Source organism: Peribacillus glennii, assembly GCF_003429105.1.
GTDB classification, from domain to species: Bacteria; Bacillota; Bacilli; order Bacillales; family DSM-1321; genus Peribacillus; species Peribacillus glennii.
In genome coordinates this window covers 172,507-254,462 of record NZ_QVTD01000006.1, presented here as the reverse complement: position 1 = coordinate 254,462, position 81,956 = coordinate 172,507, and the positions used below count along the sequence as shown (strand labels likewise).

Annotated in this window: 77 protein-coding genes and 1 pseudogene; 60 read left to right on the top strand and 18 right to left on the bottom strand. The window is 43.5% G+C overall.

Annotated elements, in window-relative coordinates:
• Positions 1-432, top strand: a 432-nt coding sequence (locus D0466_RS22565) for a hypothetical protein (RefSeq protein WP_407675633.1), incomplete at its 5' end; no start/stop codon positions are given.
• 114 nt (positions 433-546) lie between these two features.
• Here D0466_RS22565 and D0466_RS12380 read toward each other — a convergent pair.
• Complete coding sequence (locus tag D0466_RS12380; RefSeq protein WP_117322882.1) at positions 547-1,386, bottom strand: glycerophosphodiester phosphodiesterase; 840 nt, start codon at positions 1,384-1,386, stop codon at positions 547-549.
• A gap of 112 nt (positions 1,387-1,498) precedes the next feature.
• Here D0466_RS12380 and D0466_RS12375 point away from each other — a divergent pair, with 112 nt between their 5' ends.
• From D0466_RS12375 to D0466_RS12360, 4 genes and pseudogenes are all read left to right on the top strand, one after another.
• Positions 1,499-1,717, top strand: coding sequence for a DUF1659 domain-containing protein (locus D0466_RS12375; RefSeq protein WP_117322881.1), 219 nt, complete (start codon positions 1,499-1,501; stop codon positions 1,715-1,717).
• 32 nt (positions 1,718-1,749) lie between these two features.
• A complete protein-coding gene (locus D0466_RS12370) occupies positions 1,750-1,968 on the top strand; it encodes a DUF2922 domain-containing protein (protein ID WP_117322880.1) in 219 nt (72 codons plus the stop codon).
• An 80-nt stretch (positions 1,969-2,048) separates the two neighbouring features.
• Positions 2,049-2,207 carry a YvrJ family protein gene (locus D0466_RS12365; RefSeq protein ID WP_117322879.1) on the top strand — a complete coding sequence of 53 codons (159 nt, stop codon included), beginning with the start codon at positions 2,049-2,051 and terminating at the stop codon, positions 2,205-2,207.
• A 209-nt stretch (positions 2,208-2,416) separates the two neighbouring features.
• Positions 2,417-3,737 (top strand): annotated as a pseudogene (locus D0466_RS12360) (MFS transporter).
• A gap of 62 nt (positions 3,738-3,799) precedes the next feature.
• On the opposite strand, the gene D0466_RS12355 reads toward D0466_RS12360, so the two are convergent.
• On the bottom strand, positions 3,800-4,219 hold the full coding sequence (locus tag D0466_RS12355; protein ID WP_117322878.1) for an organic hydroperoxide resistance protein: 420 nt from the start codon (positions 4,217-4,219) through the stop codon (positions 3,800-3,802).
• 169 nt (positions 4,220-4,388) lie between these two features.
• A complete protein-coding gene (locus D0466_RS12350; RefSeq protein ID WP_117322877.1) occupies positions 4,389-4,592 on the bottom strand; it encodes a cold-shock protein in 204 nt (67 codons plus the stop codon).
• A gap of 431 nt (positions 4,593-5,023) precedes the next feature.
• Here D0466_RS12350 and D0466_RS12345 point away from each other — a divergent pair, with 431 nt between their 5' ends.
• From D0466_RS12345 to D0466_RS12310, 8 genes are all read left to right on the top strand, one after another.
• Positions 5,024-5,491, top strand: a complete 468-nt coding sequence (locus D0466_RS12345) for a hypothetical protein (RefSeq protein WP_117322876.1) — start codon at positions 5,024-5,026, stop codon at positions 5,489-5,491.
• A 676-nt stretch (positions 5,492-6,167) separates the two neighbouring features.
• Positions 6,168-7,745, top strand: coding sequence for a peptide chain release factor 3 (locus tag D0466_RS12340; protein ID WP_117322875.1), 1,578 nt, complete (start codon positions 6,168-6,170; stop codon positions 7,743-7,745).
• 623 nt (positions 7,746-8,368) lie between these two features.
• Positions 8,369-8,947 carry a glycerol-3-phosphate acyltransferase gene (locus tag D0466_RS12335; protein WP_117322874.1) on the top strand — a complete coding sequence of 193 codons (579 nt, stop codon included), beginning with the start codon at positions 8,369-8,371 and terminating at the stop codon, positions 8,945-8,947.
• 13 nt (positions 8,948-8,960) lie between these two features.
• Entirely contained in the window at positions 8,961-10,568 is a 1,608-nt protein-coding gene (locus D0466_RS12330) for an aminotransferase class V-fold PLP-dependent enzyme (RefSeq protein WP_117322873.1), read from the top strand.
• Positions 10,565-12,421: an LTA synthase family protein gene (locus D0466_RS12325; RefSeq protein ID WP_117322872.1), complete on the top strand. Its 1,857-nt coding sequence runs from the start codon at positions 10,565-10,567 to the stop codon at positions 12,419-12,421. Before D0466_RS12330 ends, D0466_RS12325 begins: the two co-directional genes overlap by 4 nt.
• 95 nt (positions 12,422-12,516) lie before the next feature.
• Complete coding sequence (locus D0466_RS12320) at positions 12,517-12,684, top strand: sigma factor (RefSeq protein ID WP_117322871.1); 168 nt, start codon at positions 12,517-12,519, stop codon at positions 12,682-12,684.
• A gap of 102 nt (positions 12,685-12,786) precedes the next feature.
• On the top strand, positions 12,787-13,221 hold the full coding sequence (locus tag D0466_RS12315) for a sigma factor-like helix-turn-helix DNA-binding protein (protein ID WP_117322870.1): 435 nt from the start codon (positions 12,787-12,789) through the stop codon (positions 13,219-13,221).
• Between the two features lie 239 nt (positions 13,222-13,460).
• Complete coding sequence (locus tag D0466_RS12310; protein WP_117322869.1) at positions 13,461-14,480, top strand: EAL domain-containing protein; 1,020 nt, start codon at positions 13,461-13,463, stop codon at positions 14,478-14,480.
• Between the two features lie 77 nt (positions 14,481-14,557).
• Here the strand turns inward: D0466_RS12310 and D0466_RS12305 are convergent, their stop codons facing one another.
• Entirely contained in the window at positions 14,558-15,739 is a 1,182-nt protein-coding gene (locus D0466_RS12305; protein ID WP_233522629.1) for an FtsW/RodA/SpoVE family cell cycle protein, read from the bottom strand.
• Positions 15,740-15,976: 237 nt separating this feature from the next.
• Here D0466_RS12305 and D0466_RS23470 point away from each other — a divergent pair, with 237 nt between their 5' ends.
• The 6 genes from D0466_RS23470 to D0466_RS12280 all read left to right on the top strand — a co-directional run bounded on the left by D0466_RS23470 (position 15,977) and on the right by D0466_RS12280 (position 21,900).
• A complete protein-coding gene (locus D0466_RS23470) occupies positions 15,977-16,177 on the top strand; it encodes an SDR family oxidoreductase (protein ID WP_325048717.1) in 201 nt (66 codons plus the stop codon).
• Positions 16,170-17,036, top strand: a complete 867-nt coding sequence (locus D0466_RS12300; protein ID WP_325048716.1) for an SDR family oxidoreductase — start codon at positions 16,170-16,172, stop codon at positions 17,034-17,036. Before D0466_RS23470 ends, D0466_RS12300 begins: the two co-directional genes overlap by 8 nt.
• A gap of 12 nt (positions 17,037-17,048) precedes the next feature.
• A complete protein-coding gene (locus tag D0466_RS12295; protein WP_325048715.1) occupies positions 17,049-18,626 on the top strand; it encodes an aldehyde dehydrogenase family protein in 1,578 nt (525 codons plus the stop codon).
• A 175-nt stretch (positions 18,627-18,801) separates the two neighbouring features.
• Complete coding sequence (locus D0466_RS12290; RefSeq protein WP_117322868.1) at positions 18,802-19,569, top strand: TerC family protein; 768 nt, start codon at positions 18,802-18,804, stop codon at positions 19,567-19,569.
• A 430-nt stretch (positions 19,570-19,999) separates the two neighbouring features.
• On the top strand, positions 20,000-20,740 hold the full coding sequence (sigI, locus tag D0466_RS12285; protein WP_117322867.1) for an RNA polymerase sigma factor SigI: 741 nt from the start codon (positions 20,000-20,002) through the stop codon (positions 20,738-20,740).
• Positions 20,737-21,900 (top strand): anti-sigma factor domain-containing protein, encoded by a 1,164-nt coding sequence (locus D0466_RS12280; RefSeq protein WP_117322866.1) that lies wholly within the window; start codon positions 20,737-20,739, stop codon positions 21,898-21,900. The genes sigI and D0466_RS12280 overlap by 4 nt, the downstream gene beginning before the upstream one ends.
• A gap of 121 nt (positions 21,901-22,021) precedes the next feature.
• On the opposite strand, the gene D0466_RS12275 is transcribed toward D0466_RS12280, so the two are convergent.
• Positions 22,022-22,219 (bottom strand): alpha/beta-type small acid-soluble spore protein, encoded by a 198-nt coding sequence (locus tag D0466_RS12275; protein ID WP_117322865.1) that lies wholly within the window; start codon positions 22,217-22,219, stop codon positions 22,022-22,024.
• Positions 22,220-22,560: 341 nt separating this feature from the next.
• Here D0466_RS12275 and D0466_RS12270 point away from each other — a divergent pair, with 341 nt between their 5' ends.
• The 14 genes from D0466_RS12270 (at position 22,561) to D0466_RS22215 (ending at position 36,919) form a co-directional block, all read left to right on the top strand.
• Positions 22,561-23,916 carry a TrkH family potassium uptake protein gene (locus tag D0466_RS12270; protein WP_117322864.1) on the top strand — a complete coding sequence of 452 codons (1,356 nt, stop codon included), beginning with the start codon at positions 22,561-22,563 and terminating at the stop codon, positions 23,914-23,916.
• A 250-nt stretch (positions 23,917-24,166) separates the two neighbouring features.
• Positions 24,167-25,375 carry an acyl-CoA dehydrogenase gene (locus D0466_RS12265; protein WP_117322863.1) on the top strand — a complete coding sequence of 403 codons (1,209 nt, stop codon included), beginning with the start codon at positions 24,167-24,169 and terminating at the stop codon, positions 25,373-25,375.
• A 35-nt stretch (positions 25,376-25,410) separates the two neighbouring features.
• Positions 25,411-26,181 carry an SDR family oxidoreductase gene (locus D0466_RS12260; protein ID WP_117322862.1) on the top strand — a complete coding sequence of 257 codons (771 nt, stop codon included), beginning with the start codon at positions 25,411-25,413 and terminating at the stop codon, positions 26,179-26,181.
• Between the two features lie 101 nt (positions 26,182-26,282).
• On the top strand, positions 26,283-27,893 hold the full coding sequence (locus D0466_RS12255) for a long-chain-fatty-acid--CoA ligase (protein WP_117322861.1): 1,611 nt from the start codon (positions 26,283-26,285) through the stop codon (positions 27,891-27,893).
• Between the two features lie 240 nt (positions 27,894-28,133).
• A complete protein-coding gene (locus D0466_RS12250) occupies positions 28,134-28,700 on the top strand; it encodes a TetR/AcrR family transcriptional regulator (RefSeq protein WP_117322860.1) in 567 nt (188 codons plus the stop codon).
• A 246-nt stretch (positions 28,701-28,946) separates the two neighbouring features.
• Positions 28,947-29,348: an acyl-CoA thioesterase gene (locus tag D0466_RS12245; RefSeq protein WP_117322896.1), complete on the top strand. Its 402-nt coding sequence runs from the start codon at positions 28,947-28,949 to the stop codon at positions 29,346-29,348.
• A 39-nt stretch (positions 29,349-29,387) separates the two neighbouring features.
• Positions 29,388-30,461 carry a phosphotransferase family protein gene (locus D0466_RS12240; protein WP_117322859.1) on the top strand — a complete coding sequence of 358 codons (1,074 nt, stop codon included), beginning with the start codon at positions 29,388-29,390 and terminating at the stop codon, positions 30,459-30,461.
• 1 nt (position 30,462) lies between these two features.
• Positions 30,463-31,209, top strand: a complete 747-nt coding sequence (locus D0466_RS12235) for a 2-phosphosulfolactate phosphatase (RefSeq protein ID WP_117322858.1) — start codon at positions 30,463-30,465, stop codon at positions 31,207-31,209.
• A gap of 28 nt (positions 31,210-31,237) precedes the next feature.
• Positions 31,238-33,013, top strand: a complete 1,776-nt coding sequence (locus tag D0466_RS12230; RefSeq protein WP_117322857.1) for an acyl-CoA dehydrogenase family protein — start codon at positions 31,238-31,240, stop codon at positions 33,011-33,013.
• Positions 33,014-33,027: 14 nt separating this feature from the next.
• Entirely contained in the window at positions 33,028-33,807 is a 780-nt protein-coding gene (locus D0466_RS12225) for an SDR family NAD(P)-dependent oxidoreductase (protein ID WP_117322856.1), read from the top strand.
• A gap of 168 nt (positions 33,808-33,975) precedes the next feature.
• Complete coding sequence (locus tag D0466_RS12220) at positions 33,976-34,755, top strand: enoyl-CoA hydratase/isomerase family protein (RefSeq protein WP_117322855.1); 780 nt, start codon at positions 33,976-33,978, stop codon at positions 34,753-34,755.
• Between the two features lie 10 nt (positions 34,756-34,765).
• The gene (locus tag D0466_RS12215) at positions 34,766-35,746 is read left to right on the top strand and encodes a quinone oxidoreductase family protein (protein ID WP_117322854.1); all 981 of its coding nucleotides are present in this window, start codon (positions 34,766-34,768) and stop codon (positions 35,744-35,746) included.
• 838 nt (positions 35,747-36,584) lie between these two features.
• Complete coding sequence (locus D0466_RS12205; protein WP_117322853.1) at positions 36,585-36,773, top strand: hypothetical protein; 189 nt, start codon at positions 36,585-36,587, stop codon at positions 36,771-36,773.
• The gene (locus D0466_RS22215) at positions 36,770-36,919 is read left to right on the top strand and encodes a hypothetical protein (RefSeq protein WP_158555896.1); all 150 of its coding nucleotides are present in this window, start codon (positions 36,770-36,772) and stop codon (positions 36,917-36,919) included. The genes D0466_RS12205 and D0466_RS22215 overlap by 4 nt, the downstream gene beginning before the upstream one ends.
• Before the next feature lie 44 nt (positions 36,920-36,963).
• On the opposite strand, the gene D0466_RS12200 is transcribed toward D0466_RS22215, so the two are convergent.
• Positions 36,964-38,706 carry a B12-binding domain-containing radical SAM protein gene (locus D0466_RS12200; protein WP_117322852.1) on the bottom strand — a complete coding sequence of 581 codons (1,743 nt, stop codon included), beginning with the start codon at positions 38,704-38,706 and terminating at the stop codon, positions 36,964-36,966.
• A 250-nt stretch (positions 38,707-38,956) separates the two neighbouring features.
• Between D0466_RS12200 and D0466_RS12195 the strand changes: the two genes are divergently transcribed.
• The 4 genes from D0466_RS12195 (at position 38,957) to D0466_RS12180 (ending at position 42,762) form a co-directional block, all read left to right on the top strand.
• Positions 38,957-39,655 carry a FadR/GntR family transcriptional regulator gene (locus tag D0466_RS12195; protein ID WP_117322851.1) on the top strand — a complete coding sequence of 233 codons (699 nt, stop codon included), beginning with the start codon at positions 38,957-38,959 and terminating at the stop codon, positions 39,653-39,655.
• Between the two features lie 191 nt (positions 39,656-39,846).
• Positions 39,847-40,563 carry a (Fe-S)-binding protein gene (locus D0466_RS12190; protein ID WP_117322850.1) on the top strand — a complete coding sequence of 239 codons (717 nt, stop codon included), beginning with the start codon at positions 39,847-39,849 and terminating at the stop codon, positions 40,561-40,563.
• Positions 40,564-40,618: 55 nt separating this feature from the next.
• Positions 40,619-42,046: a LutB/LldF family L-lactate oxidation iron-sulfur protein gene (locus D0466_RS12185; protein ID WP_117322849.1), complete on the top strand. Its 1,428-nt coding sequence runs from the start codon at positions 40,619-40,621 to the stop codon at positions 42,044-42,046.
• Positions 42,046-42,762, top strand: coding sequence for a LutC/YkgG family protein (locus tag D0466_RS12180; protein ID WP_117322848.1), 717 nt, complete (start codon positions 42,046-42,048; stop codon positions 42,760-42,762). The genes D0466_RS12185 and D0466_RS12180 overlap by 1 nt, the downstream gene beginning before the upstream one ends.
• A gap of 205 nt (positions 42,763-42,967) precedes the next feature.
• Here D0466_RS12180 and D0466_RS12175 read toward each other — a convergent pair whose 3' ends face one another.
• A complete protein-coding gene (locus D0466_RS12175; protein ID WP_117322847.1) occupies positions 42,968-44,023 on the bottom strand; it encodes an acyltransferase family protein in 1,056 nt (351 codons plus the stop codon).
• A 221-nt stretch (positions 44,024-44,244) separates the two neighbouring features.
• Here D0466_RS12175 and D0466_RS12170 point away from each other — a divergent pair, with 221 nt between their 5' ends.
• A complete protein-coding gene (locus D0466_RS12170) occupies positions 44,245-46,407 on the top strand; it encodes a PAS domain S-box protein (RefSeq protein WP_117322846.1) in 2,163 nt (720 codons plus the stop codon).
• A gap of 91 nt (positions 46,408-46,498) precedes the next feature.
• Here the strand turns inward: D0466_RS12170 and D0466_RS12165 are convergent, their stop codons facing one another.
• The 3 genes from D0466_RS12165 to D0466_RS12155 all read right to left on the bottom strand — a co-directional run bounded on the left by D0466_RS12165 (position 46,499) and on the right by D0466_RS12155 (position 50,152).
• Positions 46,499-47,227: a ZIP family metal transporter gene (locus D0466_RS12165; protein ID WP_117322845.1), complete on the bottom strand. Its 729-nt coding sequence runs from the start codon at positions 47,225-47,227 to the stop codon at positions 46,499-46,501.
• 130 nt (positions 47,228-47,357) lie between these two features.
• On the bottom strand, positions 47,358-48,596 hold the full coding sequence (locus tag D0466_RS12160; RefSeq protein WP_117322844.1) for an MFS transporter: 1,239 nt from the start codon (positions 48,594-48,596) through the stop codon (positions 47,358-47,360).
• 74 nt (positions 48,597-48,670) lie between these two features.
• Entirely contained in the window at positions 48,671-50,152 is a 1,482-nt protein-coding gene (locus D0466_RS12155) for an ATP-binding protein (protein WP_158555895.1), read from the bottom strand.
• A gap of 179 nt (positions 50,153-50,331) precedes the next feature.
• Between D0466_RS12155 and D0466_RS12150 the strand changes: the two genes are divergently transcribed.
• The 4 genes from D0466_RS12150 to D0466_RS12135 all read left to right on the top strand — a co-directional run bounded on the left by D0466_RS12150 (position 50,332) and on the right by D0466_RS12135 (position 55,077).
• On the top strand, positions 50,332-50,784 hold the full coding sequence (locus D0466_RS12150; RefSeq protein ID WP_117322842.1) for a MarR family winged helix-turn-helix transcriptional regulator: 453 nt from the start codon (positions 50,332-50,334) through the stop codon (positions 50,782-50,784).
• Between the two features lie 310 nt (positions 50,785-51,094).
• A complete protein-coding gene (locus D0466_RS12145; RefSeq protein ID WP_117322841.1) occupies positions 51,095-52,168 on the top strand; it encodes a hypothetical protein in 1,074 nt (357 codons plus the stop codon).
• 39 nt (positions 52,169-52,207) lie between these two features.
• Positions 52,208-53,902 carry a M3 family oligoendopeptidase gene (locus D0466_RS12140; protein ID WP_117322840.1) on the top strand — a complete coding sequence of 565 codons (1,695 nt, stop codon included), beginning with the start codon at positions 52,208-52,210 and terminating at the stop codon, positions 53,900-53,902.
• Between the two features lie 128 nt (positions 53,903-54,030).
• Positions 54,031-55,077: a YkvI family membrane protein gene (locus D0466_RS12135; protein ID WP_117322839.1), complete on the top strand. Its 1,047-nt coding sequence runs from the start codon at positions 54,031-54,033 to the stop codon at positions 55,075-55,077.
• A 70-nt stretch (positions 55,078-55,147) separates the two neighbouring features.
• Here the strand turns inward: D0466_RS12135 and D0466_RS12130 are convergent, their stop codons facing one another.
• Both D0466_RS12130 and D0466_RS12125 read right to left on the bottom strand, forming a co-directional pair.
• On the bottom strand, positions 55,148-55,834 hold the full coding sequence (locus D0466_RS12130) for a hypothetical protein (RefSeq protein ID WP_117322838.1): 687 nt from the start codon (positions 55,832-55,834) through the stop codon (positions 55,148-55,150).
• A 135-nt stretch (positions 55,835-55,969) separates the two neighbouring features.
• Positions 55,970-56,146, bottom strand: a complete 177-nt coding sequence (locus tag D0466_RS12125; RefSeq protein WP_117322837.1) for a YkvS family protein — start codon at positions 56,144-56,146, stop codon at positions 55,970-55,972.
• A 676-nt stretch (positions 56,147-56,822) separates the two neighbouring features.
• Here D0466_RS12125 and D0466_RS12120 point away from each other — a divergent pair.
• Complete coding sequence (locus tag D0466_RS12120; protein WP_117322836.1) at positions 56,823-57,017, top strand: hypothetical protein; 195 nt, start codon at positions 56,823-56,825, stop codon at positions 57,015-57,017.
• A gap of 83 nt (positions 57,018-57,100) precedes the next feature.
• Positions 57,101-57,838, top strand: coding sequence for an SDR family NAD(P)-dependent oxidoreductase (locus tag D0466_RS12115; RefSeq protein ID WP_117322835.1), 738 nt, complete (start codon positions 57,101-57,103; stop codon positions 57,836-57,838).
• 157 nt (positions 57,839-57,995) lie between these two features.
• On the opposite strand, the gene D0466_RS12110 is transcribed toward D0466_RS12115, so the two are convergent.
• The gene (locus tag D0466_RS12110) at positions 57,996-58,841 is read right to left on the bottom strand and encodes a thermonuclease family protein (RefSeq protein ID WP_117322834.1); all 846 of its coding nucleotides are present in this window, start codon (positions 58,839-58,841) and stop codon (positions 57,996-57,998) included.
• Positions 58,842-59,422: 581 nt separating this feature from the next.
• Here D0466_RS12110 and D0466_RS12100 point away from each other — a divergent pair.
• From D0466_RS12100 to D0466_RS12080, 5 genes are all read left to right on the top strand, one after another.
• Entirely contained in the window at positions 59,423-59,689 is a 267-nt protein-coding gene (locus tag D0466_RS12100; RefSeq protein WP_117304124.1) for a phosphocarrier protein HPr, read from the top strand.
• Positions 59,689-61,404 carry a phosphoenolpyruvate--protein phosphotransferase gene (ptsP, locus tag D0466_RS12095; protein ID WP_117322832.1) on the top strand — a complete coding sequence of 572 codons (1,716 nt, stop codon included), beginning with the start codon at positions 59,689-59,691 and terminating at the stop codon, positions 61,402-61,404. Before D0466_RS12100 ends, ptsP begins: the two co-directional genes overlap by 1 nt.
• Before the next feature lie 302 nt (positions 61,405-61,706).
• The gene (locus D0466_RS12090) at positions 61,707-62,492 is read left to right on the top strand and encodes an SDR family oxidoreductase (RefSeq protein ID WP_117322831.1); all 786 of its coding nucleotides are present in this window, start codon (positions 61,707-61,709) and stop codon (positions 62,490-62,492) included.
• Positions 62,493-62,552: 60 nt separating this feature from the next.
• Positions 62,553-63,440: an NAD(P)-dependent oxidoreductase gene (locus tag D0466_RS12085; protein WP_117322830.1), complete on the top strand. Its 888-nt coding sequence runs from the start codon at positions 62,553-62,555 to the stop codon at positions 63,438-63,440.
• Between the two features lie 59 nt (positions 63,441-63,499).
• A complete protein-coding gene (locus D0466_RS12080; protein WP_117322829.1) occupies positions 63,500-63,865 on the top strand; it encodes a hypothetical protein in 366 nt (121 codons plus the stop codon).
• A 426-nt stretch (positions 63,866-64,291) separates the two neighbouring features.
• Here the strand turns inward: D0466_RS12080 and D0466_RS12075 are convergent, their stop codons facing one another.
• Entirely contained in the window at positions 64,292-65,437 is a 1,146-nt protein-coding gene (locus tag D0466_RS12075) for an aminotransferase A (RefSeq protein ID WP_117322828.1), read from the bottom strand.
• 174 nt (positions 65,438-65,611) lie between these two features.
• Here D0466_RS12075 and corA point away from each other — a divergent pair, with 174 nt between their 5' ends.
• The 3 genes from corA to D0466_RS12060 all read left to right on the top strand — a co-directional run bounded on the left by corA (position 65,612) and on the right by D0466_RS12060 (position 69,344).
• Positions 65,612-66,592, top strand: coding sequence for a magnesium/cobalt transporter CorA (corA, locus tag D0466_RS12070; RefSeq protein ID WP_117322827.1), 981 nt, complete (start codon positions 65,612-65,614; stop codon positions 66,590-66,592).
• Positions 66,593-67,014: 422 nt separating this feature from the next.
• The gene (locus tag D0466_RS12065; RefSeq protein ID WP_233522628.1) at positions 67,015-68,031 is read left to right on the top strand and encodes a sensor histidine kinase; all 1,017 of its coding nucleotides are present in this window, start codon (positions 67,015-67,017) and stop codon (positions 68,029-68,031) included.
• 407 nt (positions 68,032-68,438) lie between these two features.
• Complete coding sequence (locus tag D0466_RS12060; protein ID WP_117322825.1) at positions 68,439-69,344, top strand: chemotaxis protein; 906 nt, start codon at positions 68,439-68,441, stop codon at positions 69,342-69,344.
• 174 nt (positions 69,345-69,518) lie between these two features.
• On the opposite strand, the gene D0466_RS12055 is transcribed toward D0466_RS12060, so the two are convergent.
• Complete coding sequence (locus D0466_RS12055) at positions 69,519-70,025, bottom strand: YkyB family protein (RefSeq protein WP_117322824.1); 507 nt, start codon at positions 70,023-70,025, stop codon at positions 69,519-69,521.
• A 277-nt stretch (positions 70,026-70,302) separates the two neighbouring features.
• Here D0466_RS12055 and D0466_RS12045 point away from each other — a divergent pair, with 277 nt between their 5' ends.
• Complete coding sequence (locus D0466_RS12045; protein ID WP_233522627.1) at positions 70,303-72,429, top strand: bifunctional diguanylate cyclase/phosphodiesterase; 2,127 nt, start codon at positions 70,303-70,305, stop codon at positions 72,427-72,429.
• Positions 72,430-72,623: 194 nt separating this feature from the next.
• Here D0466_RS12045 and D0466_RS12040 read toward each other — a convergent pair whose 3' ends face one another.
• Positions 72,624-73,484, bottom strand: coding sequence for a metallophosphoesterase (locus tag D0466_RS12040; RefSeq protein WP_117322821.1), 861 nt, complete (start codon positions 73,482-73,484; stop codon positions 72,624-72,626).
• Between the two features lie 308 nt (positions 73,485-73,792).
• Here D0466_RS12040 and D0466_RS12035 point away from each other — a divergent pair, with 308 nt between their 5' ends.
• The 4 genes from D0466_RS12035 to D0466_RS12020 all read left to right on the top strand — a co-directional run bounded on the left by D0466_RS12035 (position 73,793) and on the right by D0466_RS12020 (position 77,688).
• Positions 73,793-75,649, top strand: a complete 1,857-nt coding sequence (locus D0466_RS12035; protein WP_117322820.1) for an SLC13 family permease — start codon at positions 73,793-73,795, stop codon at positions 75,647-75,649.
• 67 nt (positions 75,650-75,716) lie between these two features.
• Positions 75,717-75,926 (top strand): hypothetical protein, encoded by a 210-nt coding sequence (locus D0466_RS12030; RefSeq protein WP_117322819.1) that lies wholly within the window; start codon positions 75,717-75,719, stop codon positions 75,924-75,926.
• Between the two features lie 253 nt (positions 75,927-76,179).
• Complete coding sequence (locus D0466_RS12025) at positions 76,180-77,388, top strand: EAL domain-containing protein (RefSeq protein WP_117322818.1); 1,209 nt, start codon at positions 76,180-76,182, stop codon at positions 77,386-77,388.
• Between the two features lie 69 nt (positions 77,389-77,457).
• A complete protein-coding gene (locus D0466_RS12020) occupies positions 77,458-77,688 on the top strand; it encodes a hypothetical protein (RefSeq protein ID WP_233522626.1) in 231 nt (76 codons plus the stop codon).
• A gap of 89 nt (positions 77,689-77,777) precedes the next feature.
• Here D0466_RS12020 and D0466_RS12015 read toward each other — a convergent pair whose 3' ends face one another.
• Together D0466_RS12015 and D0466_RS12010 are read right to left on the bottom strand one after the other, a co-directional pair.
• Positions 77,778-78,014 (bottom strand): glutaredoxin family protein, encoded by a 237-nt coding sequence (locus D0466_RS12015; protein WP_117322817.1) that lies wholly within the window; start codon positions 78,012-78,014, stop codon positions 77,778-77,780.
• Positions 78,015-78,094: 80 nt separating this feature from the next.
• Positions 78,095-79,057 carry an MBL fold metallo-hydrolase gene (locus tag D0466_RS12010; protein WP_117322816.1) on the bottom strand — a complete coding sequence of 321 codons (963 nt, stop codon included), beginning with the start codon at positions 79,055-79,057 and terminating at the stop codon, positions 78,095-78,097.
• A 185-nt stretch (positions 79,058-79,242) separates the two neighbouring features.
• Here D0466_RS12010 and D0466_RS12005 point away from each other — a divergent pair, with 185 nt between their 5' ends.
• The 3 genes from D0466_RS12005 (at position 79,243) to D0466_RS11995 (ending at position 81,935) form a co-directional block, all read left to right on the top strand.
• Entirely contained in the window at positions 79,243-79,482 is a 240-nt protein-coding gene (locus tag D0466_RS12005) for a YkuJ family protein (RefSeq protein WP_117322815.1), read from the top strand.
• Between the two features lie 434 nt (positions 79,483-79,916).
• The gene (cbpB, locus tag D0466_RS12000) at positions 79,917-80,354 is read left to right on the top strand and encodes a cyclic-di-AMP-binding protein CbpB (protein ID WP_117322814.1); all 438 of its coding nucleotides are present in this window, start codon (positions 79,917-79,919) and stop codon (positions 80,352-80,354) included.
• Between the two features lie 63 nt (positions 80,355-80,417).
• On the top strand, positions 80,418-81,935 hold the full coding sequence (locus D0466_RS11995) for an MDR family MFS transporter (protein WP_407675632.1): 1,518 nt from the start codon (positions 80,418-80,420) through the stop codon (positions 81,933-81,935).
• Positions 81,936-81,956 lie beyond the last annotated feature (21 nt).

The window sequence follows — 81,956 nt, the reverse complement described above, 5'->3', positions numbered from 1 at the left end:
CAATACGGAGGTCCCCAATATGGAGGCATGCAAGCTGGAGGTCCGCAATACGGAGGTCCCCAATATGGAGGCATGCAAGCTGGAGATCCGCAATCTGGAGGCCCGCAGTATGGAGGCATGCAAGCTGGAGGTACCCAATCTGGAGGTCCGCAATCTGGAGGTTCACCATTGGGAGGCCCTCCGACATCACCACCTCCTTCTTATGTGCCGCAAATGCAGCAAGCTGGACTTTACGCTGTAGATCCCGGTTCGATGAGAAGGTGTTTATACCGCTTCACATATGTTTGGCTTAGAAGCGGGTCCTCCTTCTGGTTCTATCCGACATATATCGGAAGGAATTCTGTTGCAGGCTATCGATGGAGACAAAATCAGCGCAGATGGGTATACTTCGGAATCGACACAAATCAAATTCGAAGCTTCCAATGCAATTAGCCCCAAAAAGGCAAGCTGTTAAAAAAGGCTGAAGAAATCAGACGTTAACGACCCTATACTAAGCTGAAAGATTAAAAATGTTAGAAGATCTTATGGGTCAGACCCTGTCATGATTCAGCGGCGCTTTTTTCTGAAAAGGTCCGGGTAGTCTGTAGTCACGCCGTCTAACTTCATCAGTTCGAACCTTTGGATTTTTTTTTGGTTGTTTACTGTCCAGGTAAAAGCTTTCATTCCATGCGCATGGATTTTTTTCTTCAGTTTCAAAGTCATCATGGTTTGTTTCAAATTAACAAATTGTGCAAACGAGGACAACTCGTTGAGTTTTTTATTGGATATTCCCATTGGATGATGCTTTATCAGTACACCTGCCGGAAGAGAAGGAATCAGTGATTGAAACCTTTTGACTGCAGCAATGTCGAATGATTGAACCATTAGCCTCGGGTCTTTCTCCAAATGCAAATTATGTTTCACAATTTCGAACGCTAGCCTTTTTTCGATTCCGGGATAAAGAGAAGGATGTTTAAGTTCAATTAGAATGCCTGCATGCGGCAGTATTTGTTCCAGCAATTCTTCAAAAGCAGGGATTTTTTCATCTTTAAAATCGGAATGGAACCAGCTTCCTGCATCCAATTTCCTCAAATCGCAAAAATCGTGGTCGCGTACATTGCCGCTGCCGTCCGTAGTCCGTTCAAGCGTTGTGTCGTGAATTACGACCAGCCTTCCATCCCTGCTTAATTGGACATCAATTTCTATGAAATCAACGCCAAGCTCCACAGCCTTTTTAAACGCAGACATTGTGTTTTCAGGACAATGGCCCGCCGCTCCCCGGTGGGCTATTTTTAATGGGGCATGGGGATGACGTCCTGGCTTTCTATTCGTTTCTCTTCCTTTTCCTGCAATAAATAAGATCAGAACAATGAGGGAACACATCGAAATCAAGAAAACCAGCTTCATAATTGGATTCTCCTATTTTATTGAATGTTAGCGCAACAAAAATTATTTTTTTCCTGAATGCTACTTTCCTTCCCTTTCCTGGTATATAGAGAGTGAAAGGAGGTGAGCGCACATGGCAAACCAAATGTTATACACAAGTACATTGAGAATTACTTTTGAAACGGGAGTAAATGAAAAAGGAGAACCGCAATTAAAACGAAAATCCTTTTCCAACATCAAGAATGGTGCGACGGCTGATGATTTGTTTCAAACTGCGCAGTCCCTGGCTAATCTTCAAACACATGCACTAAGCGAAATAGCCCGCCAGGACACGTCAACAATTTCTGCTTAATTTTAACAAAATAACATGAGGAGGTGAATGAAATGGCAAAGACATTGGAATTGTTATTTGTGACGGAGGAAGGAAAGACATCCTCCATCTCGATCGAGGATCCGATCGAACCGGTCGATATCAATGCCGTGAAGCAGGCAATGGATACGATCATTGCAGCGAATGTCTTCACGTCCGCATCCGGTGATTTCGTCGGCAAAAAAGGCGTCCGTGTTGTTGAAAGGAACGTCAATGAATATGATGTGAAATAACGTTCCGGATGGAATCAGGGATGGCCGAAAGCATGGCTATCCCTGCTCCAGTAAGATGAAGAAACAGGCGGTGAATAAACATGGATCAACTTCTGCCCTTTATTGGTGACGTTGGCTTTCCAATTGTCGTCACTCTATATTTGCTTCATAGAATTGAAGCGAAACTCGATGTGCTGAATGATACGATGGTGAATCTGCCGAACCGCTTAAGGGACGAACTCCAAAATAAGTTTGGTTAATTAACGATGATTTTTCTGTAGGAAGGGCATTGTGAATCTTCATGGGTTCATGATGCTTTTTTTAAAAAAAGATGCATTCTTGGTGCCACCTTTTATACATATAAGATAAAGGTTTGTGTGAGACATCGTAAAAAATTGTAAATGGAAAGGGTTTTTTGTACCAATATGGAATAGTGGAAAGGAAGATCATGAGCAAAGGATGAGTGGACATGGATTCTAAAATAGAAACCGTTCCCCCGAAAAAAAAGGGAAGGCTGGCATTGTTTTTCTCGCTGCCGGTGTTGTCGTGGGCTTTCTATGATTTTGCGAATACAATTTTTTCGTCGAATATCAATACCATATTCTTTCCATTTTACCTGCAGGAAACGGTTGGAGAAAACGAAGTGCTTAACCAGATTGCCAGTACATTCATTTCTTACGCGAATGCCTTCGCAAGCTTTTTCCTGGTTTTGTTCACGCCCTTATTCGGGGTGATGATCGACCGTACAGGACGAAAAAAGAAATACATTATGATTTTCACTTTAATTACAGTTGCGGGCACCTTTTTTATGGGAATATTCGGCGGTCTCGAGCTTGAAGGAAAACTGTTTGGCGTTCCATTGCCGCTTGCAATTGTCGTGATGCTGTTCTTTATCGCGAAATTCTTTTATCATTCAAGCCTTGTATTCTATGATGCAATGATCACGGATTTTGGCAAAAAAGAGGAGCTGCCGCTAATTTCAGGATTTGGGGTTGCCGATGGTTATATCGGGACATTGGTTGGGCTGGCCGTTTATCCTTTTGTGGGGGAAAATGGATCACATCAAGCTTTTATTCCGACAGCCGTGTTATTTCTCGTATTTTCGCTGCCGCTGTTTATATTCATAAAAGACAAACCTAAGCAAGGACAGGGACGGTTCCCGTTCTTATCTGGATATAAAGAGATTATCCAAACCTTCAAAGAGATGAGGGCACATCAATCCATCTATACTTTTATGATCGCCTATTTCTTTTTGAATGATGCGATTGCGACCGCGATCGGTATGATGGCGGTCTATGCAAAGGCAGTGGTGGGATTCTCTTCGGGAGGCTTTATTCTATTGTATCTTGTTTCAACGGTATCCAGTATTATTGGTTCCTTTCTCTTTGGATATGTAGCAAAGGCTAAGGGTTCAAAGTTAGCTGTTACGTATGTGGGGACTCTTTTATTCGTGGCACTTGGAGTCGCTGCCGCTGCCCCGAATGCCGCCTGGTTCTGGGTTTGCAGGCAGCCTTTTTGGGATTGCCCTTGGTTCTATGTGGGTGACCTCCAGGACATTTATCGTAGAGCTCACACCTGAAGATAAGCGGGGACAATTCTTTGGGCTCTTTACCTTCTCGGGAAAGGTTTCATCCATCGTCGGCCCTTTCCTGTATGGAACGATCACATTGGTTTTTGCCGATCTTGGAAATGCCGCAAGCCGCATGGCTCTTGGCTCGTTAATGGTATTGACGTTAATCGGGCTGGTCGTTCTGTCGAGGGTAAGGGAAAAGGAAAGAATAAAAATATAAAGGAAAACAAAAAGGCAAAGTTTCCGGAACTGGAGATTTTGCCTTTTTTAGATTATGAGGCATTAAATAACGATAATCGTAACATCAATATTATCACGTGTAGCCTTAGAATATGGACACACCTTATGGGCTTCCTGGGCGAGGGTCTCCGCTTCTTCCTTGCTTAACCCGGGAATCGAAACATCAAGCCGGACTGCAAGTTTGAAGCCCCCATCTGCCTCATCCTTGCCAATTGTGACATTGGCCGTAACTTCAGTGTTATCAGCCTTGACCCTTTTTTTACGGATTACTAAATTCAAGGCGCTATCATAGCAAGCTGCATATCCTGCAGCAAAAAGCTGTTCGGGATTCGTGGCCTTTTCCCCGGAACCGCCGAGCTCTTTTGGCATCCGTACATCGAAATTAATGATTCCGTCTTCTGATTGTACATGGCCCTCCCTTCCCCCGGTAGCTGTTACAGCAGTTGTATATAAAGGTTTCATATTTATGCATCTCCTTATAAGTTATAATATTTTATTAATTCCCGAATATGGAGGGCCTAAACTAGTGAAAAAAATCCGATCATGCCAGGTGCACGCTATTTTATAGTTCGGCAGCAAAATAAAAAGGATGCTGCAAAAAAGCAGCATCCTGATGAATGGATAATTCACATTATAATTTTACAACGTTTTTAGCTTGAGGTCCGCGGTCGCCTTCTTCAATTTCGAATTCAACTTCCTGGCCTTCATCAAGAGTTTTGAAACCTTCTCCCTGGATGGCCGAGAAATGTACGAATACGTCATTTCCGCCGGGAACTTCGATAAATCCAAAACCTTTTTCACCGTTGAACCATTTAACTCTGCCTGTTACTGTCATTCATGAATCCTCCTAAAATAAACACAAAAATTAATATGTGACTTACCTTCTTCCTTATCTGGAAAATATAATTCACACATTATCAAGTACCCTGGGCCTTAACCTAGAGCATCCCTCTGATCCTTGATAATATGTGAATTTTATAGGGTAAATTAGGAAATCCCGTTGCTTCAAATTATAAACCATCCATTCTAAATCCACAAGAATATAGAAAACAAGCCAAAGCTTTTTTTGAACGGATAGGAAGGAAAAAAGATAAGGGATTACCTTCATCGAAATAGATGAAGATGATGCAGACACTACTATAATTTCTTTTTCCCATTCGCTCCATTTTTCAAACTTCATTTTTTGGAAAAAAAGAAAAATTGTTGTTTCTTAGTGTTTATAAATTGCATGTACGGACAGACTTGCGGATAAAGGAGGTTTAACTTATGAAAAAGTTTATTTTTCCATTCATGGTTTGCGTTATTCTGATGGTGGGCGGCTGTTCATCAGGCCTTGATCACAATAGCCAGCCAGAAGGGACAAAGAGTTCTGAAGATATAGAGACAATGCAGCCAACACATGCAGCTGACGAAAATGGCAATGAAAATACTGATGATATCGTACTAGGTGTAGACAAGGTGTTGTCCATCATAAAAGAAGCCAAGCAAAGCACGGAAAGAGCTGCGGATCCCAAATCCTTAAATCAAATCGGAAGCCGATTGGAAGAAGAATGGGACACAATTGAAAAAAAGGTTGAGGCAAAGTTCCCGGAAGATTATATAAATATTGAAAAAAGCCTGTATCCCTTAATGGCCGAAATGCAAAAACCAATGCCGGATCTTGCAAAAGTCAAAGAGTTAAGTGACCAGACGAAGGGTAAGCTGGATCGGTTCCAGATAAAAACCGGCAAATAGGCCATAACAACCAAAGTCTGCATCCCCAAAAAAATCCTCAATGTTTTCCTGCCCGATCAAAAGGGTAAAGAGTAGCAAGAAAGGAATGATGGGAATGATCAAAAATATGATGAAAAAACTACTGGTTGCAGCTGTTCCATTAATCATCAATGAAGCAAGGAAGTACTTGAAAAACAAAAAGCGAGTTAAAAACATCCAGAAGATGAATATGGTCAATTAAAAAGGCGCTTCCAAAAGTGCCTTTTTTTTGTGGGCAAACGGCGGACTTGGGCAGATTAAATCCTGCATGGTTATAGCCAGCGTGAAGCCTGTATGATATATTTCTTTATGTGCGAAAACACAACTTTTCGTATCTTATATATACGTAAAGATGCGTCCTTGATTTCAGGAAACACCGGTTTACAGATGTGCCGGGAGGATTTGTCGGGTAAAATCTTCAATTTATAGATATGCCGGAGAATTTGTTGATAAGTCTTCTGATTATTGATATAATGGGAGGATTTATTGATAAGTCTGCAGTTTATTGATATAACGAGCAAATTTATTCATTTTTTTATCCGGGAGTAGATGAGGAAAGGCAGAATTCCAATGTAATCAATTGTGAGCCCTTGTGCGAGGGCCATTATTAACATGCAATAGAGCGATAGTAATTATAATAAAGGAAGGTAATGATTTCATGGTTGACACACTACAAGAAGAGGTCGGATCAAGAAGGACCTTTGCGATAATATCCCACCCGGATGCCGGAAAGACGACACTAACCGAGAAGCTGTTATTATTTGGGGGAGCAATCCGTGATGCCGGAACCGTAAAAGCAAGGAAAACGGGAAAGTATGCGACCAGCGACTGGATGGAGATTGAAAAACAGCGGGGAATTTCGGTAACATCTTCTGTCATGCAGTTTGATTATAGCGGCTTCAGGGTGAACATTCTTGATACGCCGGGCCACCAGGATTTCAGTGAGGATACGTACCGTACACTGATGGCCGTAGATAGTGCAGTGATGATTGTCGATTCCGCAAAGGGGATCGAGGACCAGACGATTAAATTATTCAAGGTTTGCCGAATGAGAGGCATCCCGATTTTTACCTTTTTCAATAAACTGGACCGCCAAGGAAAAACGCCTCTGGAGCTGCTTGCAGAGCTGGAGGAAGTGCTTGGCATTGAATCTTATCCAATGAACTGGCCGATAGGAATGGGGAAGGACTTTGTCGGAATATATGACCGCTTCCATAACCGAATCGAACAATTCAAATCCGAAGGCGATGAGCGTTTCCTTCCGCTTAATGAAGATGGCGAACTGGCTGTTCCCCATGAATTGAAGAACTCACCGCTTTATGAACAAACGCTTGAGGAAATCATGCTGCTGACAGAAGCGGGCAATCAATTCTCCGAGGAAAAAATCGCAAAAGGTGAATTGAGCCCGGTCTTCTTTGGAAGCGCATTGACAACGTTCGGGGTTCAGACATTCCTGGATGCTTATTTGAAATTTGCACCCGCTCCGCAGCCGCGAAATGCTACAAGCGGGGAAGTAAACCCTGTAAGCAATGACTTCTCTGGATTCATATTCAAAATCCAGGCCAACATGAACCCGAAGCACCGTGACCGTATCGCATTCCTGCGGATCTGCTCCGGAAAATTTGAACGGGGGATGAGTGTATTCCTTAGCAGGACCGGAAAACCGATCAATCTATCTTCGTCCACGCAATTTCTTGCAGATGACCGCGCGACAGTAAATGAAGCGGTAAGCGGCGATATTATTGGTTTATACGATACCGGTAATTACCAGATCGGCGACACGATCACGACAAGCAAGGAAATGTACCAGTTTGAACGGCTTCCGCAGTTTACCCCGGAATTGTTTGTCCGTGTGACTGCAAAGAACGTAATGAAACAAAAGCATTTCCATAAGGGAATCCACCAGCTCGTCCAGGAAGGTGCTATCCAGCTGTTCAAGACTGTAAGAATGGAAGAATATCTTCTTGGCGCTGTAGGGCAGCTCCAATTTGAAGTATTTGAACACCGGATGAGGAACGAATACAATGTAGAAGTCATCATGGAACGGATTGGAAGCAAGATCACGCGCTGGGCTGAAGATGAGAAGGTGGACGAAAGCCTGCACAGTTCAAGAAGCATCCTGGTTAAAGACCGTTATGATAAATATGCGTTTCTGTTTGAAAATGAATTTGCCCTTCGCTGGTTCAATGACAAAAATCCTGATGTTAAGCTTTATAACCCTATGGATCTAAGATAAAAAGATAAAAGGTTGACCTAAAGAATTAGTATTCAGAATTACTTATTCTTCTTGATTTTGGGTCATGTAAGCTGTAGTTGCATGGATAGAGGAGAAAGCGAGCTTTCTCTTCCTCTGCCCTTGTAGATAGAGCCACCTTTCATCTATGGATTAAAGCTTAAAGGCGTGTGAAACAATGTTTTATATGAATGAGCCAAAAAAATATTGGCGGGCGACATTTAATTGATAAATTCCATATATACTTAGCCGAATGCTTTAAGGCCCTCACCAAACTGGTGGGGGCCTTGCTTTGGTTCCCTGGTTTTCATATCTAGATAGAACGAAAGAGATACACATTGATAATTATGGATGCTCATGCAAACTCCAACTGCAAAGACCAAGGAGAAAGCAGCTTTTTCTTGGTGTATGCAGTGTTACAATCTTTCAGCTTTGCTGAAAAGTCAGTGTGAAACCAGGGTTTATGGAAGAGAGCAAAAAACAAAATATATTGGAGAGAGCCTTTTACATTCATAAAATTCAATTTTCCAACCGATTATTTTACCTTTCTCAAAAAAACCAATTGTTATATAATGGTAAAGAATGTACTTATTATGAGATTATCTTGGTAATAAAAGAGGAAGGGGATAGAAATCCTGTATTTTTTTCTGATTCTTTTTTCTTATGCACTGGGATGTGTGAATGGTGCTTATTATGTCACCAGATTTTTGTCGGGTAAGGATATCCGTCATTATGGGAGCGGTAATGCAGGGGCCCGGAATGCAGGGAGGCTGCTCGGCAAAAAAGGTTTTTTCTTTACACTTTTCATAGATATAAGCAAAACGATGGTTGCCCTAATTACGGCAAATTATTTAGCAAATGGAAATGATGCGGTATTGGCCGCAAGCGCAATAGCGGTCCTGCTCGGCCATTTTTTCCCTGTTCAGCTCCGGTTTCATGGCGGAAAGGGAGTAGTGGTTTTTCTTTCAGCCACGCTGTATTTAGTTCCTGTGGCAATCCTTGTTACAGGTGTTGTGATGGGCACCGGTTATATGCTTTTCCGTAGGTTTACGATCCCGGGCTTGGCCGCTTTATCTACCATTCCGATAACCTCCTTTTTTTTCAGTACATCCTGGACCTATACGGTTGGATTATTCGCAATGCTTACCGCAGTAATTCTTTCTCATATCATCAACCTCCATCCATCCCCAAAATCTAGTACATAAAGGAGCGACATAGATGGATTCAGTACAGCTGATTTATAAAATAGCATCCGATTTGGATGAATTGGAACAAATTTATAAGCTGAATTATAAGACCTTCGTCGAAGAGATTCCTCAGCATACCGGGAACGGGCAGCTCCGCCTTGTAGACCGTTTTGATGGAGAGAATACCTATATAATCGCCAAGAAACAGTCAGAAGTGGTCGGAATGATTTCGGTGCGCGCAAATCGCCCTTTTTCGCTTGATGGAAAAATATCCAACCTGGATGAGATTCTGCCTGAGGGAGCTGTTCCTTGTGAAATCCGGCTGCTTTCAGTGAAAGAAGAGTATCGTAAAAGCTATGTTTTTTATAAAATGGTCCATCTTTTGGCGGCTCACTGCCTGGACAAAAACTATAATACCGCTGTAATCTCAGGTACAGAACGGCAGCTTCGCTTGTACAAAAAAATTGGGTTCGAGCCGTTTGGGCAAATGGTCGGGAATGAAGGTGCCCGGTTTCAGCCGATGTTCCTGACGAAAGAACGGTTCGAGAATTCCACCAAAGCTTTTAAGAGGGTGATGCACCGTAAAGCCCGCGATAAGATGATGAATTTTCTCCCGGGACCGGTGCCATTGCATAAGGAGGTAGAACAGGCTTTCGCGCATTCGCCTGTTTCCCACCGTTCTCAAACTTTCCTGAATGCATTGCAGGAGGTCCGCCTGAAGCTGTGCCAGTATGTAAATGCTAATTTCGCACAGGTGGTCACCGGCACGGGAACGCTTGGGAATGATATCATTGCGGCCCAGCTTACCAGGATTCCCGGCAGGGGACTTTTGCTTGCCAATGGCGAGTTCGGATACCGGCTCATCGATCATGCCAGCCGTTTCAACCTTGATTTTGGCACGATTGAAAAAGGCTGGAGAGAGCCGGTGACTCCTGAAGATGTCGAAAGCTATCTATGTAATAACCAAGGGATAAAGTGGCTATGGACGGTTCATTGCGAAACTTCAACCGGTTTTTTATATGATTTGCCAGGCATACTTTCCGTCTGCAAAAAACACGGGGTAGAGCTTTGTGTTGATGCTTGCAGTTCAATCGGTGTCATCCCTGTTGATTTGGATGGTATTTATTTAGCGTCTTCCACAAGCGGAAAGGGGTTGGGATCATATCCAGGATTAGCCATTGTCTTTCATAGGGACGAAATCAGGCCTTACGGGGCTTTGCCTGCATATTTGGATTTGGGCAGTTACCATGCGGCAGGCAGCGCCCCTTTCACTCATTCATCCAATCTGGTGAACGCTTTGAAGGCCGCCCTTAGCCTAAGGGAAACATTCGTCCGTACGTCAGGAGGAAGGATCCGGGAATACTTCAAGGAGAAAGGATTTGACGTGATTGGGGACCATTCATATTCACCCGGTGTGGTTACGATTTGCCTCCCTTCAGGAATATCGTCAAATGAACTTGGCGACAGGCTGAAAAAACAAAAGATCCTTGTAAGCTACGAAAGCGGATATTTGTTAAAAAGGAACTGGATCCAGGTAGCTTTCATGGGTGAGCAGGTATTCGATGATCTGCCTCTTTTAGTCGCCATTCTCAAAAAGGAAGCAGATACCCTTATAAAAGATCGGCCGTCGGCACTATGATCAGAGAAACAAAAATAAGCAAGAACGACCGATTTTTCTTTTTATTCTGCCTCTTGTCGATGTGGCTTAAAACGGTTTTGGTTTCTTTGACCGGGTTTGATTTGCCCGTCCAGGATTTGCTGGATGTGCTAATGGTTCTGTCGGGGCCGGCCGGATCATTAATCCTGCTTTTAGGCTGCAGTTTTTTCTTCGGGGCCAGGCTGAACCGACCCTTGCTGATCATGATCATGAGTTTGGTTACCGCTCTGCTTTATGCTGATTTATTATATTTTCGCTTTTATATTGATTTTGTGACGGTTTCGATTCTTTTTCAATTTAATAATGTAGGAGGGATTGGCCCGAGCACATTTGAATTGATGAAGGGCTGGGATTTGCTCCTGTTTGTCGATATCCTTGCCGCAATATTGCTTGCAAGGAAGGTGAAGGAGGCGAAGCTTGAGCCCATTTCATTTGATAGAAAGCGGCAATGCGCGGCGATTGGGGCAGCATTTATTGCGGTATCGGCAATCATGGGCCTTGCTTCATCCCCGCATTTGTTTTCATCAGCCTACAACCGGAGCCAGATGGTTACAGCCATTGGGCCTTATAATTATCATTTTTATGATATTTTGACGGGAATCCGCCCGCCCATCGACCGTGTTTTTGCCGGGAAATCAGATACCGCGGGAATGAAAGAGTATATCACACGAAAAAAAAATGAAAAGCATGAATTATTCGGCACGGCAAAAGGAAAGAATCTTGTTCTGATCAGCATGGAATCCACCCAGGATTTTGTGGTCAACCAAAAAGTGAATGGAAAGGAAATTACCCCATTTTTAAACAGCCTGGTGAAGGAGAGCTATTATTTCAACCAGATTTATGACCAAACGGCCCAGGGAAAAACCTCGGATTCGGAATTCATGATCGATACCGGATTATATCCATTATCAGGAGGCTCGGTTTTTGTCCGCAGGCCTGAAAATACATTTATCAGCCTTCCGAAAATCCTGAAGGAAAACGGCAATTATTATGCGGCCTCATTCCACGGCAATGACCCAACATTTTGGAACAGGGAACAAATGTACCAAACACTCGGTTATGACCGTTTCTTCTCGAAGAAAGATTACAAGGTTACGCATGAAAATTCCATAAATTACGGCATTAAGGATATACCGTTTTTTGAACAATCTATAAACCAAATGGAAAGGCTTCCTAAGCCTTATTATGCAAAGCTCATTACATTGACCAACCACTTTCCGTTTTTGTTGAACGAAAAAGACCAAATGATATCTACTGCCAATACAGACCAAGATGTCGTAAATCGGTATGTGACCACGATACGGTACCAGGATGAAGCAATCAAAACGCTCTTTGGCGGGCTAAAGGCAAAAGGGATGTATGACGACACAGTATTTGTGCTATATGGGGACCATTATGGAATCTCAGAAAAATATGAACCAGCTTTAAGCGAGATGCTGGGCAACCCGCCAAACCCGGTAAATGATACCAGATACAAGCAAATTCCGGTGATCATCCACATTCCTGGCCAAAAAGGCAAAACCATCGGGACTCCAGGTGGGGAAATTGATATTCGCGAAACCTTGCTCCATCTTATGGGCATTGACACAAAGGAATTTATGTCTTTTAGCCAAGATCTGTTTACAAGGGATAGCCGGCATCCAGTCATCTTTCGCGATGGTGGATTTGTCGGCAAAACAATGATCGCGCAGGATAATAATTGTTATGATAAGAAAACGGGACAGGAAATTGAAGCCCAAGCCTGTGAAAAATACCAGGAAACAGTATGGAATGAGTTTCATTTGTCCGATGAAATCATTTATGGTGATTTGCTGAGATTTGCAAAAGTCCGGTGACTTTTTATATTCTTACAAAAAATGATCGCTGCCCGTATCGTTTTATAAGGCTGATACGTTAGAAGGATACAGAGGTGTTAAAGGAGTGAGCATAAATGAAAGATGAGCTTGGGCAGCTGGATGAAAAGAATGGCGGGCTGTCGGAAACCATGGTCGCTAATTTTTACCCAGCACTTCAGCGGTACTGCCGTTTCCTGGCCCGCAACGAGTGGGACGGCGACGATATCGCACAGGAAGCCATTTTAAAAGCGATACGCCATTAGGACATCAGCTTCGCCCTATTAAAAAAAATAGCCTATAACTCCTGGATTGATTCCATCCGCAAAAGGAAGCATGAAACGCTTGAAAATGTTGCAGAGGAATACATGCTGGGGCATGACAACAAACTCTCCCGGGTCATCGAAGCGGTTGAGCAATTGGCCCAACACTTTACGCCAAAGCAAGCGGTGGTTTTTGCTTTAAAAGAGGGTTTTCAATATCGGGCAAATGAGATTGCAGAACTACTTGGGACAACCGAAATGGCAGTGAAATCCGTATTTCATCGGGCGAAGTCGAGGCTTGAAAAGTCCCGGCATGAAAATGAATCCTGCAGTGCCGGAATCTATTGGCCAGAAGAAGAACAAGAGAAGCTGTTAAATCTGTTCTCTAAAGCCTTGACAAATCAGGATCCCGCCGTTTTAATCCAGGCAATTCCAGACCTGCAGTCATTGGCTGCCTGTACCGAAAATCAACCGCAAGCCGCATCCAATCGTTCATTTGCTGCCACAACTCCTGCCAATGCTCTCTGTATGGCTGCATAGCCAATTATAAATTTCGGCAGGGATCACGGCTTCTTAGCCATCATTTATGAATGGCAGACTTTTTCTGAGCATCAGTGAGTTGCCATAGTCTTTTTCATACTTACAGGTACTGCTGAGCAGAGCCTGTTTTTTTCTCCCCTCCCCTCGTGGATTGATCTCAGACATTCTTATCTCATGACGGGCTTAAAGTTTCGTGTTACATTTAATTTATTGGGATATTTTTTAAAGGGAGGATAAGTATGGAAAATGGCTGCAACCTGTGCGGCGTTAATTTTACACTGCATGAAGAGGGGTTTATATATTTGGAAGGAAAATCTGGCGACGGGTTACTGGAAGCTATTCCGGGCCGGATCGAAAATGATAAAGGTGTTTTCATTGAATACCATTCAATGGCGGAATTGTCCCGTCAGATTGATATCCTGAGCCTTTTGCCCGAGGCCGACACCTTCCAGAGCACGTTGTTGAAAAAGTTGGAAGAGCCGTTTACTACGTATCCATATAGGGAAATCCGTGCCAGGATCAGTAACAATGAAACTGTACAAATCATTCAATCAACCGATTTCATGGGATATTTCCAACCAATCGTGCTGCTTAGGGATAATAGCTTATTTGCTTATGAATCGTTACTGAGAGATCCGCTCGGCAGGGTTTCTCCAGGCCAATTGTTCAGGGTTGCCCAGGAGACCGGCATGCACAGCCTATTGGATCAAAAAGCAAGGGAAACGGCAATCAAAAGCCGTGGCGGAAAAATTAAAAACGGAATTAAAAGCTTTATTAATTTCCTGCCGTCTACGATATATAATCCGGAATATTGTTTACGGCATACATTCCAAATTGTTGAGAGATATGGCGTAACTCCTGAAGACCTCGTTTTTGAGGTTGTGGAAACGGAAAAAATCGAGGACATTGGCCATTTGCAAAAAATATTCCGTACATATAAGAACCAGGGAATGGGCGTGGCGCTGGATGATTTCGGAGAAGGTTATTCAACCCTTGATGTTATGGTAGAGCTACAGCCTGATTATGTGAAAATTGACCGGTCGAAAATCATGAATTGCGACAGTGACAGTGGGAAACAGGAGTTTTTGAAAAATGTTGTCCATATAGCCAGGGAGTTGAATATTCAGACTCTTGCCGAAGGTATTGAACGAATGGAAGAACTGCAATTTTGCAAGGATATCGGCATGGATTTGGCCCAAGGGTATTTAATTGGAAGGCCCGAAGCCGAACCTGCTTTTAAGGAGACGGCGCTCAAATAATGAAGCAACATAAAGGAATTTGATAACCGCCATCTTTATAACCGGCAGTAAAAAAAGCAGGAAGATTCCTGCTTTTTTTACATGTTTTTGCTAGCCGGGCTTGTCTCTGCAATTTCTTTTTGTTCCATTAAGTTCATTCTCATAATTACATTCTCCATAATCCCGATCGATACCATAAGCAGCAGCAGTGACGAACCGCCGTAGCTTATAAAGGGCATCGTTATACCCGTTATTGGCAGAAGCCCCGTAACGCCGCCGACATTGATTACTACCTGGATCCCAATCATGGATGAAATGCCGATCAGTAGCAGGCTCCCAAAAGGATCCTTGCATTTGGCGGATAGCATCAAGCCCCTCAATACAATAAACCCAAGAGTAACCAGCACAAACAAAACTCCGAAAATGCCAAGCTCCTCGGCAATGATCGCCATGATGAAATCCGTATGAGGTTCCGGTAGATAACCATATTTCTGAACACTATCACCGAGCCCCACCCCGGTTATCCCCCCGGAGCCGATTGCAAGCAAAGAATTGGCGAGCTGGAAGCCGTCATCGCCCTTGTCAAATGGATTGGATAGCCCTGTGAACCTGGAGACCCTTTCTTTTGAAAAAACATCCGATGTATTTCCTGTAACGACAACTCCCAGAATGAAAATCCCTGCCACCAATAAAAAGATCATGAATAATTTCCCCATGCTTTTTACATTCATTCCTGAACAGAGAATAATGGTACTCGAAATCAGGAGGATAATCGCTACACTCCCATAGTCAGGCTGGAGGACGATTAAGAAACAGATGCCTGCCAAAAAGACGATGGGGGGAATAACAGCTTTATCGATATCATTGATCCTGTCCTGCCGCTTTCCGTAAATCGCTGACAAATAGATGATAATGGCCAACTTGGAGAATTCAGCCGGCTGAAGCCCGCGTGCTCCTAATTTAAACCAGCTGGTCGCGTTTCCGGCAGTATGGCCAATAATTGTGACCACGAGGAGCAGGAAGGCGATCCCTCCCATCATGGCCATTAAGAATGTTTTATGTTTATATAGTTTATACGGCAAAATCATCACGACCATCATGATGATAAATGACAGAATCAGCGCATTTTTTTGATTTTGGAAGAAATGATCCATCGAATATTCATAACGGGCTACTGCTGTAATCATACTTGAACTGTAAACCATGACTAATCCAAATAGGGAGAGCAGCACAACAGCTATGAAAATGGGGTAATCATAAGCTTTAAGTATTCTTTTCAATTGTGCATTCACCTCTTGTATTGATACCAAGCTTTCTTAAAGTGCTTTCTTATATAGTAACGGAAAAACTTCTTTAATGATAATAAAAATTTCTTCTTTCCAGCGTCTTTATCTTAAAAATACAAGATAAAATTATTGGTACTTTTCGGAATTTTCAAATTTATTATTTGACAAGTCTATAGTATTTTTAATGAAATGTACGAAATCGTACTAATGTTATTTTTAGGAGGCGAGTGCATGGGGCGTGTTTATTTCTTTACGGGCTTTCCTGGATTCATTTGCAATCAGCTTATCAGGGAACTGTTGCAAAGGGACGGCCGATTTGCCCGGGCTTATTTTCTAGTTCTCCCAAGCCAAAGGCAGAAGGCTGACAGAATTCACGATACCAGAGGGCGATATTACGAAAGCGGGACTGCAATTCTCGGAAGAAGTGAATAATCGCTTACATGCTGAAGTCACCCATGTTTTCCACTTGGCAGCAATCTATGACCTGGCAGTCGACGAGAAAACAGCTTACCTTGTAAATGTGAGCGGCACCAAAAATGTGAACGACTGGGTTTTGGGATTGAAGGTGCTCCGCTATGTATACTTTAGCACTGCATATGTTGCAGGTACCCGCGAAGGGAAATTATACGAGCATGAGCTGGTACGGCCTGCAGGTTTTAAAAATCATTATGAAAGCACAAAATTCGAGGCGGAAGTATTGGTGAAAGAGCTGAAACAGAAAGAGAAAGTTCCGGTTACCATAATCAGGCCCGGTATCGTAAAAGGGCACTCTACAACAGGTGAGACTATTAAATTCGATGGGCCGTACTTTATTTTAAACTTCCTTGACAGGCTTAGCTTCCTTCCTATATTCCCTAAGCTCGGTGGGAAAACAGCATGTGTAGTTAATGTGGTTCCCGTCGATTATATTATACAGGCGACTGCCTATTTGGCATTATATAAGGATGGGGCAAGAAAGACGTATCATTTGACCGACCCTGATCCTCTTACTGCAACAGAAATATATGAGCTGTTTGTGGGAGAACTATATAAATGCAAACTGAAAGGGACACTTCCTTTATCGGTAAGCAGGGCAATGCTTTCGATAAAACCTTTAAGGTCTTTCTTGGGCGTTGAAAAAGAAGCCCTGGATTATTTTACATGGATGGGTGTTTTTGTTTGTTCCCAGGCACAAAAAGACCTGGATGGCTCAGGTATCAAATGTCCTCGTTTTAGCGATGGAGTTCCTTCGATGGTCGATTTTTATCTTCGGAATAAACGCGAACAAATGTACCAAATCCAAATTCGATAGTGAGGGATTGGCATGATAGAAATGCAACCGGCTTGGAAGGTGTATTCACCGGCAACTGGGGAAGAAATTGGCGAACTGGCTGAGACATCCCTTTCAGAAACGGGATTTATTTACGAACGTTCGAATACTGCTTTTAAAACCTGGTCCCAATTGGCTGTTTCTGAACGCCTTGTTTATTTTAAAAGGCTGCGGCATCTGATGGCCGAAAAAATGGATGAAATCGCGGAAATCATTTCAAAAGATACCGGAAAGGTCAAAACGGAGGCAATTGTCGCCGACATTATGCCCACTTTGGATGGAATCATCCATATCGAAAAGCATGCGGTGAAATCTTTGGCAAGGAAGAAGGCGGCCACACCGCTGCTTCTTATCGGGAAAAAATCGTATATCGAGTATATGCCGCGGGGTGTGGTGCTTATCATTTCGCCCTGGAATTATCCACTGCAATTGGCGATGGTGCCAATACTAAGCGCAGCTGCTGCAGGGAATACGGTCATAGCCAAACCGTCCGAGATCACTCCGATGGTCGGCAAGTGCATGGAGCAGCTGTTCATCGAAGCAGGGTTTCCGGAGGATGTCATACAATTTGCTCATGGCGGCAAAGAAGTTGGGGCTGCGCTGGTTGAGCACAACCCTGATTATATCTTTTTTACAGGCTCCGTCAGGACAGGGAAAATAATCGGGGAAGCGGTAGCGAAAAAACTCATCCCTTGCACTCTGGAGCTTGGGGGAAAGGATCCGATGATTGTCTTTAAGGATGCCAATCTCGAGCGGGCGGTAAACGGAGCGCTTTGGGGGGCATTTACAAATAGCGGCCAGGTTTGCATGAGTGTCGAAAGACTGTACGTCGAGCGGCCGATTTATGATCAATTCCTGGTTTTGCTGAAGGAGAAAGCGAGGGAACTAAGGCAGGGAGCAGCACCTTCGGACGATGTTGGTTCCATGACCTTTCCAGCACAGGTAGGAATCGTCGCAAGCCATATTAAAGATGCTGTTCAAAACGGAGCGGTATTAGAAACCGGCACTGACCCTGATGAATGGAAAACAGGGCGAACATTGTTCCTTCCCCCTGCCATATTGTCGAATGTAAATCATTCCATGGCTATTATGAAAGAAGAAACATTTGGCCCTGTACTGCCCATTATGCCATTCGATGATGAAGAAGAGGCAATCGCGCTGGCGAATGACAGCAAATACGGGCTGAATGCCAGCGTTTGGACACAGGATGATGTCAAAGCAAACCGTGTAGCCGGAAGATTGGTTACAGGTGCAGTCGTTATCAATGACGTGCTCGTGTCAGTTGCCAACCACAGCCTGCCGTTTGGAGGGGCCAAGCAGAGCGGGATCGGGAGATATCACGGAGAAAACAGCATGCGTATGTTCTGCCATGAAAAGGCGATCGTAAAAGACAGCGGCATGCGGAAAACTGAAATACAATGGTATCCGTACCATGGAAAATATGAATTGTTTCTATCTTTATTTAAGGAGTATTTTTCAGGCAATACAAATTGGACGAAATTCGGCCGTCATTATCTCAAGCTTTTGAAAATTTCAGGGAAAGCCAAGAAAAAGAATGAATGGGACAATTAACTTCTTTTATTGGTGCTTGGTTTTTCATAAAATTCAAGAGGGTTTTTGCCTTTTATTAGGGCAGAGGCCCTTTTAATTTTTGGTAACGGAATGAATGAAGTTCCTGAATGCAGAAGTACATACCGAAGAGTTATTGCTGCCCCAAAAAGGAATATTACAAAGGGGGGCGATAAATATGGATGCTTCTATGTTACTGGAATATGGCTGGGTGTTATTGGTCCTGATCGCGCTTGAGGGACTACTTGCCGCAGACAATGCTGTGGTAATGGCAATCATGGTCAAGCATTTGCCGGAAGAATCCCAGAGAAAGGCATTGTTTTACGGGCTTTTTGGTGCTTTTGTATTCCGGTTTGTGAGCCTTTTCCTTATTTCCTATCTCGCCGACGTGTGGCAGGTACAGGCCATCGGGGCGATTTACCTATTGTATATTGCGTTTCAGAATATATATAGGCAGTCTGCAGGGAAAGAACGGGAACCCAAAGATCTCAAAGGGAATGACGGACCAGGCTTTTGGATGACTGTGTTGAAGGTTGAACTTGCGGATATCGCATTTGCGATCGACTCCATGCTTGCAGCCGTAGCGCTAGCGGTTACCTTGCCAGAATCCGGCTGGTTCCAAATCGGCGGTATTGACGGTGGGCAATTCATGGTGATGTTCCTTGGTGGCATCATTGGTGTTGTAATGATGCGTTTTGCTGCAACAGCCTTTGTCAAGCTTCTTCATGATCGTCCGTCCCTTGAAACAGCTGCTTTCCTTATTGTAGGCTGGGTTGGCGTAAAACTGGCCGTATTCACTCTTGCCCACCCCGCAATTGGAGTGCTGGACCGCCACTTCCCAGAGTCGACTATATGGAAGTCGATTTTCTGGACCATATTGATTGGAATCGCTGTAGGAGGTTTTTTATTCACCGGCAATAAAGAAAAGAAAACACAAGAAACGTAACGCGAAAAAAGGCCTGCCCGATGGCAGGCTTTTTTTGGCAGGTAAGAGTATAAAACATTGCATAATGCAGAACACAGGCTAAGTACGCTAATCGATGTAGCAATGCCTTTGGAGCCTGACTACCCCTCTGTCGTCAACTTTACGAAGCCTCGCCAATAGGGGAATAATTAACCAGCGTCAATCCAGACCAATATTTTTACATACGGATAAAAAATTGATTTACCCCCGAAAAACAATCCTCTTGTTCGTATTGTTGTTATAGTGCCAAAAACGAAAAGAGTGAAACTACATAGCCGCTCCAAAAATTTGGGGGCAGGATGATTCAAGGTCATAAATAGGTCCTTTGGACCTGTTCTTTTTGGACTCACCTCTAGAAGAATAGAATTGGTACTTTCTATGTTACAATGTGCCATAGAAACGGGGTGAGCTTATGCTAAGCAATTTATTTACTTCATTTAAGAAAAAAGGATCGTTAGATGAGACAGTGTTGAGAATACAAAATGGGGACGGTCCGCTCCGCAATCAATTGATAAGCTCTTTCAAACCGTTTATTGCCAAAACAGTTTCATCAGTGTGCAGGCGTTATATAAATGAATCAGACGATGAATTTAGCATAGGCCTTATTGCCTTTAATGAAGCAATTGATAAATACACCCCTGAAAAGGGAAGTTCGCTATTGGCGTTTGCTGAAACCCTGGTAAAACGGAGGGTGATCGATTACTTGAGGAGCCAGTCGAGAAACAAGGACCTTATCCTCGACCTTAGTTTGGAAAATGAGGGCAATTCTGCCCAGGAATATCTCGAAGCAGAAAAATCAATGCAGGAGTACGAAAAACTAAAGGAAACAGAAAAACGCAGGGAAGAAATCATGCGTTATCAAAAGCAATTATCTGAATTTGAGGTAACATTCGCCGATTTGGCCGAGAATTCTCCAAAGCATGCAGATGCGAGAGAGGGGGCTGTTTCCATCGCGAAATTGCTTGTCGGCGACCCGGAATTAAATGAAATTCTGTTCACCAAAAAGCGCTTGCCCATAAAGCAGCTTGAAGCGAAAGTAAATGTGAGCAGGAAGACGATAGAAAGAAACCGAAAATACATTATTGCCGTGTCAATCATTTTAAATGGTGATTTTTTATATCTGCATGAGTATATAAAAGGGGGGGTTGAATGATGAAAAAAGGGATTATTTTAGAAATAGATAATAAATATGTTACCGTATTGACCCCTGAAGGCGAGTTTCATAAGGCCCGGCGCGGGGAAAGGCCCTATGAAATAGGCGCGGAAATTTCATTTACACCTATTTACCCAAAAATGCGAAGTACTTCATCATTCTTTCCCCTTTCCGTAAAAAAGACATCTATCATTGTTACTGCGGCTGCGGTGATCCTTGGACTTTCTATTTTGCCTGGAACATTTGATGAAAAAGTGTCCGCCTATATGACGATAGACGTAAATCCAAGCATTGAATTGGCTTTGGATGACGACTTGGAAATAGTTGATGTAAAAGGTTTGAACAAGGAAGGGAAAGAAGTGGTGGAGCATCTTGCCCTCCGGGATAAGCACATGAAAGAAGTAACGGAGGAAATCGTCAGTACAATAAACAAGCTCGGTTATTTCAAGGAACATAGAAAAATCGTTGTATCGACCACAATGATGGACAAAGATAAGGACCTGGAAAAGGAATTGAAAAAACAGGTAACAGAACTCAATACGTCGGACCTTGTCCCGCGAGAGAACGTAAAGATAATTAATGCAACCACAACCGATCGAAATATGGCGAAGCAGAAGGGCCTTTCGACTGGAAAGTATGTTGAAAAGAAACTGGTAAAGGGCCAGAATTCGAATGGCTCAGAAAAAAGGCAATCACAAAAGGAGAACGAGAACCAAGGTACAGCATCAAACCCTGTAAAGGAAAAGGAAAACACGCAAGCGAAGCCCAACCCAGAAAAGCAAACGGATCAGACAAAGGTAAAAATGGCTGCCCCCCGGCATCATGTTCCAGATGCCAAGGTACCTGAACAACCTAAACCGGGCAGGCCTGGTACGGCCACTATAAAAAAGCCTTCACCGCCATCAGCCGCGCATGATAAACATAATTTGCGGGAAAGAAATGAAATTAAGTTGCCCGAGAGGCACAAGGTAGAAATCCCGGATAAAAATCAGGTAAAAAACAAATTGAAAGACAAGGAAAAAAATATGAAAAAGAACATTCAACAACAAAGGGTTAAGAGAAAAGACAAACGGCATAAAAATGCCGAGCGAACGCTTGAACTTCATAAAAGGCCGGACCTGCTGAAGGAGCGGCATTTCCGGATTTTCGATGATGAATGAGCAAAAAGGCTGTCAACACGAACAACGTGAAGACAGCCTTTTTTTATGAGCTGGCCATGAAAGCATTTGGATGCTTTTATTGTAGCGATTCCAATCCATGTTGTATGAAATTTTTACTTTATTATTTTCCTTGCAGTTCAGATTGGGCTTGTGCAATGAGGCGTTTCACGATTTCGCCGCCGACGGAGCCATTTGCACGGGAAAACTGCTCAGCGCCAAGCTGAATGCCGAACTCCTGTGCAACTTCATATTTGAATTGTTCCAGTGCCTGTTCGGCACCTGGCACTAATAGCTTGTTCCTGCTTCCTCTGCTTGCCATTGTTATTTTCCCCCTGAAATTCATGTATTACAGAGGCTTTAACCCCTGTATTTACTAGTATGGATACCAGATCAGGTTTTACTATAAATAATGTTGGGAAAACTTCCTGTTATTGCACAAAGGAGGATTCGCGGATGCGACGGCATTCACCGTTTGACAAGTGCCCTCTATCGTATTACCTGCTATTTAAAACAATGTGTATAATGGAAGGGAAAGCAAGAAAAGGCTAATCAGTTTCTTTCTAATATGGGCTATAGTTTTTATAATTTGCAGCAATTTTTTTGGCTTTATTCATAATAGAACCTGGCACATGCGGCCAACATAATGAAAGGAATAATTATATGTGGACTTTTTTTAAAGCTGTGATTCAGAAATTGAGTCCTGTGCAAATCATAATAGGTTATTATTTTATCGCGGTCACCGTTTCAACGTTGCTGTTAAGCCTTCCCATAGCGATCAAGCCGGAGGTCAGGTGGACCTTTCTGGATGCTTTATTTACAGCTGTCAGTGCCGTAAGTGTAACCGGTTTATCTGTCATAAATATTGTGGATACCTTCAGCATACCCGGAATATTTATCCTGATGTTCGTGTTGCAGTTCGGAGGAATAGGCGTTATGACATTGGGAACTTTTTTGTGGGTCATCCTGGGAAAAAAAATTGGCCTGAAGGAACGGCAGTTGATAATGACTGACCAAAATCAAACTCAGCTCTCCGGTCTTGTTAAACTTTTGATCCAGCTGATCAAGATTATCGTCATCATCGAAATGATCGGCGCCATTGTGCTGGGAATTTATTTCCTAAGGTATTATCCTGACTTGAATCAGGCCATGCTTCACGGGCTGTTCCTGTCGGTAAGCGCTACGACAAATGCCGGGTTTGATATCACCGGGCAATCGATGATTCCCTATAAAGGAGATTATTTTATCCAAACGGTCACGATCCTGCTTCTGATTCTTGGGGCGATCGGCTTTCCGGTCCTTATTGAAACAAAGGAATTTCTTTCAAACAGGGCAAGAGTTTATAAATTCCGCTTTTCTCTTTTCTCAAAAATAACCTCGGTCACTTTTTTCGGCTTTGTTTTCGGTGGGACCGTATTGATATTGTTGCTGGAATTCAATGGGTTTCTGGCAGGGAAAGCTTGGCATGAAGCATTTTTTTATTCTTTATTCATGTCTTCCAATACAAGAAGCGCCGGACTTTCAACAATGGATATCAACAGCTTTTCAGAGCCCACGCAATTGTTGATGAGTTTTATGATGTTCATTGGGGCATCCCCCAGCTCGACCGGCGGCGGGATAAGAACCACTACATTTGCAATCATGATCTTATTTTTGTGGAATTTTGCCAGAGGCAGCCGGTCCATCAAAGTTTTCGATCGCGAGATATGCGAGGAAGACATTTATAAAGCCACGGCTGTAATGTTGATGGGGATTGTGCTTTGTTTCGTTTCCATCATAGTAATGACGATAACCGAGGATTTTTCACTCACGCAAATCATTTTTGAAGTTTGTTCCGCTTTCGGTACTGTAGGGCTCTCCTTTGGGATTACCCCAGACCTGAGCACCACCGGCAAAATCATAGACATGATCCTGATGTTCATAGGGCGTGTAGGCATCGTTTCTTTCCTATTTATCATGGGCAGAAGAGAGAAATCGGACAATTACCATTATCCAAAAGAAAGAATCATTATCGGTTGAGTAGAAAGGGGCGGCCTTGAAATTTGGGCCGACCCGTTTTTAATAGTTCGCCGGCTTTTCATATAAAATGATCAATAAATTGAAAGGTGTCATCAAATTCAGGAATACATCAAAAAATTATATGGATTATCAAAATTCCAACTATCTGTAATATTTAAAATTTTTAGTTTAATAGTTGAATATTTTCCAAAAGGACGTATACTTAAAAGTGATACATACTAACCGGTTAGTTTAATAAAGGGGGATACTTATGGATTTTTCCTATTCTGCAAAGGTCAAAGAACTCCAGCGCAAATTAACGCAATTTATGGATGAAAATGTGTATCCAAATGAAGCGATTTACCAGCAGCAGCTGAACCAACAAAGCGATAGATGGGGTGCCATACCGCCAATCATGGGGGAACTTACTGCAAAAGCGAAGGCGGAGGGGCTGTGGAATCTGTTTTTGCCGGAAAGCGAATATGGAGCGGGACTGACGAATCTGGAGTATGCGCCTTTATGTGAAATTATGGGCCGGTCCCTTATTGGACCTGAAGTTTTCAATTGCAATGCCCCTGATACGGGAAACATGGAAGTCCTGGTGCGTTACGGCACTGAAAAACAGAAGGAGCAATGGCTAAAACCATTATTGGAAGGAGAAATCCGTTCCTGTTTTTCAATGACCGAGCCGGATGTGGCTTCATCGGACGCAACAAATATAGAAGCCCGGATCGAAAGGGATGGCGACCATTATCTGATTAACGGCCGCAAATGGTGGTCCTCGGGGGCAGGAGATCCCCGTTGCAAAATCGCCATCGTTATGGGGAAAAACGATCCCGATGCCAACCGCCATGAACAGCAGTCGATGATTCTGGTACCGCTTGACTCTCCAGGAGTGAAGATAGAGAGGATGCTGCCGGTTTTCGGCTACGACCATGCCCCGCACGGACATGCCGAAATCACTTATGAAAATGTACGAGTGCCTGCTGAAAACATGATTTGGGGAGAAGGGAAAGGGTTTGCCATTGCACAGGGACGGCTCGGGCCTGGAAGAATCCACCATTGCATGCGGTTGATTGGTGCTGCAGAGCGTGCGCTTGATGAATTATGTAAACGCATTCAAAGTCGGGTGGCCTTTGGAAAGCCGCTTTCCAAGCAGGGAGTCATTATGGAATGGGTTGCAGAATCAAGGATTGAAATAGAGCAGGCCCGTCTGTTGACTTTGAAAGCTGCTTATATGATGGATACAGTCGGCAATAAGGAAGCCAAAGCGGAAATTGCGATGATCAAGGTAGTCGCCCCATCCATGGCTCTTCGGGTCATTGACCGTGCCATACAGGCATTTGGCGGTGCTGGCGTTTCCGGTGATACACCATTGGCCGCCCAGTGGGCCAATTCCCGTACATTAAGGCTTGCCGATGGTCCTGACGAGGTGCACAAAGCCCAGATTGCAAAGCTGGAACTCCGTAAACACCAATAATTGCTCATAAATTGAATGGAAAGGCAGTGTGGCAAATGAAAGTTATGGAATTATTTGATTTAACCGGAAAAACGGCAATTGTTACAGGGGGCGGCCGCGGGCTTGGAGAACAGATCGCTGTAGGCTTTGCTGAAGCGGGGGCCAATGTCGTTTTATGCTCACGGAAAAAGGAAGCATGTGAAGAAGTTGCGGAACGTGTGCGGCAAATCGGGGTCAAAGCGCTCGCGTTAAAATGTGATATTTCCAATCCAGAAGATGTTCAGGCTGTCATTGTTGAAACGAAAAAAGAATTCGGTTCCATCGATATTTTGGTGAATAACAGCGGCGCAACGTGGGGGGCACCTGCTGAAGATATGCCACTGGAAGCCTGGCAAAAGGTAATTAATGTGAACGTGACGGGAACCTTTTTAATGAGCCAGGCAGCGGGAAGGGTCATGATTGAGCAAGGAGGCGGGAAAATCATCAACATCGCATCAGTTGCGGGCCTTGGAGGAACGGATCCAAGAGTGATGAACACAATCGGCTACAACACAAGCAAGGGTGCGGTCATTACCTTCACGAAAGACCTGGCGGTAAAATGGGGTCCATACAACATAAATGTAAACGCGATTGCTCCTGGCTTTTTCCCGACCAAGATGTCAAAGGTTTTAATCGAAAAAGGCAAGGATCCCATCATTGAATCAACACCGTTAAGGCGGTTTGGGTCAGATGATGATTTAAAGGGTGCTGCCGTTTTCCTTGCATCCAATGCGTCTAATTTTATTACTGGTGATGTATTGATTGTAGATGGCGGCACACACGCCTAAGCAGCGAGGTAAGAGTGGAACACAAATTGGGTAAGGCGATTTGACAGACAGCAGTGCATAGCAGAATAGTAATTATTTTATCATTTTGTTGGGGGTTAATTATGAGAAAGAAACCATGGCTGTCCGTGTATCCCGAGTCAATTGCAAGTGAAATTCAAATTCCTGAAATGACGATTCCGCAAGTTCTCCAGGAAAACGCAAAAAAGTATCCGGAAAATACCGCTATAACCTTCTATACCAAAAAAATCAGCTACAGGGAACTGTCTTACGCGGTTAATCTGTTTGCTTCCGGATTGCAGAAGAATGGCGTCCAGAAGGGGGATAGGGTTGCCATCATGCTTCCGAACTGTCCGCAATATGTCATCGCTTATAATGGCATCTTGACTTGCGGTGCCATCGTCACACAGGTCAATCCTATGTCAGCCCCGCGTGAAATTGAATATATACTGGGCGATTCAGGAGCGGAGACCATTATCGTATTAGATGCACTGTACGAGAAGGTCAAACAGGTACAGCCAAATACCAGCCTGAAAACGATTATCGTCGTGAGCCTTCAGCCAACGGAGCAGGACTTTGCACCGGACCATACATTTGATGGATTCTTAAAAGAAGGAAACGGTCAGGTGACTCCCGTGGAAATACAACCGGAACATGACGTTGCCGTCCTGCAGTACACCGGGGGAACGACTGGGCGTTCCAAAGGGGCAATGCTGACCCATCGAAATATTATGGCAAATGTTGCCCAGACTAATGAGTTTTTTAAGGATGACGTTGAATTCGGCAAAGAACGTTTTCTAACGATCATTCCTTTATTCCATGTATTCGGCATGACTTCGGCAATGAATTTTGCGTTGTTCACTGCTTCTAATTCTATTATGCTTCCGCGTTTTGAGCTTGAAGAAGTGTTAAATACGATCAAGCAGGAACAGCCGACAATTTTCCCGGGTGTCCCGACCATGTATGTGGCGATCACCAACCATCCGAATGCTGAAAGCTACGGAATTAACTCAATCCGTTCCTGCAACAGCGGAAGTGCACCGATGCCTCTTGAGCTCATGCGCGGTTTCGAGAGCAAAACAGGCGCGCAGATCCTGGAAGGGTACGGCTTGTCAGAAGCTTCTCCAGTCACGCATTGCAATCCCCCATTTGCTGAAAGGAAACCAGGCAGCGTGGGAATCGGACTTCCGAACACGGATTATAAAATTGTGGATTTGGCCACGGGTACCGAGGAGGTTCCGGCAGGTGAATTGGGTGAATTGATTATCAGGGGTCCCCAGGTCATGAAAGGTTATTGGAACATGCCTGAAGAAACAGCAAATACCTTAAGGGATGGCTGGCTTTATACTGGAGATATTACAAAAATGGACGAAGATGGATATTTATATATAGTCGACAGGAAAAAGGACATGATCATTGCCAGCGGTTATAATGTTTATCCGCGGGATGTTGAAGAGGTGATTTATGAGCACCCTTCCGTTCAGGAGGCAGTCGTGATCGGCGTCCCTGATCCTTACAGAGGCGAAACAGTCAAAGCGGTCGTTGTCCTGAAAGCCGGCAAAACGGCCACGGTAGAAGGGATAATTGCGCACTGCAGGCAGAATATGTCTGCCTATAAAGTACCAACCAGTGTGGAATTCCGTGAGGAGCTGCCTAAAACTGGCGTCGGGAAAATCCTGCGCAGGGCTTTGCGGGAAGAAGCAGCCGCTAAGTAAGCGAAACTCCCTCTATGCCAACTGATGGTTACCCTGATTTACAGCGATAAGGACATTGGGCAGCAACATCACAAGAAGGAAAACGTTGGCTCCCTTTAATGCTTGTTTGTTTTCTTGCATGGGGGGCCTGCCCCGGTTAATACGGAACAAAGCCAAGAGTAGGTGCCTTGTTAATCGGAAGAGGTTTTAGTTATGGTATAATTTCACTGAAACTTTTCAACAGATTGCGAGGATACATGAGTGAAGGAAAAAATAACAGAGCACAGCATTCGCTTATTCGAAAAAAAAGGATTCAGTGAGACATCGATCCAGGATATCGTGGATTCCATCGGCGTAACGAAAGGAACTTTTTATTACTATTTTTCCAGCAAGGAAGAATTGCTGATGGACATCCATTTTCGCTATATTGATGATTTGCTTGGTCACCAGGAAAAGATTTTAAAGGACGAAACAAAAAGCTCCAAGGAAAAACTGTATGATATCGTTTATATGCTGATCAGCAATATTAAAAGCCAGGGGCCGAGCGCAAAGGTGTTCTTTCGGGAAATGCAGAATTTAAGCGAGGAACGGCTTTCCCAGATCATTCCGAAGCGCGATAAATTCCGCCTAAACATTCAGGCTCTCCTTGAGGAAGGGGTCATAAAAGGGGAATTCCGCGACAACCTCAACCCCCCAATCGTAACATTCGGCATTCTTGGTGCGGCAAACTGGAGCTATCAATGGTTTAAACCGGATGGAAAGATGACAGACAGAGAGGTAACGGATATTTTCGTAGATATGATTTTACAAGGGATAGAAGTCGGATAATCATTGGCGGGGGGGAAGATGGGCTTCCACAGCACAAGGGCGATTGCGTTAGCGTTACCTCGCACGGAGAAAAGCAAACGTTTTTCGAGGTGACGCACACATTGCCGCTGGACGTGGCAGATGATAGCGGAACATTTCTTTAATGAAGGGTTCGCTTACTCCATCTTCCCGACCATGCTCTTAATACTTACATACTGACCGTTTGGTTTAATGGCTGATCTTAGGCGGAAGGGAGTGAAAAAAATGATCCATGAAACCGAAGTAACAGCACGTTTTTGCGAGACAGATGCTTTGGGACATATCAATAATACTAGTTATTTCATTTACCTGGAGCAAGCGCGGATTACGTTTTTCCAATCACTTGGATATAAAATGGATGCGGATGATTGGAACTTTATTTTGGCTTCCATCAAATGTGACTTTATCAACCAAGGTTATTTCAACCAAATTCTGCAGATTAAGAGTTTTGTATCAAGGATTGGTACCAAAAGCTTTGAAATCAATCATGACGTTGTTTGTTCCCAGACTGGCGAGCTGATAGCGAAAGGAAATGCAGTTATGGTGTTTTTTGATTTTGCTGAACAAAAAAGCAAGGAAATTCCTGAATTGCTGCGCGAAGGGTTAAAAAACTACTTTGTGCAAAATTGAAATTCTGAATATTTCAACTATGGATAAGGAGGGGGAAACATGCCTTACAAAATCGGGAAAGATACCATTCCTGTACGAAAAGGCGAGGAATTGGATTATTCAGTGCTGGAATCATTCTTGAGAAGGAATATAAAAGGGCTGCCGGGAGCACCACTTGAGGTTTTGCAATTTTCTGCAGGCCATTCCAACCTGACCTACCAATTGAAGGCAGGGGAATGGGAAGCGGTGCTTAGAAGGCCGCCATTAGGGCCGGTTGCTCCAAAAGCCCACGATATGAAGAGGGAGCATCTTATTATTTCCGAGCTTCATCCGCATTTTCCGCCAGCGCCGAAACCAATCTTATTTTCGGAGGACGAGACAATCGTCGGGAGCCCTTTTTTTATCATGGAAAGAAAGCATGGGATTGTCTTTGATACTGAATTTCCCCAAGAAATTCCACCAACAAAGGAAAATTGCTGGAAGCTTTCGGAAATCATGGTCGACAGGCTTGTCGAGCTGCATGCCATCCCGTATCAGGAAACAAAGCTGGCGGAGATCAGCAAGCCGGCAGGATTCATGGAACGACAGGTGAATGGCTGGATCTCCCGATATCTCCGCGCAAAAACAGATGATATACCCGAAGTGGAACCGTTGATGAAATGGCTGGCGGGCCATGTACCGGCGGATGGTGAGGCAACTGTCATCCACTACGATTATAAGCTTAATAACGCGATGATCAATGAAAGCCTAACAGAAATGGTCGGCCTTTTCGATTGGGAAATGACCACTATTGGAGACCCTTTGGCTGATTTGGGTGTAGCGATGGGCTATTGGACGGAAGAAGATGATCCCGCCCCACTAAAATCGGGACTCGGAAAGCCCGCGATTACGGTGAACGAAGGGTTTATGACAAGAAAGCAGTTCATAGAAGCTTATGCGAAAAAAAGCGGCCGGGATTTGTCAAATATGGACTTTTACATGACGTTTGCCTATTTCAAACTGGCTGTCATCTGCCAGCAAATCTATTACCGATATAAAAAAGGGCAAACGAAGGATGATCGGTTTTCCAAGTTTGACAGTTTTGTAAGAAGCCTTGTCGTCCACGCCTCAAACATTGCAGGCAAGGAAGCATGATATGAAGAAAATACATCTTTTGACCAGAAAAGAAGAAATCAATGAACAGAAAATGGCCGAGGGCGATAAAATTGCTGTCGTTCTGGATGTCCTGCTTGCTACCACAACAATTGTATCTGCATTGCACGATGGCGCAGTAGAGGTAATCCCTGTTTTAGATTGCGATGAGGCTGTCAGCTTGCACAAACAAAGCGGGGAGACAGATTGGATTTTGGCAGGGGAACTTTCGGCAAAACCAGTAGAAGGTTTTGTCTATCCTAGCCCTTCCATCCTTCGTAATTCAGTTTCAGGGAAAGTTTTGGTTTTATCAACCACCAACGGCACGGTGGCTTTAAGGAAATCGACAGGCGCAAAGGAAGTGTTCATTGCTTCATTATTGAACAATCCCTTTGTAGCAAGTGAAATCTCAAAGAATTGGCAAGATGAGACCATCATGGTTGTTTGTTCAGGCAATTCTGGAGAGATGAGTTTAGAGGATTTCTATGGGGCAGGACATTTCATCGATTGCCTGTACCGGGAGAAGGGCGGGGAAGTTGAACTGACGGATGCAGCCCTGGCAGCCCATTTTTTCTATAAAGGAAAACAGGACGAGGCAATTGCCATTTTGAGGTCCTCTTATGTTGGGAAAATGTTTGATAAACACCGATTTGAAGACGAGCTTGGCTTTGCCGCCCAAAAGGGCATCATAGGACTTGCGCCAAAATTAAAACAGGGAAAAATCGCCTTAGAGGCTTCCGTGAAGCAATAAACAGAAATCCGTTAAACGGGGGAAACATATGGAACGCGTTAATGAAAGAAATAAAGGTTCTGATTTTCTATTTTCGACTCTGGAGACTGACTCATTGTTCACTCCTGAAGACTTTACTGATGAACATCGGATGATTGCCGCAACCGCTAAACAATTCATTGAAAAGGAAGTGGCAGGTCATAATGATGGAATTGAAGCCCAGGATTTTGAGCTTGTCATTTCTCTTCTGAAAAAAGCAGGAGAACTCGGGCTGCTTGCACATAGCATTCCCGAGGAATATGGAGGATTGGGCCTTGATAAGATTTCAAAAGGGATTGTAGGGGAAATGGTGGGCCCTGCCAGTGGCTACGGAGTTGCCCATTCAAACCACACTTGCATTGCGACACTCCCGATCACCTATTTCGGGACTGCAGAGCAAAAAGAAAAATATTTGCCCAAGCTTGCATCGGGAGAATACATTGGGGCTTATTGCCTGACTGAGCCAAATGCAGGGTCGGATGCATTATCAGCACAGACCGTAGCGCATCTAAATGCGGAAGGTACACATTATGTGCTCAATGGAACGAAAATTTTCATTACCAATGCCGTTTTTTCAGATACTTTCATCGTCTACGCCAAAGTGGACGGATCGTATTTCACCGCCTTTATTGTAGAAAAAGGATTCCCAGGACTGTCCTTGGGCCCGGAAGAAAAGAAAATGGGCATAAAGGGGTCTTCCACCAGATCGGTCATCCTTGAAGATTGCCTGGTGCCTGTCGAAAATGTTCTCGGCGAGGTTGGGAAAGGGCATGTCATTGCGCTGAATGTGTTGAACCTTGGGCGTTTTAACCTTGGATCAGCATGCATGGGTGCAGCTAAATCAGGCTTGAAAAAATCGGTGGAGTACATCCAGGAAAGAAAGCAGTTTGGCAAAGCTATAGGCGATTTCTCTGCCTCCAAAGAAAAAACAGCAAAGATGGCTGCAAGAATTTATGCGGCAGAATCACTCCAATATCGGACAGCAAACCTATTGGAAGAAGCTCTGGGGGATTTATACGGATCAAATGACTTGAAATTGATCGGAAAACAGCTCAGCGAATATGCAACCGAATGTGCAATTTGTAAAGTCTTCGGTTCGGAAACTCTGGACTATGTGGCGGATGAAGCACTTCAGCTGCATGGGGGGGCGGGATACATCAAAGAATACCGGATTGAACAAATTTACCGTGATGCAAGGATTAATCGGATCTTTGAAGGGACAAATGAAATTAACAGGCTTTTGATTCCAACACATCTGTTCAGGAAAGCTATGAAAGGTGATATGGATTTACAGTCAAAGATAGAACAAGCAGCTGCTTCCCTGCAGCACCCCGATTCAATAGTTGAAGGGCCGCTTGCGAAAGAGAGGCAGTCTGTCGATATACTGCGAAATCTTTTCCTGATAAATGCGGGTATTGCTTATGAAGCATTCGGTTCGAATCTTGGGGACGAACAGGAAACGTTACTGCTGCTTGCTGATTTGGCGATCGAGCTATATGCGGCGGAGTCTTCGGTTTACCGTACGGTGAAATCGGTACAAAAATCAGGGGAAGAGAAATCATCCCTTAAAATAGACTTAACCAAAACCTATCTGGAGCATGCATTGTGGAAAGCAGAATCAATTACAAGAACGCTAGCGGCGCAATTGACGTCCGGTGAACAACAGCGGCAAATCGTGAAGCTGGCTTTCCACCACTGTTCAAGCCTTGCGTGTGAAGGAGGAAGTTTTGAACGAAACCGCAGGATTGCAGAAAAACAGTACGAAGCAAATCAATACACTTCCTAGGAGGGGGAGAAATCATGAGATTTTCTCAATCTATAGCTCTCATAACAGGTGCCGGGACGGGAATCGGGAAAGCAACGGCACTTCGGTTGGCAAATGAAGGGGCCAGGGTCATTCTGACAGGGAGGACAAGGTCGAAACTCGAGGAAGCCGCCCATGAAATCAATTCTGCTAAAAAAAATCCTGTAGCAGAAATATTCCGTGCCGACGTTACTGTTGAACAGGACGTCAAGGAGCTGGCCGAATATATCAGGAACCAATTTGGCAATTTGCACATTTTAATTAATAATGCCGGAGGCTCCAAGCATTCCAGGGTGCTGGAAACTACGGAAGAGGATTGGGATGCCGTACAGGATGCAAATCTAAAAAGCGTTTTCCTGGTCTCAAAGTACCTTGGGAAATTAATGGCCGAGTCCTTCACAAAGGAAGAAAAAAATCAAGCCGACAGGGCCATCGTCAATGTGGCATCCCTTTCAGGCCATCAGGCCGGGGCGCAAATTCCGCATTACAGCTCTGCAAAAGCCGGAGTGATTAATTTAACAAAATCGCTGGCTCTCGAGCTCGCACCTTACCGTATCCGTGTCAATTCCGTTTCCCCGGGGTTTGTCGAAACTCCATTGACGGAGGCAGGGCTGCAAAATGAGAAATTTCAAAAGGCAATCGAGCGCAATACTGCTTTAAGAAGGGTTGGAAGGGCTGACGAGATTGCTAATGTGATAGCGTTTGCCGCCTCAAGCGAAGCTGCGTACATGACTGGAAGTGATCTGCTTGTCGATGGCGGATGGCTGATTATGTAGTAAAAGAGAGTCGTTGGGATTTTTTTCCTCATGCCAGCGGCTGTTAATTTTTTTTAGTATATCAGCGAAAATCTAAATATATCAGAAGAATCTCAGATATATCAGCAAAAGTATATGGACTCAGCTATATCTTGGAAAAAATGAAAATTTATCAAGGGAGGAATTGAAATGGGAAAAGAAGATCTATTGGTTTCAGTCGAAGGATCGATCATGAGCCTTACACTAAATCGTCCTGAAAGCTTGAATGCTTTCAGCCCCGATATGATTTTAGGGATTCAGGAGGCCATTAAGGAAGCTGAAACAAACCCGGATATCCGGGTTATCGTATTATCCGGTGCAGGCAGGTCATTTTCTGCAGGCGGTGATGTGAAAACCATGGGGACGTCATCCGCGACGCAAGTATATGACCATATCGGGCGCCTGAACCAGTTAATTTTGGCCATGAAGGAAACAGAAGTCCCCATAATTGCAGCCATCCACGGTTTTGCGGCAGGTGCCGGCTTCAATCTTGCCCTTGCCTGCGATATAATCATCGCGGCTGAGGATAGTCAATTCGCGCTCAGTTTTTCCAAGGTGGGCTTAGTATCGGATGGCGGCGGCTCATATTTTGTCCCTAGGCTGATTGGCCCCCATCTTGCAAAACAGTTCTTTTTCAGCGCCGAACCGGTCGCGGCCAAGCGGCTATACGAGCTTGGCGTTATTAGTCACCTTGTTCCTCTTGAAAGGTTACATCAGGAGACTCTTGCTTTTGCCTCAAAACTTGCGCAGGGTCCTACAAAGAGTTATGGAATGATTAAAAAGCTCGTCAACCATTCCCTTACAGCAAGCCTGGAGGAAATCCTCGAGCAGGAACGGATCACTCAAACAATGATGGTATCCACCAGCGATCATAAGGAAGGAATCGCCGCTTTTAAAGAAAAAAGAAAACCGGTGTTTACAGGAAAGTGAGGAGAAACCGATGAAAGCAATCCAATTGAAAGAGTACGGAGGCCCTGAAGTATTAAATAAAATTGAAATAGACAAGCCTGTCCCCAAGGGCCATGAAGTACTAATTGAGGTCCATTCGGTCGGCGTCAACTATGCAGATACAGCCCGCCGGCAAGGCCAGTACGTAGTTCCGACCCCGCTTCCTTTCATTCCGGGTGCGGAAATAGCAGGAGTAGTTACTGAAGTTGGGGACAAGGTAACAAGGATTAAGCCTGGCACGAGAATCGTCAGCCTGATTGAATCCGGCGGGTACTCAGAATACGCCTTGGCAAATGAATTTTCTGTCATACCGCTCCCCGACAATGTCGATTTCCATCAGGCAGCAGCACTGCCGCTTCAAGGATTAAGTGCTTATCATGTGCTTAAAACAATGGGCAGGCTTGAACCTGGTGAAACCGTTCTGATCCATGCCGCCGCAGGAGGTGTCGGGACAATTGCCGTCCAGCTGGCCAAGATTTTTGGAGCAGGGAAGGTAATAGCAACCGCCAGTTCGTCCGAAAAACTTGAGCTTGCAAGGGACATGGGCGCAGATGTCCTGATTGATTACACAATGGATGGATGGGAAAAGGAAGTGCTTGATGCAACCGCCGGGAAAGGTGCAGATGTTGCCCTTGAAATGGCGGGAGGGGATGTGTTTAACAAAACACTGAAATGTCTTGCGACTTTTGGAAGGCTTGTCGTTTTCGGTAATGCAAGCGGTGAACAGGTGGAGTTTAACCCGACCCTGTTAATGCGAAGGAACCAGTCCGTCATCGGTTTTTTTCTGCCGCAAATTATGAAAAAACCGGACCTGCTGCTCCCAAGCATTCAGGAGTTATTCACTTATGTGGCCGAAGGGAAGCTGAAACTGACGATTGGCGGAGTCTATCCGTTAGAAGAAGCGGCCAACGTCCATACCTTATTGCAAGGGCGCCAGACCAAGGGCAAATTAATATTGGAAGTGAAAAGATAAGGGCTCTGGAAACTGCAGTGAAATGAAAGCAAACGGCCGAAAACACTAATTCAGTTATAACAAAACCAGCTCCCTTTTTTAAGAGGCTGGTTTTGTATATTTGGTATTCTATTGTTTAGATTATGCTTTGGAACCTATCCTTTCATAACTATTATTCCTTATTGCCAAGATCGTTTTTGAAAAATATGGTTCTCTCCATCATTTCATAAAAAGTACTAAATAAGTTGAGAAGAATTACGCATTATCAAAGTGGAGAAACTAGTGTTCTATTGGCTAGGCAGTTCTCACAAGCCTTTTAGCTTGCTGAAAGGCATTTAAAACTGTGCTCACATGAATTTGCCAGTAGATTTTAATCATATTATGGTAAATCTAATTCGATCCCTGTCCCACGTCCTTATCTGGAAGCATGAAAGGGGTACCTTGAGGTGCTCTTTTTTCTCTAAAAGCTCCCGGCTCTCAGCAGTGTTCCCCCGGTGTCATTTGTAGGATGAACCCATTCTTCCCCTGACATCATTTTTCCAGTGTTGAATCCTTTGAGGCGAAATTACTGTCGCCAATTACCACCCATACAGGTTGACAAACGGATCAGTCACATGAAAACCGGTTTCTTTAAAGCTGGGTGCATTGTTTTAAAGAGGCTGGGTTTCGTCCAAAACTGGTGATGAAACCCGATTTTTTGAATTTCTTCTTCAGATCCTACCTCCGAAATTACAGGACTAGTTTAACCACATGATTGTTGAAATATGCTTGCATAATTAAGCTGAATTAAACCCCATCATAATAAAAGGCTTCTGTTAAAAGAGGTCATTTCCATCCTGTAAAAAGGATGCAGCATGACATGACAAAAAAGGGGAAGGTGAATGAGTTGAAAAGAAAAGCAAATGTAGATGGTGCAGTTAAAACAAGCCATACTCCGTACCGGAACCAGGCAGAACATGATTTTTCCAATGAATTCGCTGCTGATGAAAATGAGATGAAGGGTTTCAACCGAAATTCGAAGCAAGGAAGAAAGGGCAGAGCACAATGAAAGAGAAGAAGGATCATTTGCGAGAAGACAGTCCTGTTTCGAATACACGGGAAGAATTCGGCACAGAATTCACCGGCGGTTTGAACGCGGCGAAAATTTACGATGTCCTGGTTAGCGGGAAAAGAAATAAGCCCGGAAATAAATGAAAAATGGCCGTGAGCATTGCTCATGGCCATGGTTAGTGGTCCTATTATTTTGTCCAAGAAAATATTTGTGACCCGTTTCCCGCAGGGTCAAAGTATGCAAGCATGATGGACGGCTTCGCTTCAATCTTTCCGGTTTCCAGGTATTTCTTTAAATCAAAAGGAAGTTCTTCAAGCGAGGTATGCTTGAATAAATCCTTCTCATTCAGCTTCAGTGAGTCAAACCTCACTCCAAGCAAGCTGGGTTTGCTGAGAATTCTTTCATAAATGGCGGAACGCTCACGTTTATCGAAAGTTTGGTTCCACCACGGTTTCCTGGGTTTGTATTTTTGGCTGTTTACATAATCGTATTTCATCAAACCGATTGCCATTTCAAGCGTTTCCGGTTTCACGTCCGTTAAAAACTGCTGCAGCCTTTTAAATAAATCCTCCAATTGATGCCCGATCCGCGACCACCCCTGTCCGTCCCAGTAAGTACCGAAATTCTGGAAAAAATCGAAAGGTGAAGGGAAGGCCTCTTTTACGAGGTATTCGACAGTCATGTCCATGCGATGCGCGTTCCAATACTTCTCCAATACATCTTCCACCTGTTTAATTCTCACGATTTCACCAAAAGACAGCACATTATTACCCAGAATTTCGTACGGGGAATGATCGCTGAAAAGATAATCATGATCTTTAGCACGGATCCTAAGCCCTGTCCCGCGGAGCATTTTTAAAAAGCCAAGCTGAAGTTCTTCCGGCCGGAGGGCAAACACATCATTGAATGTCTTGCGGAATGATTGATAGTCCTCTTCTGGGAGGCCTGCAATCAAATCGAGATGCTGGTCGATTTTTCCGCCTTCTTTTACCATAGTCACCGTACGGGTAAGCTTTTCGAAATTTTGTTTCCGCATAACCAGCTCATTCGTATAGTCATTAGACGACTGCACCCCGATTTCAAAACGGAATAAGCCATGGGGAGCATTATCATTCAAAAATTGGATGACCTCAGGTCGCATGATGTCTGCTGTAATTTCAAACTGAAAAACAGTGCCGGGAACATGTTCGTCGATCAAAAACTGAAACATTTCCATCGCATAGCTGCGGCTGATATTGAATGTCCGGTCAACGAATTTGATGGTTTTTGCGCCATTTTTCATCAGGTACCGGATATCCTCCTTCACTTTCTCCCGGTCAAAATACCTTACTCCGACTTCAATCGAAGAAAGGCAGAACTGGCAGTTGAATGGACAGCCTCTACTGGTTTCAATATACGTCACCCTTTTTGAGAGCTGCGGGATATCCTCCGCAAAACGGAAAGGGGAAGGCAGCTCCTTTAAATCAAGCTTTGAGGCCTGCGGCTGAATCACATTCTTGCCGTTTGAACGATATGCGATACCGCTGACCGTTTGAAAATCCTTTTTTCCATGCAGTTCTTCTAGGAGCTTCTTGAAAGTAATCTCCCCTTCACCTATTACGATGAAATCTGCTTCGGGAATTTTCTCCAGCCACTCTGTTACATCGTATGTTACTTCAGGGCCTCCAAGGATAATGACAAGCTCGGGATTGATTTTCTTTAGCATTTGGATGACCTTGATGGTTTCTTCAATATTCCAAATGTAGCAGCTAAAGCCGATAATATCAGGATTCTTCGAATAAAGGTCCCCGACAATGTTCATAACAGGGTCTTTGATCGTATATTCCGCAAGGCTGACATCGAAATCCGGAGCAGCATATGCCTTCAAGTACCGGATTGACAGGCTGGTATGGATATATTTAGCATTTAAAGTAGCAATAATTGTGTTCATATGCTTAAGCGGCGGTAAACGCCGGAAGCTCCTTTCAAAATTGGATTGTGGTTCTATAATGTTTAAAGCTCTAACACTATATTCTATCATAGTATCGCCATTTGAAAAGATGAAAATAACCAGAATGTGTTCTTAAAAAAGGAACCTTGCCACTTTGAAAAAAAAAGGCGGTATCGCGGATCATTTGCATTATAATAAGAAGCAAGCGATTACATATTAGGTTTTTAGATTGGTGATGGAGAGTGAATGGATGGCTTTCAAGAGAATAAAACCAAAGAAAATCTATGAAATAGTAGCAGAGCACTTGTATGAATCTATTAAAAAAGGCGAATTGCCGCCCGGTACAAAACTGGACTCTATTGAGCAGCTGGCCCTGAATTTTCAGGTAGGCCGGTCTGCGATAAGGGAAGCGTTAAGCGCCTTGCGCAGCATGGGCCTGGTGGAAATGAGGCACGGTGAGGGCACTTATGTGAAACAATTTGATCCGAGTTTAATAGCAATTCCTTTATCCAATGCTATTTTAATGAATAGTGAGGATATTGCGCATTTATTTGAAGTGCGCAAGATCCTCGAAACAGGGGCAGCAGCAGCGGCTGCAGAAAACGGATCATGTCAGGATATTAAAGACATTGAAAAAGCGCTGAGAGCAATGAAATCAGCCAAGGAGAATAGAGCAATGGGTGAAAAAGCGGATCTTTCATTCCATTTGGCCATTGCCAAGGCCTCGAAAAACCCGCTATTGGCCACGTTGACGAACCAGGTCGCCGATATGATGGCGGCTGCAATCAGGGAAACAATCCTATTATATTCGACAGAAGCGCTTTACCAGGAACATGCAGCCATATACGAAGCGATTAAAGACAAGAATGGAAGCGGTGCCAGGAATGCGATGAGCCTCCATTTAAGCAATGTTGAAGTGACCTTGTTGGATTCTTTGGCGGAGCAATAAGTTAGGCTATTTTGCCAGTATATTTTGTTATTTATTGTATAAATTTCGTATCTTTTGAAAATTTAAAATGTTATAGTTTTATTTAACAAGTATTAAACAAGTACCTGATTAATTGGTGTATGAAGCTAGTAATTATAAGTCATCCGATGACCTGTCGAATACCCAATGAAAGTGTTAAGGGAGGATTTAAGATGAAAGTAACTCTTTTTGCGACCTGTCTTGTGGACATGTTCCAATCAGGCGTTGGCAAAGCAACCGTTGAACTGTTGGAAAGATTGGGCTGTGATATAGAATTCCCTGATTCACAGGTATGCTGCGGCCAGCCAGCATATAACAGCGGATATGTCAAAGAATCAAAAGAAGCCATGAAAAAGATGATTGGTACGTTTGAAAACGCTGAATACATAGTTACCCCATCCGGCTCATGTGCGACCATGTTCAAAGAGTACCCTCATATCTTTAAGGATGATGGGGAATGGAGGGAAAGAGCCCAGAACGTAGCGGACAAAACATATGAACTGACCCAGTTTATTGTGGATGTATTGGGCATTGAGGATGTTGGAGCCCGTATGAACGGGAAAGCGACCTATCATACTTCTTGCCACATGACGCGCCTATTGGGCGTGAAAGAAGCTCCGTTCAGGCTTTTGGCCAATGTAAAGGGACTTGAGTTCGTTCCGCTTCCAGGAGCCCATAATTGCTGCGGGTTCGGCGGAACATTTTCTGTTAAAATGGGACAAATCTCAGAGCAGATGGTCGATGAAAAGGTCGAGCATATCGAGGAGACAGACGCTGAGATCATAATCGGCGGGGATGCAGGCTGCATGATGAACATCGGGGGCAGAATCGGCCGAAAAGGAAAACCGATCAGAGTGATGCATATTGCGGAAGTATTAAACAGCCGTTAAGTGCCCTGTTCCTTCCAGAAAAATCCAACCTAAAATAAGAAAGGGGCTTTGGAAAATGCCAATGAAATTTGGTTCTGTTGATTTTAAAGAGCGTGTCAGTACCGAATTGGAAAATAAATTCATGCGCTCCGCAATTTCAAGCGCACAGGAAAGATTGCATGGACGCCGCCTTGATGCAATTGAAGAGCTCGGAAATTGGGAGTCTTGGCGTTCGCATGGGGAAGAAATCAGGCAGCATGTTCTCGAAAATCTTGATTACTATCTCCATCAACTTACTGAAAACGTTTCCAGGCTTGGAGGCCATGTTTTCTTTGCACAGACTGCCGAGGAGGCAAGTGCTTATGTTAAGGAAGTTATCCAATCGAAAAATGCAAGGAAAATCGTGAAATCGAAATCAATGGTAACAGAAGAAATAAATCTTAACGCGGTGCTGGAGGAGACCGGCTGTGAGGTTGTCGAAACCGACTTGGGCGAGTACATCCTGCAGGTAGATGACCATGATCCCCCTTCCCACATCGTTGCACCTGCCCTCCATAAAAATAAAGAACAAATTCGCGATGTTTTCAAGGAGAAACTTGCATATCAAAAAACAGAGAACCCAAAAGAATTGACAGCACATGTCCGCGAAATCCTAAGAAAAGATTTTTTAACGGCGGATGTTGGAATCACAGGCTGTAATTTTGCAATTGCCGACAGCGGATCGGTAGGTCTTGTAACGAATGAAGGCAACGGGCGACTGGTGACGAGCCTTCCAAAAACGCAAATAACTGTAATGGGTATGGAACGGATTGTCCCGTCCCATAAAGAGTTTGAGGTTTTGGTCAGCATGCTGACCAGAAGTGCTGTAGGCCAACGGCTTACGAGCTATATCACCGCATTGACAGGGCCGAGGGCACAAGGGGATGTGGACGGGCCGGAAGAATTCCACCTGGTCATTGTTGATAACGGGAGATCAAAAATACTTGGCACCGAATTCCAGTCTGTACTTCAGTGTATCCGGTGTGCGGCATGTGTCAATGTCTGCCCTGTTTACCGCCATGTTGGCGGCCATTCCTACGGATCCATCTATTCGGGTCCGATTGGTGCTGTGCTGTCCCCGCTGCTCGGAGGTTATGATGATTTCAAAGAATTGCCTTATGCATCAACACTTTGCGCAGCCTGCACGGATGCGTGTCCGGTAAAAATACCGCTCCATGAACTGTTGCATAAACACCGGCAGGTAATCGTCGAACGGGAAGGGCGTGCCCCAGTATCTGAAAAATTGGCAATGAAAGCTTTCGGTTTAGGGGCTGCATCACCTGCTCTTTATAAATTGGGTTCAAAAATTGCGCCTTCCGCCATGAGCCCGTTTACTGCCGGCGAAAAGATCTCCAAAGGACCGGGACCGCTTAAAGCCTGGACTGAAATTCGCGATTTCCCGGCACCGAACAAGGAAAGATTCAGGGATTGGTTCAAGAACCGGGACAAAAGGGGGGAATCGTAATGGCAGGAAACATCCAAAATAGAGAGTCGTTTTTAGATAATATCGCAAGGCAGCTTGGAAGAGAGAGAGTGACCCATATCAAGCGCCCCGAGTGGAAATTTCAGCCGCAGCATGAGGTACTTAAAGGAGCGACACAGGAAGAGCTGGTTTTGATACTTAAAAACCATTGTACACGAATCCATACAGAATTTTATCAAACCACGGCAGGCCAGCTTGCGGATACCCTTAAATTCGTCGTGGAAAGCATGGGCGGGGGGCCGGTGGTCATCCCGAAGGACACACGTTTTAAAGAGTTTGGTTTATCTGAGTTGATCCATGTTGCATGGCCTGCGGAAGATATCTCCGTTCATGAATGGAATCATGAAATCGGCCGTGAGAACATTGATTTGGCTGAGCAGGCAAACGTGGGTATTACCTTCAGTGAAATCACATTGGCAGAGTCAGGTACCGTCGTTTTGTTCAGCGATAAGGATAAAGGACGTTCGGTGAGCCTTCTGCCGACGGTTCATATTTCCATCATTCCGAAAAGCACCATCGTCCCGCGTATGACCCAGGCGGCACAAAGGATTCAGGAGAAAGTGGAAACAGGGGAAGTCCTCCCAGCCTGTATCAACTATGTAACCGGCCCGAGCAATTCTGCCGATATCGAAATGGACCTTGTCGTCGGGGTTCACGGCCCGGTAAAGGCTGCATATATTGTTGTCGATGATAAATAAGAAAAGCGTCCTGGCCGGGACGCTTTTCTTATAGAAATAAAAAAGATTACTATTTTCCAGTAGTAACTGAATTTTGCTTAATAAACGGAATAATGGTGCCGGCGAAGACATGTGGATGTGGCGTTTTTCGTCGGCCAGCTCCCAACCCGACGCGATAGGAAGTACTTGTGCCGATATACTCTGCCAGGTGCTTCCGTTTTACTTATTAATAGCTTGACGACTGTTTCTGCCATTTTTCTTTATACAGCTTGATGTACATGCCAACACTTTGTATTAATTTCTTAGTCCGGGAAAACTCCAGTTCAATCAACGGCTGGGCGATTGAAGCGATGATCCTGCTTGACAGGACAATCGTTATTAGCAAGGAAATACCGCCAAGCATCAAGAAGTTTTCAAGATTGGTAAAGTGGTCTCGAATTTCGCTTTCCCGGAAAAACCGGACAAAAAATCCATGAAGCAAATAAACATACAAGGTCTGCTTTCCCCACTGAGTAAAGAAATAATGCCCCGCAGGTATAAGAGCTAAGAAACTAAAAACCATCACAAGGCTCAATACGTAAAATCCTAAACGCTTAAACATGGAAATTAGGCTCGCTGCCTCCAGTTCCGAATACGGTTTGGAGCCTAGCAGCCACTTATAATTGATATCGGGATTAATATAAAATCCGATAAAAACCGCAGCCATTATAAGAAAAGCAAAGGTGCGTGCTTTAAACGTGAACAACTGGTTGATATGGTCTTTCGATAAATGGTAACCGATCAAGAACATCGGAAAAAATACAAAAGTTCTCGAAAGGCTTAAATAGTTTGATACCGAATCGACATAACCGATTAATAAGGCAATCAATAGTGCAAGCCCGATGCCCGACGCCGGCTTCAGTTTAGCAAATCCAAGCAGCATGATATTCCAGCAAAACAAGCTGATCAAAAACCACAGGGACCACTGCGGATATAGGAAATCCAAAGCCAGGCTGGATTTATGGTATAAGTAGTAATAATAAACAGCGTATATGACTTGGAAGATCATATAAGGAAGAATAAGCTTTTTCGTGATTTTCGAAACATAGCCCTTTTTGTAGAATCCTTTAGCAAAGAAGCCCGAAACAAGGATAAAGGCAGGCATATGGAACGTATATATTGTTTTGTAAAGTGAATATATCGCTTCATTATCATTCACAAAAGCTTTTAGCAAATGGCCGAATACTACAAAAGCGATCAAGATAAATTTTGCATTATCAAAAAAATAATCCCGTTGTCTCATGTTTCCCTCCAGGCCAGGCAGTTTATAGATAATAGACTCCTTCCCTTAATACCCGACATTATAAAGAAAAATTCCTTTATATAAACATGTAATATTAACCAAATTTTTTTGGATTGAAATTCACTTAAAAAAATACTACCTTTTACCCATTTGTGTCTATAGGAAATTTCGGTATTTATGTAGAATATTGGTATAAAAGTGGTTAACGGAGGGTTGGAAAAATGTATACAGGCATAGAATCCGTTTCCGGCTACAAACAGGAGATTGATAAATTAAATAGCCAAATCGAACAATTTAAGGAATTGATCGACCATACCTTTGAAGCTTTGATCATCGTGGATGAAGGCAGGCAAATTATTTATTCGAATTTTGAGGCCTGTTCGTTATTCGTCATGTCCAGGGCAGAGGTGCTTACTAAAAACTTGGAAGATTTCTTAATTGATACACCGGCTGACATTCTTTCTTATCAGGAACAATTGATTTTTGCAAAGGGAACCTTTAAGGATGAGTGGGTGATCCAGCCTGCCGCGGGCGCGCAAAAACAGGTTGAATTCATTGGTTTTCCATATGAGAAAGGAAAAAAAGTGGTTTACAAATTAAGGGATGTGTCTGTAGAAAGGGCTTTGTTGAAAGAAAGAATGGTGACCACACACATGTTTCTCGATGTGTTCAATAAAGCGGTTGATTGCATTGTCATCTATGATAAGGAAGGTGCCATCATTGATGCCAACGTTTCCTTTTGCAAAACGATGGGCCGGAAACGGGAAGAGTTTGTGGGTGAAAAAATCCAGGATTTCATCAATCCTTCCCAGCTTAAAACTTGGCAGATGAGCATGGAAAAGGGAGCAGCAACAGGCGACATTGAGATGTGTGATGGCGAAGGCATTATCCGATTTGAGTACTCAACGAGCTCAAATATTTTTAATAAGCATTATATGTCCATCTTCAGGAACATCACGGAAAAGGCGCTAATTGAGAGAAAGTTGGAAAAGAGCGAACAAATATTTTCCGAGTTGTTTGACCAAACATTGGATGCTATCGTATTTTGGGATGAACATGGTGAAATTTTCCGTGTAAATCACTCTGCCTGCAAGATCTTTGAAGCGAAACGTGAGCGATTGATCGGAACACAGCTTGAGGATTATATTTATAAAAAGGATGAGAAATATAAATCGATGGTATCAACCTTCTGCGAAAAAGGGGAGGTACGGGAAGAGCTTTTTTATAAAATGCCGAACGGGCAAATTAAACTGTTAGAGTTAACGTCCAAAATGCATTCAAGTGAAGGATATAACATAACGATTTTCAGGAATGTCAGCGAGCGGTGGAAAATTGAAAAGGAATTAAGGAAGAGTGAGAAGAAATTCAGGAAAATATTCGAGGGTTCACTGGATGGAATGATCCTCTGGAATAGGTCTGGATTTGCCGATATTAACGAAATAGGCTGCAATATTTTGGAATTGCCAAAAGAAAAGCTTCTTTCCATGTCGGTCAGCGAGGTCCTGGAGATGATTCCGGACAATATAGATAAGCTTAACAGCCATATTGAAAATGTCCAGCAGAAAGGACAGGATAAAACAATCGTTCCGCTTACTTTTGAACAGGGAAAGATCAAGCACATTGAATTCTCCACAAGGAAAAACTTATATTCCGGGCTGCATTTGACCATCTTCCGGGATATTACGGAAACACTTGAATTGCAGGAGCAAATCCGCAAATCGGATACCCTTAATGTCGTGGGTGAGCTGGCGGCGGGGATCGCCCATGAAATAAGGAATCCGATGACCGCGCTCAAGGGATTTATCCAGCTGCTCCAAGGCAGTGTCAAGGAAGACTTTTCAAATTATTTTAATGTAATCACTTCGGAAATAAAGCGGATCGAAACGATCATTACCGAATTCCTTGTGCTAGCAAAGCCACAGGCAATGCGCTATTTTCGGCAAAATGTAATCGGGATCATGCATGAAACATTGGAATTGCTAGGGGCGCAGGCGCTATTTCAGAATATTCAATTTCTGACTGAATTCGACGAAGAAGAGTTCTTGATCTATTGCGAAGGGAACCAACTTAAACAGGTATTCATCAATATCATTAAAAATGCCCTTGAAGTAATGCCGGACGGCGGGCGTATCTATATTAAAGCGAAGCGGGAAAATCAAGACTATATTAGGATTTCCATCGAAGACGAAGGTCCGGGCCTGCCGGAAGAAAAGCTAAAAAAGCTTGGAGAGCCCTTTTATACGACCAAGGAACGGGGAACCGGGCTTGGTTTAATGGTCAGCTATAAAATCATAGAGGAACACAACGGCCTGGTCGAGGTGGAAAGCGAAGAAGGGAAGGGAACGACCTTCCACATCCTGCTCCCCTTTGGATTTGGAGGCTGACAAAACATTCTGTATGTCCCTATTATCCCAATGATTATATATTGGCTCCTGGTTGTTCAAAGTGCAAACAAGTGGGAAATGCAGCGCGCGTTCACATTTCAAGCAGCAGAATCATAAACAGCAGCCCGATGATGAATGAATAGGTAGAGCTGCGTTCGTTCCCGTCCCCGTGGCTCTCAGGAATCAGTTCCTTGTAGATGATGAACAGCATTGCCCCCGCGGCAAAAGCAAGCCCGTACGGGACAAGAAAACCGATATAAGAAGTTAAATAGTATCCCAGTAATGAAGTAACGATTTCAATTGTTCCCGTTAATGTTGCAAGAGTAAAAGCTTTAATCCTGCTGATTTCCTGATTGATTAAGAACAGGGCGACCAACAAACCTTCCGGTGCATTCTGTAGCCCGATTGCAAAAGCGATTAAATTGCCTGTATCAGCGTTATCGGAAGCATAACTGACACCTACTGAAAGGCCTTCCGGTATATTGTGCAATGTAATGGCGGCGATAATCAGCAGGGCCTTTTCATCGAATTCTATTCCGCTTTTGGTATGCTCTAGATCCATATGCGGAATGTTTTTTTCCAAAACCGTTAAAGTCAGGACTCCTAATAACACTCCGATTACAAGCTGTATATAACCGCCGCTTTCCAGGGACCCGGGAATCAGGCCCTGAAGGGAAGCAGCCATCATGATGCCCGCAGTAAAGGCCAAAAGTGAATCCCTGAACCTATGTGAAATCGCGCCCTTAAGGAAGAGAATCACTAGCGCTCCCGCCCCGGTGGACATGGCAGATAAAATACTGCCAATCAATACTTCGCTCATATGTGCACTCACCCCCTTAAGTAAAATCCTTCGGTGCCTTCCGTCCGCCTATAGTGAAGATACATCATATACTATCCAAAAGTGGATAAATTGTTCCCGAAATTTGCATTGCTGATTTAACTAACATCCGTCATCCGGCATTGAAATACCACTTCCTGAGCTTTTCATCAGAAGGCAGGAAGAAGGCTGCCAGGCCGAGGAGGGGCATGAATCCGACGATTTTTATAGTCCTGTCTATCCCGATTACATCTGCAATGGAACCTAATGCCACAGAGCCAATTGCCCCCATTCCAAAAGCGAGTCCGACTGTCAGCCCTGCCATGGTGCCGACTTTCCCGGGGACAAGCTCCTGGGCATAAATAACTGTAACCGAAAAGCTCGTCAAGATCGTAAAACCGGCCATAGCAACTAAAATAAAAGATGCGAACGGAGGTACAAAAGGCAATAGAATCGTTAATGGCGCACTGCCGGCAAATGAAATAAAAATGATTCTTTTCCGCCCGTAACGATCGGCTAGGGGCCCGCCAAAGAAAGTCCCAAGTGCACCAGCTGCCAAAAAAGCAAAAATATATAATTGAGCGGTTTTGATGCTAAATGAATATTGTTCTATCAAGTAAAAGGAATAAAAGTTAGTAATACAGGAAATATACCAGGAACGGGCAAATATGATAAAAAGAATTAAAGCAAGCGCCAGTCCAATGGCTTTCTTATTAGACAACCGCCCCCTTGTGTTCACGTAGGCCTTCTTGGTCTGCAACACTTCAAGCCTATCAGAATACCAGCGGGCGATATAACCCAATAATAATACTGCTGTGAAAGCTACCGGTGCAAACCAAAATGCTCCTTTTTGGCCGAATGGCACAAGGACAACTGCCGTGATCAGAGGAGCCAGGGCTTGTCCGCTATTCCCCCCAACCTGATAGATCGATTGTGAAAGCCCCCTCTTAGGCCCGCCAGCGAGAAATGCAACCCTGGAACCTTCCGGATGGAAAACGGCGGAGCCCACACCAATCAATAATACGGACAATATGACAACAATATAAGTAGGGGCCATCGCCAATAGGACTATGCCCGCCAATGAAAAGGTAAGGGCAATGGGCAGTGCGTACGGCAAAGGCTTTTTATCCGTATACCAGCCCACGGCAGGCTGCATGAGGGATGAAACGATATTCAGCGCGAACGCAATCATGCCAAGCTGGGTATAACTTAACGACATGGACTTTTCAAGAATTGGGAACATGGCCGGAGCGACCGATTGAATGGTGTCATTAAGCAAATGGCAGATACCGATCATAAAGAGGACATTATAGGCAGTAGCCTTTGGATTTCCTGATGATATGTTTTTCACTGCGGGTGCTGTGCTGGCCATAAATAAAACTCCTAACTGATGATAGTGTTAATTGTTATTTACCGTCTTCGCCGATCAGGACGATTTTTTACGCGTCAACCAGCATTGGCGAGAGGTAATTGGATGACTGCCTGTGTTCCGGAGCCTTTCTTGCTTGAAAGTTCGATGCTCCCTTGAAACTGGCTCAATATTCTCCTGCAAACGTAAAGGCCCAGCCCGGTTCCTGACTGTTTGGAAGAATAAAACGGCTGAAAAACGTTTTTGAGGCCTTCCTGGGATATTCCAAATCCTGTATCCGTGATGGTTATTACCGCCCTTTTGGATTCAGCCGTTATTTTTATAGATAATTTTCCTCTGTCAGGCATTGCTTCAAAACCATTTTTTGCTACATTCAACACAACCTGTTTCATCTGGTGGGACGAACAACGCACCATAATGGGTTCATCAGGCAAATGAACGGCCATCTGGCAATTATAAAGCTTTGCTTCCGACTCCAGGATTGGCTGCAAGTCTGTAACCACCTGCCGGATATCCAAGACATCCAATTTTTGGGCGATCGGTTTCCCCAACACCAGAAACTCGCTGACAATGTTGTTTATCCGTTCGATTTCCTTCATGATAACCGAAAAATAAAATTGATCGTCCCCATCTGTATACTTCTCCTGGAGAAGCTGCATTAGCCCCTTTATTCCGGTGAGCGGGTTTTTAATTTCATGGGCCGTACTTGCGGCCAGTGTCCCTATAACCTCAATCTTTTGTGCTTCAAACAATTGAGTCTGTTTTTTTGCCTCTCTTCTCAGGAGCAAGTACTTAATTGTTAGAAAGATGATGTGGGTCACGATTAGCCCAAAAACGGTGCCGATCATGACAGACCGATAATCCATCGATTCTTTTTTTGGGGGCATCTTCACCCTTATGCTCCAGGAAACCTCGTCAGCTGGAATAGTGATCCATTTGCCTTCATTTATATCGCCGTTGTTTTCGTGATTGACCCGCAAAATGGAGAAGCGCTGTTTATTTACAACCTCTACTTTATAGTCGGGAGTCAGAATGGCCATGACATTCTCCATATAGTCGATGCGTACCTGGGCCAATAAGAACCCGGTTACATTATTTCTTTCATTAAGAATGGGAGACGAAATGGTGAAATAACTGAAAGTACCCTTTCCGTCCATTCTCTTTTCAGATATAATGGGTTTCCTGGTAATAATCGAAGTCCGGATATCACTGCCATCCATAAGGGGCATATGCAAAAACATATCATTCGTTCCTGCTATCGAATAACCTTTCCTGTCCAGTAAAAACATTCCTGCATAGCGGGGATCCGTACTTTTTGCCCGGGCCAGAAGATCCTTGCTCTTTTCCTTGTCATTTTGCAAGGAAGAACCACTGAGTGCGAGGATTTCCAGGTTATTCTTGGTTTCCTTCAATACCTTATCCAGATATTCGTGGTGGACCGACCCCACCCATTCACTCTTTTTCTTTAACGATAGACTCGCTGCCCTGTCCAAATAAGTCATATAAACTGCTGTGAAAATAAGGAGCGGTATAATCACGATTCCAATATATAACTTCATATTTTGATTGTTTTTGCACATAATAACACTCTACTTTATTTTGTTTATCTTAGTATATCAAAAGAGTAGGCAAAACAATATTCCCCGCTTATGCTAAATTGACAAAGTGTTCCAAAATCCTTATAATAACTTTGAATTCGAGATATTAGGAAATTAGATTGCCAAAGGTTGTGAGCTGATTGAACGAAAGCAGTATTAAACAATCACTTAAGTTGTTCATTGTACTATCAAGGGCACATCGGTCTATAAATGACGTGGTGAATAAATATATCGCAGATCAAGGTTTAAATCCTACGGAATTCGCAGTGCTGGAATTGCTCTATCACAAAGGAGACCAGCCGCTGCAGCAAATCGGAGGGAAGATTTTGCTTGCAAGCGGAAGCATCACCTATGTTGTGGATAAGCTTGAACAAAAGGAGTATATCAGGCGCGTTGCGTGCAAAAGCGACCGGCGTGTTACGTTTGCCCAAATTACAGACAAGGGCAAGGCCTTTATTGAGTCTATATTTCCCGAGCATGAGAAAAGGATTGATGAAATCATGAGCACACTGTCTGAAGATGAGAAATCGACGGCAATAGAGCTGATGAAAAAAATCGGGTTCCATGCGGCGGGCAATGATGAGCAAAAATAAATGGTAAACACACCCCCCTAAAAAAGGGGGTTTTTTGTACAAAGGAATTTAAAACATTCCTTTGTACAAAAAGCAGAACAGAGGCTAGGTGCGCCATCCCTTATGTCTATGTCTGTGTGACCCATGTCCTCAAAAAGCTGCCGCGTTGTTTCGTGCGATATAACGCGGCCGAAGCGTTCCTTGTCCTGTGGCCCCGGGCTACGCCTCTGGTTTCCCCTATACAGGCTCGCCATTAGCGAGTTTTCTAATAATTATTCCATGCCTTATCCATCGTCCTTGTTATATAATGGAAACAAGGAGGTTGATTTCAATGGTCTTTAATTTTCAAAGCAGGAAAACTTGGGTTCTTCTTGGTTTGATCGTGCTTGTTTTATTGTCTAATATCATACTGCATCAACAAGCCGCGCTTGAACCGCTCCCGAAATGGGCAGTTTTTGGTTCGCTCCTGGATTTCATCATTTCAATCCCCCTGTTAGTCTACTTTTTAGTCTTAAGGAAAAAGTATTCGGCCAAATGGATTCTGCCAGTAATCGCCGGTGGATTTTTTTTGGCTGGATTCATCATTCCGGATCGGCAGTTAGTCCAGTTTGAATTTGTTACATGGGTTATTTACGGAGTTGTGGCCCTTTTTATCCTTCTTGAAATCTATTTATTGTCCGCAGTTGTAAAAAAAGTTCCACAGTTGATTTCTACATGGAAAAAAGTCCGCAGCCAGGAACCGTTTTTCATGCTGGCGCTTCAGAAAACCGGCAGGGAGGTATTTGAAGGGAAAAATGTCCTTGATTTCATCGCTTTTGATATATCCCTTTACCATTATGGCCTTTTCTCATGGCGTTCGGCCGGAAGGGAGAAAGTGGATGGGGAATATTTCACTTATCACAAAAATACGGGCTATCTTGCCTTTGTCATTATGATCATACACGCACTGGTCCTCGAATCGGTCGGATTTCATTTTTGGATACACGGAATGAACCCCATGGCGTCTTGGATAATGCTTGCGTTGAATGTTTACGGCATCCTGTATATATTAGCGGACTACCAGACAGTCAAGCTTTGCCCGCTCCGTATAAAAGACGGGAACATGACCATGCAAATAGGGATATCCAGACATCTGGAACTTCCATTGGAATTGATATCGGATATAAGGGAATTTGAGGAAAGGACAATTTCAAAGGAAGAACAGAAAAAGATTTTTTCAGTTTCTCTAGCTGAATTTATCCCCGAGCATCCGCAATATGAAATCCTTTTGAAGGAACCTGTAATGGCTGGTTCCGCTTATGGAATTAAACGTATAATCGAAAAGATCCATATCCGTGTTGATGACCCGCAGGCGTTTTATAGGGCAGTGAAAGAAAAAAATGTGGATACCTCTGATGGCATTTGATAAATAAACGATAGAAAATTTAATAAAGGAAGTGGTTTTGTGAAGTTTGGACAATACGAATACAAGCGCCCAGATATAAACGAAGCAAAGGGTAAATTTAACGACTCGCTGGAGCGTTTTATTGAAGCGGACAGTTTAGAAAAACAAATCGAAGCAATAAATGAGATAAACGGGATCAGAAATCACCTGAGCACTATGTTTAACTTATGCCATATACGCCATACCGTGGATACTAATGATGAGTTTTATAAAGCGGAAAATGACTACATCGATGAAATTGCACCGGAAGTGGAAGATCTTGTATCACAATATTACAAGGAACTTGTGCAATCAAAGTTTCGCGCTGAACTGGAGAAAAAATGGGGAAAACAATTATTTGCCCTGGCTGAAGCCCAGCTTAAAACCTTTTCCCCGGAAATTATCCCGCTCCTTCAAAAAGAGAATAAGCTTTCCACCGAGTATACCCAGCTCATTGCTTCAGCGAAAATCATGTTTGAAGGACAGGAGCGTACGCTGCCGCAGCTTCAGCCTTTTGCAGAATCGCAGGATAGGGAAATGAGAAAAAAAGCGAATGAAGCAAAGAACGGTTTTCTAGCCGGGAATGAAACAAAATTAGATGCCATTTATGACCAGCTTGTTAAAGTCCGGCACGAAATTGCGCAAATGCTTGGATATGCCAATTTCGTCGAATTAGGTTATTACCGGATGGCAAGAACGGACTACAACGCCGAAATGGCCGCAAATTTCAGAAAGCAGGTGGAAGAGCATATCGTGCCGCTTGCAACAAACCTCAAGAACCGCCAGCGTAAGAGGATCGGGCTTGAAGAATTAAAATTCTATGATGAAGGCTTTGAGTTTAAAACTGGTAATGCAGTTCCAAAGGGAGATCCCGAATGGATTATTGAGAACGGAAAGAAGATGTACAGGGAGCTGTCTCCAGAGACAAATCAATTTTTCGAATTTATGACAGAAAATGAGCTTTTGGACCTTGTGTCTATGAAAGGGAAAGCTGGCGGTGGATATTGTACATATATTGAAGACTACAAAGCTCCATTCATTTTTTCGAACTTCAATGGCACTTCAGGGGATATCGATGTATTAACTCATGAAGCAGGGCATGCGTTCCAGGTGTATAGCAGCCGGGATTTTGAAATCCCTGAATATTACTGGCCGACATATGAAGCCTGTGAAATCCATTCCATGAGCATGGAGTTCTTCACCTGGCCATGGATGGAGTTGTTCTTCAAGGAGGATACGGACAAATATAAATTTTCCCATCTAAGCAACGGTTTATTATTCCTTCCATATGGTGTAGCGGTCGATGAATTCCAGCATTTTGTATATGAACATCCCGAGGCAAGCCCGGAAGCAAGGAAACGCGCCTGGCGCGAAATCGAGAAAAAATACTTGCCGCACCGTGATTACGACGGGAATGCGTATTTGGAAAACGGCGGCTTTTGGCATCGCCAAAGCCATATTTATAATAGCCCGTTTTATTACATTGATTATACTCTTGCACAAATCTGCGCATTCCAATTCTGGAAACGTTCCACAGAAGACAGGGAATCAGCATGGAATGATTATCTTGACCTTTGCCGCCTGGGAGGAAGCCGGTCCTTCCTGGATCTTGTTAAATCTGCCAACCTTCTATCGCCATTTAATGATGGAACAGTCGGGTCAGTTGTGGCGTTCATTGAAGAATGGTTATCGTCCGTGGATGATACGATTTTGTAAATAACCTAATTAAAGCATGACGTAAAAAGCTGATCAGACCATATTTTTTAACGGATCTGGCCGGCTTTTTCAATTGGCTTGTCTAAAATTTTCCCTGCCTCATATAAATGAAGGGAGGAGGGAAAAACATGCACTCGAGATGGTCAGGCTCATTCCAGGTTGCTGCCGTATATGTCGGTACTATTGTAGGTGCGGGTTTTGCAACCGGAAAAGAAATATTCGAATTTTTTACCCGGTACGGGTTTTATGGGTTTATAGGCATTTTGATTGCTGGTTATATTTTCATTTTTACAGGTACGAAGATCATGCTCCTTTCATTGAGGGCTGGAGCAGCAACATATGAAGACTTTAACAGCTATTTATTCGGCACGAAAATTGCTCCGGTCGTGAATGTGATTTTTCTTTTCATGCTCCTGGGGGTAACCTCTGTAATGATTTCTGGGGCCGGGGCAGTTTTTCAGGAACAGCTTGGATTATCGAAACATATAGGGGTGGCGGCCACCATCTTGCTTACGGTGATTGTTCTCCTTCTTGGTGTAAAGGGTTTATTTGCAGTCAATTCATTCGTGGTGCCGCTCATGATTCTCTTTAGCCTGATGCTTTGCTTTCTCTCAATCAAAGGGGGCGGATTAATCGATTCTTTTTTGAGGGTGCCCGAAGGAGGGGGTACATGGAAATCCTGGCTGTCCCCATTCGCGTATACAGCTTTCAATCTTGGGCTTGCCCAGGCTGTTTTAGTGCCGGTTTCAAAGGAAATAGGAGATGAACAAACGATTAAAAGAGGCGGCCTGTTGGGAGGGACATTTCTGACGGTGATTTTGCTGTCAGGACATTTTGCCCTCATTTCTCTGCAGGATGCCTCTATTTACGAGATACCGACTGCTGAGTTGATGAAAAACGGCGCTGCGAATTTGTATTGGATTTTTATTTTAGTGATTTACGGAGAGATATTTTCGTCAGTCATCGGAAATATTTTTGGGCTTCAAAGGCAAATCAGCAGCACATTTCGGAGGGTTCCGGATATAATCATACTTTTTGCCATTCTTTTTATCACTTACATGATCAGCCGAGTTGGTTATGGCAGGCTGCTCGGGCTTTTATATCCAGCTTTTGGCTATATCAGCATTCTCTTTTTAATCCTGGTCTGGAAAGAGAAAACAAACAAGCGGACATAAAAAAACAATCCCCAACAAGAGATACAGAACCTTTAAGCACTGACCTCTAATGGGGATAGCCTTGGAATAATCATTTCGTTTTTACGATTGTTTTGCCCATTTCCAAAAATGCTTTCCGGTGATCCGCATCTTTAACAGTGAACATTGTCAGCCTTACAGGGGTTTCCTTATCCTTGATCAATACAGCTGTAACCCTTTCATCACCTTTTTCCGCTTCCTGGACTAAACCGTTTTCGACAGTCAGGCTCTTTTCAGTTACAGGATTGACCGTATCTGACACAGCCTTTAAGAAAGAAACCGTATTTTCCTCTGTTTCTGTCCAGTTTACATCTTCCGGCAGCAATTCTATTCTCATGGACACTTCTTCCTTGCCCTTTAATGTAAGAATGTCTTTTCCAGGTTCTTCTTCATTCAATTCGTACGCCGGAAGTATATACATAGTATACCCCTGGTTCTCGCTGCTTTTCAGGAAAGCTGTTTCTTCTTTTGTTTCGCCGTTCAATTCATATTGCAGGTTTTTTTCCATGATCCGGACAGTTCCTGATTGCTCTTTATTTTTTTGTGAATCATCCATCCCGGATTCCGTTTTATTTTCCATAGAAGAACCGTTTTGATTATTTTGCGGCTGTTCCGCTTTCTGCCCGATTTTTTCTTCATTACTGCCTTCCGTTGCCTCGTCGTCCACGGATGTCCCGCACCCGCTTAACAGTAAACCGGTGAGTGTAAAACCTAGTACGATACCTTTCCATTTTTCCATGTTCTTTGCCCCCTGTTGAATAGTATGATTTCCTGAATCTCTCTGGAACGGTTTCCCTGATGTATGCTGCTGTAGTTATTGACGAGTCCGTGTCGGGCAAAGTTACAATATTAAAAAGTTTTCTCTAATTTCTCGTTATTCAATGATTTTATAATTCTTATGGTTGACTACTGTTTTTTGCTCAAGCTCTAATTCACGGTAATTTTCCATATACGTAACATCAACGATTACCGAATTTTCATTTACTTTTTCTACTATTCCTCTTAATCCTTCACGAAACTCAATGATGTTTCCGACCTCAGCTTTTTTCATTACACCCATCCTTTACGATTCCATTCATTTTAGAACCTCGCCGATTGGCGAGCCTTTTAAAGGCGACGACAGAGGCGTAGTTAGTCCCGCAGGATGTGGGTCACACAGGCGTTTCCACAGGATGTGGCGTATTGAGCCTGTGTTCTCCTTATGCAGGAGAAGGGCTTTACACCTTCCTTACTGCCAAGCGAGAAACTCCGTTTTTCCAGCCAATTAAACTGGCACTTTTTTGGATAAATACAGCGGCCTCAAAATAGTTTATACGTTAGTGACAGCGTTTACCAAAAAGATATGTATAAACTGGTGAAATATTAAACTTAAATATTTTACTATACAGTTTGCACTATTTTTTTCTGTTCGTAAAGAATTTAATTCATAAAAATACATTTTTTTCCTCGCCAGAAAAGTAAATATAAAATTTTTATTTTCTGTATAAAGCCGAACACATGTTAAGTGCACCAAGTCCTTATGTCTTCGTATGTGTGGCCAACCTCCTGGTGTCCCAGGCTGCGCCTCTGTCTCCGCCTTTACAAAGGCTAGCCAACGGCGGGTTTTCTATAGATTTTCACGCTGTTAAAAGGTGATTTTCATTTGATGTTTTGTCTGCTTCATGGGACACTAAAAAAATCGTCATGGTTTTCGTGAACCATTTTCCATATAAATAAGGAGGGGTATTATGCAGGAGCTAGATGCGAATGAAATTCTTGACAAGCTTGCGAACAGGGAATTGGAGGAATACAGAATTTCGAAAGAAGAGTTTCTGGCTTTTCGGCAATTTTTGGTAAGAAGGGCTGATTTTAAGCATTACCGAGGGATTGCACAGCATGGCGGCGATGTCATTTACCGATATTTAGATGAACCAAGAAGCTAACAAAATCTAGCAAGTTTTGCGGTGCCTATTTTTATTTCTATATCGTGATGTTTCATAAGCTAAAAATAAGGAGATGAAGAAAAATGGGTTTCTCAAATAAAACAGTTATCGTAACTGGTGCAGGCAACGGTATCGGTAAGGAGGTTGCCCTTGAATTTGGCAGGAAAGGGGCAAATGTTATCGTTGCTGAAATGGATGAGGAAAAAGGGAGCACTACAGCTGCGCAAATACTAGAAGCCGGAAGCAGCTCCCTGTTTGTGAAAACGGACGTGAGGATTGAAGCCGACATAAAGCATGCCATAGATGAAGCGATGAAGAGATTTGGCAGAATTGATATCTTAATCAATAATGCGGGGGTGTCCAAATTCAAGCCCCTGTTTGAACTGGAATCGGCGGAATGGGATGACATCATTGCCACCAACCTGCGAAGTGTTTTTATTGCATCCAAGGAAGCGGCAAAGGTCATGAAGCCGGGGTCAAGTATTGTGAATATGTCTTCAACAAGGGCATTTATGTCTGAAGAGGGATCCGAAGCCTATGCGGCTTCCAAAGGGGGGATAATCGCGATCACACATGCACTGGCTGCTTCCCTCAGCGACAGGAAAATACGTGTTAATTCCATAAGCCCGGGGTGGATCGAAACCGGGGACTATGGTGCATTGACTAATGATGATCATGACCAGCATTGGTCGAAGCGGGTAGGAAAGCCTTCTGACATATCGAAAGCCTGCCTGTATTTATGTGCGGAGGAAAACGATTTCGTCAATGGCGAAAATATCACCATTGATGGCGGCATGACAAAAAAGATGATTTATAAATAATGAATGTATATAGGATGATTCAGAGTCGATCCCTGAATCATCCTATATTTTAGAGCCTATTTCAGAACTCGGAACCAGATATGGATTGTGTGTTCCGGCCGCGTTGACCATGAATGAACCTGCTGTTTATTCTTCGTGCATTCTTGAACCTGGCCTTTTATCTTTGAGATTTTCGGAATCCGGCTTGTTTGGCCCCGGCTTCCGTGCAGAACATTCGCTCTGCTTTTGTGATGGCATAATGCCGGCCGGAAGGAATATGATAGATTTTTTCACCGCGTGAATTGATATTTCCTTTTATTTGCGGATTTTCACAACTTGAAGCGGTTGTGTTTTCCACTGTGTCCCGATTGGATCTGGCATACGGTTTTTTGTTGGAGTCTTCGAAGCCGTCCGATGTAGCATAGTTTTCAATGGACCAGATTCCAATGGCTTTCTTTCTCACTTTATCCTGAAGTTTCCTGAATTCATCGATATATTTCGTGTTCGGTGCATAAACATAGGCGACCCTTGCCAACCCTTTTTCAATCAGCATCTTATTTACACTTTTGCCATCTACATAGAAATAAGCAAGCAGTCTCCCATATTTATCTCTCTCGCTGATTCCTGGCTCTACTTCCACATTCTTTCCCGGCGGCAACAACTCCTTTGTAAATTGGCTTGCTTCAGGTCCGAACGGCTGCACAGGCTTTGTAGGGTGTACGGTCTCGGGCGTGTCTATCAACAAAAGCCTCGTGGTTTCCTTCCGGCCGTCCCTCATTTTTATTTTTACGGTATCGCCATCAATCACTTCTACAACAGTTACCGAAAAAGTTTTCGGTTTGTTTTCATCTGTAATTTTTTCAGCAAACTCATCCTGTTTCTGGTTCCCGGGAGCTTGTGTTTTTTTTGTTGTTTGCTCTTGCCCGGTTTGCGGAGAGTTTGCTGTTTCGTTCGGTTGCCCGCAAGAAGACAACATCATAAGAATCGCCGCCAACCAAATATATTTAGCAAAAGCCTTATGCATTTTTCTGCCCCCAATCCAAATGTGTTTTTTTTCAAGCAGCGCCAAGCATGTACGTATATATTACCGTACGCATATGGGAATGAAAATGACAAATATGTCCCATCCAATCAAGCTGGCAATTGCTTATTCCCTTTTTGAAATTTGAAAATTTATCCTGAATTGTGTATATCGTGAGAACATTCACAAGAAAACATGGAATTCCGGAATTTTTTTATTTGATTTGATGATAATTATTATGTAAATTGGTATAGTGAATCATGATGATTTGCATTGTCCGCCAAAGGGAAACAATGCCATCCGTGGATATGGAAAACCGCTTTTCCGAGAAAGGTAAACCCTGGAAATGCTTTCATTTCCAGTGTTGTGGCTTGCTTTGTGGCAGAATGGAAATTATCTGCCGGGACACTGGCTTTGTCTTTAACCTTTAAGATAAATCCCGCGCGCGGCCGGGTTTTTTAACTTTTATCAAAATAGAATTTTCCCGAGATGGGAAACATGATTATATATTAAAAATTCTATAATTAAAATTAAAGGTTAGACAAGCTTCACACATCAAATTATTTGTTAGGAGAATGTTTACAATGGTAGAAAAAACTTTTAAAGTTATCGCAGAAACAGGGATCCATGCACGTCCGGCAACTTTGCTCGTACAGGCTGCAGGAAAGTTCGATTCTGAGATCAACCTTGAACATAAAGGCAAAAAAGTAAACTTGAAATCCATTATGGGCGTGATGTCACTAGGCGTTGGCAAAGATGCGGAAATCACGATTTCTGCTGAAGGCTCAGATGAGCAGGACGCTTTGAATACGCTCGAAGAAACTTTGACAAAAGAAGGCTTGGCTGAATAATGTCAACATTATTAAACGGCATTGCTGCCTCAAATGGCATTGCGATTGCAAAAGCATACCGGTTAATTGAACCAGATTTGACTGTATCGAAACAAACAGTCGAGTCTGCAGAAGCAGAAGTCTCTCGATTTAACAAAGCGGTTGAAACTTCAAAATCTGAATTGCAAACGATCCGTGATAAAGCGGAAAAAGATCTAGGGGCCGATAAAGCAGCCATTTTTGATGCCCACTTGCTGGTTGTCAGCGATCCTGAATTGTTGGGACCGATTGAAGATAAAATCCAGTCAGAAGGCATTAACGCGGAATTCGCGCTGAAGGATACGGCGGATATGTTCGTTTCCATGTTTGAGCAAATGGATAATGAATACATGAGGGAGCGCGCTGCTGACATACGTGACGTGACGAAACGCATCCTGTCCCATCTTTTGGGTGTGCAGATTCCGAATCCAAGCATGATCCAGGAAGAAGTGGTTATTATTGCCGAGGATTTAACTCCTTCGGATACAGCGCAACTAAACCGTCAATATGTAAAAGGGTTTACGACGGATATTGGCGGACGCACTTCACATTCGGCCATTATGGCACGTTCCATGGAAATTCCCGCTGTCGTCGGAACAAAAGAAGCGACTTCTGCCATCGAAAACGGCGATCTAGTGATTGTTGACGGGATTAAGGGTGAGGTACATATCAACCCGACACCTGAGCTTGTCGAGAAATATAAACAAGAAGCAGCTGCATATGAACAGCAAAAGGCCGAATGGGCCAAGCTGATCAACGAAAAGACGGTGTCGGCAGACGGTCAGCATGTTGAACTTGCTGCAAACATCGGTACGCCAAAGGACTTGGAAGGTGTAGTCAACAACGGCGGAGAAGGCGTCGGCCTGTACCGCACAGAGTTCCTTTACATGGGCAGGGACCAGATGCCTTCGGAAGATGAACAATATGAAGCCTATAAAGCGGTCCTCGAAGGAATGGGAACCAAGCCGGTTGTAGTTCGTACATTGGATATTGGCGGCGACAAGGAACTTCCTTACTTGAACCTGCCAAAGGAAATGAATCCTTTCCTCGGTTATCGCGCCATTCGCCTTTGCCTGGACCAACAGGATATTTTCCGTACCCAGCTTCGTGCGTTGCTTCGTGCAAGCGTGTACGGGAATTTGAAAATCATGTTCCCAATGATTGCGACGCTTGGAGAGTTCCGCCAGGCTAAAGCGATTCTTGAAGAAGAAAAGCAGAAGTTAATGGCTGAAGGTACAAAAGTAGCCGACCGCATCGAAACTGGCATCATGGTCGAGATTCCTTCTACGGCCGTGATGGCTGACACTTTCGCGAAAGAAGTCGATTTCTTCAGTATCGGAACAAATGACCTGATTCAATATACGATGGCTGCCGACCGGATGAACGAGCGGATTTCATATCTGTATCAGCCGTATAACCCGGCGATCCTCCGCCTTGTTAAAATGGTTATCGACGCAGCCCATAAGGAAGGTAAATGGGCAGGTATGTGCGGTGAAATGGCCGGTGATGAAACAGCAATCCCTATCCTTTTAGGGCTCGGATTGGATGAATTCTCGATGAGTGCCACCTCCATTTTGAAAGCACGTTCATTAATTAACAAATTATCAAAAGCAGAAATGGAAAAGCTCGCTGAATCCGTTCTTCAGCTGGATACAAATGAAGCTGTCATGGAAGCCGTCGGTAAAGCGGTCAAGTAACAGAAAATGGCTGGTTGCATAATTGCAGCACAGCCATTTTTATTTTTATTAAAAAAATTTTCCAATACACAGGTTTGCTTTTTTCTTAAGCGGGTATAGTAAGCATAAGCACAGTTGTTAAGCTTTATTTAAGCTTTATTTAAGCAGCTGACATTCTCATTTCCCCCTTTTTATACCGGTCCGGTAATTATCGGCCGGTTTTTTTTTGTCGCTGGTATTTAATAGAATACACATCCAAAATCAAAAGGTATAATGTAACCGTTAAGGCAATTTTTTACTAACAATTGAGGGGAGCAATGAAGATGGATTATCAGTTACAGGGAAAAAATGCAATTGTCGTGGCATCGAGCCAGGGGCTCGGCAAAGCGATTGCCGCTGAATTGTTAAAAGAGGGTGCTAACGTACTGCTTGCCAGCAGGGATGAAGACAAACTGACCGCTGTTCAAACCGAACTGTCCACATTAGGTAAGGGCAAGGTTTTATATACAGCTGCCGATGTTAAGAATCCCGCTGACATAAAGTCGATGGTGGAAAAAGCAGCAGCTGAATTTGGCAAGATCGATATTCTCGTCAACAATGCTGGCGGCCCCCCGGCGGGTTCTTTTGAACAAATGACCGATGACGACTGGCAGCACTCCTTTGAATTAAATTTGTTAAGCTACATACGGACAATCCGTGAAAGCCTGCCTTACTTAAAGGAACAAGGCGGCAAAATCATCAATATCGCTTCGTCCTCCATAAAAGAACCGATTCCAGGCTTGATTTTGTCAAATACTTTCCGGACAGCAATTATCGGATTGTCAAAAACATTGGCGGAAGAACTGGCACCGCACGGTATCCTGATCAATACTGTGGCTCCCGGGCGTATTGCAACGGACCGCGTTCGCCACCTCGACGAAGTAAATGCACAGAAAAAGGGGATTTCGGTAGAGGAGGTCGAGGAAAATGTGAAAAAGAACATCCCGCTGGGCCGATACGGAAAACCTGAGGAGTTTGCACGGGTGGTCACATTCCTTGCTTCTGATGCAAATTCATACATGACTGGCAGCGCTTTCCTCGTTGATGGCGGCATGGTGAAATCCATCTAACCAACACAGGGTTCCTTGCTTTGAATCATGAATGCGTGCGGAAGGAGAGGAGAGATTATAATGTTGAATAAGGACAATGCGTCAATTGGCTTTATAGGAGCCGGTGTCATGGGCAGGAGCATGGCAGGCCATTTGCTTAAAGCAGGCTTTAAACTGACCGTTTATACAAGGACAAAGGAAAAAGCACGATATTTGCTTGACACAGGTGCATCATGGGCGGATTCCCCAAAGGATTTGGCGCTAAAGGCGAACGTAATCATTTCGATAGTCGGCTACCCAGATGATGTAGAGGCGATTTATCTTGGTGAAGATGGCATTATCAATAGCGGCAAAAAGGGAACCTATCTAATTGACATGACAACATCCACTCCCACACTTGCACAAAAAATTTCTGCCTCGGCCGAAAAGAGAGGGATGCATGCCATTGATGCCCCTGTTTCAGGAGGAGACATCGGCGCAAAAGAGGCTAGGTTATCGATCATGGCAGGAGGCAAAGAAGAGGATTTTGAAGCAGTGAAGACCCTCTTCGACATCATGGGTTCGAATATTGTATACCAGGGGCCTGCCGGCAGCGGACAGCATACCAAAATGTGCAATCAAATTGCGATTGCATCAAATATGATTGGCGTAACCGAAGCGATGGTCTATGCCAAAAAGTCAGGCCTTAACCCGGATAAAGTGCTGCAAACCATTTCCTCGGGCGCAGCCGCGAGCTGGTCCCTTTCAAACTTGGCGCCAAGAATGATTAAGGGTGATTTTGAACCAGGGTTCTATATTAAACATTTTTTAAAAGATATGGCGATTGCACTCGAGGAAGCGAAAGAATTGGGCATGGAAACTCCTGGCCTGTCCCTTGCAAAATCGCTGTATGAACAGCTTGCAGAGGCGGGGGAGGAACAAAGCGGCACACAAGCACTTTATAAATACTGGGAGAGCGATAGGGTATGACGGAATAGGCTCCAACATATCTGAATAGGTTTTAATAAACCTATCCAGGGGGGAGAAAAATGGGCTTATTCGATGATATCAACCCGAAATTCCAAGAGCTTGAAGATGGAAGGTATATTGTCAGAATTGAGGACTATCGCAGGGAAAAGACGGTACATAATATGACGCCGATCAGGTGGGACCTGAAATTGATGAACGAAAGCCCGCTCATTTTGCCTACTAAATTCAGCCATATCCAAACGGATGCCGGCTTTCAAATTCTGATGAGGGAACTGAAAAATTTAGGATACGCCAAGCCGGCTTCCGCTCGGGAATGCGAAGAAATCCTATCAGATCTGAAAGGCTCAATTGTCGAGGTGAGCGTTTTTACAACTAATAAATATCAAGATTACCGTGAAGTAAGATTTTTACGGAAGCTTTATTAAAGATCAGCAGCCCCCCCATTGTAATGAACGTCGCCTAACCGTGGCAATGTCATTGGAAGCGCAGACATCACAGGATGATCGAAAAGCTGCATATGCCTTGGCGGATGTAACGTTGGGAGAATTGTCTTTGTCCTAGTGAAAGTCCAGGCAGCATAAGGCACATTTTGTTGGAGCGGCAAAATAAGGACCTTAAGCTAAAAAATGTCATATGCAATGCTGCGATGGACTAACCCAAGGAATAACGGCCGAAAGTAGTTGGGAGCCACAATCAAGTGTCATTTTTGTGGTGGACTTCTGTGCGGAATTCGGCGTTATATCCTGCCGTTGCGTCGAATAAACGAGCTGTAGGATAATATAGAAAAAATGTATACATTTTCATTGCAGAGAAAAAAGCATATGCCCGTTTTTGGCGGCATATGCTTTCTTTTATCTTTGCAAATAAGCTTCCATTCGGTCCATTGCTGTTTTAAGCGTCTCCATCGAATATGCAAAGGAGATTCGGAAGTAACCCTCTCCGAGCGGGGAAAAAGCATCGCCCGGTACGACGGCAACCTTTGCCTTTTCGACTAAATCCAGGCAGAATTCGAGGGAACTGCCGAATCCATCAGGCACCTGGACGAAGAAATAAAAAGCACCATCAGGCTTAACGACTCTAAACTTCAGATCCGATAATCTCTTGTATACATAGTCCCTTCGTTTGGCGTATTCTTCTTTCATCGGAATGGCATCATCATACCCATCCTTCAATGCTGCCAGCGCGGCCTGCTGGGAAACGGAGGCGGCACAAGTGACGTTATACTGGTGGACTTTCAGGATATGCCTGCTGATTTCACTGGGCGCCAAAATGAAGCCAATCCTCCATCCCGTCATAGAATGGGATTTCGAAAGCCCATTGATCACTATCGTTTGTTCCCTTAGATAGGCGGCTATCGAAGTGTGTTCCTGGTCAAAAACCAGTTCGCTGTATATCTCGTCAGCAAGGATAAAAATATCTTTGCCTCTGACCAATTCTGCGATATCCCTGAGTTCCTCCTGCGAAAGTGTTACTCCTGTAGGATTGGAAGGGTAAGGCAATATAATGCATCTTGTTCGGTCATTTATGTAGTGCTTGAGAATATCCACGGTAAGCTTAAAGCCATTTTTGGTGATATCCGCGTATACTGGACGGGCGCCGCAAAGCTGGATGACCGGTTCATAGCCTGGATAAACAGGCCCTGGAAGGATGACTTCACTTTTCTCAGTCAATATGGTGCGTAGGATTACATCTATCGCTTCACTGGCACCTGCCGTTACAATGATTTCATCTTCCGATCGGTAATCCAGGCCATATTTTTTATTGAAATAAACGGAAGCAGCTTCGCGTAACTCCATGAAGCCGGCATTATGCGTGTAAACGGTAAAGTTTTCATCAATCGCTTTCTTAGCGGCCGCTTTAATATGGCCAGGCGTGCCAAAATCAGGCTGCCCGATTGTCAGGGAAATCATATCTTCCATATTGGCGACCATATTATAAAACTTTCTGATTCCAGATATCTCGATATTTTTTACTCGTGGATTAAGCAAATGTTCCATTCTGTCGTTCCTCCTTCGTTCTATCTTTTATTCTACACTACAGAAAAGGGAAAAGCGTAAAAAAAGCTGATCCGCTAAAGACTTTCAGCATTGTGGAGGAAACTTTAAAGCATTGGTAACAGGGAGTATAATAGGATCTAAAACATTTCAAAAAATAAATGGGGTTTTTGCATCGTGATAAGAAATTACGCAATAGACGAATCTGAAGAGATTTTTTACAACCTGCCTTTAGAAGAGTTAGGCCGTGACGGTGTCAAATGGGTTTGGGTCGACCTTTATCAGCCGACGGAAGAGGAAATTCAAATTCTATCTGATTATTTTCGATTTCATCCGCTCGCAATTGAAGACTGCCTGGACGATTTGAATCAGCGCCCGAAGATCGACTTTTATCCGGATTATCAATTCTTGGTTATCCATGCGCTGGAAAGGGAAATTCCCCGGCCCATCGAGCTTGATATGTTTGTAAACGAAAAATTCATTGTTACTTTCCATAAACAGCCTCTTGCTGAATTGGAATATAATTGGGAACGTTTGAAAGAAAGCCAGTCGCGTATCAAAGGGCCGTTTTTCCTTATGCATACGCTTATTGATAAAATGGTCGATGAATACTTCCCTCATGTATACCGGATTGAAGAGGAGCTGAATACCATCGAGGATAATACGGAGAATGAATCGATCGGTGAGCTTATGGAGCAGCTTTTTGATTTAAGGGCAGAACTCTCGAAATTGAGGAGGACCATACTCCCGATGAGGGATTTGCTTTACCGGATTATCCACTCGGAACGTCTTGGTTCCATAATGGAGCAGCACCTGTACTTTCATGATGTGCATGACCATTTGTTAAAGCTTGTAGAGATGATTGAATCACACCGCGATTTCTCTTCGGATATCAGGGACAGCTATTTATCCTTAAATTCAAATAATATGAACAGGACGATGATGACGCTGACTGTGATCACGACCATCTTTATGCCTCTGACATTCATAGCCGGAGTTTATGGCATGAACTTTGATTATATGCCTGAGCTTCATTGGCACTATGGCTATTTTGTGGTTCTGGCAGCGATGTTTGCCATCGGGGTGTACATGTACCTCTTTTTTGTCAAAAAAGGATGGCTCCGGCTTGGGAAGAAACGATCTGAGCCAAAAAGGTGAAAGGTAGCGGAAAAAGAATAACGGGAAAAAAGCAGATAATTCCGTCAGTTTTGGAGCTTTTCCGTTTAAAACGACAAAATTTTGGGAAATTTTCAAACATTTTCCGCTAAGGAGTTGTATAATTACTTTAAATAACATTTTGAGGGATTGGTAAAATGTTGAACGTGGAAAATGTTTTGTTGCATTTCTTGCTCATAGTTCTACCAGTGTTCCTATACCACGGCTTTTTTGGCAGTTTGAACTACTTTCCGAACAACAGGCAAAATCAATTTCGTAAATTTTTGCTCCTGTCCATCTCTGCCATTTTGAGCATGGTATTCCCACTGGCCAGCATCGGCCAAATCTCATATGATTTTCGATCCTTGATCATTATCTTCACTTTCTTATATCTGGGAAGAAATTACGCCTTTCTCTTGATTCTGGTGACTTCGACGTTCCGTTTCTTGCTGGGAGGGGAAAGCCTGCTGCTTTCTTTTATATTTCTGCCCTTTTTCTATACCGTGCCTTTTATCTTTTCGTTTCTGTGGAACAAATTTTCAAAAAGGCAGAAATATTTATGTGCGGTTCTTATTGGTACAGCCAATGTGGCCGTATTTTATCTTATCTTGTTCATTTTTCAAGCAAAAGTCGGGGATCACGGTTTTATCCCAGACAATTCGATTCCGTCATTCCTGCTTGGTGGATTACTTTACGTGGCCATCCTTTTCATCATCATTTTTTATGAGGAATATATGGAAGAGAATACGTTGATGAGGATCCAAATCCTAAATTCAGAAAAGATGAATGTTGTCAGCGAACTGGCGGCGAGCGTGGCCCATGAAGTACGGAATCCACTCACTGTCGTAAAGGGTTTTATCCAACTGATAGTGAAAGATGACAAGTCGGCAAACCAGGATTATATGAAGCTCGTATTGTCTGAATTATCGAGGGCAGAATCGATTATCTCCGATTTTTTAAATCTGGCAAGGAAGAATACCGAAAGGCGGGAAACTTTTCTGATTTCAAGCCTGGTCAAAGATGTCATGAATGTCATGAAATCCTATTCGAATATGAACGGTGTGAATCTCTTTTTTTCGTTAGAGGCTGATGGTGAATTACACGGTGATATAAACAAGCTGAAGCAGGTATTCTACAATTTAATTAAAAATGCTGTTGAATCAATCAATCACCCAGGCGGGGAGGTATCCATCCTTGTATTAAAAAAAGGGGAGGATGCCGTCATAGAGATCATCGATAATGGGATTGGAATGAGCCAGAGCCAGCTGGAAAAAATCGGTGAGCCTTTCTATACCCGTAAAGAAACGGGCACAGGTTTAGGGGTAATGGTCACAAAATCGATCATAGAAAGCCATAATGGCAGCATAACCTATGAAAGTTCACCCGGGGAAGGAACAAAGGCGATCATAACCTTGCCGTTCCATAAGAGCGAAACGAATTAATAAGAGGATATATACGACTGGGCCTATTCACTGCGGCTTTCTCAGGCTTGCACCCAAAAAATATAAGTGGAACGAAGGATATCCGTTTTACTAAAGAATATTGTTGTTTTTTGGCTTTTTTTGCCCCACTTAGCAGTTCAGGAGATAAAGCTGCTTTCCCCAAGCCTCTTAAAGTGGGGCAATCTTCTGAAATGCCTGTAAAAAACCTTGGTTTCACTAAAATGAGCCAAAAATATATTGTCTCACAGCTATTATTCATAAATTCAAGTTAAACAGATAAACAAATCCGTGTTTTTGCCGAAAAAACCTGTAAAGGCTTGTTTTTTTCACAATACAAAATTGTTTAAAAGCTAATTGAAATGCATGGTTTATTCACCATAAGCCAGAAATCAGGAAGGGCGAATAAAATGGAAAATACAAAAGGGATTTTACTTGAAAGCGGCACAAATGAATTGGAAATTGTGGAGTTTGGAGTCGGAAAAAATAAATTTGGCATCAATGTCATTAAAGTTAAGGAAATCATCAATCCTGTTCCGATTACTTTGGTTCCCCAGGCACACGCAAATGTGGAAGGGATTATCGAATTGCGGGGAGAAGTTTTGCCGGTGGTTGATGTGGCACATGCACTGGGGTTTCCTCCTTCAGAAAACCCTTCCCAGGATAAATTCATTGTTGCAGAGTTTAACAAACAGAAAGTGGTCTTTCACGTACATAATGTTACTCAGATACATCGGATTTCATGGGGACAGATTGAGAAACCTTCGGATATGTACCAGGGTAGCGACAGCCAGATAACTGGAGTCATCAAGTTGAATGGCGAGATGATCTTATTGCTGGATTTTGAAAAAATTGTCGTTGAAATCAATCCTGAATCAGGAATTAATATTCAGCAGGTTAAGAAATTGGGTAAACGTGAGCGCTCGAACAAGCGTATAATCGTTGCCGAAGATTCCCCTTTGCTCCGAAAACTGCTTAATGATACATTGGACGAGGCTGGTTTTCAATATGTCGAGTTTTTTGAAAATGGACGCGATGCGCTTTCCTATCTGGAAGGGCTGGTTTCTGCAGGGAAAGATGTAACCTCCGAAGTTCAGATAGTGATTACAGATGTGGAAATGCCGCAAATGGACGGACACCATTTAACGAGAAGGATTAAGGAACACCCTGCACTCGGGAAATTGCCGGTCATCATATTTTCTTCACTTATTACCGATGACCTGCGCCATAAAGGACAGGTCGTCGGGGCCAACGCCCAGGTTAGCAAACCTGAAATCGCCGAGCTGATCCATCTAGTCGACCAATTTATCTTATAGGATTTCAATGGACTGTTCTTTCAAGCGTTATACAGCTTATGGGACAGTTTTCTTTATTAAGTCCAATTTTCATCCGCACTCCCGGGGTATTCGGTTAAGATAGAAAGACTGCCATTTTAGATTAGGGTGGTGCTTACCCAAAGGCACATGAGCGTAAGAAAGGGGAATCATGGATTAATATTTAAATCCCTTTCCCAAGAATGACGACGGGAATGTATTTTCGAAAGAATGACTGCGACGTGATTTGGCATGCTGCTTTTTGTTTTGTTCCTGCTTGTCCTTTTTGACGCCTTCCGGGTTCCCTACATAATCCTGAAGAATTTTCTTTGCCCTTGATAATGATAAGGAGGCTTTTGGATTACGGACATTTACTTCCCGGCTTCCCATGTGCGGCAGTGTCTTCAGATCCTCACGGGTAGGGGGCAGGTGGAAAGTGAAGTCGCCGCACCTGATTATCACATCAGATTGTTGGGCTGAAAATCTGGGATTGTCCGAAAAATGCAATCCCATTTTTTGGGCCTTTCCCTCTCCCAGCATTTTGTTTAGGGCTGTGCGCTTTAAATTATACAAATATTTTGGCTCAGGAGCTGTTTTTGCGTGTTTATTAACAACGAAGATTGCCTGCGCAAGGAAATTGGCGGGGGGATTTGCGTTTTCGCCATGCCCTTTTGGTTGCTGCATAAAGGGGGCTCCTTTCTTGTTTTGATCTTGTCTACATATTATACCATTTCACGGCTGTTTTTAAAGCAAAAGGGAAAATGGCATGTAAAAGGGGAGAGGACCCGTTTATTCTTGAAAACCTTTTTTACAGCAGGAGGCTTTTCAAGCTGGTTGAATTCTTTTATAATATGAAAAACGCATAAATATTACCAAATATGCCATATTTTTTTCAATATCTATGCAAATTTTATAGTTAAATAGTTTTAGGCAACGAGCAAGATATATCGGCGGACAAGCAATGAAAACTATAAGGGTGGATATAATGGACCATTTAAGGAAAATCTTGAAGAATGAGCTTCAATTCTCTAGAAATAGCCGGGAAATCGAAGGAATTATATTTGATATCATTTTTAATCATGTAAAAGACCTGCTATTCATCATCAAGGTTGAAGAAGGCCCAAAGTTCCGTTATTTGTTCGCAAATGAAAACGCTTTACAAATTGAAGGGATGACGAAGGAAAGCATAGGCAAACTGATTGAGGAAGTGCTCCCGAAAAAAATCTCTAGGCAAATCTACCTCGAATGTTCCCGTTTTTTTAACGGGGAGGAAGATGTACAGTTCACAGAAAAGATAAAGAAAAAGGATGGTACTTACTTATTCAGCGAGTCCATTTTCAATGCTATCAAGGATGAGTATGGAAAAATCAGTTATATCGTGTGTGCAGCAAGGGATATAACCGAATCGGTGGGCGAAAAAAAACGGATTATCGAGAGCCAGCAACGCTATAGATCGGTAATCGACCATAACCTTGATGCCATTTTTTCCTTAAATGAAAAAGGCGTGATATTATCTACCAATCGCGCTACATATGATATTACAGGATATAGCGAGAAGCAATTGACAGGCCGTTCCATTTTCCATCTGTTTCATGATCGTGACAGTGACAAATTCCGCAAAATGTTCCGGAAAACCTATGACGGATACGCCCAGGAGTTTTCTGAATGCAGGTTTATCCATAAAAAAGGTACGGAGCTGGTGGTACACTTAAAGACCGTCCCGATTGTGATTAATGGGGAAATTGACGGTATTTATGCCATTATGCGTGATATTACCGACTATACCGAGAACTTGGAAATAATCAGTTACATGGCATTCCATGACCAATTGACCGGTCTCTTGAACAGGGCAGCATTGATCAGGGATTTGAAAGTCGAAATTAAAAAGAATCAAAAGCAAAATACAGAATTCGCCTTGCTTAATATCGATCTGGACCGATTTAAGTATTTAAATGATACGATGGGACATGAGGCCGGGGATCTGCTGCTTAAAAACGTCGGCCAAAGGCTATTGTCGATGAAATACAAAAACTTTGAAGTATACAGGCAAGGCGGCGATGAGTTTAATATCCTCCTGAAAAATACGGACGAAGAACTGGTTAATGAATTTGTTGCCGAGATTTTCAAGGTGTTTAATATTCCATTTCAGTTAAAGCGCCAGGAATATTTCATTACACCGAGCATCGGCATTAGTATGTACCCCTTTGATGGACATGATAGTGAAATGTTGATAAGGAAAGCCGATGGCGCCTTGTATCAGGTGAAAGAGAAAGGAAAAGCACATTACCAGTTTTATAATACCGGCATGACCGTCCACTTCCCTGGACTCGTCATGATGGAATCCCAGTTACGCCGTGCTATTGAAAACAGAGAGCTCATCCTTTACTATCAACCGCAGGTGGATCTCCATACGAATGAAACAACAAGCTTCGAGGCATTGCTAAGATGGGCAAATCCGATACTGGGCTTTGTATCGCCCGGCGAATTCATTCCCCTTGCGGAAGATACCGGTTTAATTATTAGTATAGGGGACTGGGTAATCGAAGAAGTATGCAGACAGTTAAGGAGTTGGGAGGATAAAGGGATTCACGGGCTCAAAATCGGAGTAAACCTTTCCCCCAAGCAATTCACGCAGCCTTCCTTGTGTGAAAGGATCGCGTATTTATTAAAAAAGTATTCTCTGAAACCGTCAAGCCTGGAAATCGAAATCACCGAAGGGGCGATGCAGGATACGGCAGAAACTATCAAAATCCTGGATCAAATGAAAGAAATCGGCTTATCCATTTCGGTTGATGATTTCGGGACGGGGTATTCCTCCTTAAGCTACCTGAAACAATTTCCTTTAGATACCTTGAAGATAGACCAGTCCTTTGTGAAAGAAATTCTATTTGATAAAAAGGATGCGGCGATAACCAACACCATTATACATCTCGCGAATAGTCTTGGCCTGGAAGTGATTGCTGAGGGGGTAGAAACGACCGAGCAGGCTGGATTTTTAAAGGACGCCAATTGCTCGAAAGCACAAGGATTCCTGTTCAGCAAACCAGTACCGGCTGAAGAACTTTTCAAGCACCTCATTCCAGTATAAAGAATCCGTTAATAAAGTTTGAATCGAAAATATAGAAAAACTCTGCAGTCCGGCTGGATTACTGCAGAGTTTTTGATATCTTTTTAATATGTTTGGAAGGTAAATTTTGAAAGAAGTTTTTTCCTTCCTTTTCAAATGATATAATTTACATATAGGTTTAAAGGGATCTACTGAAGGACCGAATCAAAGAAAGGTCATTTCGCTTTAAAATCAAACACCGTAATTTCAGGTCTGGACAAAAAACGGTAAGGAAGACGGGTGGTGCCCAATCCCCTGTTTACATGCAGCCTCAATTTTCCGATATCGAATGTGCCTTCTTTGTATTTTCTTGCAAATGGAGGTGTGACAAGGGCGCCAACGAAAGGAATTTGCACCTGTCCGCCATGGCTGTGCCCGCTTATCTGGAGCTGAATGTTGTATTTGGCTGCTATGTCGGCTACATCAGGAGCATGTGAAAGCAGGATGGTATATGCATCATCGGGTATGCCTTTAAGTGCTGCTCCGAAATCGGGACGGCCGAGCATCGCATCATCCAGGCCTGCGATAAATAAATTGTCTCCATTTAAAAGCGATATTTTCTTATTCGAGTTGCGCAGCAATTGAAAGCCTGATTGTTCCATAATGCTGGAGTATATTTCCGAACCATACCCGCCATGGTCGTGGTTTCCGTATATGCACAGCTTTCCCATCGGGGCCTCGAGCCTTTTTAAAACAGGCTTGATTTCTTTTTGGGAAGGGTATTGATTGGGGGCATCCATCAGGTCACCAGTAAAAATGATCAGGTCCGGGATTAATTTATTGATCCTTTCGATTGTCAATTCAAGATCCTTCAGCTGGAACTGGAAGCCTAAATGTGTATCGCTGAACTGAACAATCCTGAAGCCGCTGAATCCATTCGGCACTCGGGGGCTGTTTATTTCGACCGTGTGTATATCGAGCCATTTTGGCTCTATTTCGTGTGAATAATATCGCCCTCCTATGCCAATCCCGCCGAGAGCAAGGATGGAGGCAAGCGATCGTTTTATAAAGGTTCTGCGTGATATATTCTTTTCCATGATAATCAACCTATCTAAAAAAACGTTACTTCCTCATACTAACAAACAATATACATAAAAAGAAGAATATATTATACTTTTCTTCATTACTTTTATGCGACAGGGATATTAAAATATAGAGACAAAATATCCTTGCAGATATTAGAAAACTCGCCGATTGGTGAGCCTTTTTAAGGCGAAGACAAAAGGCGCAGTGAGGCCCACATGAGGTGGGTCACACAGACGAAGGCACAGTCTGTGTTCTGATTTATGCAGAAAGGAAAGATTCATAACTTTCCTTTCTGCCAAGACAACCCCGGGGGTATAGAATGACTCAGCCAATGCTTTTTACAATTATCATCATTGTCGTAACTATTGCTATGTTCATACATGGAAAATTCCGATCTGATTTAATCGCCCTGACGGCCCTTTTAGCGCTGGGAATTTCGGGCGTCCTTACCGTCGAGGAGACTCTGGAAGGCTTTTCCAATCCCGTTGTATTAATGATTGCGGGATTATATATCGTAAGTGCGGGAATTTTCAATACTGGCGTTGCCGAAGGGCTTGGCAGCTATTTCCTGAGGATGGGCGCACGAAGTGAACGAAGGCTTCTTGTGATTGTGATGCTTGCAGCCGGGCTGTCCAGCGGCTTTTTGAGCGGGACTGCGACCGTTGCTGTACTGCTCCCCATTGTGACAAGCATGGCCCTTAAGCAAAGAACAAGCCCGTCGCGATTTCTGCTTCCGCTCGCGTATGCAAGCAGCCTGGGCGGGGTCCTGACATTGATATCAACTCCTCCTAACATGATTGTGGGTGATGTGTTAAGGGAAAATGGATTCGATCCATTTAGTATGTTCGATTTCACTCCGGTTGGCCTTGTTGTCCTTGCGGCCGGAATTATCTTTATGTTGACATTGGGCCGAAAACTCCTTCCGGACGAGTCCGTGAATACAAACAATAGCGGTAAAGATATTTCCGCTTCGGAGCTTGCTGGTATGTACAAGGTCTATGACCGGCTGTTCTACCTTAATATTCCCGCAGATTCAGATATAGTGGGCGAAAGGTTATCCGATCTTATCCTGCCGGTAAAGTATGAAATCACTGTTATTGAAATCACCAGGAATTTAAAAGATATGCAGTTTCCTCCGGGTGAGCAAAACCATACATTTTCAGTCAATGCGGATGAAGTGCTGCATCCGGAGGATATCATCCTTGTTTTTGGAGAGGGGGCATCCGTTAAGCGATTGGCAGAGGATTACGAATTGGAATTGAGAAATTTCAACGCAGAGGCAATCAGGAAACATTTCCTCGGCAGCAAATTCGGCTTGACAGAAATTTTGATTGTCCCACACTCTGATTATGAAAACCAGACACTAAAAGACATACATTTCCGTGAAAAATACCAGTGCAGCGTTCTCGCGATCAACCGAAAAGGGGAATATATCCAGGCGGATGTGGGTACAGAACAGTTAAAGCCAGGTGATGCTCTCTTGATTCACGGCGAATGGGAGAATATTAACAGGATTTCCCAGGATTTGCAGGATGTCATTGTAGTTGGCAGTGAATCCGAGGTTAAGGAAGAGGCCTTTCCGAAAGGGAAAGCACCGATTGCTGCCGGAATAATGGGGTTGATGCTGGTTCTGCTTGCGATCGATATCATACCTCCGGTGATGTCTGTTTTAGTTGCCGCTTTCCTGATGATTGCAGCAGGCTGTGTCAGGTCCATTGAGGAGGCGTACCAACAAATAAACTGGGAAGCTGTCTTCCTTCTTGCAGCGATGCTACCGATAACACACGCATTTGAAAAGACGGGAGGGGCGGAACTCATATCTGGCGGGATCAATGACATTTTGGGCGGTTATGGCCCTTATGCCCTGCTTGCAGGCTTCTATATACTTACGATGATGCTTGGCCAATTTATTTCAAATGCTGCCGCTGCTGTGTTAATTGCGCCCATTGCATTCTTAAGCGCTGTCTCGCTGCATTACAGCCCTTACCCGTTTTTGCTATGCGTTGCCATAGCTGCGTCCATGGCATTCTCCACGCCAGTTGCCTCCCCTACCAATGCGTTGGCAATGACGGCTGGAGAATATAAGTATAAGGATTTTGCGCTGATTGGGATTTTATTGCAAATCCTCATAGGCATCATCATGATTTTTGTCATACCCCTATTTTTCCCGTTCTAACCTGCGCGGCTTTTATCCGGGCCCTCCCATGGAAATGGCAAGGCAAATGAGAGAAATGAGGGATAACATGAGAAATGAGCGTATTTATGAAATCCTGCTTATCCCCTCTAATCTTGGTTTGATCAGGATTCATATTTCCGGATTTGAAACCTTCGAGGATTCGGGCGAAGTTGTTGCCGTTTTAAATGACCTGGTTGTCAAGAAAAGAGGCTACTATAAAAGAAGGATTATTTTAAAGACCTTTATGCAGCTTAACAAACTCATAGCGCATCAGTAAAAGGAACCTGTTCCCGGATGTGGTTTAAGAATCCTCCTTGTGATCACTGGAGGCCATTCTGAAAATCAAGCCAGGGAACCGGTTTTATTTTTATGCTGCCCAGGGTTCTTACATATTGGTTTTGCGAAGCACCTGGTTCATATATTATTTCGAGACAATGGTATAATTTAGCTGAAGGCGTAGCCGATCCAAGTTTCCCAATGATTTGGCCAGGGATTAGAGTTTGGTGAGGAAGCGTGAAGGAGGTACCTAAATGGATGCTATGGAAATATTGACGGAAGTTGAAAGGATTCAGCCATTTTACCAGCCGATATTCAGTGCGGATGAACACCGGGTAATCGGTTATGAAATACTCGGCCGGTTTTCCAGAGGCAAGGAGCATATCAGCCTTGGACCTTTCTTTCAGGATCCGTCCATTCCGGAAGAATACAGGATTGATGTTGATAATTATGTTCTCGAATCAGCCCTTCGGAAAATCCTTGCCAATGAAGAAAACTTCCTGATTTTCATTAACCGGGACCCTAATCTTTTGCTGTTTGACCATGGCGAGAATTTTTTGGATATTCTGAAGAAATATTTGCAACCGGATCAAATGCAGCGGGTTGTCCTGGAGATTTCCGATACGGATTATTCACATAACCTGGAGCCATTGCAGCATTTGCTGACATACTATAAGACGTACGGAATAAAAATTGCACTTGACCATCTTGGCGAAGAAAGCCATTTGAATCGGATTGCCCAAATATCACCACATATTTTGAAGGTGAATTTGGATAAACTTAGGAAAACTGGCGTTGATTCCTATCAGGTCATTCTTTTTTCACTCAGCATGCTGGCAAGAAAGATTGGTGCAAATCTGTTATTTGAGCATATTGAGCAAGAACACCAGCTCATGTTTGCCTGGAAGAACTGCGCCCGTTACTATCAGGGTTTTTATCTTGCCCACCCTTCTGCAAACTTGATCGATAAAAATCTGCTAATGGAAAAATTCCGCAGTGAATGTGAAAGCTTCATAGGTTATGAAAAAAAGAAATTAAACGCGATCTATCAAAAAACGCTGGATTTTAACCAAGAAATCCAATCCTTAATCACCAAGCATAAAAAGCTGGATAATTATGAGAAATTGTTGATGGCTCTTGCGCAGTCCCTGGAATCGATGTGTTTCCGTTTTTATGTTTGTGATGAAAAAGGGTTCCAAAAGTCTCCTAACATCCTCTTGCACAAGAGCGGAAGCTGGATCATCCAGAAGGAGTATCTAAATAAAAACTGGAGCTGGCGGCCTTATTTTTTGGAAAACATCATCAAAATGACGTACGAGAAAAGGGGAATCCTCTCAGACCTGTACAGTGACATCGAGACAGGCGAAATGATCCGTACTTTCTCCTATCCGTTAACAAACGATGACTTTCTCTTTATGGACCTTTCTTACGCTTATCTATACGAAAATGAAGCGCTTCTTTGAAACACGTCTGAATAAAATGGAAAGGCCCGAGTCACTCTAAGCATAAATATACCTTGGAGGGAATGAATCGTGAGCACGTTCATCTGGGTGTTAATGGCTCTTGCTGTCGGAATTGTCCTTGTTTCCCTTGTATACACGCTGGTCGCTGGAAGAACGCAGAAAGCTCTAAAAGGGGAGTATGATACACAAATCGATGAAAAGATCCAGCAACATCCATATTTGCGAAACCCGGTATTCCTTTCATTTGCTCTTTTTTTCATTTTAGTTTTAGGATACATATTATATTGGTCTGTTAAATGATTCATTCTCGGCAGAAGTGCAAGCGGCAATGGAATTGATTAACAGAAAAAAGCCTTCTGATCGATGCCAGAAGGCTTTTTTGACGCCTATTAGATAATGCGAAGCGCCTGTTTTAATTTTTCCTGGTCGAATCCGATTATCACTGTATCGCCAATGACGGTTGTCGGAGTTGAATAAGAACCGTATTTGTCCGTTAATTCAGAACGGGCTTTATTGTCTTTTTTTATATCCCTTTCAGTGAAACTCAGATTGTATTCCTGCAAGAACATTTTCACGATTTTACAGGGAGGGCAGTCTGGTTGTGTATATAAGGTGATTTTCTCCATAAATCGGCCTCCAATTTCTCATTCATTCTCCTGTCATTATACTCTAAAAAGAATGATTTGGGGGCAACTCCTGCTTAGCTTCAAGATTGAAGTTGTTCCTGTTTTAGTAAATAGTCAAGCAAACCCATTGAACATACCCGCAGGTCAAGCGCCAATATTTCATATACAGGGTGGCTGTCCGCAATTCCCTTCTGCCTTAAAAAATCCCTTACCCTGTCATAGAGCCCTTCGGAAAGGGAAGATAGCTTATCTTCGAATGCCCCGTTTGCTGCATGGGCATCTGCAGCTGTTTCAAGAAAAATCGGAAGCCAATACTTTAAATCCCTGTATACTTGGCCGGGATTGGATGAGGCACCAAAATGGCCGAAGTAAATCTTGTCGATTCCCAAGTCTTCATAAAGATCTGCAGCAGCAAGCATGGCCCCAGGATTAAATTGGTTAGGTGACGTGGTTGGCAGATAAAATTCAATATCATCCGGATCCAGTTCCCTGTAATAGATACCTACCGTATCGCCGGAAAACATTCCATTTGAGACCTGATCGTAAATACTGAGATGGTGGTTTGCGTGCCCAGGTGTGTCGAAAAAAGTAAGTATGGATGTTTCTGAGATGGAGAGTGTTTCCCTGTGTTCTTTTATGATGATTCTTTCTGGAGGAATTGGGATGATCGGGTCAAAAAGTGTATCAAAATCATCGCCGTAAACAGCCTTTGCTCCTGCAATGAGCCTTGATGGGTCTTCCAGGTGCCTGGCTCCTTTTTTATGTACAATTACGCTTGCATTCGGGCATTTATCAAGCAACAGCCCCGCTCCACCGGCATGGTCGAGGTGAATATGCGTTAAAATAATGTATTTTATCTCCTCCGGACTGATTCCAAGCTGTGACAGCCCGTCTAAAAGATAAGGGATGGATGGGCTCGCGGATGTTTCTACAATCGTGATATCCCGTTCCCTTAGCAAATAGGTCCCTGTACGGAGCTTCCGGTTTAAATCATTGCCGTCAATTAATGAAATTCTTTTGTCAATTTCGATTATTTTCCCCAAAAAACAACACTCCCGACTCATTTATTCTTGTACAAATTACAGGTAATATTTTATTCTGTTATTAAGGCCCTGTAAAGAAAACTAATTGAATTATTCTGAATTCAGGCCGGTTGTGGTTATTGGATAGAAATATATGATATAGTGAAACCTATGGAAAAAGGTTTCAATTAGAAAGGGGAGGTAACATGTCTCAATTGCAAGGCATCCTTACCAGATTAAAGAATCTTCAGGAGCAAGCGAAAGAAACTGAATCGGCTCAGCGTTTTTTTGAAATAGATGGAGAGAAGAAATGCCAGGTTACATATTTCAGCAAAACGGAAATGTTCGAATTGGAAGTATTCAATGAAAAAACGAAATCATCGAAATATCAGTTTGATAATATCGATATGATTACCATCGAAATTTTTGATTTGCTTCAGTCTTAATCAACCAAACATAATTTCTGATAACCCGTTTTGCCAAAACCAGTGCAGGCGGGTTTTTTCATGCCGGAAAAACCGGCTCCGAATGAAATACTACTAAATACACAACCTAATGGCGGAGGGATGCCAATATGAATATGGATATGCCGGTTGTGATATGCCCGGTCTGTAAGGCCCAGCGTAATATGGATGCTGTCCTCACGGCGCAATCCAACCAAAACGTCATTTACGATTGCCCAGACTGCGGTTATGTACGGAAGAACATTGAAACCAGCAAGGGATGAAAAGATATTTCCTGCAAAAATGCCAAAATCAACTTATATATTAGGCCCCCATATTTCCTTGCCATATGTAAACTATCACAAGAAAGTTTGCCATTCCTGTGATAAACTAGAAGTGGAGAATAAAAAAACAAGCATATGGTAAGGGGTTTTAACATGATCGGTACACATGATGATGAGCTGCTGGAAACAAGCGTGATGGACCTTTTGATTCCATCTGAAAGAGTTGCCCACGTTCAGGTTGCCAATAATTTAGAGCACGCGCTCCTGGTTTTGACTAAAAGCGGTTACACGGCCATTCCTGTCCTTGATCCGATGTATAAGCTTCAAGGCTTGATCAGTACTCCGGTAATTCTTGATTCCATTTTAGGATTGCAGAGAATAGAATTCGAAACGCTGGAAAATAAAAAAGTATCGGAAATCATGAATCGGGATATACCGAGGCTGCGTACGGAGGATGCCATGGAAAAAGGGCTGCAGCTATTGATTGACCACGCTTTTGTCTGTGTGGAAAATGAGGAGGGTGTTTTTGAAGGAATCCTCACAAGGAGAGCAGTCCTGAAAAAGGTTTACGACACCAATAAGGAAAACTAACAAAAAACCGTTTAAAAGCCTCCATTTCGGGGGCTGGTTTATTTTTACGAGTGAGTGTGATTTATGAAAATGGGACAAACAAAAGGCGCTTCCTCGGATGAAAACAGGATCCTGAAACGGCCGTTTATCCTGGCCGCCATTATGCTGGCCATGTTCATGGGGGCCATAGAAGGAACCATCGTTTCGACAGCCATGCCGGCGATTGTCAGTGATCTTGGAGGTTTTTCCCTGTATACCTGGGTGTTTTCCGGTTATTTATTGATGAATGCTGTTACGGTGCTCATATATGGAAAGCTATCCGATTTATTTGGCCGAAAGCCGATTTTAACGATTGGAATCATCATTTTCTTGATAGGCTCAGTGCTTTGCGGATTTGCCGGCTCAATGGAGGAGCTTATCATGTACCGCTTTATCCAGGGGCTCGGTGCCGGCGCAGTGGCCCCGGTAGCAACCACGATCATCGGCGATATTTATGAAAAACACGAGCGAGCCCGTGTCCAGGGTTATTTATCGAGCGTTTGGGGAATCTCCGCCGTCTTGGGGCCCGCGTTAGGAGGAATCCTTGTGGAATCCCTGACATGGCGGCTCGTATTCTGGATCAATATCCCGCTTGGCTTATTATCCATGTTGGGTCTCTGGCTTTTCCTCCATGAAAACATCGAAAGGAAAAAACAGAACATCGATTATCAGGGTGCTTTTCTGCTAACGCTGGCGGTCTGTGCAATCATGCTGATTCTAGTGGAAGGAGGGGTACACTGGGCCTGGTCTTCCCCTCAGGTGATTGGACTGGCTGCGCTAGCTGCCGCTGCCTTGGCACTATTTGTCAGGCAGGAAAAGAAAGTGTCCGAACCGATGATGCCTTTTGAAATTTGGCAGGAAAGATCGATCCTCATTGCAAACATTGTATCTCTTGCTACTGGAGTCATAATCATTGGGCTATCGACATTTCTTCCGACGTTCGTCCAGGGTGTGATGGAACGTTCCCCGACGGTTGCAGGATTCACGCTGACGGCTATGTCGATTGGATGGCCGATCGCCTCCACGATTGCGGGTTACTTGCTTATGAAAATAGGCTTCAAATCTACTTCTGTCCTTGGAGGGGTTTCACTGATCGCGGGAAGCGTGGTATTGGTTTGTATGCCTCCGGATGCGGGTCCTTTGATTGCGGCAATTGGTTCTTTTCTTGTTGGTATCGGCATGGGGCTTACCTCGACATCTTTCATAGTCATGATCCAGGATACAGTAACTTGGGAAAGAAGAGGGATTGCCACAGCGTCGAATATGTTCATGAGAAATATCGGGAATACGGTAGGGGCTGCCCTGCTGGGGGGGATCATGAACTCGCGGCTCGCGGAATATTTGGCTGAAAATAATGGCTCAGGTAAACATTTGACGATTGATTCCGCAAACCTTCTCTTAAACAGCGAAGAGCGAAAGAGTCTCCCTGCAAAAGCTGTGGAGGTTCTGCAGTCAGGACTTACTCTTTCCCTCCATACCGTCTATCTAATCATTCTCCTTTTTGCGGTAATAAGCTTCGTCCTGCTGCTTCTTCTGCCAAAGAAGGAACAGAAAGAGGATTAATGGTTTTTCCGGAATAAAGAG

What these genes read in the sequence shown, in the direction of transcription:
- D0466_RS12135 (WP_117322839.1), top strand. Translation starts at nt 54,031, where the DNA reads ATGCACTCGAGATGGTCAGGCTCATTCCAGGTTGCTGCCGTATATGTC.
- D0466_RS12295 (WP_325048715.1), top strand. Translation starts at nt 17,049, where the DNA reads ATGATAGAAATGCAACCGGCTTGGAAGGTGTATTCACCGGCAACTGGG.
- D0466_RS12260 (WP_117322862.1), top strand. Translation starts at nt 25,411, where the DNA reads ATGAAAGTTATGGAATTATTTGATTTAACCGGAAAAACGGCAATTGTT.
- D0466_RS12060 (WP_117322825.1), top strand. Translation starts at nt 68,439, where the DNA reads ATGGAAAATACAAAAGGGATTTTACTTGAAAGCGGCACAAATGAATTG.
- D0466_RS12025 (WP_117322818.1), top strand. Translation starts at nt 76,180, where the DNA reads ATGGATGCTATGGAAATATTGACGGAAGTTGAAAGGATTCAGCCATTT.
- D0466_RS12380 (WP_117322882.1), bottom strand. Translation starts at nt 1,386, where the DNA reads ATGAAGCTGGTTTTCTTGATTTCGATGTGTTCCCTCATTGTTCTGATC.
- D0466_RS12200 (WP_117322852.1), bottom strand. Translation starts at nt 38,706, where the DNA reads ATGAACACAATTATTGCTACTTTAAATGCTAAATATATCCATACCAGC.
- D0466_RS12030 (WP_117322819.1), top strand. Translation starts at nt 75,717, where the DNA reads ATGAGAAATGAGCGTATTTATGAAATCCTGCTTATCCCCTCTAATCTT.
- D0466_RS12320 (WP_117322871.1), top strand. Translation starts at nt 12,517, where the DNA reads ATGAAAGATGAGCTTGGGCAGCTGGATGAAAAGAATGGCGGGCTGTCG.
- D0466_RS12235 (WP_117322858.1), top strand. Translation starts at nt 30,463, where the DNA reads ATGAAGAAAATACATCTTTTGACCAGAAAAGAAGAAATCAATGAACAG.
- D0466_RS12215 (WP_117322854.1), top strand. Translation starts at nt 34,766, where the DNA reads ATGAAAGCAATCCAATTGAAAGAGTACGGAGGCCCTGAAGTATTAAAT.
- D0466_RS12090 (WP_117322831.1), top strand. Translation starts at nt 61,707, where the DNA reads ATGGATTATCAGTTACAGGGAAAAAATGCAATTGTCGTGGCATCGAGC.
- D0466_RS12125 (WP_117322837.1), bottom strand. Translation starts at nt 56,146, where the DNA reads ATGAAAAAAGCTGAGGTCGGAAACATCATTGAGTTTCGTGAAGGATTA.
- D0466_RS12115 (WP_117322835.1), top strand. Translation starts at nt 57,101, where the DNA reads ATGGGTTTCTCAAATAAAACAGTTATCGTAACTGGTGCAGGCAACGGT.
- D0466_RS12325 (WP_117322872.1), top strand. Translation starts at nt 10,565, where the DNA reads ATGATCAGAGAAACAAAAATAAGCAAGAACGACCGATTTTTCTTTTTA.
- D0466_RS12080 (WP_117322829.1), top strand. Translation starts at nt 63,500, where the DNA reads ATGGGCTTATTCGATGATATCAACCCGAAATTCCAAGAGCTTGAAGAT.
- D0466_RS12130 (WP_117322838.1), bottom strand. Translation starts at nt 55,834, where the DNA reads ATGGAAAAATGGAAAGGTATCGTACTAGGTTTTACACTCACCGGTTTA.
- D0466_RS12165 (WP_117322845.1), bottom strand. Translation starts at nt 47,227, where the DNA reads ATGAGCGAAGTATTGATTGGCAGTATTTTATCTGCCATGTCCACCGGG.
- D0466_RS12355 (WP_117322878.1), bottom strand. Translation starts at nt 4,219, where the DNA reads ATGAAACCTTTATATACAACTGCTGTAACAGCTACCGGGGGAAGGGAG.
- D0466_RS12205 (WP_117322853.1), top strand. Translation starts at nt 36,585, where the DNA reads ATGACAAAAAAGGGGAAGGTGAATGAGTTGAAAAGAAAAGCAAATGTA.
- D0466_RS12270 (WP_117322864.1), top strand. Translation starts at nt 22,561, where the DNA reads ATGTGGACTTTTTTTAAAGCTGTGATTCAGAAATTGAGTCCTGTGCAA.
- D0466_RS12100 (WP_117304124.1), top strand. Translation starts at nt 59,423, where the DNA reads ATGGTAGAAAAAACTTTTAAAGTTATCGCAGAAACAGGGATCCATGCA.
- D0466_RS12195 (WP_117322851.1), top strand. Translation starts at nt 38,957, where the DNA reads ATGGCTTTCAAGAGAATAAAACCAAAGAAAATCTATGAAATAGTAGCA.
- D0466_RS12015 (WP_117322817.1), bottom strand. Translation starts at nt 78,014, where the DNA reads ATGGAGAAAATCACCTTATATACACAACCAGACTGCCCTCCCTGTAAA.
- D0466_RS12240 (WP_117322859.1), top strand. Translation starts at nt 29,388, where the DNA reads ATGCCTTACAAAATCGGGAAAGATACCATTCCTGTACGAAAAGGCGAG.
- D0466_RS12340 (WP_117322875.1), top strand. Translation starts at nt 6,168, where the DNA reads ATGGTTGACACACTACAAGAAGAGGTCGGATCAAGAAGGACCTTTGCG.
- D0466_RS22215 (WP_158555896.1), top strand. Translation starts at nt 36,770, where the DNA reads ATGAAAGAGAAGAAGGATCATTTGCGAGAAGACAGTCCTGTTTCGAAT.
- D0466_RS12365 (WP_117322879.1), top strand. Translation starts at nt 2,049, where the DNA reads ATGGATCAACTTCTGCCCTTTATTGGTGACGTTGGCTTTCCAATTGTC.
- D0466_RS12170 (WP_117322846.1), top strand. Translation starts at nt 44,245, where the DNA reads ATGTATACAGGCATAGAATCCGTTTCCGGCTACAAACAGGAGATTGAT.
- D0466_RS12225 (WP_117322856.1), top strand. Translation starts at nt 33,028, where the DNA reads ATGAGATTTTCTCAATCTATAGCTCTCATAACAGGTGCCGGGACGGGA.
- D0466_RS12075 (WP_117322828.1), bottom strand. Translation starts at nt 65,437, where the DNA reads ATGGAACATTTGCTTAATCCACGAGTAAAAAATATCGAGATATCTGGA.
- D0466_RS12040 (WP_117322821.1), bottom strand. Translation starts at nt 73,484, where the DNA reads ATGGAAAAGAATATATCACGCAGAACCTTTATAAAACGATCGCTTGCC.
- D0466_RS12120 (WP_117322836.1), top strand. Translation starts at nt 56,823, where the DNA reads ATGCAGGAGCTAGATGCGAATGAAATTCTTGACAAGCTTGCGAACAGG.
- D0466_RS12290 (WP_117322868.1), top strand. Translation starts at nt 18,802, where the DNA reads ATGGATGCTTCTATGTTACTGGAATATGGCTGGGTGTTATTGGTCCTG.
- D0466_RS12275 (WP_117322865.1), bottom strand. Translation starts at nt 22,219, where the DNA reads ATGGCAAGCAGAGGAAGCAGGAACAAGCTATTAGTGCCAGGTGCCGAA.
- D0466_RS12265 (WP_117322863.1), top strand. Translation starts at nt 24,167, where the DNA reads ATGGATTTTTCCTATTCTGCAAAGGTCAAAGAACTCCAGCGCAAATTA.
- D0466_RS23470 (WP_325048717.1), top strand. Translation starts at nt 15,977, where the DNA reads ATGGGGCGTGTTTATTTCTTTACGGGCTTTCCTGGATTCATTTGCAAT.
- D0466_RS12345 (WP_117322876.1), top strand. Translation starts at nt 5,024, where the DNA reads ATGAAAAAGTTTATTTTTCCATTCATGGTTTGCGTTATTCTGATGGTG.
- D0466_RS12310 (WP_117322869.1), top strand. Translation starts at nt 13,461, where the DNA reads ATGGAAAATGGCTGCAACCTGTGCGGCGTTAATTTTACACTGCATGAA.
- D0466_RS12110 (WP_117322834.1), bottom strand. Translation starts at nt 58,841, where the DNA reads ATGCATAAGGCTTTTGCTAAATATATTTGGTTGGCGGCGATTCTTATG.
- D0466_RS12350 (WP_117322877.1), bottom strand. Translation starts at nt 4,592, where the DNA reads ATGACAGTAACAGGCAGAGTTAAATGGTTCAACGGTGAAAAAGGTTTT.
- D0466_RS12055 (WP_117322824.1), bottom strand. Translation starts at nt 70,025, where the DNA reads ATGCAGCAACCAAAAGGGCATGGCGAAAACGCAAATCCCCCCGCCAAT.
- D0466_RS12085 (WP_117322830.1), top strand. Translation starts at nt 62,553, where the DNA reads ATGTTGAATAAGGACAATGCGTCAATTGGCTTTATAGGAGCCGGTGTC.
- D0466_RS12330 (WP_117322873.1), top strand. Translation starts at nt 8,961, where the DNA reads ATGGATTCAGTACAGCTGATTTATAAAATAGCATCCGATTTGGATGAA.
- D0466_RS12370 (WP_117322880.1), top strand. Translation starts at nt 1,750, where the DNA reads ATGGCAAAGACATTGGAATTGTTATTTGTGACGGAGGAAGGAAAGACA.
- D0466_RS12255 (WP_117322861.1), top strand. Translation starts at nt 26,283, where the DNA reads ATGAGAAAGAAACCATGGCTGTCCGTGTATCCCGAGTCAATTGCAAGT.
- D0466_RS12160 (WP_117322844.1), bottom strand. Translation starts at nt 48,596, where the DNA reads ATGGCCAGCACAGCACCCGCAGTGAAAAACATATCATCAGGAAATCCA.
- D0466_RS12230 (WP_117322857.1), top strand. Translation starts at nt 31,238, where the DNA reads ATGGAACGCGTTAATGAAAGAAATAAAGGTTCTGATTTTCTATTTTCG.
- sigI (WP_117322867.1), top strand. Translation starts at nt 20,000, where the DNA reads ATGCTAAGCAATTTATTTACTTCATTTAAGAAAAAAGGATCGTTAGAT.
- D0466_RS12005 (WP_117322815.1), top strand. Translation starts at nt 79,243, where the DNA reads ATGTCTCAATTGCAAGGCATCCTTACCAGATTAAAGAATCTTCAGGAG.
- D0466_RS12175 (WP_117322847.1), bottom strand. Translation starts at nt 44,023, where the DNA reads ATGAGACAACGGGATTATTTTTTTGATAATGCAAAATTTATCTTGATC.
- D0466_RS12180 (WP_117322848.1), top strand. Translation starts at nt 42,046, where the DNA reads ATGGCAGGAAACATCCAAAATAGAGAGTCGTTTTTAGATAATATCGCA.
- D0466_RS12190 (WP_117322850.1), top strand. Translation starts at nt 39,847, where the DNA reads ATGAAAGTAACTCTTTTTGCGACCTGTCTTGTGGACATGTTCCAATCA.
- D0466_RS11995 (WP_407675632.1), top strand. Translation starts at nt 80,418, where the DNA reads ATGAAAATGGGACAAACAAAAGGCGCTTCCTCGGATGAAAACAGGATC.
- cbpB (WP_117322814.1), top strand. Translation starts at nt 79,917, where the DNA reads ATGATCGGTACACATGATGATGAGCTGCTGGAAACAAGCGTGATGGAC.
- D0466_RS12145 (WP_117322841.1), top strand. Translation starts at nt 51,095, where the DNA reads ATGGTCTTTAATTTTCAAAGCAGGAAAACTTGGGTTCTTCTTGGTTTG.
- D0466_RS12375 (WP_117322881.1), top strand. Translation starts at nt 1,499, where the DNA reads ATGGCAAACCAAATGTTATACACAAGTACATTGAGAATTACTTTTGAA.
- D0466_RS12155 (WP_158555895.1), bottom strand. Translation starts at nt 50,152, where the DNA reads ATGAAGTTATATATTGGAATCGTGATTATACCGCTCCTTATTTTCACA.
- D0466_RS12185 (WP_117322849.1), top strand. Translation starts at nt 40,619, where the DNA reads ATGCCAATGAAATTTGGTTCTGTTGATTTTAAAGAGCGTGTCAGTACC.
- D0466_RS12035 (WP_117322820.1), top strand. Translation starts at nt 73,793, where the DNA reads ATGACTCAGCCAATGCTTTTTACAATTATCATCATTGTCGTAACTATT.
- D0466_RS12045 (WP_233522627.1), top strand. Translation starts at nt 70,303, where the DNA reads ATGAAAACTATAAGGGTGGATATAATGGACCATTTAAGGAAAATCTTG.
- ptsP (WP_117322832.1), top strand. Translation starts at nt 59,689, where the DNA reads ATGTCAACATTATTAAACGGCATTGCTGCCTCAAATGGCATTGCGATT.
- D0466_RS12315 (WP_117322870.1), top strand. Translation starts at nt 12,787, where the DNA reads ATGCTGGGGCATGACAACAAACTCTCCCGGGTCATCGAAGCGGTTGAG.
- D0466_RS12280 (WP_117322866.1), top strand. Translation starts at nt 20,737, where the DNA reads ATGATGAAAAAAGGGATTATTTTAGAAATAGATAATAAATATGTTACC.
- D0466_RS12220 (WP_117322855.1), top strand. Translation starts at nt 33,976, where the DNA reads ATGGGAAAAGAAGATCTATTGGTTTCAGTCGAAGGATCGATCATGAGC.